The sequence below is a fragment of the Polaromonas sp. YR568 genome (assembly GCF_943369675.1).
Classification (GTDB): domain Bacteria; phylum Pseudomonadota; class Gammaproteobacteria; order Burkholderiales; family Burkholderiaceae_C; genus Polaromonas.
On record NZ_CALROB020000022.1, the window covers coordinates 1 to 94,916 of the forward strand.

Annotated in this window: 106 protein-coding genes, 1 tRNA gene, 1 pseudogene and 1 riboswitch; of the genes and pseudogenes, 42 read left to right on the top strand and 66 right to left on the bottom strand. The window is 64.5% G+C overall.

Features of this window, described 5'->3' with window-relative positions; genetic code table 11:
* Positions 1 to 12: 12 nt before the first annotated feature.
* The 3 genes from ACLV8F_RS13280 to ACLV8F_RS13290 all read right to left on the bottom strand — a co-directional run bounded on the left by ACLV8F_RS13280 (position 13) and on the right by ACLV8F_RS13290 (position 2,439).
* The gene (locus ACLV8F_RS13280; RefSeq protein ID WP_411884686.1) at positions 13 to 612 is read right to left on the bottom strand and encodes a phosphoheptose isomerase; all 600 of its coding nucleotides are present in this window, start codon (positions 610 to 612) and stop codon (positions 13 to 15) included.
* A gap of 133 nt (positions 613 to 745) precedes the next feature.
* Entirely contained in the window at positions 746 to 1,678 is a 933-nt protein-coding gene (locus tag ACLV8F_RS13285; RefSeq protein ID WP_411884687.1) for a ketopantoate reductase family protein, read from the bottom strand.
* Between the two features lie 92 nt (positions 1,679 to 1,770).
* Positions 1,771 to 2,439 carry a FadR/GntR family transcriptional regulator gene (locus ACLV8F_RS13290; RefSeq protein WP_411884688.1) on the bottom strand — a complete coding sequence of 223 codons (669 nt, stop codon included), beginning with the start codon at positions 2,437 to 2,439 and terminating at the stop codon, positions 1,771 to 1,773.
* A 146-nt stretch (positions 2,440 to 2,585) separates the two neighbouring features.
* Between ACLV8F_RS13290 and ACLV8F_RS13295 the strand changes: the two genes are divergently transcribed.
* Complete coding sequence (locus tag ACLV8F_RS13295; protein ID WP_411884689.1) at positions 2,586 to 3,698, top strand: enolase C-terminal domain-like protein; 1,113 nt, start codon at positions 2,586 to 2,588, stop codon at positions 3,696 to 3,698.
* 15 nt (positions 3,699 to 3,713) lie between these two features.
* Here ACLV8F_RS13295 and ACLV8F_RS13300 read toward each other — a convergent pair whose 3' ends face one another.
* Positions 3,714 to 4,169, bottom strand: coding sequence for a YraN family protein (locus tag ACLV8F_RS13300; protein ID WP_411884690.1), 456 nt, complete (start codon positions 4,167 to 4,169; stop codon positions 3,714 to 3,716).
* A 50-nt stretch (positions 4,170 to 4,219) separates the two neighbouring features.
* On the opposite strand from ACLV8F_RS13300, the gene rsmI reads away from it, so the two are divergent.
* Together rsmI and ACLV8F_RS13310 are read left to right on the top strand one after the other, a co-directional pair.
* Complete coding sequence (gene rsmI, locus ACLV8F_RS13305) at positions 4,220 to 5,068, top strand: 16S rRNA (cytidine(1402)-2'-O)-methyltransferase (protein WP_411884774.1); 849 nt, start codon at positions 4,220 to 4,222, stop codon at positions 5,066 to 5,068.
* Positions 5,065 to 6,297, top strand: a complete 1,233-nt coding sequence (locus tag ACLV8F_RS13310; protein WP_411884691.1) for a multidrug effflux MFS transporter — start codon at positions 5,065 to 5,067, stop codon at positions 6,295 to 6,297. Before rsmI ends, ACLV8F_RS13310 begins: the two co-directional genes overlap by 4 nt.
* 35 nt (positions 6,298 to 6,332) lie before the next feature.
* Here the strand turns inward: ACLV8F_RS13310 and ACLV8F_RS13315 are convergent, their stop codons facing one another.
* The 6 genes from ACLV8F_RS13315 to ACLV8F_RS13340 form a co-directional block, all read right to left on the bottom strand.
* Entirely contained in the window at positions 6,333 to 6,809 is a 477-nt protein-coding gene (locus tag ACLV8F_RS13315) for a hypothetical protein (protein WP_411884692.1), read from the bottom strand.
* 78 nt (positions 6,810 to 6,887) lie between these two features.
* The gene (locus ACLV8F_RS13320; RefSeq protein WP_411884693.1) at positions 6,888 to 8,000 is read right to left on the bottom strand and encodes a 3'-5' exonuclease; all 1,113 of its coding nucleotides are present in this window, start codon (positions 7,998 to 8,000) and stop codon (positions 6,888 to 6,890) included.
* A 101-nt stretch (positions 8,001 to 8,101) separates the two neighbouring features.
* Complete coding sequence (locus ACLV8F_RS13325; protein ID WP_411884694.1) at positions 8,102 to 9,022, bottom strand: SDR family NAD(P)-dependent oxidoreductase; 921 nt, start codon at positions 9,020 to 9,022, stop codon at positions 8,102 to 8,104.
* Between the two features lie 32 nt (positions 9,023 to 9,054).
* Positions 9,055 to 10,236, bottom strand: a complete 1,182-nt coding sequence (locus ACLV8F_RS13330; protein ID WP_411884775.1) for a thiolase family protein — start codon at positions 10,234 to 10,236, stop codon at positions 9,055 to 9,057.
* Positions 10,237 to 10,326: 90 nt separating this feature from the next.
* Complete coding sequence (locus tag ACLV8F_RS13335) at positions 10,327 to 11,604, bottom strand: CaiB/BaiF CoA transferase family protein (RefSeq protein WP_411884695.1); 1,278 nt, start codon at positions 11,602 to 11,604, stop codon at positions 10,327 to 10,329.
* Positions 11,605 to 11,657: 53 nt separating this feature from the next.
* Positions 11,658 to 12,635, bottom strand: a complete 978-nt coding sequence (locus ACLV8F_RS13340; protein WP_411884696.1) for a tripartite tricarboxylate transporter substrate binding protein — start codon at positions 12,633 to 12,635, stop codon at positions 11,658 to 11,660.
* A 95-nt stretch (positions 12,636 to 12,730) separates the two neighbouring features.
* Here ACLV8F_RS13340 and ACLV8F_RS13345 point away from each other — a divergent pair, with 95 nt between their 5' ends.
* Positions 12,731 to 13,663 carry a LysR family transcriptional regulator gene (locus tag ACLV8F_RS13345; protein ID WP_411884697.1) on the top strand — a complete coding sequence of 311 codons (933 nt, stop codon included), beginning with the start codon at positions 12,731 to 12,733 and terminating at the stop codon, positions 13,661 to 13,663.
* 290 nt (positions 13,664 to 13,953) lie between these two features.
* On the opposite strand, the gene ACLV8F_RS13350 is transcribed toward ACLV8F_RS13345, so the two are convergent.
* From ACLV8F_RS13350 to ACLV8F_RS13370, 5 genes are all read right to left on the bottom strand, one after another.
* Entirely contained in the window at positions 13,954 to 16,770 is a 2,817-nt protein-coding gene (locus tag ACLV8F_RS13350; protein WP_411884698.1) for a helicase-related protein, read from the bottom strand.
* Positions 16,757 to 18,844, bottom strand: coding sequence for a phospholipase D family protein (locus ACLV8F_RS13355; RefSeq protein ID WP_411884699.1), 2,088 nt, complete (start codon positions 18,842 to 18,844; stop codon positions 16,757 to 16,759). Before ACLV8F_RS13355 ends, ACLV8F_RS13350 begins: the two co-directional genes overlap by 14 nt.
* The gene (locus tag ACLV8F_RS13360; protein WP_411884700.1) at positions 18,844 to 20,178 is read right to left on the bottom strand and encodes a hypothetical protein; all 1,335 of its coding nucleotides are present in this window, start codon (positions 20,176 to 20,178) and stop codon (positions 18,844 to 18,846) included. Before ACLV8F_RS13360 ends, ACLV8F_RS13355 begins: the two co-directional genes overlap by 1 nt.
* A gap of 309 nt (positions 20,179 to 20,487) precedes the next feature.
* Complete coding sequence (locus ACLV8F_RS13365) at positions 20,488 to 20,913, bottom strand: hypothetical protein (protein WP_411884701.1); 426 nt, start codon at positions 20,911 to 20,913, stop codon at positions 20,488 to 20,490.
* Between the two features lie 202 nt (positions 20,914 to 21,115).
* Positions 21,116 to 21,191 (bottom strand) — tRNA-Arg (locus tag ACLV8F_RS13370).
* Positions 21,192 to 21,425: 234 nt separating this feature from the next.
* Between ACLV8F_RS13370 and ACLV8F_RS13375 the strand changes: the two genes are divergently transcribed.
* Positions 21,426 to 22,295: a c-type cytochrome gene (locus ACLV8F_RS13375; RefSeq protein WP_411884702.1), complete on the top strand. Its 870-nt coding sequence runs from the start codon at positions 21,426 to 21,428 to the stop codon at positions 22,293 to 22,295.
* A gap of 61 nt (positions 22,296 to 22,356) precedes the next feature.
* Here the strand turns inward: ACLV8F_RS13375 and ACLV8F_RS13380 are convergent, their stop codons facing one another.
* Genes ACLV8F_RS13380 through ACLV8F_RS13395 form a run of 4 tightly spaced genes read right to left on the bottom strand, consistent with a single transcriptional unit; the run spans position 22,357 to position 25,304 of the window.
* Positions 22,357 to 22,941: a DUF2946 family protein gene (locus ACLV8F_RS13380; protein WP_411884703.1), complete on the bottom strand. Its 585-nt coding sequence runs from the start codon at positions 22,939 to 22,941 to the stop codon at positions 22,357 to 22,359.
* A 24-nt stretch (positions 22,942 to 22,965) separates the two neighbouring features.
* Positions 22,966 to 23,937 (bottom strand): YheT family hydrolase, encoded by a 972-nt coding sequence (locus ACLV8F_RS13385; protein WP_411884704.1) that lies wholly within the window; start codon positions 23,935 to 23,937, stop codon positions 22,966 to 22,968.
* A 26-nt stretch (positions 23,938 to 23,963) separates the two neighbouring features.
* A complete protein-coding gene (locus ACLV8F_RS13390) occupies positions 23,964 to 24,410 on the bottom strand; it encodes a YybH family protein (RefSeq protein ID WP_411884705.1) in 447 nt (148 codons plus the stop codon).
* 45 nt (positions 24,411 to 24,455) lie between these two features.
* Positions 24,456 to 25,304 (bottom strand): hypothetical protein, encoded by an 849-nt coding sequence (locus tag ACLV8F_RS13395; RefSeq protein WP_411884706.1) that lies wholly within the window; start codon positions 25,302 to 25,304, stop codon positions 24,456 to 24,458.
* A 44-nt stretch (positions 25,305 to 25,348) separates the two neighbouring features.
* Here ACLV8F_RS13395 and ACLV8F_RS13400 point away from each other — a divergent pair, with 44 nt between their 5' ends.
* From ACLV8F_RS13400 to ACLV8F_RS13410, 3 genes are read left to right on the top strand one after another with little or no spacing between them, the layout of a single operon-like run.
* Complete coding sequence (locus ACLV8F_RS13400) at positions 25,349 to 25,951, top strand: LemA family protein (protein WP_411884707.1); 603 nt, start codon at positions 25,349 to 25,351, stop codon at positions 25,949 to 25,951.
* Positions 25,952 to 26,905, top strand: a complete 954-nt coding sequence (locus ACLV8F_RS13405) for a TPM domain-containing protein (protein WP_411884708.1) — start codon at positions 25,952 to 25,954, stop codon at positions 26,903 to 26,905.
* A gap of 4 nt (positions 26,906 to 26,909) precedes the next feature.
* Positions 26,910 to 27,446, top strand: a complete 537-nt coding sequence (locus tag ACLV8F_RS13410) for a TPM domain-containing protein (RefSeq protein WP_411884709.1) — start codon at positions 26,910 to 26,912, stop codon at positions 27,444 to 27,446.
* 100 nt (positions 27,447 to 27,546) lie between these two features.
* Here the strand turns inward: ACLV8F_RS13410 and ACLV8F_RS13415 are convergent, their stop codons facing one another.
* The 14 genes from ACLV8F_RS13415 to ACLV8F_RS13480 form a co-directional block, all read right to left on the bottom strand.
* The gene (locus ACLV8F_RS13415) at positions 27,547 to 27,678 is read right to left on the bottom strand and encodes a hypothetical protein (protein WP_411884710.1); all 132 of its coding nucleotides are present in this window, start codon (positions 27,676 to 27,678) and stop codon (positions 27,547 to 27,549) included.
* Positions 27,679 to 27,819: 141 nt separating this feature from the next.
* On the bottom strand, positions 27,820 to 28,506 hold the full coding sequence (gene pdeM, locus ACLV8F_RS13420; protein WP_411884711.1) for a ligase-associated DNA damage response endonuclease PdeM: 687 nt from the start codon (positions 28,504 to 28,506) through the stop codon (positions 27,820 to 27,822).
* Positions 28,506 to 31,142, bottom strand: a complete 2,637-nt coding sequence (locus ACLV8F_RS13425; protein WP_411884712.1) for a ligase-associated DNA damage response DEXH box helicase — start codon at positions 31,140 to 31,142, stop codon at positions 28,506 to 28,508. The genes pdeM and ACLV8F_RS13425 overlap by 1 nt, the downstream gene beginning before the upstream one ends.
* Positions 31,139 to 32,794, bottom strand: coding sequence for an ATP-dependent DNA ligase (locus tag ACLV8F_RS13430; protein ID WP_411884713.1), 1,656 nt, complete (start codon positions 32,792 to 32,794; stop codon positions 31,139 to 31,141). The genes ACLV8F_RS13425 and ACLV8F_RS13430 overlap by 4 nt, the downstream gene beginning before the upstream one ends.
* The gene (locus ACLV8F_RS13435; protein WP_411884714.1) at positions 32,791 to 33,837 is read right to left on the bottom strand and encodes a ligase-associated DNA damage response exonuclease; all 1,047 of its coding nucleotides are present in this window, start codon (positions 33,835 to 33,837) and stop codon (positions 32,791 to 32,793) included. The genes ACLV8F_RS13430 and ACLV8F_RS13435 overlap by 4 nt, the downstream gene beginning before the upstream one ends.
* Positions 33,838 to 34,040: 203 nt before the next feature.
* Positions 34,041 to 34,460 (bottom strand): F0F1 ATP synthase subunit epsilon, encoded by a 420-nt coding sequence (locus tag ACLV8F_RS13440; RefSeq protein ID WP_411884715.1) that lies wholly within the window; start codon positions 34,458 to 34,460, stop codon positions 34,041 to 34,043.
* Between the two features lie 37 nt (positions 34,461 to 34,497).
* Positions 34,498 to 35,901, bottom strand: a complete 1,404-nt coding sequence (gene atpD, locus ACLV8F_RS13445) for a F0F1 ATP synthase subunit beta (RefSeq protein WP_293400292.1) — start codon at positions 35,899 to 35,901, stop codon at positions 34,498 to 34,500.
* A 57-nt stretch (positions 35,902 to 35,958) separates the two neighbouring features.
* Positions 35,959 to 36,825: a F0F1 ATP synthase subunit gamma gene (atpG, locus tag ACLV8F_RS13450; protein ID WP_411884716.1), complete on the bottom strand. Its 867-nt coding sequence runs from the start codon at positions 36,823 to 36,825 to the stop codon at positions 35,959 to 35,961.
* A 63-nt stretch (positions 36,826 to 36,888) separates the two neighbouring features.
* Positions 36,889 to 38,442 carry a F0F1 ATP synthase subunit alpha gene (gene atpA / locus ACLV8F_RS13455; protein ID WP_411884717.1) on the bottom strand — a complete coding sequence of 518 codons (1,554 nt, stop codon included), beginning with the start codon at positions 38,440 to 38,442 and terminating at the stop codon, positions 36,889 to 36,891.
* Positions 38,443 to 38,504: 62 nt separating this feature from the next.
* On the bottom strand, positions 38,505 to 39,035 hold the full coding sequence (locus tag ACLV8F_RS13460; protein ID WP_411884718.1) for a F0F1 ATP synthase subunit delta: 531 nt from the start codon (positions 39,033 to 39,035) through the stop codon (positions 38,505 to 38,507).
* A gap of 12 nt (positions 39,036 to 39,047) precedes the next feature.
* Positions 39,048 to 39,518, bottom strand: coding sequence for a F0F1 ATP synthase subunit B (locus ACLV8F_RS13465; RefSeq protein WP_411884719.1), 471 nt, complete (start codon positions 39,516 to 39,518; stop codon positions 39,048 to 39,050).
* 74 nt (positions 39,519 to 39,592) lie between these two features.
* Positions 39,593 to 39,856 carry a F0F1 ATP synthase subunit C gene (gene atpE / locus ACLV8F_RS13470; RefSeq protein ID WP_007868969.1) on the bottom strand — a complete coding sequence of 88 codons (264 nt, stop codon included), beginning with the start codon at positions 39,854 to 39,856 and terminating at the stop codon, positions 39,593 to 39,595.
* A gap of 72 nt (positions 39,857 to 39,928) precedes the next feature.
* Positions 39,929 to 40,801: a F0F1 ATP synthase subunit A gene (atpB, locus tag ACLV8F_RS13475; RefSeq protein ID WP_411884720.1), complete on the bottom strand. Its 873-nt coding sequence runs from the start codon at positions 40,799 to 40,801 to the stop codon at positions 39,929 to 39,931.
* 12 nt (positions 40,802 to 40,813) lie between these two features.
* The gene (locus ACLV8F_RS13480) at positions 40,814 to 41,314 is read right to left on the bottom strand and encodes an ATP synthase subunit I (protein WP_411884721.1); all 501 of its coding nucleotides are present in this window, start codon (positions 41,312 to 41,314) and stop codon (positions 40,814 to 40,816) included.
* 215 nt (positions 41,315 to 41,529) lie between these two features.
* On the opposite strand from ACLV8F_RS13480, the gene ACLV8F_RS13485 reads away from it, so the two are divergent.
* From ACLV8F_RS13485 to ACLV8F_RS13520, 8 genes are all read left to right on the top strand, one after another.
* Complete coding sequence (locus tag ACLV8F_RS13485) at positions 41,530 to 41,973, top strand: DUF4149 domain-containing protein (protein WP_411884722.1); 444 nt, start codon at positions 41,530 to 41,532, stop codon at positions 41,971 to 41,973.
* Positions 41,974 to 41,980: 7 nt separating this feature from the next.
* Positions 41,981 to 43,120 carry an MBL fold metallo-hydrolase gene (locus ACLV8F_RS13490; RefSeq protein WP_411884723.1) on the top strand — a complete coding sequence of 380 codons (1,140 nt, stop codon included), beginning with the start codon at positions 41,981 to 41,983 and terminating at the stop codon, positions 43,118 to 43,120.
* The gene (locus tag ACLV8F_RS13495; RefSeq protein ID WP_411884724.1) at positions 43,117 to 43,647 is read left to right on the top strand and encodes a DUF2062 domain-containing protein; all 531 of its coding nucleotides are present in this window, start codon (positions 43,117 to 43,119) and stop codon (positions 43,645 to 43,647) included. Before ACLV8F_RS13490 ends, ACLV8F_RS13495 begins: the two co-directional genes overlap by 4 nt.
* A gap of 53 nt (positions 43,648 to 43,700) precedes the next feature.
* Positions 43,701 to 44,603, top strand: a complete 903-nt coding sequence (locus tag ACLV8F_RS13500) for a D-amino acid aminotransferase (protein ID WP_411884725.1) — start codon at positions 43,701 to 43,703, stop codon at positions 44,601 to 44,603.
* A gap of 13 nt (positions 44,604 to 44,616) precedes the next feature.
* Positions 44,617 to 44,943: a YbeD family protein gene (locus tag ACLV8F_RS13505; RefSeq protein WP_411884726.1), complete on the top strand. Its 327-nt coding sequence runs from the start codon at positions 44,617 to 44,619 to the stop codon at positions 44,941 to 44,943.
* A 125-nt stretch (positions 44,944 to 45,068) separates the two neighbouring features.
* Complete coding sequence (lipB, locus tag ACLV8F_RS13510) at positions 45,069 to 45,842, top strand: lipoyl(octanoyl) transferase LipB (protein ID WP_411884727.1); 774 nt, start codon at positions 45,069 to 45,071, stop codon at positions 45,840 to 45,842.
* Positions 45,843 to 45,944: 102 nt separating this feature from the next.
* Positions 45,945 to 46,994 (top strand): lipoyl synthase, encoded by a 1,050-nt coding sequence (gene lipA / locus ACLV8F_RS13515; RefSeq protein ID WP_411884728.1) that lies wholly within the window; start codon positions 45,945 to 45,947, stop codon positions 46,992 to 46,994.
* Positions 46,995 to 47,004: 10 nt separating this feature from the next.
* On the top strand, positions 47,005 to 47,700 hold the full coding sequence (locus ACLV8F_RS13520; protein ID WP_411884729.1) for a helix-turn-helix domain-containing protein: 696 nt from the start codon (positions 47,005 to 47,007) through the stop codon (positions 47,698 to 47,700).
* Here the strand turns inward: ACLV8F_RS13520 and ACLV8F_RS13525 are convergent.
* Positions 47,697 to 47,903 carry a hypothetical protein gene (locus ACLV8F_RS13525; protein ID WP_411884730.1) on the bottom strand — a complete coding sequence of 69 codons (207 nt, stop codon included), beginning with the start codon at positions 47,901 to 47,903 and terminating at the stop codon, positions 47,697 to 47,699. The genes ACLV8F_RS13520 and ACLV8F_RS13525 overlap by 4 nt on opposite strands.
* 215 nt (positions 47,904 to 48,118) lie before the next feature.
* On the opposite strand from ACLV8F_RS13525, the gene ACLV8F_RS13530 reads away from it, so the two are divergent.
* The 6 genes from ACLV8F_RS13530 (at position 48,119) to ACLV8F_RS13555 (ending at position 54,505) form a co-directional block, all read left to right on the top strand.
* A complete protein-coding gene (locus tag ACLV8F_RS13530; protein WP_411884731.1) occupies positions 48,119 to 48,961 on the top strand; it encodes a DMT family transporter in 843 nt (280 codons plus the stop codon).
* Between the two features lie 242 nt (positions 48,962 to 49,203).
* Positions 49,204 to 51,393 carry a TonB-dependent siderophore receptor gene (locus ACLV8F_RS13535; protein ID WP_411884732.1) on the top strand — a complete coding sequence of 730 codons (2,190 nt, stop codon included), beginning with the start codon at positions 49,204 to 49,206 and terminating at the stop codon, positions 51,391 to 51,393.
* Between the two features lie 44 nt (positions 51,394 to 51,437).
* Entirely contained in the window at positions 51,438 to 52,175 is a 738-nt protein-coding gene (locus ACLV8F_RS13540) for a DUF4198 domain-containing protein (protein WP_411884733.1), read from the top strand.
* A gap of 55 nt (positions 52,176 to 52,230) precedes the next feature.
* Positions 52,231 to 52,575: a DUF3649 domain-containing protein gene (locus ACLV8F_RS13545; RefSeq protein ID WP_411884734.1), complete on the top strand. Its 345-nt coding sequence runs from the start codon at positions 52,231 to 52,233 to the stop codon at positions 52,573 to 52,575.
* Positions 52,572 to 54,215, top strand: coding sequence for a PepSY-associated TM helix domain-containing protein (locus tag ACLV8F_RS13550; RefSeq protein ID WP_411884735.1), 1,644 nt, complete (start codon positions 52,572 to 52,574; stop codon positions 54,213 to 54,215). Before ACLV8F_RS13545 ends, ACLV8F_RS13550 begins: the two co-directional genes overlap by 4 nt.
* Positions 54,212 to 54,505: a DUF3325 domain-containing protein gene (locus ACLV8F_RS13555; RefSeq protein ID WP_411884736.1), complete on the top strand. Its 294-nt coding sequence runs from the start codon at positions 54,212 to 54,214 to the stop codon at positions 54,503 to 54,505. Before ACLV8F_RS13550 ends, ACLV8F_RS13555 begins: the two co-directional genes overlap by 4 nt.
* 16 nt (positions 54,506 to 54,521) lie before the next feature.
* Here the strand turns inward: ACLV8F_RS13555 and ACLV8F_RS13560 are convergent, their stop codons facing one another.
* From ACLV8F_RS13560 to ACLV8F_RS13605, 10 genes are all read right to left on the bottom strand, one after another.
* Complete coding sequence (locus ACLV8F_RS13560) at positions 54,522 to 55,670, bottom strand: EAL and HDOD domain-containing protein (RefSeq protein WP_411884737.1); 1,149 nt, start codon at positions 55,668 to 55,670, stop codon at positions 54,522 to 54,524.
* 280 nt (positions 55,671 to 55,950) lie between these two features.
* A complete protein-coding gene (locus tag ACLV8F_RS13565) occupies positions 55,951 to 57,276 on the bottom strand; it encodes an ATP-binding protein (protein ID WP_411884738.1) in 1,326 nt (441 codons plus the stop codon).
* Positions 57,273 to 57,956, bottom strand: a complete 684-nt coding sequence (locus ACLV8F_RS13570) for a response regulator transcription factor (protein ID WP_411884739.1) — start codon at positions 57,954 to 57,956, stop codon at positions 57,273 to 57,275. Before ACLV8F_RS13570 ends, ACLV8F_RS13565 begins: the two co-directional genes overlap by 4 nt.
* 34 nt (positions 57,957 to 57,990) lie before the next feature.
* On the bottom strand, positions 57,991 to 58,446 hold the full coding sequence (locus tag ACLV8F_RS13575) for a DUF4260 domain-containing protein (RefSeq protein WP_411884740.1): 456 nt from the start codon (positions 58,444 to 58,446) through the stop codon (positions 57,991 to 57,993).
* Positions 58,439 to 58,900 carry a Spy/CpxP family protein refolding chaperone gene (locus ACLV8F_RS13580; RefSeq protein ID WP_411884741.1) on the bottom strand — a complete coding sequence of 154 codons (462 nt, stop codon included), beginning with the start codon at positions 58,898 to 58,900 and terminating at the stop codon, positions 58,439 to 58,441. Before ACLV8F_RS13580 ends, ACLV8F_RS13575 begins: the two co-directional genes overlap by 8 nt.
* A gap of 119 nt (positions 58,901 to 59,019) precedes the next feature.
* The gene (ptsP, locus tag ACLV8F_RS13585) at positions 59,020 to 60,786 is read right to left on the bottom strand and encodes a phosphoenolpyruvate--protein phosphotransferase (RefSeq protein ID WP_411884742.1); all 1,767 of its coding nucleotides are present in this window, start codon (positions 60,784 to 60,786) and stop codon (positions 59,020 to 59,022) included.
* Positions 60,783 to 61,052 (bottom strand): HPr family phosphocarrier protein, encoded by a 270-nt coding sequence (locus ACLV8F_RS13590; RefSeq protein WP_411881272.1) that lies wholly within the window; start codon positions 61,050 to 61,052, stop codon positions 60,783 to 60,785. Before ACLV8F_RS13590 ends, ptsP begins: the two co-directional genes overlap by 4 nt.
* The gene (locus tag ACLV8F_RS13595) at positions 61,021 to 61,464 is read right to left on the bottom strand and encodes a PTS sugar transporter subunit IIA (protein WP_411881271.1); all 444 of its coding nucleotides are present in this window, start codon (positions 61,462 to 61,464) and stop codon (positions 61,021 to 61,023) included. Before ACLV8F_RS13595 ends, ACLV8F_RS13590 begins: the two co-directional genes overlap by 32 nt.
* Entirely contained in the window at positions 61,461 to 62,771 is a 1,311-nt protein-coding gene (locus tag ACLV8F_RS13600; RefSeq protein ID WP_411884743.1) for an MFS transporter, read from the bottom strand. Before ACLV8F_RS13600 ends, ACLV8F_RS13595 begins: the two co-directional genes overlap by 4 nt.
* A gap of 5 nt (positions 62,772 to 62,776) precedes the next feature.
* Positions 62,777 to 63,250 carry a hypothetical protein gene (locus ACLV8F_RS13605; RefSeq protein ID WP_411884744.1) on the bottom strand — a complete coding sequence of 158 codons (474 nt, stop codon included), beginning with the start codon at positions 63,248 to 63,250 and terminating at the stop codon, positions 62,777 to 62,779.
* Between the two features lie 285 nt (positions 63,251 to 63,535).
* Between ACLV8F_RS13605 and ACLV8F_RS13610 the strand changes: the two genes are divergently transcribed.
* The 9 genes from ACLV8F_RS13610 (at position 63,536) to cynS (ending at position 72,585) form a co-directional block, all read left to right on the top strand.
* Positions 63,536 to 64,126, top strand: coding sequence for a hypothetical protein (locus tag ACLV8F_RS13610; RefSeq protein ID WP_411884745.1), 591 nt, complete (start codon positions 63,536 to 63,538; stop codon positions 64,124 to 64,126).
* Positions 64,127 to 64,197: 71 nt separating this feature from the next.
* Entirely contained in the window at positions 64,198 to 65,973 is a 1,776-nt protein-coding gene (locus ACLV8F_RS13615) for a heparinase II/III family protein (protein WP_411884746.1), read from the top strand.
* Between the two features lie 74 nt (positions 65,974 to 66,047).
* On the top strand, positions 66,048 to 67,283 hold the full coding sequence (locus ACLV8F_RS13620; RefSeq protein WP_411884747.1) for a PAS domain S-box protein: 1,236 nt from the start codon (positions 66,048 to 66,050) through the stop codon (positions 67,281 to 67,283).
* An 11-nt stretch (positions 67,284 to 67,294) separates the two neighbouring features.
* Positions 67,295 to 67,954 (top strand): response regulator, encoded by a 660-nt coding sequence (locus tag ACLV8F_RS13625; protein ID WP_411884776.1) that lies wholly within the window; start codon positions 67,295 to 67,297, stop codon positions 67,952 to 67,954.
* 126 nt (positions 67,955 to 68,080) lie between these two features.
* Complete coding sequence (locus ACLV8F_RS13630; protein ID WP_411884748.1) at positions 68,081 to 68,500, top strand: CBS domain-containing protein; 420 nt, start codon at positions 68,081 to 68,083, stop codon at positions 68,498 to 68,500.
* A 314-nt stretch (positions 68,501 to 68,814) separates the two neighbouring features.
* Positions 68,815 to 70,218 (top strand): CmpA/NrtA family ABC transporter substrate-binding protein, encoded by a 1,404-nt coding sequence (locus ACLV8F_RS13635; protein ID WP_411884749.1) that lies wholly within the window; start codon positions 68,815 to 68,817, stop codon positions 70,216 to 70,218.
* A 155-nt stretch (positions 70,219 to 70,373) separates the two neighbouring features.
* Positions 70,374 to 71,243, top strand: a complete 870-nt coding sequence (gene ntrB, locus ACLV8F_RS13640) for a nitrate ABC transporter permease (protein WP_411884750.1) — start codon at positions 70,374 to 70,376, stop codon at positions 71,241 to 71,243.
* The gene (locus tag ACLV8F_RS13645) at positions 71,233 to 72,084 is read left to right on the top strand and encodes an ABC transporter ATP-binding protein (RefSeq protein WP_411884751.1); all 852 of its coding nucleotides are present in this window, start codon (positions 71,233 to 71,235) and stop codon (positions 72,082 to 72,084) included. The genes ntrB and ACLV8F_RS13645 overlap by 11 nt, the downstream gene beginning before the upstream one ends.
* A gap of 57 nt (positions 72,085 to 72,141) precedes the next feature.
* Positions 72,142 to 72,585 carry a cyanase gene (cynS, locus tag ACLV8F_RS13650; protein WP_411884752.1) on the top strand — a complete coding sequence of 148 codons (444 nt, stop codon included), beginning with the start codon at positions 72,142 to 72,144 and terminating at the stop codon, positions 72,583 to 72,585.
* An 85-nt stretch (positions 72,586 to 72,670) separates the two neighbouring features.
* Here the strand turns inward: cynS and ACLV8F_RS13655 are convergent, their stop codons facing one another.
* From ACLV8F_RS13655 to ACLV8F_RS13680, 6 genes are all read right to left on the bottom strand, one after another.
* Complete coding sequence (locus ACLV8F_RS13655) at positions 72,671 to 72,970, bottom strand: hypothetical protein (RefSeq protein ID WP_411884753.1); 300 nt, start codon at positions 72,968 to 72,970, stop codon at positions 72,671 to 72,673.
* A gap of 88 nt (positions 72,971 to 73,058) precedes the next feature.
* Positions 73,059 to 73,484: a hypothetical protein gene (locus ACLV8F_RS13660; protein WP_411884754.1), complete on the bottom strand. Its 426-nt coding sequence runs from the start codon at positions 73,482 to 73,484 to the stop codon at positions 73,059 to 73,061.
* Positions 73,481 to 74,581, bottom strand: a complete 1,101-nt coding sequence (locus ACLV8F_RS13665) for a DUF4062 domain-containing protein (RefSeq protein WP_411884755.1) — start codon at positions 74,579 to 74,581, stop codon at positions 73,481 to 73,483. The genes ACLV8F_RS13660 and ACLV8F_RS13665 overlap by 4 nt, the downstream gene beginning before the upstream one ends.
* Positions 74,582 to 74,696: 115 nt before the next feature.
* Positions 74,697 to 75,281, bottom strand: a complete 585-nt coding sequence (locus tag ACLV8F_RS13670; protein ID WP_411884756.1) for a hypothetical protein — start codon at positions 75,279 to 75,281, stop codon at positions 74,697 to 74,699.
* Between the two features lie 432 nt (positions 75,282 to 75,713).
* Positions 75,714 to 75,836, bottom strand: a complete 123-nt coding sequence (locus ACLV8F_RS13675; protein ID WP_411884757.1) for a hypothetical protein — start codon at positions 75,834 to 75,836, stop codon at positions 75,714 to 75,716.
* A gap of 30 nt (positions 75,837 to 75,866) precedes the next feature.
* Positions 75,867 to 76,322 (bottom strand): hypothetical protein, encoded by a 456-nt coding sequence (locus ACLV8F_RS13680; protein ID WP_411884758.1) that lies wholly within the window; start codon positions 76,320 to 76,322, stop codon positions 75,867 to 75,869.
* A 209-nt stretch (positions 76,323 to 76,531) separates the two neighbouring features.
* Between ACLV8F_RS13680 and ACLV8F_RS13685 the strand changes: the two genes are divergently transcribed.
* The 7 genes from ACLV8F_RS13685 (at position 76,532) to ACLV8F_RS13715 (ending at position 82,994) form a co-directional block, all read left to right on the top strand.
* Positions 76,532 to 77,791 carry a CaiB/BaiF CoA transferase family protein gene (locus tag ACLV8F_RS13685; RefSeq protein ID WP_411884759.1) on the top strand — a complete coding sequence of 420 codons (1,260 nt, stop codon included), beginning with the start codon at positions 76,532 to 76,534 and terminating at the stop codon, positions 77,789 to 77,791.
* Positions 77,792 to 77,853: 62 nt separating this feature from the next.
* Positions 77,854 to 78,909: an amidohydrolase gene (locus ACLV8F_RS13690; protein ID WP_411884760.1), complete on the top strand. Its 1,056-nt coding sequence runs from the start codon at positions 77,854 to 77,856 to the stop codon at positions 78,907 to 78,909.
* A 46-nt stretch (positions 78,910 to 78,955) separates the two neighbouring features.
* Positions 78,956 to 79,690 (top strand): alpha/beta fold hydrolase, encoded by a 735-nt coding sequence (locus ACLV8F_RS13695; RefSeq protein ID WP_411884761.1) that lies wholly within the window; start codon positions 78,956 to 78,958, stop codon positions 79,688 to 79,690.
* The gene (locus tag ACLV8F_RS13700; protein WP_411884762.1) at positions 79,687 to 80,169 is read left to right on the top strand and encodes a hypothetical protein; all 483 of its coding nucleotides are present in this window, start codon (positions 79,687 to 79,689) and stop codon (positions 80,167 to 80,169) included. The genes ACLV8F_RS13695 and ACLV8F_RS13700 overlap by 4 nt, the downstream gene beginning before the upstream one ends.
* A gap of 2 nt (positions 80,170 to 80,171) precedes the next feature.
* Entirely contained in the window at positions 80,172 to 80,705 is a 534-nt protein-coding gene (locus ACLV8F_RS13705) for a GrpB family protein (protein WP_411884763.1), read from the top strand.
* A gap of 149 nt (positions 80,706 to 80,854) precedes the next feature.
* A riboswitch (glycine riboswitch) is annotated at positions 80,855 to 80,963 on the top strand.
* A gap of 111 nt (positions 80,964 to 81,074) precedes the next feature.
* A complete protein-coding gene (locus ACLV8F_RS13710) occupies positions 81,075 to 82,388 on the top strand; it encodes a D-amino acid dehydrogenase (RefSeq protein ID WP_411884764.1) in 1,314 nt (437 codons plus the stop codon).
* Between the two features lie 87 nt (positions 82,389 to 82,475).
* Positions 82,476 to 82,994 (top strand): DinB family protein, encoded by a 519-nt coding sequence (locus tag ACLV8F_RS13715; RefSeq protein ID WP_411884765.1) that lies wholly within the window; start codon positions 82,476 to 82,478, stop codon positions 82,992 to 82,994.
* A gap of 22 nt (positions 82,995 to 83,016) precedes the next feature.
* Here ACLV8F_RS13715 and ACLV8F_RS13720 read toward each other — a convergent pair whose 3' ends face one another.
* On the bottom strand, positions 83,017 to 83,613 hold the full coding sequence (locus tag ACLV8F_RS13720) for an OmpW/AlkL family protein (protein ID WP_411884766.1): 597 nt from the start codon (positions 83,611 to 83,613) through the stop codon (positions 83,017 to 83,019).
* 418 nt (positions 83,614 to 84,031) lie between these two features.
* Here ACLV8F_RS13720 and phnD point away from each other — a divergent pair, with 418 nt between their 5' ends.
* Complete coding sequence (gene phnD, locus ACLV8F_RS13725; RefSeq protein ID WP_411884767.1) at positions 84,032 to 84,994, top strand: phosphate/phosphite/phosphonate ABC transporter substrate-binding protein; 963 nt, start codon at positions 84,032 to 84,034, stop codon at positions 84,992 to 84,994.
* A 227-nt stretch (positions 84,995 to 85,221) separates the two neighbouring features.
* Here the strand turns inward: phnD and ACLV8F_RS13730 are convergent, their stop codons facing one another.
* A complete protein-coding gene (locus ACLV8F_RS13730) occupies positions 85,222 to 85,935 on the bottom strand; it encodes a DUF4197 domain-containing protein (RefSeq protein ID WP_411884768.1) in 714 nt (237 codons plus the stop codon).
* 46 nt (positions 85,936 to 85,981) lie between these two features.
* Between ACLV8F_RS13730 and ACLV8F_RS13735 the strand changes: the two genes are divergently transcribed.
* Positions 85,982 to 86,464, top strand: a complete 483-nt coding sequence (locus ACLV8F_RS13735) for a TlpA disulfide reductase family protein (protein WP_411884777.1) — start codon at positions 85,982 to 85,984, stop codon at positions 86,462 to 86,464.
* Between the two features lie 94 nt (positions 86,465 to 86,558).
* Here the strand turns inward: ACLV8F_RS13735 and ACLV8F_RS13740 are convergent, their stop codons facing one another.
* Positions 86,559 to 87,014: a c-type cytochrome gene (locus ACLV8F_RS13740; protein ID WP_411884769.1), complete on the bottom strand. Its 456-nt coding sequence runs from the start codon at positions 87,012 to 87,014 to the stop codon at positions 86,559 to 86,561.
* A 202-nt stretch (positions 87,015 to 87,216) separates the two neighbouring features.
* Between ACLV8F_RS13740 and ACLV8F_RS13745 the strand changes: the two genes are divergently transcribed.
* Positions 87,217 to 87,903: a cytochrome b/b6 domain-containing protein gene (locus ACLV8F_RS13745; protein WP_411884770.1), complete on the top strand. Its 687-nt coding sequence runs from the start codon at positions 87,217 to 87,219 to the stop codon at positions 87,901 to 87,903.
* A 73-nt stretch (positions 87,904 to 87,976) separates the two neighbouring features.
* Positions 87,977 to 88,465, top strand: a complete 489-nt coding sequence (locus tag ACLV8F_RS13750; protein WP_411884771.1) for a GNAT family N-acetyltransferase — start codon at positions 87,977 to 87,979, stop codon at positions 88,463 to 88,465.
* Between the two features lie 76 nt (positions 88,466 to 88,541).
* Here ACLV8F_RS13750 and ACLV8F_RS13755 read toward each other — a convergent pair whose 3' ends face one another.
* The 13 genes and pseudogenes from ACLV8F_RS13755 to tuf all read right to left on the bottom strand — a co-directional run.
* Entirely contained in the window at positions 88,542 to 89,048 is a 507-nt protein-coding gene (locus ACLV8F_RS13755; RefSeq protein WP_411884772.1) for a peroxiredoxin, read from the bottom strand.
* Between the two features lie 231 nt (positions 89,049 to 89,279).
* Positions 89,280 to 89,549 (bottom strand): 30S ribosomal protein S17, encoded by a 270-nt coding sequence (rpsQ, locus tag ACLV8F_RS13760; protein WP_007866526.1) that lies wholly within the window; start codon positions 89,547 to 89,549, stop codon positions 89,280 to 89,282.
* On the bottom strand, positions 89,546 to 89,755 hold the full coding sequence (gene rpmC, locus ACLV8F_RS13765) for a 50S ribosomal protein L29 (RefSeq protein ID WP_411881973.1): 210 nt from the start codon (positions 89,753 to 89,755) through the stop codon (positions 89,546 to 89,548). The genes rpsQ and rpmC overlap by 4 nt, the downstream gene beginning before the upstream one ends.
* Before the next feature lie 12 nt (positions 89,756 to 89,767).
* Positions 89,768 to 90,184, bottom strand: a complete 417-nt coding sequence (rplP, locus tag ACLV8F_RS13770) for a 50S ribosomal protein L16 (RefSeq protein WP_007866520.1) — start codon at positions 90,182 to 90,184, stop codon at positions 89,768 to 89,770.
* A gap of 24 nt (positions 90,185 to 90,208) precedes the next feature.
* The gene (gene rpsC / locus ACLV8F_RS13775) at positions 90,209 to 91,114 is read right to left on the bottom strand and encodes a 30S ribosomal protein S3 (RefSeq protein WP_411881974.1); all 906 of its coding nucleotides are present in this window, start codon (positions 91,112 to 91,114) and stop codon (positions 90,209 to 90,211) included.
* 12 nt (positions 91,115 to 91,126) lie between these two features.
* Entirely contained in the window at positions 91,127 to 91,456 is a 330-nt protein-coding gene (rplV, locus tag ACLV8F_RS13780; protein ID WP_007866508.1) for a 50S ribosomal protein L22, read from the bottom strand.
* A 9-nt stretch (positions 91,457 to 91,465) separates the two neighbouring features.
* On the bottom strand, positions 91,466 to 91,744 hold the full coding sequence (rpsS, locus tag ACLV8F_RS13785; RefSeq protein WP_007866503.1) for a 30S ribosomal protein S19: 279 nt from the start codon (positions 91,742 to 91,744) through the stop codon (positions 91,466 to 91,468).
* A gap of 9 nt (positions 91,745 to 91,753) precedes the next feature.
* On the bottom strand, positions 91,754 to 92,578 hold the full coding sequence (gene rplB, locus ACLV8F_RS13790; protein WP_092130383.1) for a 50S ribosomal protein L2: 825 nt from the start codon (positions 92,576 to 92,578) through the stop codon (positions 91,754 to 91,756).
* Positions 92,578 to 92,913 (bottom strand): 50S ribosomal protein L23, encoded by a 336-nt coding sequence (gene rplW, locus ACLV8F_RS13795; RefSeq protein ID WP_411881975.1) that lies wholly within the window; start codon positions 92,911 to 92,913, stop codon positions 92,578 to 92,580. Before rplW ends, rplB begins: the two co-directional genes overlap by 1 nt.
* Complete coding sequence (gene rplD, locus ACLV8F_RS13800) at positions 92,910 to 93,530, bottom strand: 50S ribosomal protein L4 (protein ID WP_007866495.1); 621 nt, start codon at positions 93,528 to 93,530, stop codon at positions 92,910 to 92,912. Before rplD ends, rplW begins: the two co-directional genes overlap by 4 nt.
* Positions 93,530 to 94,213, bottom strand: coding sequence for a 50S ribosomal protein L3 (rplC, locus tag ACLV8F_RS13805; RefSeq protein ID WP_411884773.1), 684 nt, complete (start codon positions 94,211 to 94,213; stop codon positions 93,530 to 93,532). The genes rplD and rplC overlap by 1 nt, the downstream gene beginning before the upstream one ends.
* A gap of 216 nt (positions 94,214 to 94,429) precedes the next feature.
* On the bottom strand, positions 94,430 to 94,744 hold the full coding sequence (rpsJ, locus tag ACLV8F_RS13810; protein WP_007838118.1) for a 30S ribosomal protein S10: 315 nt from the start codon (positions 94,742 to 94,744) through the stop codon (positions 94,430 to 94,432).
* A 25-nt stretch (positions 94,745 to 94,769) separates the two neighbouring features.
* Positions 94,770 to 94,916: pseudogene (tuf, locus tag ACLV8F_RS13815) on the bottom strand (elongation factor Tu); the annotation flags it as partial.

Here is a 94,916-nt window from a genome sequence, read left to right on the forward strand (position 1 = left end):
ACGGAACAAATTTCATACAGAGGTCTCCTGGTCGCCAAGTAACTGGGTGTCCACACCGTCGCAAATGCAATGGAGGACGAGAAGGTGCACTTCCTGGATACGCGCGGTCCGCTCGTGCGGCACGCACACATGCACATCGGTTTCACGCAAGGCGTGGGTGATCTTGCCGCCGCCGCGGCCCGTCAGGGCCACCACGGTCATCTCGCGCTCGTGGGCGGCCTCGATGGCGGCCAGCACATTGGCCGAGTTGCCGCTGCTGCTCAGGGCCAGCAGCACGTCGCCGGCGCCGCCCAGGGCGCGCACCTGCTTGGAGAAGATCACCGAAAAATCGTAGTCGTTGGCGATCGCCGTGAGGATGGAGCTGTCCGTCGTCAGCGCGATGGCGCCGAGTTCGGGCCGCTCGCGTTCATGGCGGCCGACAAACTCGGCGGCGAAATGCTGCGCGGCGGCGGCCGAGCCGCCGTTGCCGCACGCCAGGACTTTGCCGCCGCTGGTGACGCTGGCCAGGATCGCCTGCACGGCCGCGGCGATGGGCTTGGACAGGACTTGCGCGGCCTGGTACTTGAGGTCGGCGCTGTCGATGAATTGCTGTTCTATGCGTTGTTCAAGCATGGGGCAATGATAGCGGGTCATGCTTGCCCTTCGTCAGCGCAACGGGGATTGCCGCGCCCCGAGCGAACACACGCTCACACATTTCTCTCGCTGCGCAAGCACGGGCGCGCCAGAAGCGCGTGCCCGGTCCGCCTCATTTCGCCGCGGGCCTCCCATTGACATGCGGCGACAGGGCGTCGGCGATGAACTGGTTCACAGGCACCTGCACGCCGGCTTCTTCGGCCAGCGAAATCACGCCGCCGCCCAGCCAGGGCAGTTCCAGCCGGTTGCCTTTATCGAGGTCATGGAACATCGAGGACGTCATGCTGTAGGGCAACTGGTCGACGAGGGCCATGGCCGTGGCGGCATAGTCCACCGGCAGGGCCACCTTGTGCGCCAGGCCCGTATTGACGGCTTCGGAGATGACGCACTGGAGCATGTGCCGCGACACGGGATTCTCCCGGATGGGACCGATGGTGAGCCGCGTCAGGCAGGTCATGGACGACAGGCCGACCAGGAAAACAAATTTCTCCCACAGCACGCGCTGGATGTCGTCGCTGACCAGGGCGTCGACGCCGACGCTGGCGAGGGAATTCGCGAGTTCCGAAACCAGCGGCGAAGGCGCGCCGCCGTAGGTGCCCAGGCGGATCTTCTGGAGGTTGCCCACCTGCTTGATGACGCCGGGGCGGCCGATCGAGGTCGCGACGTAACCGACGCCGCCGATGACGGCCTTGTCCCCAAACGCCTTTTTGAGCACGATGTCTTTCACCACCCCGTTTTGCAGCGAGAGAACCGTGGTCGACGGGCCGACGACGTCCTTGAGCTGCGCGGCCATGTCCTTGAGGTCCCACAGCTTGACGGCGATCAGCACCAGGTCCGGGTGCTTGACGGTGCGAGGGTCCTCCACCACGGTGACGCGCTGCAATGCCAGGCTGATTCCCGAATCGCCCTCGATCTGCAAACCGGTTTGCCGCATGGCCTCCAGGTGCTGGCCGCGGGCGACGAAAGTGACGTCGTGTCCGGACTGCACAAGCTTCGCGCCATAAAAACCGCCGACGCCGCCTGAACCAATGACCAGGATTTTCATATGAACTCCAAAGTTGATGAACCAATTCATTATTGGTTAACCAATTTGGCATGTCAAGCCCTGTCTGCGCCCCCAGGGCTTCGCGGAGCGGACTACTGCTGCTGAAGGATCTCGGCGACGATGTAATGCAGGTGGTCGCGCACGGCCTTGGAGGCGGCGCCCGCGTCGCGGCGGCGGATGGCGTCCAGTATCCGGTCGTGCTCCTGGCGGGATTTTTTCCGGCGCTCGCCGGTCAGGAAGTGCTGGCGCAGGCCACCCCATTCGGCGGCGGCGTGCGCGGCGGAAAACGACTGGTAGGCGCTGACGACCAGCGGGTTGTGGGTCGCGGTGGCGATCGCGTTGTGGAATTTCTCATCCGCGGCTTCAAAGGTCTCGAAGTCGTCGGCCTGGTGGTACGCCTGGGCGCAATTCACCAGCTGTTCCAGGTCGTTGCGGGTGTAATTGACCGCCGCAAGGGCCGCGATTTGCGGTTCCAGCGCCAGCCTGGCTTCCATGATCTGCTTGGGGTTGACGTCGAACGAAGCCGGCACCGGCCCTTCCGCCCTGGCGCGGCGCGGCGGGTCCACCAGGTAGGTGCCGCTGCCGACCTTGCGGCTCACCAGCCCTTCAGCCTCCAGCACCACCAGCGCATTGCGGATGGCGCTTCGCGGCAGGCGCAGCGTGGTGACCAGGGAACGCTCGGTAGGCAGGCGCCCGCCGTCCGCCGCACCCGGGCTCAAAACGAAATTTCGAACGACTTCGACGGTGTTGGGCTGGTTCATGCGAGGGGCGGAATGCCGGTGTAGATGACCAATTCAGTATAGCCCGCTGCCAATTGGTTTGTACCTTATCTTGACATTGGTTAACCAAATTCACCATAATGGTTAGCCAAACACTCGCTTCCACCTTCAACCACCGGAGCCCCGCCATGCCGCACGCCACCCCCACCCGCACGCCCGAACTTCACATCACCGGAATTCGCAGCCACTACGTCAGGGTTCCCATGCGCTTCCCGCTCGGCACCAGCGCCGCAACGGTGACCGAAGCCCCGCTGCTGCTGGTCGACCTGGAAACCCGGGAGGGCGTGGTCGGGCGCAGCTATCTGTTTTGCTACCGGGACAGCGGGGCAAAAGCCATTGCGCTGATTCTTCAGGAAGCCGCCGAACTCATTCGGGGGCAAGCCGTCCGCCCGGTGGAGATCGCGGCGTTCCTGGCGCGGCGCTACGCGCTGCTCGGGGTGACCGGCACCGCGCGCATGGCGCTGGCCGCCCTCGACATTGCCGCATGGGACGCACTGGCGGTCGCCGCCGACATGCCGCTGGCCCGCTTCCTGGGCGGCGGCGCGGGGGACATCAAGGCCTACAACAGCGACGGCCTGGGCCTGATGAGCCCCGGCAAGGCGGCCGAAGAGGCCGTGCGCCTGCTTGAGCACGGTTTTCGCGGCGTGAAGCTCAGGCTGGGCAATGCGGATGCCTCGCTGGACCGGGACGTTGCCGTGGCCGTGCGCCAGGCGGTGGGGCCCGACGTCGCCTTGATGGTGGACTACAACCAGGCGCTCACGGTCAGCGAAACGCTGGCCCGCGCGCGCCCGCTTGAAGACCTGAACATCTACTGGATCGAGGAACCCATACGCCACGCCGACTACCGGGGCTACGCGCATCTGCGAACGAAGTTGCCGTGCCCGGTGCAGATCGGCGAGAACTTCGACGGGCCGGAAGGCGTGCACGATGCGCTCTCGGCCGGCGCGGCCGACATGGTGATGCTGGATGCGGCGCGCATAGGCGGCGTCACAGGCTGGATGCGCGGCGCGGCTATTGCGGCCGCGCACGGCATGGAGGTCTCTTCGCACCTCTTCCCCGAAATCAGCGTCCATTTGCTGGCCGCCACCCCGGGCGCGCACTGGCTGGAGTACGTGAGCTGGGCCGACGCCATCCTGCAGGAACCCATGGTCATCGAGCGAGGCTTCGCCACGCCGCCGCAGCGGCCCGGCCTGGGCCTTCAGTGGTGCCCCAAGGGGCTGGCCAGGTATCGCGTCGCCTGAGCTGCGCGCTACGCTTCAGGACGCATCGAACGCGGCCGGCAACCACTCGATGGCGGCGCCCGCCTTCCCATCCAGCGCGCCGTTGACCAGCACCACGTCAAAGCGGCAAGGCGGCGGGCTCGCGAAACGCATCAGGTAGTGGCGTGCGGACAGGACGATGCGTTGCTGCTTGGCGCTGCCGATGCTGGCGGCCGCGCCGCCATGCAAGGCGTCCGCGCGCTGGCGCACTTCCACGAACACCAATGTGCCGTCGGCCGCGCGCATCACCAGGTCGATCTCGCCGCCGCCGCGGCCGGGCGTCCGATAATTGGCCTCCACAAATTTGAGCCCGGCCCGGCCCAGGTAAGCGCGGGCGGCGGACTCGGCGGCGTCACCGCGCGACTTGGTGGTAACCTGCCCGGGCAAGGGGCGCGCGCCTTCGGCCGCGCCTGCCGGCGGCACCCTGGAACCCTGTTTTCTGGAAAACCACATTGAACGCTTCTTTCGACCTAGCCCTGGATGCGGCACGCGCCGCGGCGGGCATGCAGCATTATCCGGAAAGTGCCCTCTATGTCGTGGCCACCCCCATCGGGAACCTGGCCGACATCAGCCTGCGCGCGCTGCAGGTGCTGCAGCTCGTGGACGCGATCGCCTGCGAGGACAAACGCCACTCACAGCCGCTGCTGCGGCAGTACGGCATCGACAAGCCGCTGCTCGCGGTGCATGAACACAACGAAGCACAGGCCGCCGGCCTGGTGATCGAGCGCCTGCAGCGCGGCGAACGCGTGGCCTACGTCAGCGACGCCGGCACGCCGGCCGTGAGCGACCCGGGCGCGCGCCTGGTCGCCGCGGTGCGCGCGGCCGGGCTCACCGTCATGCCCCTGCCCGGCGCCAGCAGCGTCACCACGGTGCTCAGCGTCGCCGGCCTCGGCGGCCAGGGTGGCGAAACAGGTTTTGTGTTCGCCGGTTTCCTGCCCAGCAAGGCCGGCGAGCGCGACCAGGCCATCGCCGCGCTGCAGGCCGATGCGCGCGCCATCGTGATTCTGGAAGCCCCGCACCGCATCGAGGCGCTGGCGCGCGCCATGGCCGTGCTGGGCGAACGCCCCGTCACCGTGGGCCGCGAGCTGACCAAGCAGTTCGAGGAAATCGCAACGGTGCCCGCGCAGGACTTCGCGGCCTGGCTGGCCGCCGGGCCGCAGCGCACGCGCGGTGAATTCGCCTTGGTGCTGCACCCGTCCGCCGTGCCCGAGAGCGCCGAAGACGGCATGCGGGTGCTGCAATTGCTGCTGGCGGAACTGCCGCTCAAGACCGCCGTCAAGCTGGCCGCCGACATCACCGGCGTGGGCCGCAACGAACTCTACGAAACCGCCCTCAAACTCAAAAACGCATGAACCCCAACGCCGACCAGCTTTGGCGCGCCCCGCGCTGGACACTCGCCGCCCTGCTGGCCATCCTCGGCATGCTGGGGCCGTTTTCCATCGACACCTACATCCCGGCGTTTTCCGGCATCGCGCAGTCGCTGGGCGCCTCGCCGGTGGAAATGCAGCAGACGCTGTCGGCCTACCTGTTCGGTTTTGCCTTCATGAACCTGTTCCACGGCGCGCTGGCCGACAGCTTCGGGCGCCGGCCGGTGGTGCTCTGGGGCATCGCGCTGTTCACGCTGGCCTCGGCCGGCTGCGCGCTGTCGCAAAGCATTGGCCAGCTGGTGTTCTTCCGCGCCGTGCAGGGCCTGTCGACGGGCGCGGGCATCGTGGTCTCGCGCGCCGTGATCCGCGACATGTACCCGCCGGCCCAGGCCCAGCAGGTCATGAGCCAGGTCACGATTTATTTCGGCGTGGCGCCCGCGCTGGCGCCCATCGTGGGCGGCTGGCTGTTTGTGCACCTGGGCTGGCACAGCATCTTCTGGTTCCTCACCGGTGTGGGCGTGGTGCTGTGGACGACCAACTTCCGCTTCCTGCCCGAGACGCTGCCGCCGCTGGACCGCCAGCCTTTTGAGGTGCGGCACCTGATGCGCGGCTACTGGCAGCTGGGCTCCAGCCCGCGCTTTTTATTGCTGGCGCTGGCCAGCGGCGTGCCCTTCAACGGCATGTTTTTGTACGTGCTGTCGGCGCCCGCTTTCCTGGGCGACCACCTGGCGTTGCAGCCCACCGAGTTCTTCTGGTTTTTTCTGCTGACCATCACCGGCATCATGTCCGGCGCCTGGCTCAGCGGCCGCCTGGCCGGCAAGATCGCGCCCAAGCAGCAGATACGCCACGGCTTTGTCATCATGCTGGTGACTTCGCTGCTGAACCTGGCGGCCAACCTGCTGTTCACGCCGCACGTGTCGTGGGCGCTGGTCCCGATCGCGGTGTTCGCCTTCGGCTGGGCGCTGATGGTGCCGGTTGTCACGCTGCTGGTGCTGGACCTTTATCCCGAGCGGCGCGGCATGGCGTCGTCGCTGCAGGCCTTTATCGGCTCGACCGCCAACGGCATCGTCGCCGGGATCATCGCACCGCTGGTCATGCACTCAACACCCGCGCTGGCCATGGTGTCGCTGGCCATGATGTGCATAGGCCTGGTGGCGTGGATGTATCTGCACCACCGCTGGCCGGAAATCGGCCGCGCCGTATCGCGCGACTGAGGTTTTGCCCCTTCCCCAAAGGGAGAGGGAACCGCTCAGCGGTCGTTCATCCGGATCGGGAATTCCATACCCTGGCCCACACGCCGCACCACCTTGCCGGCATCGAGGTAGACAAAAAAGAACATGTCCTGGACGCCGTCCACCCAGCGGTAGGTCATGATGTCGCCCGACCAGGAGACCACACCATCCGTTTTCGCGGGCGGCCCGAACTCGCGCTCCACGTCCGCGCGCGTCCATTTACCCACCTCTATCCTGGAGAAGTCCTGCATGTTCAGGACCTGCCGGACACTCACGACCTTGCCTGCGGCGTCGAGGTCGACCATCGTGGCTATCTGGCCCGTGGGTTGCCCGGAATACTGCAGCCGCGTGCCGGATGCCAGCGGCACCGTGCGCGTCGGCGTGCCCCAGCTCGCCAGCACCTGCTCGCGCGACATGCCGGGCTGCGGGGTCGCACAGCCCGCCAGAAGCAGCGCGGCAAGCGCCATGCCCGAAAAAATTGGAAAGGCCTTCATGGGTAACTCCTGGGATTCATTCGTAAGGATGTCAGACACCACCCGCCGCGGAATGTTCCCGCGCCGGGCGGCACGGGTTCAGGTGCCCAGCTGCGCCCAGCCGGGGACGCCGGCACGGCCGGAATAGCGGCTCGCGGCGTCAAAACGCTCCCACGCCAGCCGCGCGGCGCGCCCGCCGTAAACCTCTTGCCGCAGCCATTCACATTCGGCCTGCAGCGCGGTGTCGCCGCCCAGCCGCGTGTGCCAGACCTTGGCGGTGCTGTCCCAGCGATAGCCGCGGTTTTTGAGCGAGTCCTTGGCCGCGAAAGGCGCGCCGGTGGCCTGCAGGCGGTAGCTCGGCAGCCGGGCCGCGGCCAGCAGGTGCGCCAGGCCGTTGACACCCAGGCCCGGCAGTTCGGCCGTCAGCACCGTGAGCAAAGCGTGGCAGTCCATCTCCGCACGGTGCGCATCGTAAAACCAGCCCAGCGCCGAGGCCAGGTAGCTGAGTTTGGCCGAGCTGTGGCCCGCGGCCGTCCAGTCGATGTCGGCGAACGAGCAGGCCCAGTTCAGGCCCTGCGCTTGCGGCAGCAGGCCTTCGACGAAGGGTCGGTCAAAGCCGGCGTTGTGCGCGATGACCAGGTCGGCGCCCGCCAGCAGGCTGTCGACGCGCGCCATGTCCAGCTGCTGGCCGGCCAGCATCTCGTCGGTGATGCCGGTGATCTCGCGCGCGATTTTCGGCACCGGCATGCCCGGGTCGCGCAGCCCGTCATAGACCTGCACCGGCCCGGTCGCAAGGCCGGTCTGCGTGTCGACCTGGATGCGCAGCAGCGCCAGTTCGATGACCTGGTCGCGCGAGGCGTCCAGCCCCGTGGTTTCGGTGTCAAGGATCACGACCGTGGCGACAGGCCCCAGCGGCGCATGGGCAAAGGCCGTGGCCGGCACCAGGCGCCTGAGCACACGGTAATCGGGATGCCGCTCCAGCGCCTGCGCCATGGCCTCGGGGCTGTCGCCGGCCGCGGCGGGAGTCAGCGCCACGGGTTCAGTCGCCACGGGCCTGGGCGTCTTCACGGCCTTGGGCTTGCGCAGCCTGGCGGCCGCGGCCTCGGCGGCCATCGCAAGCAAGCCCTCGTCAAAACCGAAACCCAGCTGGCCGGCCGTCGCCATGCGCTCAGGGAGCGCCTGAAGCCTCTCAGGGTGGATACGGTCTTGCATGCTTTGCTCCTGGGTTCGCTTGAAATAAAGCACGCTATCTTCGCAGATAGCCGGTCCAGGCTCACGCCGCCAGCGCATGCGCCGCGCCGGCTTGCTTCAATTCACGCCGGCTGGCGCAAACCCCTGGCCTGCATGGCCCTCGCCTTGGCGACCTCATGCCGCAACTGGTCAAACCCGGTCGCCGGCACGGACTCCCCCTCGCGGTCGGCGACTTCATCCAGCCGCGCGATCAAGGCTTCGGCATGGCGTTCATCGGGGGCCAGAAAAATGCCCTGGGTCATGGTGATGTTGGCCTTCTCATAACCGCCGGCGCCGGCCAGCAAGGTCATGCGGGTGGGTGCGTCCTCGGCGACCAGGGCCACCAGGCCGGGGCTGACCGCGCCGGGCTCCAGCATGGCCAGGTCTTCCGCCGTGAGCAGCTCTTCGGTCATGGCCGTTGCGGCGGTAGGCGCCAGGCAATTGACCCGCACGTTGTATTTTTCGCCTTCCAGCGCCAGGGTCTGCATCAGGCCGACCAGCGCCATCTTGGCGGCGCCGTAGTTGGCCTGGCCGAAATTGCCGTACAGGCCCGACGACGAGGTGGTCATGACGATACGGCCGTATTGCTGCTCGCGCATCAGGTTCCAGACGGCGTGGGTGCAATGCACGGCGCCCATGACGTGGACTTCCATCACGAGGCGGAAATCCTCCAGGCTCATCTTGGCAAAACTTTTGTCGCGCAGGATGCCGGCGTTGTTGACCAGGATGTCGACACGGCCCCAGCGGCCCACGGCGGCCTTGACCATCTGCTCGACCTGGGAGGGGTTGGTGACGTCCACGTCGCAGGCAAAGGCCGTGCCGCCCAGGGCTTCAATGGCTTTGACCACGGCTTCGGCGGGCGAGCCCGGCTTGCCGGCGCCTATGTCGCTCACCACAACGCGGGCGCCGTGGCGCGCGAGTTCCAGCGCATGCGCCCGGCCCAGCCCGCGGCCGGCCCCCGTGACGATGGCGACTTTGTCCTGCAACAGCTTTGTTGTTGTCATTGGGTTTTCTCTTTCCATGCTTTGATAAAAAATCAGGCGACCTCAAACAGCCCCGCCGCGCCCATGCCGCCGCCCACACACATCGCGACCACCACATAACGCACGCCGCGCCGCTTTCCTTCGATGAGCGCATGGCCCGCCAGGCGCGCGCCCGTCATGCCGTAGGGGTGGCCTATGGAGACGCTGCCGCCGTTGACGTTGTATTTTTCCGGGTCTATGCCCAGGTGGTCGCGGCAATACAGCGCCTGGCAGGCAAAGGCTTCGTTGAGTTCCCACAGGCCGATGTCGTCAATGCTGAGCCCGTGCAGCTTGAGCAGCTTCGGGATCGCGTAAATAGGGCCGATGCCCATCTCTTCGGGCGCCGTGCCGGCCACGGCCATGCCGCGGTAGATGCCGAGCGCGTCCAGGCCTTGTTGCTGCGCGAGCTTGCCGCTCATGAGCACGCAGGCGCTGGCGCCGTCGGACAGCTGGCTCGCATTGCCGGCGGTCACGCTGCCGCCTTCGACGACAGGCTTCAAGCCGGCCAGGGATTCGGCCGTGGTGCCGGGGCGGTTGCCTTCGTCACGGCTGAGCACGACCTTTTCGATGACGGACTCCCCGCCGGACACGGCCTTCAGCGTGGTCGCTTCAATCGGCACGATCTCCGCAAGGAAGCGCCCTTCGGCCTGGGCGCGCGCCGTGCGTTGCTGCGACAGCAGCGCATAGGTGTCCTGCGCCTCGCGGGAGATGCGGTACTTCGCGGCGACGTGTTCGGCCGTCAGCAGCATGGGCATATAGGCGTGGGGTTCGAACTGCGTGACCCGCGGGTCCTGCTCCGCCTGCATCCATTCGAAGTAGCGGTTCTGCACCTGGGAGATGTTCTCCTGTCCGCCGGCCACCACCACCTCCATGCCGTCGACCATGATCTGCTTGGCCGCCGTGGCGATGGCCATGAGGCCGGACGCGCACTGGCGATCAATTGTCTGGGCGCTGACGGTGTGCGGCAGGCCGGCTGCCAGCACCGCCTGCCGCGCGATGTTGGAAGCGGCCGTGCCGGCGGTGAGCACCGAGCCGATGACCGCGTCGTCGATGCGGTCCGGCGCTATGCCGGCCCTCTCCACCGCATGGCGTATGGCATGCGCCATCAGCGTCGGCGACTTGATGTTGTTGAGGGAACCGCGAAAGGCCTTGCCTATGGGCGTGCGGGCCGTGGAAACAATGACGGCGTCGATCATGGACATGTAGTGGTGCTCTGGAAGTTTTGAATGCGTGCGCTTGCGGCCGCCCGCTGCGCGCAAGGCTTTGGCCGACGGTCGAGTCGGGGATCAGGCGATAGCCGCGGCTTTGCCCGTCAATGAAGCGGCAGGCGCGGCGGGCGCGGAGCGGACCACACCGGCGCGTGCCAGCGCCGCAACGGCCTCCGCCCCCACGCCGATTTCGGCGAGCAGCGCCTGCGTGCTTTGCCCCAGCGCCTCGGCGCCACGCGCGCTGGGCCCGCCGTCGTCGGCACAGCTGAAACCCAGGCCGCGCGTGCGCACTTCATGCTGCTGCGAGAACCGGAAGTCCGGCAGGCCCACACAATCGCTGCCGTCGGTTTCGCGCAGGAATTCGCCCAGCCTGCGCACACGGGCGGCCGGCACGCCGGCGGCATTCAGGCGCGTTTCCAGGTCCGCGGCTTTGTGGCTGGCAAATGCCGCGCGCAGGCGGCCAATGACATATTCAGCATCACGCGGAATGACAAAGCCCCGGCCCGGCGCATTAAAGGCCTCGAGGTCCAGCGCGCGCGCGTCCTCGCACAGCGCTTCCAGGCCGAGTGTGGCGGCGAGTTTGCGGAACTGCTGCGGCGTGTTGGCCGCAACAGCCAGCCAGCCGTCCAGGCAGGGGTAGGTGTCCGCCGCCGGGCTGCCGGTGTAGCCCCGGTTGCCGATGCGCCGGGGTTCGGTGCCGTCTGTGAGGAAGGCGCTCGCGGCCGGGTACATCAGCATCAGCGAGGCCTGCACCATGGAGGCGTCTATGTACTGGCCCGCGCCGTCGCGCGCGCGGCGGTGCAGCGCGGAGACGATGGACAGCGAACCCAGCATGCCGACGGCCACGTCGATCACCGGAAAGCCGACCTTGAGCGGCGGCGCGTCCGGATGCTCGCCCGACATCATCATCATGCCGGTCAGCGCCTGCACCACGTGGTCGTAAGCGCCGCGCCCGGACCATTCGCCCGTCTGGCCGTAGCCGGAGATCGAGCAATAAACGATGTCGGGCTTGATGGCCTTGATGGATTCAAAATCAAGCCCGTACCTGGCCACCACGCCGGGGCGGAAGTTCTCGATGAACACGTCCGCCGTGAGCGCCAGCGAGCGCACCATCTCCGCGCCTTCCGGCGTGCGGATGTCCAGGGCCAGCGAACGCTTGCCGGCATTCATGGCCACAAAAGCCGTGGGCGTGTCGCCCTCGCTGGGGTTCTTGCTGGTGCGCATCACCTCGCCGCCGTTGGGCGGCTCTATCTTGACGACCTCCGCGCCCATCTGCGCGAGGTAGAAGGAAGCCAGGGGGCCTGCGATGACGTGCGACAAATCCAGCACACGAACGCCTTCCAGCGGTTTTGACATTTTTTTGTTCCTTCTCTTGCTTGGCTTTGCTTGCTTGTTGGCTTGCTTGCGTTTTAGCTGGCGGTGATGCCGGTCAGCTTGATGATCTCGGCCCACTTGCGGTATTCACTGCGCACAAAGGCGGCGTCGGCCTGCGGGCTGTCGCTGTGCACCACCCGGTTGCCCGCGGCTTCAAACTGCACGGCCAGCGCCGGGTCGGCCAAGGTGCGTACAGTGGTGGCATAAAGCTTGGCGACCACGTCGGCCGGCGCCTTGGCCGGCAGCCAGAGGCCGAACCAGAATTCCTGCACGGTGAGTTCATTGCGCATGACTTCGTTGAGCGTCGGCACGCCCGGCAATTCCTTCAGGCGCGCGGCGGACGTGACGGCCAGGGCGCGCAGTTTGCCGCCCTTGACCTGGGGCACCGCCGTGCCGGCAATCGCAAACGCAAACGCCGTGTCGCCGCGCAGCAGCGAGAGCGGGATTTCAACCGAGCCTTTGAGCGGGATGTGCGTGGCCTGCGCGCCGCTCAGCGACAGCAAGGTGGCGCCGCCCAGGTGCGCGGCCGAGCCGATGCCGCCCGAGCCGTAGTTCATCTTGCCGGGATTAGCGAGCAGCGCCGCGACCAGGTCTTCAACCTTGCGGTAAGGCGAGTTGTCCGCCACGACCAGCACGCTGGGCGAGGTGCCGACCAGGGTGACCGGCAGGAAGTCGCCGACCGGGTCGAACTTGAGCGAAGGCTGCAGCACTTTCTGGATCAGGTGCGAGTTCGACCCCATCAGCACGGTGTAGCCATCGGCCGGCTGCTGCGCAACATACAGCGCGGCCAGCACACCACCCGCGCCGACCTTGTTCTCGACCACGATGGCCTGGCCCAGCACCTCCCCCAGTTTGGGCCCCAGTTGCCGCGCCAGGATGTCCGGCCCGCCGCCTGCGGCATAGGGCACGACGATGCGCACGGGTTTGGTGGGATAGGCATCGGCCGAGCGGGCGGCGGCCGGTGCGAGCAAGGCGGCGGAAAAAGCGCTGAGGCAAAACGAGCGGCGGTCCATGGTTGTCTCCTTATTAATTTGCCTCAAGGATAGGACTACCGCCGGATATCTAAAAGTGATATCTTTTCAGTGATTGATTACTTTAGGTTATCGCCATGTCCGCCCCTCCCTCTCAAGTCGACCACCTGGTCGCGCGCCTGCGTTTTCGCCACCTGCGCCTCATCACCGAACTGCAGCGCGACGGCAGCCTGCGCGCCGCGGCACAAACCCTGAACCTGACCCAGCCCGCCGTCAGCAAGGCCCTCGGTGAAATTGAAAGCGCTTTCGGCTTCGCGCTGTTCACCCGCACGGCGCGCGGCGTCACGCCCACCGCCCAGGGCGCCATCGCGATACGCGGCGCGGCGCTGCTGCTGCAGGAGCTGGCCCACCTGCGCGGCGAGGCCGAAGCCGGCGAACGCGCCGCCGCCATCATCCGCATAGGCGCGCCGCCCTTCGTGGCCCAAGGCTACCTGCCCAAGGTGCTGGCCAGGCTGGCCCAGCGCGACCCGCCGGTGCGCGTGCATTTGCTCGAGGAACGCGTACCCATGCTGATGCAGGCCTTGCTCAACGGCGAGGTCGACGCGCTGGTCACCAGCCACCCCATGCAGATGCCCGAAGCCGGGCCCGCGGCCCTGCGTTTTGAAAGACTGTTCGAAGTCGAGTTCAGCGTCATCGCGCCACCCGACCATCCGCTCACACGCGCCCGCAAGGTCGACTGGCAACAACTCGCACGCGAACCCTGGGTGATGCCCGCCAAAACCTCGATGGCCAGGCGCCTGATTGAAGAAAGTTTCATGAAGGCCGGCGCCGTCGCGCCGCAGCCGGTCATCGAATCGACCAGCCCCGGCACCAATGTGCAACTGGTGGCGGCAGGCGCCGGCCTGAGCATCGCGCCGACCACGACGTCACGCCACGCGCAAAGCCTGGGCCAGGTCAAGTCGCTGAGGGTGTCGCCGGCGATCCCGCCTGCGCCTGTGGAGCTGGTTTATCGGGGGGCGGTGGCGAATTTGAGGATTGAGTTGTTGCGGGAGGCGCTGGGGTTGCGCTGAGGCATGCATGGTACGTCTGCCGGAGGCTAGCGGGAAACAGCCTAGCTGTTGAGTTCTGTCGAAATCTGATCCACTTATGCATTCAATGCCGTTTATGCGATGTTCCGATGGGATCTCAGGGAATTGTTGCACCATCGCAAATACGGTGGGCACTAATCCCGGAATCATGGCATCCCCCCGCAACGCCACGCCATAGCTCACAGGCGCCTGCCTGCATACACAGCAGCCAATCTGCGCTAGATGATCGGCTCCCCATATTCCCACCGAGAGCCCTCGCCCAAGCACAACTGCTACGCGCCCAGGCTGAGCTTCAAGGCTTGTACAAGGGGAATAGGTACCGGAACAGCGTTGTTAATCTGCTCGATTTCCCACGCACTCGGCTGTAACACGCGGGATATGCCTTTTTCCGCGCCCATTACGACGCCGAACCAACGCTCCCGGTCCATAACGACTCGAAAGAGTTTCTCGTCCTGGCAACCTTCGACGTAGGGTAGATAGACACGGATAGACTGGCCAGACCGCTCAGCCTTCGCGCCCAGCCGATCGATTCGTCCAGTGCGTTGCTCCAGTGAACTCGGATTCCAGTCTAGGTCGTGGTGTATGACATGGCGACAGTTAAGGTGGAGATCAACGCCCTCGGCCATAACGCTGCTAGCTATCAGTATCTCCGGATAGAACGGGGTGTTGAAAGCCAACGCAATCCGCTCCCTAGTTTCGTCGCGGGTCTTTCCGTAAACGCGCCGGACGTTCGCCACCAGCCTGGTTCTCACGCCTTCGTCTGCCTCGTCGTCGTCGAAGGACCCCGCAGCTTCAGGTCCCGCGTGAGTACCAGTCTGGATCCTTTTGAGAGCGTCCAGGTACGCAAATCGGTCATCATCGCTGGACCGGTTGCCGAGGAAGGCCAGGAACTGCCGCACCACGACCTCGAGCGTCATGCCAGAAGCGTCCTGACGCTCAAACAGTTCACCAACCCAACCCTCGACCCTGTCGCTGGCCGAAAGATTTTCGAAACGGACCAAGAAGGTTGGCGTGCGCAGAAAGCGCAGGAGCGTATCAAAGATTGACTCCCTCACAAGCGGGTTACCCAAGGCTTCATAGTCAGCCCACAACTCGTCGAGGATGGCAGACACTTCCCGCGCACCACCCTTGTCTCGATCAAAGAGATCGGCCGTCTTTCGCATCTGCGCAACTGCCTCCTCCGAACTGCAACGCAATTGCTCGCATGCTCGCAAGTCAATCTCCCGCAGCATGGCTTCCGAGAGAAAACGGTGAAGGGCAGCACCTGTTTGCCGATAGTGGCAAAAAATCAGGACCTTCTCGCCTTTACGCCAGAGGCTCATGGCTAGGTCTACTGTCGCCTTGACCTTAGGATGCGATGTCCCGTCCTTCGAACCCATGTCGAGCGAGTACGCCCGCAGCCTGGCTTCATACCAACTACCTCTGTCCGGGGGGACGCCGCCGACCACTGCGCAGCCATCCTCCTGTACATCCTCCCGGTGCGTATCCAGCATAGCTTCGAAGCTGGAGGCGATGGAGTCGGTGAATATCCTGCGGCCTCCCTCCAGGGTACTCATGCGGGCGGCAATAAGGAAAGGAAGTGCATTCTCCGGTGAAACCTTGATGCCTCCCCCTTTCACCGGTGCGGTTCCGGAAAGCTCCTCAATCACCGCCCCGCCCTCGATCCTTAACCTTCGCGCCACCAACTGATAGGGCACCGGTAGATGCATGGACCTGGCATTTCGAAGCACCCAAGGCTGAAGCAGAGCCTCAGCCGCCTTGACCGCGGATCTTGCTTTCCCAAAGGAAGCCCGGACGGCGTTTACCCTTGCGTTGGAACCCGTCCCAATAGCGCACGCCAAGCCCAGCCCATCGTCCCACCAAGACGCACCCCAGGCATGTTCTGCTTCAGCGATGTCCAGGGGAAGCAGGCGCTTCCATGCGTGCTCCAGCCTGTCAGTGGCCAATTGCATCTTGTCGAGCGTCTCATGAAGGGCGTCGATGGTGGAATTGAATGATGCCCTGTTCATCGACGGCGCGCGGACGCTCGACCAGTTGATTGCGTTGAAGCGGACCAGGACGTTGTGCAATTCACTGTGTCCAAGCTGGAACGGAGTAGCCGTCAGGAAAAGCATGCGATCGAAATGACCTGACAGCTGGCCTTTCACGGCATCCAGATCTTCCTGCGCTCCGGACAGCAACGAGGCCAGTTGGGTGCCGCCGTTACGCACCCTGTGTGCTTCATCCAGGATGAGAAGGGGCAGCGAAAGATGCATATGCCCTAGTATCTGCCGCCAGATCTTCGGCAGCACGCCGTCCTGGGCGTCATTCAGTGCCTTCTGGGCTCGCCTGATTCGCACCTTGAAATGTGCGGAATGGCGCTCGGGCAAAAGCTCGACCACCTTGCTGAAGACCTCCGACAGGTCAATGGCCTGGAGCGCGTCCAGGATTACCCGCGGAACCGGTTCGTCATCTGCAGCCTGAAGAGCCTCATTGGCGACCAGAATTTCCTTCCAGTCCTGAGGATCGGAATTCAGGAGCGTAAGTATGAGGTCCTTTTTCTGTCCACCTTGGCCGCCACTCCAGAGAATCAGGTGTGCGAATCGCGCTATGCGTTCACGCAGGTTCGCCGCACCAACTTTCCCCTTGACGGCAGCTTGCAGCACGGCGAGCTTGATCCATCTGTCCGCCAGCTTTCGGTTGAGCGCCCCATGGGCCAGCACGATGACGTTCGCACGCCCGGCTGCACCTACATCGAGAAGCTTGAGGAAATCCGAGCCTGTCTCCGCTATCCCCACACGAAAACGGCGGCGATCTTCCTCGCTATGCAAGCAAGCCTTCCGGAATGTCTCACCATCGCGGCTCCATTTCTTCAGGACGCCCATCGGCACCATGATGACGACAGCCTTGGATGGCTTCTGGACCACATGGGCGGCAGCTACCGCGAGCGCGACGAAGGTCTTCCCCATCCCGACTTCATCACCGAGGATGACGCCAGGCTGGCTGACGAACCGGTCGAGAACTGCCTGGGCGGATTTTCGCTGGCGTTCGGCGTCCGCGGTAGAAAGGTGCCCTTCGACGTGCAGATCGAGGGATTCAGGAAGTTCCATCGCACATCTTTCCGGTTGCATCCCGCACATACGCCTGCATCTGAGGTGAACTTGCCGCGAGCGATTTCTCGAGCCTTTCCCGGACCTTGGCCACAAACTGTTCCTGCATGCTGGCGATAGGGCCAACGTATTCCATCTCCACGTGGAGGGTGCCTTCTTCAGCGTCCGCTTCGAGCTGGCAAAGCAGCTCACATAGAAGGAACGTCAGCTCGTCGGGAAGCGCTGGATCGCACTGCTTTTGCAATGCCTCCAAGACCGCATTGGCGCCGACAGGCCCGGAGATGCGCCATGCCATGGCTGATTCGGAAAGGACCGGGGCAACTAGCTTGGTGCTAAGTTCCTTGATTGCCCAACAGGCACGCTGGACACGCTTGATCAGGAATCCACTCGTGTCTACCTTCTCATGCGGATCTAGCAACTCCAAGGCACCATCGACGTCGGTGTCATCGTCATCAGGCTGGCGTCTTAGCCACTCCCTCAGCGCTTCATGCAAGGGGCGTCCCGAAGCCATCAAGTCGAGCAGCGCGGCCAACGAAAAACTGGGTAGATCCGCCGGTGGAGGCAAAGTGTCCGCGGAAATAATGTTGACAGGCCAATACGCGACATTCGCGCCCGCCCCCCAATTCACGGTCAACGTGGAAGGCGGCACCTTATCCCTCGGGACTCGCGATTCGAAGACCTGCGGCTGTCCAGCGCCCAGCCAGCTGGCATGATCCAAGAGGGTCAGCGCTTCGTGCCGAACGGACCAGCCCCGGGGGGGAGCCTCACCCTCGACGTGAATCTGCAGCAGGAAATACTCGGGATCCATGCCCATCATCAACGCATCACCGAAAAAACGAGGCAAGGCAGGAACGTTGCTCTCTTCACCGTCCGAGTCGAATGCCGGAACAAAATCCACGTCATGTCCCGTATCGACGGCATTGCCGCCGCGCAACGTGCGATGACCCATTAATTTGCGAACCTTGTCCGATGAGCCTGCGCGCAGCATATAAACGACGTTTGCCTCGTAATTCTGGGCTTGCGGGCTGAGTCCCATGCCTGCCGAGGTGAAGTTGCTCGAGCCAATCATCAGCAATGTCCATGCGTCATTCGATAGCGTCATCGTCTTGGCGTGGAGTGGCCTGGTTTCGCTGCCGCCGTCCGTAGGAACGTTCGTGACACGCAAGGGATGGATCGATGCCGAAACTCCGGCCCGGCCCTTTGGTGTTGCATCGAGCAAATGAGATGGAGCCTCCAAGCGCCACCGCTTGGATTCGATCGCCTCCTCGCCGGCCACATGGAAATGCAGTTCCGCCTGCCCTCTTTGACGCAGGATTCCCCATAGGCGCCTTTCGGGCCCGTACGATCGAAGCTCCTTGTCAAAGAATGGCGACACCACGTGCGCCTCCGTTGGAGTACCGTCTGCTGGCAGCATGGCCACCAGCTGTGAAAACACGTCCGCCCTGCCCGGTCCCGTCAGCACCACGCGCCGCTGGATACCCTTGCTAGGCGCGACACGGTCTTTAGGTAAGTTCGCGTTCACCCAAGCCAACAACCGCTGCGCGCGAGGAATCGCGGGGCCGCTTGCGATGGAAAGCACATCCTGCAGATAGGAGATCAAGGGTTCAAGTAGATTTTGATCCGTGAAATTTTGGTCGAATTCCAGGACAACAAACGACTCCTGGTTGCGCCTATAGCCTTGGTCAGTCAGATTCGCCGATCCGACGATGACCCTGACATGGCGCTCCCAAGCCAGGAGACTTATCTTCGCGTGCAAGACACCGCTGGCCGGTCTTGCCGCGAGAAGATCCCATCTCAGGCTACGTTTTCCACCGCAGTGATGGATGTCGGCGACAACCACGGCGCAGATCAATGAACTCAAGCGCTCTTCGCGCTCGATCCGGTAGATAGCGCCGTCTCTTACAGGGTCGCTCTGAACACCGGCAAACCGCGCCAAGCACTCTTCTTCGAACAGCGACGTGTCCAAGGTAAAGGTCGTCGCAAGGACCCCTATGGGCTTGCCCGCGTTTTCCGGTGCCCCCCATGCACTGAGGAGCTTGCGTTGCGACGCATCGACAGGTCTTAGCCGAGCCATCAGGTGCTGGCCTCGGTGACGACAACACGTTTGAGGTCAAGGGCAAACGACTGGAGTGGCACAGTTCGATAAGCCTGGACGTAGATATCGGTGAGCGTCTCGAACTTGCCTACCGTGTATGCGGGACGGATCGCAACGCGTCCATTGCTATACGCGTCTAGCCAGGGGCGTTTCCCTGAGGGCGGCTTGGCTTGCTGGATCCTGCTGTGATGGGCAAGCAGCTCATTGGAAAAGCCTTCAGGATTCGTCGCGTCGCCAATCCACTGCAGGGCCTTGTCCAGTCGCGTTCGCAGAGCGGGATCAATCACGCCCAGCTCCCGCAGGGCATCTTGAAATGCCGGCAAGCATTCATGGCTCGCCCGCAGTACGCATTCCCCATTTGCCAGCCATGCGGCGTCGACCGCGGAACGCTCCTCGGTCATCCGATAACGCATCTCATCGAAGGCGTCCGTAAGCAATCGCGCAAGTCGCTCGAATGCCTGAATCGCGACCAACAGCTGCGTCAAGGCTTGCGATGCGTACGGGAGCATCCACCGGTGAAGCGTCGACTCATTTGAGCCGTCCTTAGTCCAAAATTTCTGCCCATCCGCCGAAGTAAGCAATTGCGCGTACTCGCCGCGCAGCCCATGGTGCTGCGTCAATGCATTCCACAAAGCCTCCCGCTCCAACTCCCCAGGCTGGCGCGGTGCGAGGTGTTGAACAACGAACTCGCGGAACTTCGGTCCAGGATCCCTTGCATGACCGGCATCCAAGCCAGTCCTCACCGCCTTTTCTATAAGCTGCCGAAAAGCTTGTCCTGGGCCACTTCCGTCAACGAACCCTTGCATCTTCTGGTCGGATTGCCATGCGCTGAGTACCCGATAGCCGCCTTGAAGCGGCTGGCCGCCCACATCGAACAGGCCGAGTTTGAGACCAAGCACGCGGTAAATTCCATGAAAGCCGAAGACCGTTGGCGTGCGGAGGTAGTTCCGATCGCAAACAAATTCCTTTGCATTGATCGCGTCCAGCACCTTGCTCTGGCCAGGTATTCCTTTGAGAGCAGGCGTATTCTGGAGTTCACGCACTAGGGACTCGACGATGAGCCACTCGTAGACGAGCCACGGAGCCAAGGATTTGATCGATCGATGGGGAGCCTCCAGATCACTACAGGCCAGCATTCCAACGAGAGCCAAGGTCAGGTAACGAGGTTTCGACTGGCGCTCACGGACGCCAGGAGCCAATTTCACGCCCAGAGCATCTGCTATCGAATAAAACCCTAACGGATCGAGACTGCCCTCAGCGGTCTCAGGAGGATCAAACTGGCTTAGAAATGGCAATAGTGATTCGTCGCTCATCCGCTGTAATCCCCGTATGGGTTGCGCTTTGGCATTGACGACCGCGGACTTGCACGATCCCCTTTGGCTTCAAATGTAATTCAGGAAAACGTTTTTCTTGATCTAGATCGGACGGTGAAAGCCAGTCGGTCGTGGACAGACTAAAAGGCCGTTGCGTTCAATTTGGAACGATCCGACCTCCATACGACAGCTTATGCCCCAAGCGCAGTCGTAAGGATGAAGTTTTCCTTATGGATTTCCTGCCCAGTGGTAGTTTGGCAGCGGTACCGGACCCTGGACTAGAACATCTATAGGAATCCTCTGATTAGGTCATGAACACAAAATCGACCAGTTGTTCTCATGCTTCTGTAAAGTTCCACCCGTCTCTAGCTTGTGATTGCTAACCGTGAGAGTGCGCCTACCTTTGACCTTCCTCTCGGGATTTTCCCTGGAAAGATATTGCTCCACATCCGCTGCTGCCAATATGAGGTAGCGCGGGTGTGGGCCATCTCGATCAAGCAGCACAACGATCAGGAAGTCGAACCCTGCGGTAAGACTGCCGTTCACAGCCTTTTCCTTGGGCCAGCCAATTGTCTTCACTTGTACCGTCTTTAAATCTGAACCCAGCTTGAAGATGATGTCCCATCCTTTTTGCGTCGGGCCTTGAGCTAAATAGGCGCTGACTCCAAGACGAAGAAGTTGGCCAAGAACGAGATGTTCTCCGGCAGCGGTTGAATATGAGGCGGCGTCAGTCATCTTTACTTAGTAAGAGAAAAACCCGCATTATTAAGTTACTTGCAGTCATACCCTGCGCCCGGCCAAGTTGCGTCGCCCTCCGGGGGGTCGCTGTCGGTCGCATGGAAGCGTAACCGTGCCGGCCAAAAATGAAGCATGAGCGTGCCGAAACGGCACAGTTATGTTCCAGGGACATTGGCCTGCGGCTGACACGAGCAAGCTATGGTGCGGCTGGCGGGGATCGAACCCACGACCCTTGGCTTCGGAGGCCAATACTCTATCCACTGAGCTACAGCCGCAACGCTGGGAAAACGGTTTGCGCCGGAATTCGCGGCCGGATGGCGCGAAATCAGGGCAATTTGCACTGCGCGGCCGAGTCACGGCGCGCAGCGTGGTCGATTCTACCAGCCGGCCGTGGCGCGCCCCGGGACTTCACGAGGCCCCAGTTATAATCTGCGGTTGCTGAGCAAGCGCTATACGGCGCGCCCCACAACACGCGATAGCCCCCCGATTTTTAGTTTTTTGAGGACGCCATGAGCGCAAACGACCACACCACGGCCCACGAAGAAGCCCACACTGGCCCGATCAAGACGCCCCAGCAACTGCTGGCAGCGGTATTTTTCTCTTTTGTCGTCCCTGTTTTTGCCATCATCGGCCTGGTTTATTACGTCGCTTCGGCCAACAAGCCGGCGGCCGGCGCCGACGAAGACGCCAAATCCGTGGCGCAGCGCATCCAGAAAATCGGCTCGGTTGAAATCCGCGACGCGAACCGCCCCCTCAAATCCGGTGAAGAAGTCTACAAAGCCCAGTGCGTGACCTGCCACGGCACGGGCGCCGCCGGCGCACCCAAATTCGGCGACGCGGGCGCCTGGGCCCCGCGCATCAAGACCGGCTTCGACGCCCTCTGGCACTCGGCCCTCAAGGGCAAGGGCGCCATGGGCGCGCAAGGCGGCGGCGACTTTGAAGACGTCGAAATCGGCAAGGCCGTGGTTTACATGACGGCAGCCGCCGGCGGCAAGTTTGCCGAACCCGCGGCGCCTGCCGCGGCCGCAGCGGCTCCCGCTGACGCAACGGCTGCTGCTGCCGCACCGTCGCCCGACGTGGTGGCCGCATTGGCCGCCGCCAACAAGGGCGCGGCCCCAGCTGCAGCGCCGGCCGCAGCCGGTGGCGCGGTCCCCGCGCTGTACACCCAGGTGTGCGCCGCCTGCCACGTGGCCGGTGTTGCCAACGCCCCCAAGCTGGGCGACAAAGCCGCCTGGGGCCCGCGCTTGGCCGCCGGCGTCGATGCACTGACCGCCAGCGCCATCAAGGGCAAGGGCGCCATGCCTCCCAAAGGTGGCTCCGCAGCGTCCGACGGCGAAATCAAGGCCGTGGTGCAGTACATGGTGAACGCGGTCAAGTAAAACGCCCGCCCCTCACAAAAAAGCCGGTCACTGACCGGCTTTTTTTATGCCTGCGCACATGTCACACAGCGGCGGGCGGCAGCTTGTCCTGCAGCGCCTGCGGGCTGCGCACATAGCCGAAGCGCGAAGGTAAATCGCGGGCCGGTGACTCCTCGGGCACCCAAAGGCCCTGCTCCACCGCGTCGGCGGCGTGTGTCATGTCCTGGGTGTGGACCAGGCCGAAGCCAATGTCGGTTTCGAGGTAGACCCGGCCCACTTCGTCGACGATGCAGCGCTGGGGGCGCGCGGACGCGCCGGTGTGGGAAGCGATGGCGAACGAGGGCGCCGGGCCGACGCGCCAGACCATGGGCGTGGCTTCGAGTTCCACATATACGCGCTGCGGGCCGTTCTGGAAGAACCAGCGGCCGGCCTTGTCGCTTTCGTAGTTGCGCTGGATGAAGTCGATCAGCTTGTCGTGCTTGAGCAGCGAGCCTTTGGCGGCCATGTTGCGCGCGGTGTCGGCGCCAGGCACGCCGCTAAAAGGCCCTGCCGCCTGGGCCCTGTCGTCACGCATGTACCAGTTGCCGCGCGCGTCCAGCCCGAGCCAGCCGTAGCAGTCGGGAACGTTGGGCCATTTGGCGATCGCCTGCCGAACAATGTCGTCCATGGGCCTATTTTGCGCCGCGCCGGGTCATAGCTGGCTCGCCAGAAAACCCGTGACGCTGTAGGGCATGGCGCGCACGTGGCCCGGAAAGGGCGGCGAGGGAAAGCCGACGTGGCCGCCCTCCGCCGGTTGCCACAGCGTGACGTGGGGCCCGGCTTCTTTTGCCTGCGGCAGGCTGGACGCGGGCACAAAAGGATCGTTGAGCGCGTTCAGGGCCAGCGCGGGCACGGCGATGCGGTGCAGGTGCGGCTTGGCGGAGGCGCGCGACCAGTAGTCGTCGGCGTCCTTGAAGCCGTGCACGGGCGCGGTGAAGACGTTGTCGAAGGCGTAGAGGTCGCGCGCGGCGAGCAGGCGCTCGCGGTCGAACAGGCCGGGATGCTGCTCGAGCTTGAGCAGCGCCTTGGGCACCATGCTTTTGAGGAACATGCGCGTGTAGACCTGCCGGTTGAAGCCCCGGCCTATGGCCCAGCCGCTGGCGGCGAGGTCCAGCGGTGAACAGACGGAGGCGATGCCGGCCACGACCTGGCGCGCTTCGGCGCCCATCTCGCCGGCCCAGCGCATCAAGGCGTTGCCGCCCAGGGAGATGCCGACGGCCACGACGGGCCCGGTGTGCTGGGCGGCGAAGCGCCGCAGTATCCAGTCGATCTCGGCGAAATCGCCGGAGTGGTAGGCGCGGGGCGCGAGGTTGAGTTCGCCCGAGCAGCCGCGGAAATGCGGTATGGCGCAGGCCCAGCCGCGTTCGCGCGCGGCATCGGCGAGCGCCTCGGCGTAGTGGCTGGCGGAGGAGCCTTCGAGGCCGTGGAACACGACCAGCAGTGGCCTGGGCGCGGAGGCCTCGGACGTGACCAGCCAATCCACATCGACGAAGTCATCGTCAGGCGTCGTCCAGCGTTCACGGTGGAATACAGGCTGCGGCCCAAGGAAGCGCCGCGAGCGCAGGGCCGCCCAGATGGTTTGCAGGTTGCCGCCCGGAAGCCACCAGGGCGCGGCGTAGTTCATGGCCGGCTCCACACCGTCAATCGCGTTCAGTGGAGCACCGTGGGCGTTTCCGACACTTCCTGCATTTCACGCGGCGTGCCGGGGCTGGCGTGGTGCGCCACCATGCGCCAGCCTTGGGCGGTCTTGTGGTACACGTTGGTGGCGATGACGTAGGCGTGGCGCGGGCCTTCTTCGGTCAATACCTCGACGCGCTCGAGCACGCTGTGCACGCTGGCGCTCATGGTTTCGACCTTGCGCACCTTGATGGGCTGCGCGCGTATGGTGCCGTTGGCGAACATCGCGTCGAAGGCCCCGCGTATGGCCGCCGGGCCCACAAGGCGCGCGGCGCCGGGGTGCACGCAGACGATGTCGTCCTCATCGCCCCAGCATGCCATGAGCTTGTCGATGTCGCCGCTTTGCAGCGCGTCGTAAAAAGCGGCTTCGATGTCGTCGGCGTTGCCGCTGCTGGCGGGCGGGACTTTGGGTTTGGGCATGGGGTCTGACAAAAGGGGAAAGGGGGTCGTGCAAGGGGCGCGGCGTCAATCCGGCCCGGCGTCTGGTGTTGAATTCTGCGCGGGATTGCGCGCCGCAGCAAGCCAGGCCTGGACCACGCTGTGCATGTTGCCGCCGCCAAAACGCCCGCCGCTGCTCTGGTTGGCCTGCCACAGCAGCTCGGGCGCGGCCACGTGGGTGCCGGGCGGCAGCACCTGCAGCACGGCATCGACAAATTCGGCCAGCTTGGCGGGCCGCACCGGCTGCTCGGCCTGGGGAATCATGAACCTGAGGGTGGACAGCATCCAGGCCGCGAGTTTCTCCAGGGCATTCTTTCCCGCCGCGTCCTGTGCCTTGCGGGCCGAGCGCACCAGCAGCAGGCGCTCAAAACCCAGCGCGGCGACGGACTGCTCGTCGAGGTTGGCCAGGCCGCGCTTGAGCGCATCGGGCAGGCGCCCGGTGGCGTGCGGCACGACCACGACCAGCGTCTGCACACCGCAGCGCTTGAACCATTGCGCCAGCGCGGGCAGCTGCGCGGGCTCGGGCGTCCAGAGCGTGCGCTCACGTCCGTAATACATGCGCGGCGGCTCGAACATGATGAGGCCGGTGTGCGCGGGCAGCGGCCTGGCGGGCCATTGTTCAATCGGTGCGGGCGCGCCTGTCAGTGCAATGCCGACGCCGGACAGCCCGGCCGCCATGGTTTCGGTGGCCAGCACCTCGGTATGCGCGTAACGGCCGCTGCCGGCCAGGCGGCGCAGCACCTCGTTGCCCAGCACGCCGGTGGCGCCGGCCACCAGCAGGCGCGGCTTGGCCGCGCCGGGCGATGGCACGCGCATGGCGGACTGCAGGGTTTGCAGCGGACTGCGGGAGGCTGGGGTGGGGGAGAACAGCGGCATACGACTATGTTAGTGTTGCAGCTTGCATTTTCGGAGGCACTGCCATGACGATATCGCGCTTTTTGACATTCACCTTCGCGGCCCTGCTGGGCCTGCTGCTCTCGGGCTGCGGCTACAACGACTTCCAGCGCCTGGACGAGCAGACCAAATCGGCCTGGTCCGAGGTGCTGAACCAGTACCAGCGGCGCGCCGACCTGGTGCCCAACATCGTGGCCACGGTCAAGGGCGAGGCCCAGTTCGAGCAGGACACGCTGACCAAGGTGATCGAAGCGCGCGCCAAGGCGACGTCCATCCAGGTGACGCCCGAAACCCTGAACGACCCGGCGGCCTTCAGCAAATTCCAGGCGGCGCAAGGCGAGCTGGGCAGCGCGCTGAGCCGCCTTATGGTGGTCAGCGAGCGCTACCCCGACCTCAAGGCCAACCAGGGCTTTCGCGACCTGCGCGTGCAGCTTGAAGGCACCGAGAACCGCATCACCGTGGCGCGCAACCGCTACATCCAGACCGTGCAGGAGTACAACGTGCTCGCGCGAAGCTTCCCGAACAACCTGACGGCCATGGTCTTCGGCTACCAGGTCAAGCCCAACTTCTCGGTGCAGAACGAGGCACAGATTTCCACGCCGCCGGTGGTGGACTTCAACAAGAAATAAATGCGGCGCTTCGCGGCCTTTATCACTTTCGGCTTCAGCGCCCTGCTGCTGGCCGCCTGGCTGCCGCTGGCGGCCTGGGCGCAGGGCGGCGTGCAGCCGGTGCCCGCGCTGACGGCGCATGTGATGGACGGCACCGGCACGCTCAACACCGCGCAGCGCGATGCGCTCGAAGCCAAGCTCACGGCCTTTGAACAAAGCCGCGGCGCGCAGGTGGTGATCCTGATGGTGCCCAGCACCCAGCCGGAAGACATCGCCGCCTATGCGCAGCGTGTGGGCGACACCTGGAAGATAGGCCGCAAGGGCGTGGGCGACGGCCTCTTGCTGGTGGTGGCCAAGAACGACCGCAAGGTGCGCATCGAAACCACCAAGGCGCTGGAAGGCGCCATCCCCGACCTGGCGGCGCGCCAGGTGATAGACACGGCCATCACGCCGCGCTTCAAGCAGGGCGACTTTGCCGGCGGGCTCGATGCCGCGGCCGACCAGCTGATCGCGCTGATCAGCGGCGAAAACCTGCCGGAGCCTGAACAACGCAGCGCGGGTAGCGGCAACGGCGGTTTTGAATGGACGGACCTGGCGGTCTTCCTGTTTTTTGCCGTGCCTATCGGCGCGCGGATCGCGGCCGGCATCCTGGGCCGCAAGTTCGGTGCGATTGCCACGGGCGGCGCGGTTGGGGTGCTGGCCTGGATTTTCACCAGCAGCCTGATCGTGGCGGGCGTGGCCGTCCTGGTGGGCATGGTGTTCGCGTTGATCTCCAGCCTGGGCCTGCTGGGCCGCGTCGGCCGACCCTCGGGTGGCTTGACGACCGGTGGTTTTGGCGCGGGGAGCGCGGGCGGCTGGAGCGGCGGTGATGGCGGCTGGAGTAGCGGCAGCAGCAGCAGCAGCAGCGACGGCGGCGGCTTCAGCAGCGGCGGCGGTGGCGATTTTGGCGGCGGCGGCGCCTCGGGGGACTGGTAGGCACATGCTCAACAAACTCACAACCATGCTCAAGCATCTCTGGCTCGATGCCTCGGACGCCAGGCGCGCCATTCCAGCGGACATGCTCAAGCGCCTGGCGCAACGCGTGGCGGCCAGCGAGCGGCGCCACAGCGGCGAGATCCGCATCTGTGTGGAAGCCTCGCTGCCCATGAGTTATTTGTGGCGCCTGGACACACAAAATTCCATCGCCGCACTCACACGCCAGCGCGCGGTGACCATGTTCGGCAAGTTGCGTGTCTGGGACACCGAGCACAACAACGGTGTGCTGATTTACGTGCTGCTGGCCGAGCACGCCATCGAGATCGTCGCCGACCGCGGCGTGGCGCGGCATGTGGGACCCGACCAATGGCAGGCCATGGTGGGGCGCATGGCCAGCGCGTTTCGCGAGCAGCGTTATGAAGACGGGTTGACGCAGGCGCTGGAGGAAAGCTCGGCGCTGCTGATGGAGCACTTTGCGGTGGATGCTGAAAGCATGGGCGCGGATGCCAACGAATTGCCGGATACGCCGCTGCTGCAATAAGAGCCCAGCGAAGCGGTCCTTGTTGTTTTGCTCCCTCTCCCAGAGGGAGAGGGAGCAATACCGGGGAGCAAGACCAAAAAGGTAGTGTGAGTGGCCCCGTTCAGGGCGACAGCAAGACGCCCAATACAAACAGCGCCGTCAGCACGACGAACAAGCGCCGTATCCAGGTCTTGCGCGAACGCCGTCCCTTGCGCTGCGGCGAAAGCTCTTCCACCCACGTCAGACTGTCCATTGCGCTGTTCATCATCCCACCTCATCGGTTTTGTTGAAATCTGCGCTGACGATAAGGCGCGGCCCGCCGCCCGGGTGTCACTTAGCGTGTCGAGTTGTTACTTGCGGCGTTTGCGCCACAGCTGTGCACCGATCTGATGCGTCAGGCGTCCGGCAATCGCCACACTCTATGGTCCCCAACCGGGTACAGCCTGCGCCCTGCCTCGCGCGGCACGTTCCAGCCGCCGGTGAATTCGCCGAAGGCCGGCAGGATCAGCAGCCCCGCTTCCAGGCAGAAGCAAGGCAGGCGCACGCTGTCGCGGCCGGCGCCGTACAAGCTGATCGCCGGATGCAGGTGGCCGGCGATGACGCCCAGCGTTTCATGGCGCTGCGGATGGTGGCAGGCGGCGAAGGGGCCGACCGCGAAGGGCTCATCAACCACACGTATGCCCAGCGAAGCCGGCGGGTCGCCGGCGCGGCTGTCGTGGTTGCCGCGCACCAGCACGCAATCCAGCGCGGCGAAACGTTCGCGCCAGTCGGCCAGGCCCTGCAACACCGACGGTGTGCGGGCCTGGGCCGCATGCAGCAGGTCACCGAGGAACACGAGTTGCCGCGGCGGGTAATGCAGCAGCAAGGCGCTGAGGCGCGCGAGGTTTTCGCGCGTGGTGCCGGCGGGCACAGGCTGGCCCAGGGCGCGGTAAGTGGCGGCCTTGCCGAGGTGCAGGTCGGCCACAAACAGCACGCGGCCGGCGGGCCACCACAGGGCGCGCTCGGGCAGCAGCCAGACGCTTTCGCCCGCGTAGTCCACGGGTAGCGCCTGGCTTGGTGGCGTGCGATCCTCTTGCGTCATCACAACAATGGTAGCGGCCGGGACGGTTTGCGTTCGCGGCGCGGGCGGCCGCTTCCCTTGCCATCGCCCGAAGACACGCCCTCCTGCCCAAAGGCCAGCGTGCCCTTGACCTGCTCAACACCGCCCACGGCGACGGCGCCGCCGGCGGCTTTCTCCAGCTGCGCCACCATGCGCGTGATGCGGTCGGCCAGGCTTTCATTGCTGAGCTTTTCGCGGAACAGCTCCACCATCAGCGGGAACGCAAACGGCGTGGGCCGCGCCAGGGTTTGCAACACCAGCTGCTGCATTTCCATGCGCGCCAGGCTGGCACGCAGCCGGCCGAGTTCGAGTTCCTGCGCGAGCAGCTCCTGCTCGGCCTGCATGAGCAGGCGGTTGGCCGGGTCGTATTTGCGAAACACTTCCCAGAACAGCGAGGACGAAGCCTGCAGCTGCTTGTTGCTGCGCTTTTCACCGGGATAGCCCTGGAAGATCAGGCCCGAGACGCGCGCGATCTCGCGAAAGCGGCGCTGCGCGAGTTCACTCGCGTTGAGGCTTTGCAGCACCTCGTGCAACAGTTGCTCGTCGGGCCCGGCTTTGAGCACCTGCGGCAGCAGCGTGGCCCAGTCGACCTCGGCGGCGCTCAGCAGCTCAAAGCCGTAGTCGTTCACCGCGATGGAGAAGGTGCGCGGCGCAAGCTGCGCGACGCGCCAGGCGATCAGGTTGGCCAGGCCCAGGTGCACGTGGCGGCCCGCGAAGGGATAGAGGAACAGGTGCCAGCCTTCGCGCGTTTTCAGCAGCTCGGCCAGCAGCGTCTGCGGTGTGGGCAGGGCCGACCATTGCTGCTGGATGTCCAGCAGCGGCCGCACGCATTGCAGCTCGGGTGTGTCGTAATGGCCCTCGCCCGCCAGCGCGAGTTGCTGCACCACCGCATCGGCCAGCGTGGTCGACAACGGCATGCGGCCTCCGTTCCAGCGCGGCACGGCCGGGCGCTTGCCGCTGGCGCGACGCACCCAGGCCGTCATGTCGTGGATGCGCACCAGCTCCAGCAGCCGGCCGCCGAACAGAAAGCAGTCGCCGGGCTGCAGGCGCGCGGCAAAACTTTCCTCGACGCTGCCGATGCGGCCGCCGCCCAGGTATTGCACCGACATGCTGGCGTCGCTGACGATGGTGCCGATGTTCATGCGGTGGCGCCGCGCCAGCCGCGCATCGGGCACGCGCCAGACGCCCTCTTCGTCGGGCACGGCGCGCCGGTAGTCGGGGTAGGCGGACAGCGACGGGCCGCCCTGGCGCACAAAGGACAGGCACCATTCCCAGTTCTCGCGCGAGAGCCCGGCATAGGCCGCGGTGCCGCGCACTTCGTCATAGAGCGCATCGGGCACAAAGCCGCCGCCCAGCGCCACGGTGACCAGGTGCTGCACCAGCACGTCCAGCGGCTGCTCGGGCGAGGAGCGCGCCTCGATATGGCCGGCGGCGATGGCGGCGCGCGCGGCGGCGCCTTCGACGATTTCAATGCTGTGCGTCGGAACCAGCGTGATGCGCGAAGGCCGGCCTGGCGCGTGGCCGGAGCGGCCCGCGCGCTGCAGCAGCCGCGCCACGCCCTTGGGCGAGCCTATCTGCAGCACGCGCTCGACGGGCAGGAAGTCCACGCCCAGATCCAGGCTGGAGGTGCAGACCACGGCGCGCAGCTCGCCTTTTTTCAGGCCGGCTTCCACCCACTCGCGCACTTCGCGGTCGAGTGAGCCGTGGTGCAGCGCGATGAGACCGGCCCACTCGGGTTTGGCTTCGAGCAAGGCCTGGTACCAGATCTCGGACTGCGAGCGCGTGTTGGTGAAGACCAGTGTGGTGCTGCTGCCGGCGATCTCTTCAATCACCTGCGGCAGCATGGTCAGGCCCAGGTGGCCGCCCCAGGGGAAACGTTCGGCGCGGCCGGGCAACAGCGAATCGATGACCAGCTTCTTGGGCACCTGGCCCTGCACCAGCGTGCCGCCGCCGTGGCCCAGCAGGGTGTGCATGGCTTCGTGCAAGTTTCCTAAAGTCGCTGACATCCCCCAGACGCAGAGCGCCGGGTTCCACAGGCGCAGCCTTGCCAGCGCCAGTTGCACCTGCACACCGCGCTTGTTGCCGAGCAGCTCATGCCATTCGTCGACCACGACCATACGCACGCCGCCCAGCACGGCTTGCGCATCGGCGCGCGCGAGCAGCAGCGAAAGGCTTTCGGGTGTGGTGACCAGCACCGTGGGCAGGTGCTTGTTTTGCGCCGTGCGCTCGGCGGCGGCGGTGTCGCCGCTGCGCGCGCCGGCGCTCCAGGCGGCGGCCGCCTGCTCGCTTTGCAAAACTTCCAGCGGTTGCTGCAGCGCACGCAGCGTGTCGGCGGCGAGCGCACGCATGGGCGTGATCCATAGCACCGTCAAGGCGCTTGCGGGCGGCGGTTTGCCCGCTGCCTTTTGCGCACGCGGTGCGGGCACTTTGGCCATGAAGGCCATCAATGCGCCCAGCCATACCGCATAAGTCTTGCCTGCACCGGTGGTCGCATGCAGCAGGCCGGACTGCCCGCCGGCAATCGCCTTCCAGACTTCGCGTTGAAATTGAAAAGGCTTCCAGCCGCGTGCATCAAACCAGGCGGCCAGTGCTTTTTTGACGGCAGCATTCTGGCTCATGAGGGCAGCAACGCGGCCAGCGTCTCCAGGGTATCGGCCTCTTCAACCGGCTTGTCTTCGCGCCAGCGCAGCATGCGCGGAAAGCGCACGGCGATGCCGCTCTTGTGCCGGCTGCTGCGCGCGATGCCTTCAAAACCGAGCTCGAACACCAGCGTGGGCTTGACGCTGCGCACCGGCCCGAAACTTTCGACCGTGGTCTTGCGGATCACCGCGTCGACGCGGCCCATCTCTTCGTCGGTCAGGCCCGAGTAGGCTTTAGCGAAAGGAACCAGCTTGCGTTCAGGCGCGCCCGGCGCCGCATCCCAGACGGCGAAGGTGTAGTCGCTGTAGAGGCTGGCGCGCCGGCCGTGGCCGCGCTGCGCATAAATCAGCACCGCGTCTATGCTGAGCGGGTCTATCTTCCACTTCCACCAGGTGCCGACGTCCTTGGTGCGGCCGACGCCGTAAGCGGCCTGCCGCTGCTTGAGCATCATGCCTTCCACACCCATCTCGCGCGCGGCTTCGCGCTGGCGCGCGAGGTCTTGCCAGCTTTCGCCGCTCAGCATGGGGCTGGCGACCAGTTGCGGGTGCTGCAGCTGCGTGACGAGATCGTCCATGAGCGCGCGGCGCTCGGCCTGCGGCACGGCGCGCAGGTCGCGCCCCTGCCACTCGAGCAGGTCGTAGGCCAGCAGCACCACCGGGATGTCGCGCAGCAGCTTGGGGCCCAGCGTCTTGCGGCCTATGCGTTTTTGCAGTTCGGCAAAGGGCCTGACCTTGTCCTCGCGCCAGACGGCGATTTCGCCGTCCAGCACTGTGCCGTCAGGCAGCGCCTCGCCCATGGCGGCGAGTTCGGGAAAGCGTTCGGTCACGAGTTCTTCGCCGCGCGACCACAGCCAGACCTGGCCGGCGCGCTTGACCAGTTGCGCGCGTATGCCGTCCCACTTCCACTCGACCAGCCAGTCGGCGGGCGGGCCCAGCACGGCATCGAACTGGTCGAGGCCGATGTTGAAAGGATGCGCGAGGAAAAATGGGTAAGGCTGGCCGCTGGTTTTCTGGTTCAGCTCGCCGCTGCTTTCGGCGGCGACCAGTCCAGCATAGTCGGCGGCCGTGGGCTGGCCGCTGATATGGGTGTAGCCCATGAGGCGCTGGGCCACGCGCTTGGCGTCGACGCCAGCCACCGCGGCGAGTGCCTGCGTGACCTGCAGGCGCGAGACGCCGACGCGGAAGCTGCCGGTCATGAGCTTGAAGTAGACCAGGCGCTCTTCGGGCGCGAGGCTGCGCCATTGCGCGCGCAGTGTGCCGGGCAGCGCATCGGGATTTGTTTTGCCCAGCGCGCGCAGCGGCAACAGGTGTTGCTCCACCCAGGCGGCAAGGCCGAGTTCGTGTTGCTCGGTGGGCGGCGGCAGCAGCAGTGAAATCGTCTCCGCGAGATCGCCCACCGCTTCATAGCTTTCATCGAAGAGCCACTCGGGCAGGCCGGCCGCCTCTTGCGCGAGCAGGCGCAGCAGCTTGGTCGGCACCAGCTGGCGCGGTTTGCCGCCGGCCAGGAAATAAACGGCCCACGCGGCATCGGCGGGTGCGGCGTCCTGCAGGTAGCGCTGCAGCGCCGCCTGCTTGGCCAGGCTGGAGGTGGTCGCGTCAAGTTCGCGGTACAGCGCGGCGAAGGCTTTCATGCGGGGCCGGATTCGTCGACGGCCGGCGCGGCCGGCTCAGGTGCAGCCTGGTCGGCCACGTCCTCGTCGCCGTACTCGGTCTTGAAGCCTTCGGCCTGCAGGCCTTTCTCGTTAAGCCAGCGCACCAGCACCGCGACGCTGCCGTGCGTGACCATGATGCGGCCGGCGCCTGTGCCGGCGATGGCGCTTTGCAGGCCGGGCCAGTCGGCATGGTCGGACATCACAAAACCGCGGTCCACACCGCGCCGCCGCCGCGTGCCGCGCAGCTGCATCCAGCCGCTGGCAAAGGCGTCCGAATAATTGCCGAAGCGCCGCATCCACGGCGTGCCCTGGGCCGAAGGTGGCGCCAGCACCAGGGCGCGCTTGAGCATCGCCGGCGTGACGCCGGGATCGGTCACGCGCAGCGTGGACGGCAGGGCCACGCCGGCCGCGCGGTACACCGCGTTGAGCGGTTCGACCGCGCCGTGCACGACGATCGGGCCTATGCCGGCATCCACGCCGTGCAATATGCGCTGCGCCTTGCCGAAGGCATAGCAGAACAATACGGAGGCGCGGCCGTCGTCCGCGTTGCGTTGCCACCAGGCGTTGATCTCGGCGAACAGCGCCTGCTGCGTGGGCCAGCGGTAGATCGGCAGGCCGAAGGTGGACTCGGTGATGAAGGTGTCGCAGGGCACGGGCTCAAAGGGTGCGCAGGTGCCGTCGGCCTCCGTCTTGTAGTCGCCCGAGGCGACCCAGACTTCGCCGCGGTGCTCCACCCTCACCTGCGCCGAGCCGAGCACGTGGCCGGCCGGGTGCAAAGAGATCTTCACGCCGTTGCGCTCCTGCGTTTCGCCATACGCCAGGGTCTGCAGCGTGATCTCCCCTAGCCGCGTGCGCAGCGTGCCTTCGCTGTCGGTGTGCGCAAGGTAGTGGCCGTGGCCCACACGGGCGTGGTCGGAGTGGGCGTGCGTGATCACGGCATGGCCGACAGGCCGCCACGGGTCGATGTAGAAATCGCCCGCCGCGCAATACAGGCCTTCCGGCCTTGCCACGATCAAGTCCATGCGTGTGTTGCTCCGTGCAGTCCAGGCGGCGCGTCGAGGCCGCTCCAGCAAACATGCTAATCCGGCCGCTTGCCGCATGCTGAGCGGCGGCAGGCGTTTGTGCTGTCAGCAAGGGCTTACATTGCGGCCGAAGCAGGCCATAAAAAAAGCCCCTGGCTTTCGGCAGGGGCTTGGTGCAAACCGGTTGAACCGGCTTGGCTTGTTTATTTCTTCTGGCGGTACTTGCGCAAGGCGGCGATCTGCGCGGCCATGACGGCGAGTTCAGACTGGGCCATGGCGATGTCGATGTCGCTCTTGGCGTTCTTCAGCGCTTCCTCGGCGGCGGCCTTGGCTTCCGTGGCCTTGGCCTCGTCCAGGTCCTTGCCGCGGATGGCGGTGTCGCTCAAGACCGTCACGCTGTTGGGCTGCACTTCGAGCAGGCCGCCGGCCACGAAGACGAATTCTTCGCTGCCGTCGGCTTTTTCAATGCGCACGGCGCCCGGCTTGATGCGGGTGATCAGCGGCGTGTGGCGCGGGTAAATGCCCAGCTCGCCGGCTTCGCCAGGCAATGCCACGAACCTGGCTTCGCCCGAGAAGATGGACTCTTCCGCGGATACGACGTCGACGTGAATGGTGGTTGACATAAGCGATCCTTCGTGAAAAAAGTTTTAGGGCGGAGCCTTAGACCTTCTTCGCCTTTTCGAAAGCTTCGTCAATCGTGCCGACCATGTAGAAAGCCTGTTCCGGCAGGTGATCGCACTCGCCGGCCACAATCATCTTGAAGCCGCGAATCGTTTCAGCCAGGCTGACGTACTTGCCGGGCGAGCCGGTGAACACTTCAGCGACGTGGAAAGGCTGCGACAGGAAACGCTGGATCTTGCGGGCGCGGGCCACGGCCAGCTTGTCTTCAGGGGCCAGTTCGTCCATGCCCAGAATCGCGATGATGTCGCGCAGTTCCTTGTAGCGCTGCAGCGTGCCCTGCACGGCGCGGGCCGTCGCGTAGTGGTCTTCGCCCACGACGTTCGGGTCCAGCTGGCGGCTGGTGGAGTCGAGCGGGTCGACGGCGGGGTAGATACCCAGCGAAGCGATGTCACGGCTCAGCACCACGGTGGAATCCAGGTGGGCAAAGGTGGTGGCGGGCGACGGGTCGGTCAAGTCATCGGCAGGGACGTAAACGGCCTGGATGGACGTGATGGAGCCGACCTTGGTGGAGGTAATACGCTCTTGCAGGCGGCCCATTTCTTCGGCCAGCGTGGGCTGGTAGCCCACGGCGGAAGGCATACGGCCCAGCAGCGCGGACACTTCGGTGCCGGCCAGCGTGTAGCGGTAGATGTTGTCCACGAAGAACAGCACGTCGCGGCCTTCGTCACGGAAGGATTCGGCGATGGTCAGGCCGGTCAGCGCGACGCGCAAACGGTTTCCTGGGGGCTCGTTCATCTGGCCGTAGACCATGGCCACTTTGGATTCGCCGAGGTTCTCGAGGTTCACGACGCCGGAGTCGGCCATCTCGTGGTAGAAGTCATTGCCTTCGCGGGTACGTTCACCCACACCGGCGAACACGGACAGGCCCGAGTGCGCCTTGGCGATGTTGTTGATGAGTTCCATCATGTTCACGGTCTTGCCGACGCCGGCGCCGCCGAACAGGCCCACCTTGCCGCCCTTGGCGAAGGGGCAAACCAGGTCGATCACCTTGATGCCGGTTTCCAGCAGTTCCTGCGATGGCGAGAGTTCGTCATAAGCAGGCGCCTTGCGGTGGATGGGGGCGGTCAGGGTCTGGTCGACCGGGCCGCGCTCGTCGATGGGCGCGCCCAGCACGTCCATGATGCGGCCCAGCGTGGCTTTGCCCACGGGAACCGTGATGTTGGCGCCGGTGTTGTACACCATGTTGCCGCGGCGCAGGCCGTCGGAGGTGCCCAGCGCGATGGTGCGCACGATGCCGTCGCCCAGCTGCTGCTGGACTTCCAGCGTCAGCGCGGAGCCTTCCATTTTCAGCGCGTCATAGATCTTGGGCATCTGGTCGCGCGCGAATTCCACGTCAACCACCGCACCAATACACTGAACAATCTTGCCTTGAGCTTGAGCCATGATTGAATCCTCTTTCGTTTCTAACGTTTCTTTAAATCTGGAATCGGCTGTGGCGGCTTAAACCGCAGCAGCACCGGCAACGATTTCCGAAAGTTCTTTCGTGATCGCCGCTTGACGCGTTTTGTTGTAAACCAGCTTGAGTTCGCCGATCACGCTGCCGGCGTTGTCGGTGGCGGCCTTCATGGCCACCATGCGGGCGGACTGCTCGGACGCCATGTTCTCGGCAACCGCCTGGTACACCAGCGCTTCCACGTAACGAACCAGCAGGTCGTCGATCACGGTCTGCGCGTCGGGTTCGTAGATGTAGTCCCAGCCGTGCTGGTCCTTGTCGGCCTGCAGGTGCGCCGCCGTCAGGGGCAGCAACTGCTCGACCACGGGCTCCTGGCGCATGGTGTTGATGAACTTGGTGTAGCACAGGTACACCGTGTTGACCTTGCCTTCGCTGTACGCGTCGAGCAGCACCTTGACAGGGCCGATCAGCTTTTCCAGGTGCGGCTTGTCGCCGAGCTGGGTCGCGTGCGACACCACCTTGGCGCCGACGCGGTTGAGAAAGCCGAGGCCCTTGTTGCCGATGGCGACCGCCTTGGCATCATGGCCGGCGGCCTGCACTTCCTTGAGCTTGGCCGTCACGGCGCGCAGCACGTTGGTGTTCATGCCGCCGCACAGGCCCTTGTCGGTCGTCACCACGATGAACCCGGTGGCCTTGGCGTCGTTGGACTCCATGAACGCGTGGGTGTACTCGGGGTTGGCCTGACTCAGGTTGGCCGTGATGTTGCGGATCTTGTCGCTGTAAGGACGGGCAGCGCGCATCCGCTCCTGCGCCTTGCGCATCTTGGAGGCGGCCACCATCTCCATGGCCTTGGTGATCTTCTTGGTGTTTTCCACCGATTTGATCTTGCCGCGTATTTCCTTGCCTGCTGCCATATGGATTCCTAAGGGGTTCCTGAGGGTTGCTTAATTACTTGCTTGACGACGAGTCAGGCGAGATCAGGCAAACGACTTCTTGAACTCGGCCACGGCCGTGTTCAGTTCCGCCTCAGCGTCCTTGTCCATGGCCTTGTTGGCTTCGAGCTTGGCCATCAGGGCCGCGTTCTTGTCCTTCAAGTAGGCGTGCAGGCCGTGCTCGAAAGCCAGGACCTTCTTGACTTCCACGTCGTCCATGAAGCCCTTGTTCACGGCGAACAGCGTGGCGGCCATGTTGGAGATGGACAAAGGCGAATACTGGGCCTGCTTGAGCAGCTCGGTCACGCGGGCGCCGCGGTCCAGCTGCTTGCGGGTGGCTTCGTCCAGGTCGGAAGCGAACTGCGCGAAGGCAGCCAGTTCACGGTACTGGGCCAGGTCGGTACGGATACCGCCGGAGAGGTTCTTGATCAGCTTGGTCTGGGCGGCGCCACCGACGCGCGACACCGAGATACCGGCGTTGATCGCGGGGCGGATACCGGCGTTGAACAGGCTGGTTTCCAGGAAGATCTGGCCGTCGGTGATCGAGATCACGTTGGTCGGCACGAAAGCGGACACGTCGCCGGCCTGCGTTTCGATGATGGGCAGCGCGGTCAGCGAACCGGTCTTGCCTTTGACGGCGCCCTTGGTGAAGTCTTCAACGTACTTCTCGTTCACGCGGGCTGCGCGCTCGAGCAGGCGGCTGTGGAGATAGAACACGTCGCCGGGATAGGCTTCGCGGCCTGGCGGGCGGCGCAGCAGCAGCGAAACCTGGCGGTAAGCCACGGCCTGCTTGGACAAATCGTCATACACGATCAGCGCGTCTTCGCCGCGGTCGCGGAAGTATTCGCCCATGGTGCAGCCGGAGTAGGCGCTGACGTATTGCATGGCGGCCGACTCGGAAGCGGAAGCGGCCACGACGATGGTGTATTCCATGGCGCCGGCTTGTTCCAGCGAGCGCACCACGTTCTTGATCGAGGAAGCCTTCTGGCCGATCGCGACGTAGACGCAGGAAACGCCTTTGCCCTTCTGGTTGATGATGGCGTCGATGGCCACGGCGGTCTTGCCGGTCTGGCGGTCGCCGATGATCAGTTCGCGCTGGCCGCGGCCGACGGGCACCATGGAGTCGATGGACTTCAGGCCGGTCTGCAGGGGCTGGTCGACGGATTTACGGGCGATCACGCCTGGCGCGACCTTTTCGATCACGTCGGTGAGCTTGGCGTTGATCGGGCCCTTGCCGTCGATGGGCTGGCCCAGGGCATTCACCACGCGGCCGAGCAGCTCGGGGCCGACGGGCACTTCCAGGATGCGGCCCGTGCACTTGACGGTGTCGCCTTCGGCGATGTGTTCGTACTCACCCAGGATCACGGAGCCGACCGAGTCGCGCTCGAGGTTCAGCGCCAGGCCGTAGGTGGGGGTGCCGTCGGCGGTTGCGGGGAATTCCAGCATTTCGCCCTGCATCACGTCGGACAGGCCGTGGATGCGGACGATACCGTCGGTCACGGACACCACGGTGCCCTGGTTGCGGATGTCGCTGCTGCCGGTCAGGCCTTCGATACGGCTCTTGATCAGTTCAGAAATTTCTGCGGGATTGAGTTGCATGACTCTTTCCTTCTTTCTATGTTTGTTGGCTTAAAACCTGCGGATGGCGCCTGGGCACCGGCTCAGGAGATCAGCGCCACTTTCATTTGCTCTAAACGGGCTTTGACCGAGGTGTCCAGCACCTCGTCACCCACCACGACTCGCACGCCCCCGATCAGGGCCGGCTCCAGCTCAACCTGGAGGTTGAGCTTCTTGCCAAAACGTTTTTCCAGCGTTGCCGACAGGTCGGCCAGCGCCGCGCCGTCGAGCGCGAAAGCGCTGTAGACGGTCGCATCGGACGAACCGCTCTGCGCGTTTTTCAGGACACGGAACTGCGCGGCGATTTCGGGCAAGGCGCCGAGGCGGCCGTTGTCGATCACCGTGCGCAGGAAGTTTTTCGCGGCGTCCGGCAGCTTGGTCTTGGCAACGCCCGAAATCACGTCGAACGCCTGCGCCGAAGTGACGCCGGGGTTGCCGGCGAACTGCTGCAGCTGCGCGTTCGCAGCAATGGCGGCCAGCTCGTCGAGCCAGACGGCGGTGCCGCCCAGGTCGGAGCCGGAGGCCTTGTACAGCGCTTCAGCGTAGGGACGGGCGATGGTGGCTAGTTCTGCCATGTTGATGCTCGCTTAGAGTTCGGTCTTCAGGCGGCCCAGCAAGTCAGCATGCACACCGGCATTGACTTCCTTGCGCAGAATCTGCTCGGCGCCCTTGACGGCCAGCGCAGCCACTTGCTCGCGCAGGGCCTCACGGGCCTTGACGGACTGCTGCTCGGCTTCCACATTGGCGGCGGCAATGATCTTGCTGCCTTCTTCGGTGGCCTTGGCCTTGGCTTCTTCGATCAGGGCCTGGCCCCGGCGCTCGGCTTCAGCCAGGCGCACGGCCGCTTCGTTGCGAGACTTGGCCAGCTCTTCTTCCACGCGCTTGTTGGCGACGGAGAGTTCGGATTTGGCTTTGTCGGCAGCAGCAAGGCCGTCAGCGATTTTTTGCGCGCGCGCGTCCAGGGCCGCCGCGATGGGTGGCCACACAAACTTCATCGTGAACCCGACCAAAATCAGGAAAACGATCAGCTGGACAATTAGGGTACCGGTAATGCTCACTGCTCATCCTTTCCCTTGGGGCCCAGCCAAAAGCCGGCCCGAAGGAATGACATTCTTGGGATTTTGATCAATGCTTACTTGGGCAGGTTGGCGATTTGCGCCAGGAAGGGGTTGGCGGTGGCGAACCACAGCGCGATACCCGTGCCGATAATGAAGGCAGCGTCGATCAGGCCGGCCAGCAGGAACATCTTGGTCTGCAGTTCGCCCATCAGTTCAGGCTGGCGTGCAGCTGCTTCGAGGTATTTGCTGCCCATGATGCCGATGCCGATACATGCACCGACGGCGCCCAGGCCAATAATGAGGCCGGCGGCCAGAGCGACAAAACTAATAACTTCCATGATGACTCCTTAGGACTTTGGTTACGAGAGAAAAAGAAAAACGAAAACAGGGATAACTGAACTGTTATCTGACTAGTGGTGATCGTGCGCCTGGCCGATGTACACCAGGGTCAGCATCATGAACACGAAAGCTTGCAGCGTGATGATCAGGATGTGGAAAATCGCCCAGGCCGAGCCCGCGATGATGTGGCCGATGGCCAGGCCGATGCCGGTAGCCGACAGCGACCAGGCGCCGCCCATCAGGGCGATCAGCAGGAAAATCAGTTCGCCGGCATACATGTTGCCGAACAGTCGCATGCCATGCGAGACCGTCTTGGCGACGAACTCGATGACCTGCATCAGGAAGTTGAAGGGGTACAGCGCCCAGTGGTTGCCGAAAGGCGCGGTGAAGAGTTCGTGGATCCAGCCGCCCACGCCCTTGATCTTGACGTTGTAGACCAGGCAGGTGATCAGCACGCCCATGGACAGGCCCATGGTGATGGAAAGGTCGGCCGTGGGCACGGACCGCATGTAGGCATGGTGCGCGTCATAGCCGGCAGCGCCGTAAGCCCAGGCCCACAGCACCGGCAGCAGGTCGACCGGCAGCAAGTCCATGGCATTCAGCAGGAAAATCCAGACGAACACGGTGAGGGCCAGGGGCGCGACCAGCTTGCGGCTTTCGGCGTTGTGCACGATGCCCTTGGCTTGCGCGTCGACCATTTCGACGAGGATTTCAACCGCGGCCTGGAAACGGCCGGGAACGCCGGAGGTGGCTTTGCGGGCGGCTTTCCAGAGCAGGAAGCAGCCGATCACACCCAGCAAAATGGTGAAGATGGTCGAATCAATATTGATGACGCTCAGATCGAACGGGCCAACAAGTTCTTTGTTGCGCCAGTGCGTCAGGTGGTGAACGATGTATTCACCGGCGGTTGGACCGCCATGTCCAGCAGCATTCTCAGCAGCCATTTATTGCTCGCCTCAAAGTTTATTTTTCCTGGCCGCGAACAACAGCGCGATCCAGGACGTTTTCATTGTCACCACCAGGCCGACCAGCATGGCCGGCCAACTCAGCATCGAAACCAGCTTTGGCGCGGCAAACAGCATCGCCACCGTCAAAGCAATCTTGACCATTTCCCATAAAAAGAATCCCGCCACCGCGGTGCCTGGATTCATTGACCACACTTTGCCGGTCAAACCGCGCGCAAAAAGCGCCGCCGGAATCACCACCGCCAGCGCCCCGTAAAGCGCCGACCAGCCGGCGGACCGCTGGCCTGTCAGGGCCCAGGTGGCACATGCCACCAGAACACCAACCGCCAACTGCCCCGCCAACACCGACCAGGGGGAAAGAAGCGGAACCGTTTCACGAAGCTTTTGGGCTTCTTCACGGGTCAGGGGCTTGAAAGCCTCCACATCCGCCTCAAACTCATTTGTAACTGCCCGGGAGACCGGGTTCGTTGCCGAATTCGCCGAATTTGTCATTTTGAAGCTCACAAATTACGGGAAAGTTACAGGGCCGTTATTAGCAAAGCCCTTGATTATACGTAGAAACCCCTGCACTCCCTGAAAAACCCGCACTCGGGGATGATTTAGGGCCTCCAGCGCGTGCGCAAGGGTAAACGCCAGGCGGCTGGTTCACAATGGGTTCAAGAGCGCCCCGGCCAGTGGCGCCGCCCACCCCACTGAAAGACACCCGCATGCACGCCCTGATGAAATTCCTGCACATCGCTTTTGCCGTCGCCTGGCTGGGCGGTATCTCTTTCATGTTGTTCGCGTTGCGCCCCGCCGCCGGGCAACTTCCGCCGCCACAGCGCCTGCCGCTGATCGCGCAGGTTTTGCGGCGGTTTTTCGTCCTGGTGTGGATATCCATCGCCGTCCTGCTGCTGACGGGCCTGGCCATGTTGCTGGCCGTCGGCATGAAGAACGCGCCCACCGGCTGGCACCTGATGTTCGGCCTGGGCCTGTTGATGTTCGCGCTCTTCGGCCATCTGTATTTCGGCCCGTTTCGCCGCCTCAAACTGGCCGTGGCCGCCGCCGACTGGCCCGAAGGCGGGCGCCGCGTCGGGCAGATCGCCACCATGGCCATGGTCAACCTGGCGCTGGGCGCGCTGGCCATTGCAGCCGTCGTGTTTCTCGCGTGAAGGCGGCATGCCAGCGGCCCGTATGCGCGCCTGCCTTCTTTTCAGCAGCCTGTTTTTCCTCGCCGGAAGCTGCGCGGCCGTGAACCCTTATTACGATCCGGCCAAACCGCACCACACGCGCGAAGGCTTCCAGAACAACTACAGCGCATCGGTCACCAGAAGCCTGGGCGACCTGCTGCGCTGGCAGTGGGACAAGCGCCGGCAAAACCTGCCTCCGCCGCCCGCCGCGCCCACGCCGGTGCGGGCGCCGGACATGGCCGCCATCCGCGCCTATGCCCCGGCATTCGCCGCGCCCGGCACGGCATCGCCCCCGCCCGCCATCACCTGGGTGGGCCACGCAAGCATGCTGGTGCAGGCCGGCGGGCTCAACGTGCTGACGGACCCGGTGTTTTCGCAGCGGGCCAGCCCGGTGCAATTCATCGGCCCTTCACGCGCGCAGCCGCCGGGCATCGCGCTGGCCGACCTGCCGCCCATCGACGTCGTGGTGCTCTCGCACAACCACTACGACCACCTGGACGCCGATTCGGTGCAAGGCATCGCCGCGCGCGCGGCCGCGGCCGGCGGCGCCACGCTGTTCCTGGTGCCGCTGGGCCTCAAACCCTGGTTCGCCAGCCGCGGCATCACCAACGTCGTGGAGATGGACTGGTGGGACAGCCACGTCCACCGCGGCGTCGAATTCAATTTCACGCCGGTGCAGCACTGGTCGGCGCGCGGCCCGGGCGACCGCAGCCAGACCCTGTGGGGCGGCTACGCCGTGTTCGCGCCCGACCTGCACTGGTATTTCAGCGGCGACACCGGCTATTCCAAAGACTTTCTCGACACCCGGGCGCGCTTTGCCGGCCGCCACACGGCCGCGCAGGGCGGCGGCTTCGACCTGGCCCTGATCGCCGTCGGCGCCTACGAGCCGCGCTGGTTCATGTCCGGGCAGCACGTGAACCCGGCCGAAGCGGTGCAGATCCACCAGGACCTGGGCGCCAAACGCAGCGTGGGTGTGCACTGGGGCACCTTCGAGTTGACCGACGAGCCCCTGGACCAGCCGCCCAAAGACCTGGCCGCTGCCCGCGCGGCCAACGGCCTGAAAGACGAGGACTTCAGCGTCATGGCCGTGGGTGAAACCCGCGTTTTACCGCCCAGGGCCGCGCCATGAAAGCGCACCCCAAAGCGGCCAAAAACCGCGCCGGCTGGATGGCGCGCCTGAAGGCCTCGGTGCCCACACGCGAAGTGCTGGCCTCCAACCCCTGGCTGCGGCCCGTGGCCCACCGTGTGATGGACCCGCAGCTGTGGCGCCTGCAGCATGAAGCCGTGGCGCGCGGCGTGGCCATCGGCATCTTCTGGGCCTTCGCGCTTCCGTTTGCGCAGATCGTCGCGGCCGCGGCACACAGCGTCTGGTGGCGCGCCAACATTCCCGTCGCCGCAGGCATCACCTTCATCACCAACCCCTTCACCGTGGGCTTCTGGCTCTGGCTGGCCTACCAGGTCGGCAGCCTGCTGCTGGACGCGCCGCCGCCGGTGCGCATGTCCGAAGGCGCGGGCGTGGTCGCCTGGCTGGCCTCTTTTGGCGGGCCGGCCATACTGGGCATGGGCATTTTTGCCGTGGTGGGCTCGAGCACCGGCTATCTGCTGGTCAAACTGCTCTGGCGCCTGCGCATCTGGTTCAAGCGCCGCCACCGTTAAGCCCCGGACCCTGGACAATCCCGCTTTCACTCCTCTTCTTTTTCAACTGCACCATGACCATGCCTGCCCCACCCCTTCCCGACACGCCCTGCTACCTCAACGGTGAATACACCCCCCTCAAGGACGCCAAGATCAGCGTGCTGGACCGCGGTTTCATCTTCGGCGACGGCGTGTACGAGGTGGCGCCGGCCTACGGCGGCCGGCTGTTCCGTTTTGAGCAGCACATGGCCCGCCTGGCGCGCAGCCTGGCCGAGTTGCGCATCCCCAACCCGATGACCGCTGCCGAGTGGCAGGCCGTGGCCTTGAAGCTGGTCGCGGCGCACGCACAATCCACCGGCGCGCCGGCCGAACAGGGCAACCAGCTGGTCTACATCCAGGTCAGCCGCGGTGTCGCGATGCGCGACCACCCCATGCTGCCCGGCCTCACGCCCACCGTGTTCGTGATGGCCAACGCCATGAAACTGCCCAGTGCGCAGCAGCGCGAGGCCGGTGTCGCCTGTGTCACGGCCGGCGATTTCCGCTGGGAAAAAGCCCACATCAAAAGCACCAGCCTGCTGGGCGCGGTGTTCGCGCGCCAGATCAGCGTCGACGCCGGCGCGGTGGAAACCATCATGTTTCGCGGCGACCACCTCAGCGAAGCGTCTTCGAGCAACGTCTGGGTCATCAAGGACGGCAAGGTCTTCGGCCCGCCCAAGGACAACCTGGTGCTTGAAGGCATACGCTTCGGCCTAATCGAGGACATGTGCCGCGCCGCCGGCATTCCGTTTGAGCTGCGCCGCATCACGCACGCCGAAGTGCTGGCGGCCGATGAAATCCTGCTGTCGTCCGCCACCAAGGAGGTGTTGCCGGTCACCCTGCTGGACGGCCAGCCCGTGGGCCACGGGCTGGAAAAAGGCAAACCCGGCCCCATTTATGCCAGGCTGTACGCTGAATACCAGCGTGCCAAACAGGCCTGAAAGGACCCTCGCCATGACCACGTCCCCCGACACCCCGAAAACCCCGAACATCATCGGTGTCCCCGGCTCCGAGCCTTCGCGCCAGGAGTCGCTGATCGAGTACCCGTCGCAGTTCCCCATCAAGGTCATGGGCCAGAAGGTCGACGGCATGGTCGCGGCCATCACCGCCATCGCCCACCAGTTCGACCCGGCCTTTGACGCCACCACCATTGAGCTGCGCGAAAGCAAGGCCGGCAACTACCTGGGCGTGACCATCACCGTCACGGCCACCAGCCGCGAACAGCTCGACGAGCTTTACCGCACGCTGTCGACGCACCCCATGGTCAAAGTGGTCCTCTAAACCACGACTGAAGCCGAAGAGATGCAGGCAACCATGCTGCCCCCACGCTCCGCCGCTGCGCGGGTTGCTGCCCCCCGAGGGGGCTGGCCTTGCTTGGGGCGGCCCGGCGCGGCGGCCACGGCGCCATGATATTGATTCAATCATTGGGCCGGGTCGACTACCTGCCCACCTATGAAGCCATGCAGGCCTTCACGGCCGCCCGCCACCCGATGGGCGCCACTGAAGGGTTGCAGGACTCGTTGGCGGAGCCCGACCAGCTGTGGATCTGCGAACACCCGCCGGTCTATACCCAGGGCCTGGCGGGCAAGGCCGACCATGTGCTCAACCCCGGCGCCATCCCGGTGGTGCAGACCAACCGCGGCGGCCAGGTCACGTACCACGGGCCGGGCCAGGTCGTGGCCTACCCGCTGGTCGACCTCAAGCGCGTCGGCTATTACGTCAAGGAATACGTCTACCGCATCGAGGAGTCCGTCATCCGCACACTCGCGCATTTCGGCGTCACCGGGCACCGCGTGGCCGGCTCGCCGGGTATTTACGTGCGCCTGGACGACCCCTTTTCGCATGCACGGCTGCAACACCCCTCACCCCGGCCCTCTCCCGCAAGCGGGAGAGGGAGTGAACAGCACCCTCTCCCGCTTGCGGGAGAGGGCAGGGGTGAGGGTGACCCTTTCCGGGGCCTGGGCAAGATCGCCGCCCTGGGCATCAAGGTCAGCCGGCATTGCACCTACCACGGTGTGGCGTTGAATGTCGCCATGGACCTGGAACCCTTCTCGCGCATCAACCCTTGCGGCTATGTGGGACTGCAAACCACAGACCTTCGTACAATTGGCGCATCCGTCACGTGGCAGGAGGCCGCGGACGTGTTGGGGCGGAAACTCACGACGTATCTGGCACCCTGATCTTTTTTCCGCTCGGGCTGAGCCTGTCCAAGCCCCCGGCGCCCCGCCGGTCATGAGCGGATTTCCAGCCCTTCGACAGGCTCAGGGCAACCGGTATCGACCATGAGCACACCCGAGATCGTCAACGCGGCCACCAGCCCTTCACTGAACCCCGTGGTCCGCGACGTCCAGAGCCTGGAAGGCTACAACCCGCTGGCCAAGCAGAAGGCCGCGGCCAAGCTCTCGCGCATCCCCGTCAAGGTGGTGCAGGGCGAAATGCTCAAGAAGCCCGACTGGATTCGCGTGAAAGCCGGCAGCCCGACCACGCGCTTTTATGAGATCAAGCAGATCCTGCGCGAGAACAAGCTCAACACGGTGTGCGAGGAAGCCAGCTGCCCCAACATCGGCGAATGTTTCGGCAAGGGCACGGCCACCTTCATGATCATGGGCGACAAGTGCACGCGCCGCTGCCCCTTCTGCGACGTCGGCCACGGCCGGCCCGACCCGCTGGATGCCGACGAGCCGCTGAACCTGGCCAAAACGATTGCGGCGCTGAAATTGAAGTACGTGGTGATCACCAGCGTGGACCGCGACGACCTGCGCGACGGCGGCAGCGGCCACTTTGTCGAATGCATCAAAAAAATCCGCGAACTCTCGCCCGCCACCACGATTGAAATCCTGGTGCCCGACTTCCGCGGCCGCGACGACCGCGCGCTGGAAATCCTCAAGGCCGCGCCGCCCGACGTGATGAACCACAACCTCGAAACCGCGCCGCGCCTCTACAAAGAAGCACGCCCCGGCAGCGACTACCAGTTCAGCCTGAACCTGCTCAAGAAGTTCAAGGCCCTGCACCCCGACGTGCCGACCAAGAGCGGCATCATGGTCGGCCTGGGCGAGACCGACGAGGAAATTTTGCAGGTCATGCGCGACATGCGCGCCCACAACATCGACATGCTGACGATTGGCCAGTACCTCGCGCCCTCGACCAGCCACCTGCCGGTGCGCCGCTACGTGCACCCCGACACCTTCAAGATGTTCGAGGAAGAGGCCTACAAGATGGGCTTCACCCACGCCGCCGTGGGCGCCATGGTGCGCAGCAGCTACCACGCCGACCAGCAGGCCCACGCGGCCGGCGTCGCCGACAAGGCCGACGTGGCCATCGCCGCCCTCTGAACCACCGCACATGAGTGCGCCGCAAGGCTCCCTGTCGCTGCGGCACTACGGCGCCTCGCACGGCAGCCATGCGCACGAACATTTCCAGGTCTTGCTGGGCCTGGACGGCGTGCTGGACCTCGAAGTGCAGGGGCGCGGGCGCCGCATCGCGGCCGGCCAGGGCTGCGTGATCGCGCCCGGCGACCATCATGATTTTGAATCCCGCGAAGGCAGCCGCTGCATCGTGCTGGACACCCCGCACACCGCCTGGGCGCGCTGCGCTTACGACCCGGCACACACCGCGCAGGCGATTGCGCTGGGCCACTACCTGGCCCATGCGCTGCAGCAGCGCGGCAGCCTGGCGCAGCACTACGGCCCGGCCTTGCTGCTGGAGGCCTGGGCGCCGCCGCAAGCGGCATCCTCACGCTACCAGCGCCCCATCCATTGGAAGCAACTCGCCACCTGGACGCAGCAGCGCCTGCATGAGCCTTTGAGCGTGGCGCAACTGGCCGCGCAGGTCTTCCTGAGCCCCACGCAGTTCGCCGCGCGCTGCCGGCGCGAGACCGGCCTCAGTGTGATGCAGTGGCTGCGCCGGCAACGCCTGGCGCTGGCCCTGCAATTGCGCGGCCGCGGCATGAGCGTGGCCGACACCGCATTGCACTGCGGCTACCACTCGCCCTCCGCGCTGACCGCCGCGCTCCGGCGGCAGTCAGGCGAATCGACTTAATAGCGATTCGGGTTGTTCGGCCGGCGGTCGTAGCGGTTGCTCACGCCGTCGCCATCGCGGTCATAGCGGCCGCCATAGCCGGGGCCGTTCGCCGGGCCGCCGCGGTAATGCGGGCCGTCGCCGTAAGGCACGGGATAGGCCACGCAGCCCGACAGGGCCATAAAGCCGGCGAGAGAGAGCAAAACAAGGGCGAGCTTTTTCATGAGGGGTCTCCTTGAGGTTTCAGGCCTCGGGTTGTTGTCAAAACATCTGCACCCTCATTGAAGGCCCGGCCCGTGCCCTGGAGGTGTCCGGCATGCGCCTGCCAGGTGAAGCTGGTTACCGGATGTAGGCATGGCTGCAGGGCAAACCATCGCCGCGCGCCCGCAAAGCGTCGTTGCGCGACGATGCGGCGCGCCGCGGCTTTTATGCTTGCGGCATGCCAGCCAATCTTTATGCACTGGGCGCCATCGCCCTCTGGGTCGCGCTTGCCTCGCTCGGGGTCTCGCTCAAACATGTTCCGCCTTTCCTGCTCACAGGTGTTTCGCTGCTGGTCGGCAGCACGCTGGCCCTGCCCTTTGTGCTCAGGGACAGGCGGCAATGGCGCATCCCGCCCGCCACGCTGGCGCTGGGTGTCTGCGGCCTCTTCGGTTACCACTTCCTGCTGTTCATCGCGCTGCGGCACGCGCCCGCCGTCGAGGCCAACCTCGTCAACTACCTGTGGCCGCTGTTCATGGTGGTGCTGGCGCCGCTGTTCCTGCGCGGCGTGAAGTTGCGCGCCGTGCACGTGGGCGCGGCGCTGCTGGGGTTTGCCGGCGCGGCCATTGCCATCCTGGGCGCGGGCGGCGGCGGGTCGGCCGCGGGCGGCTGGTCATGGGGTTATCTGCCGGCGCTGGGCTCGGCCTTCATCTGGGCCAGCTACTCATTGCTGACCCAGCGCGTGCCGGCTTTCCCGACGGCCGCCATCGGCCTGTTCGGCCTGGTGTCGGGCGTGCTTTCGCTGCTGTGCCACTGGGCGCTGGAGCCGGCGGCCGTGCTGTCCGCGCAGGACTGGCTGCTGCTGGCCGTGATGGGCCTGGGCCCGCTGGGCGCGGCGTTTTTCCTGTGGGACAAGGCCCTCAAGCTCGGCGACGCGCGGCAGATCGGCATCCTGAGCTACCTCACGCCGCTGGGCTCCACCGCGCTGCTGATGCTGGTGAGCGGCCGCGCGCTGAGCTGGAGCATTGGCCTGGCGGCGGTGATGATCATTGGCGCGGCGGTGCTGGGCACCCGGGCGCGGTAGAGCGGGTTCCGGCCCCGGAGTTGCCATCAAATGAGAATAACTCTCATTTGTGAGGTATAGTCACGGCCTCAGCCACACATCGTGCGCAGCGTCCCCAGGCGGGGCGTTCGCCGCAGCAGGTGCAGCCAGTTACCACTAGCCGCGGCGCCTGCCTTCCCTAGTCCCAGCTTCGTCCGAAGCCGCCCCGGCGGCCTCGTGGCCATGCCGTGGCGGGCGTCATCCGGCTTCATACCCAGAAGACCATGACCAAGCTGCTTGCTACCCGCGCGCCCGTTTCGCGCCATGTGCCCGTACTTTTGACAAGATGGATTCCCGCCGCAGCCGCGGCCTGCTTTTGCTGTGCCACCTGGGCGCAGGACAGCCAGCCCGGCGTCCTGGGCAGCGTCACGGTGACGGGCGCGCGTGAGAGCACGTCGACCCGCCTGCCGCTGACCGCGCGCGAGACCCCGCAATCCCTGAGCACCATCGATCGCGAGCAGATCGAACAGCGCGCGCTCACCAGCGTGGACACGGTGCTGCGCAGCACCACCGGCATCCACGTGAGTTTCTATGACACGCAGCGCCCGCTCTACTACTCGCGCGGCTTCCTGATCACCGACTTCCAGGTCGACGGCATGCCGACCTACAGCGCGAACACCAACCAGGAGTTCGACACCGCGCTGTACGAGCGCATCGACATCGTGCGCGGCGCCAACGGCATCCTGACCGGCGTGGGCACGCCCTCGGCCACCATCAACCTGATCCGCAAGCGGCCGCAGCGCACCTTCGGAGGCTCGGTGGCGCTGTCGGCCGGCAGCTGGGACTACTACCGCGCCGAACTCGACCTGAACGTGCCGCTGAACGCCGACGGCAGCGTGCGCAGCCGCTGGGTGCTCGCGCCGCAAAAGCGCAACAGCTTCCGCGACCGCTACCAGGAAGACAAGTACGCGCTGCTCGGCGTGGTCGAGGCCGACCTGGGCCAGTCCACGGTGGTGTCGGTGGGCTACCAGCGCCAGAACAACGAGCCGATCGCCGGCGTCTGGGGCACGATCCCGCGCTTCGCCTCCAACGGCAGCCTGGCGAATTTGCCGGTATCGAGCAACTTCTCGCCGTCGTGGACGCGCTGGTCGCGTGAATCAGGCACGGTGTTCGCCACGATCGACCACCAGCTCAACGACCAATGGGCGCTGAAGGCCAGCTACAACCACACCGAAGGCGAAACCTTCAGCCTGCGCACCTACGCCTACGGCACCACCGCCGCCAACGCGCCCTTCCCCAATCCCGTCACCGGCGCCGGCGTGCGCCTCTACGGCGCGGTGGGCGGCGGCACCGAAAAGCAGGACGCGCTTGACGCCTACCTGACCGGCAAGTTCAAGCTGGCCGGCCGCGAGCACGACCTGACGGTGGGCGTGAGCAGCCTGCGCACCAACACCCGCACCGACGGCTACACCAACCTGGCCGCGGGCCCCACCACCTACAGCTACACCATCCCCAACGTCTTCACCTGGGACGGCACGGCGCCGGTCCCGGCCTACAGCCGCACCGGCGCGTTCAACGAGCAGGTCACGCGCCAGGACGGCGTGTACGCCTCGGCGCGCTGGCGCCTTGCCGACCCGCTGTCCGTGCTGACGGGCGTGCGCTTCACCAACTGGCGCCGCCAGACCGACAACTACAACACCGCCGGCAGGTTCACCAACACCACGGCGCAGCAGTCGGTGATGCGCGAGCCCTCGCCCTTCCTGGGCGTGGTCTACGACATCAACCCGCAGCTGTCCCTCTATGCCAGCCACACCGGCATCTTCAACCCGCAGAACTACAAGGACCGCAACAACCAGCCGCTGGACCCGGTCAAGGGCATCAGCAACGAGATCGGCATCAAGGGCGAGTGGCCCGCGCAAGGCATCTCAGGCTCGTTCGCGGTGTTCCAGGTCAAGCAGGACAACTACGGCGTGCGCGACAGCACCCAGCCCACGGGCAGCCTGCCCGACGGCAGCTCGGCCTACGTCGGCGTGAACGGCACCAGCACCAACGGCTGGGAGGCCGACGTGGCCGCGCGCCTGGCGCCCGGCTGGCAGGCCACCGCCGGCGTCACGCGGGTGCGCACCCAGCGCAACGCGGCCGACCTGACCTACGCCAACCTGCCCGAATGGCTGGTGAAGCTGGGCACCCAATACCGCTTCTCCGGCGCGCTGCAACCGCTCGAAGTCGGCGCGCAGCTGCTGTGGCAGGGCAAGATGGACGCGGTCAACGTGCCCAGCCCGTCCGGGCCGGCCACCGTCACCCAGTCGCCTTTCGGCCTGCTCAACCTGAACGCCACCTGGCGCATCAGCGAGAAAACCAGCGTCAACTTCGCCGTCTTCAATGCGCTCAACAAGCGTTACTGGGCGACGCTCGACTACCCCAACTACGGCGAGCCGCGTTTCGCCAGCGTCACGCTGCGCGCCCGCTTCTGACGGCCGGCGCCATTCAACTTCCAGCAACTTTCCAAGGAGAAACCATGAAATACACCCTTATCGCCCTGGCCATGGCCGCCGCGGCCGCCATGACCTTCACCGCCCAGGCCCACCAGGTCTGGCTTGAGCAGGATGCGCAAGGCGCCAAACTTTATTTCGGCGAGTTCGGCGAGAACCTGCGCGAGGCCTCGCCCGGCCTGCTCGACAAATTCGTCAAGCCCGTGGGCCAGAAGCTCTCGGCCAAAGGCGCCGAGCCGCTGCAGGTGAACAAAACCGCCAACGGCTTCGCGCTGGCAGGGCGCGCCGCGCGCGGCGAGTCGCTGGTGGCCGAGGAGCCCGCCTACCCCATTTCGGAACGCAAGCAGGGCGACAAAGTCACGCGCAGCCTCTACGTGCCAGCCGCGCGGCTGGTCACCGACCTGGCGAAACAGGACCCCAAACTCACGCTGGACCTCGTGCCCACCGGGCAAAGCGCCAAGGGCGGCGCCGAGTTGCAGGCCTTCTACAAGGGCCAGCCGCTCGCCAAGGCCAAGGTCGCCGTCGTCACCGCCTCCGGCTGGGCCCAGGAACACCACACCGACGAGGCCGGCAAGCTCACCGTGAACCTGCCGTGGCAAGGCACCTATGTGCTGGAGCTGTCGCACACCGACACCGCTGGCGGCGAGCGCGGCGCCGAGAAGTGGGACCGCGGCGCCTACGTCACCTCGCTGACGCTGGTGCAAGGCGAAGGCCTGGCCGCCCTGCCGGCCGCACCCGCCGCGCCGCCGAACAAGGCGAATTGATATCCACCCGAAATCGCCGCTCACAAGGCAAGGCAGGCAAGAAGGCCCGTAGCAAATGTCAAAGCTTGAAGAACACGGCTACAGCCGCCACGGCTGGCTGTCGCGCGGCAGTGCCGGGCTGCACTACCGCCTGGGCGTGGCCTCGCGCGCGCTGGCCTCCATCGTGGGCGGCTACGCGCTGTCGGCACTGGCCGCCACGGTGACGGCCATCTACCTGCCGGCCAGCCGCGCCGAAGCCGCCGTCACCGGCATGCTGGCCTCCTTCGTGGTCTACATCTGCGCCGTGCTCTGGGTGTTCGCCGCGCGCAGCGCGGCGCGCGCCTGGGCCGGGCTGCTGGCGCCCGGCGCGCTGCTGGGCGCCGGGCTGTTGTGGCACTTTTACGCGAGGGCCGGCGCATGAAGGAAGGTTTTCGCCAATCGATGAACTGGCTGCACACCTACAGCGGCCTGCTGGTCGGCTGGGTGCTGTTCATGGTGTTCGCGGCCGGCACGGCCTCCTACTTCAAGGACGAAATCAGCTACTGGATGCGGCCCGAGCTGCATGCCGCGGCGCTGAAGGATGTGCCGCAAGCCCAGGTCGCCGAAAACGTCGTCGCCGCCCTGCAGGCGCGCGGCGGCAAGGGCCAGCGCTGGTTCATCACCCTGCCGACCGAACGCGAGCCGGACGTGCGCGCCACCTGGATGCGCGCGCCCGCGGCCAAGGGCCAGGCGGAAGCGCCGCCCGAGCCCGGCGTGAGCCGGCGCGGCCGCTTCGACTCCGCCGTACTGGAGCCGGCCACCGGCAAACCGCTGGCGGCCAGCCGCGACACGCGCGGAGGGGAGTTTTTTTACCGCCTGCATTTCGACCTGCACTACATGCCGGTGCTGTGGGCGCGCTGGATCATCGGCATCTGCGCCATGTTCATGCTGGTGGCCATCGTCTCGGGCGTGATCACGCACAGGCGCATCTTCGCGGACTTCTTCACCTTCCGGCCCCGGAAGGGCCAGCGCAGTTGGCTGGACGCGCACAACGCTGTCGCTGTGCTGGCGCTGCCCTACCACCTGATGATCACCTACACCGGCCTGGTGACGCTGATGCTGATGTACATGCCCTGGGGCCCGCAGGTCACCTACAAGGGCGACCAGAACGCCTTCATCGCCGAGGTGTTCCCGGCCAGCGGGCCGCGCGACCCCAAGCCCTCGGGCATCGCCGCCCCGCTCGTGCCGGTCGGGCCGCTGGTGGCCCAGGCCACCGCGCGCTGGAACGGCGCCCCGGTCGGCCGCATCACCGTGAACAACCCGAACGACGCGGCCGCCACCCTCATCCTGTCGCGCCGCGAAGGGCAGGACATGTCCTCCTCGCAGCCCGCACTGATGTTCAATGCCGCCACCGGCGAGCTGCTCAGCGAAGTCGGTGAAGAGCGCGGCGCCGCCGTCACCACCCGCAGTGTGCTGTACGGCCTGCACCTGGGCCGCTTTGCGGACCCTTTGCTGCGCGCGCTGTTCTTCATCTCCGGCCTGGCCGGCTGCGTGATGGTGGCCACCGGCCTGCTGCTGTGGGCCGTGAAGGAACGCAACAAGTACGGCAAGGCCCTGGCGCACGGTGGGCGCGTGGGCTGGGCCTCGCGCCTGGTCGACGGCCTGAACGTGGGCGCCATCGCCGGCCTGCCGATCGCCATGGCGGCCTTCTTCTGGGCCAACCGGCTGCTGCCGGTGCAGCTGCATGAGCGCGCGCAGGCCGAAATCAACCTCTTCTTCGCCGTGTGGGCGCTGGCCGCCATCGCCGGGCTGGCATGGCCAACACGCCGCATGTGGCTGGTGCAGCTGGGCATCGCGGCCTTCCTGTTCGGCGCGATTCCCCTGCTCAACGCCGCCACCACGGCCAGCCACCTGGGCGTGACGATTCCCGCGGGCCTGTGGCGCGTGGCCGGCTTCGACCTGGTCTGCCTCGCGCTGGGCACCGTCTTCGGGCTCAGTGCCTGGTGGCTTGCGCGCAAGGACAGCCGGCAGGCGGCACGCAAGCCGGGCCACCCACTTGCGGATGCGGGTGCGGCCCCATGAAGGACGCCTTGCTGATCGCCTTCGCCGGATGCGCCGCCTTCGCGGGCTTTGCCGCGCTCGCGCTGGCGATGGACCGGCATTTCGAAGACCTCTTGGGGCGGGGCCGCAAGCCCGGCAAGCTGCGGCCCTGCCTGCGCGCCGGCGGTGTTGTGGGACTGACGGCCTGCCTGCTGGCCTGCCTCGCCACGGATGGCGCCACCCAGGGCTGGGTGCTGTGGTTCGGCGTGATGACGGCCGCGGCCCTGGCCGTCATTGTTTTGCTCAGCTACGCGCCGCGCAAGGCCCGATAGGCTGCGGCAAGGCAGGCTACATCTTGATGTTCTGCGCCCACATGATGGCCGACACATGGGCCTTGTTGACGTCTTCGGCCGTCATGGACATGGGCGCCGAGAAATCGACGGCGCGGCCGTCCAGGCCCTCGCAGGCTTCCACCAGCGCCAGCACCGGCGCGTAGACGCCTTCCCGCGACAGCAGCGCCTCCGAGACGGCGGGCGGCAGCACCAGCTGGGCCAGCACCTCGGGCACCGGGGTTCCCAGCAGGCGGTCCAGGAAGGAAAACATGCCGACGACAAACAGGTTTTCCGCTTCGCGCCGGGTCAGGAAGTCCTGCCCCAGCAATTCCGCGAAGCGCCCGCGGATCATCGCGGCCTGCATCAGGGCGGGGGAAAAGCCCGTGGTGTGGGTGCGCGCCAGCAAGAGCAGCAGCCAGCGGAACAGCGGCGCATAACCCAGCATGGACACCGCATGCCGCGCCGACTCGACTTCGACTTCCAGGCCGAAACCAGCCGAATTGATGTAGCGCAGCAGCTTGTAGGAAAGCTGCAAGTCGGTTTTGAGCGCCTTCTCCACATTGCGGATGTCCGCATCGCCCTGCACCAGGTGCATGAGCTGCAGGATCTGCTGGGCTTCGGGGCCCAGCTTGACGGCCTGCTTGATCTCGCGCGGAGCCCGGCAGATGTCCGCAAAAATTCCTTCGATTCCGGTGCCGGCGCAGGCTTCCAGCGCCTGCCAGCCCGGGATCCGGTCTACCACCACGCGCAGCGGCGGCGAACTGTGCCGGGCAAAGCGCGTGATGGCTTCGCGCTCGGGGTGGTCATGGGCCACCAGCAGGTGGCTGAGGCGGGAAAGCTGCAGCGCGTTGTCCCGGTTTTCCAGGGTGGCAAAGTCCGCGACGCGCAAGGCCAGGCCCAGTTCGCGCGCGCGCCAGGACGTCAACACGGCCTGGTTGGCCTTGTCCAGCAAGTCCGCCTGCTTCAGGATCAATACCAGCGCGTGGTGCGGGAAACCTTCCAGTTCGCCGGCGAACTGCGCCACGGAAGGGACTTCGATGAAGAAGCGGCCGGACGGTGTCTCGCGGGCGTGTGCCAGCAATGCCAGCAGCTGGTGCGACGTGGTCTCGCCGGAAGATTCACCGCCCCCGGAACTGCCCTGGCTTGCCAGCAGGTAGCCGGTCACGCGTTGCTGGACGTCAAGCAGGGGGGCCCTGAAAATATAGTTGTTTTCGCTTGCCAAACTTCGGCCCAGGATTGGATGAAGGGGTCGCCACGCCTCTGCTGAACACCTTCATTGAGCGCGCCGACAATGCGCTCAAGGCATGGGTCCCGGGTGGCCGGATAAGGGGGGAATTATCCTTTTGTTACAAGCTCGCGGCGCAAGCCAACCACCCCTGCCGGGTCCATCACCGCGCATAACTTCACACAAGGCGCGAAAAAAAACCGTGAACCCGGGGATGAACTCAGGGCCGCGGCGGCTCCGCCGGCCACAGCAGGCTGATGGCCAGCCCCGGCTCCGCATTGCGCACTTCCAGCTGCGTGCCGTGCGCCTGTGCCACCAGCCGGCACAAATACATGCCCAGGCCCACGCCGCCGGTGGCGCGCTGGCGCGCGCCGTCGGTGCGGTAAAAAGGCTCGGTCAGGTGCGCCAGCTGCGCCGGGTCCACGCCGGGGCCGAAGTCGCGCACCTCCAGCAGCACGCCGCCGCCGGCCGGCTGCAGCGACACGCACGGCGGCCGCGCCGCACCGGCGCTGTAGCGCAGCGCGTTGTCCATCAGGTTGCGCAGCAGCAGGCGAACGCGCATGCGGTCCAGCGCGAGCGGCGGCAACCCGGCCGCCAGGTCCAGTTCCACTGTCGCCGCATGGGCCATGTCGGCCGCCACCTCGCGCACCAGCGCGGCCAGGTCCACGGGCTCGCGCTGCAGCGCGGCATGCGGGCTGGCCAGGCGCTCGCTTTCGAGCAAATCGCTGATCAGGTCGCGCATCTCGCCGAGGTCGCGCAGCAGCGCATCGCGCTCGCGCGGCGCGCTGCCCTCGCCCGCGGCCGGCAGCAGTTCGGCATTGAGGCGCGCGCGCGTCAGCGGCGAGCGCAGCTCGTGGCTCAGCGCCAGCAGCAGGCCGCGCTTGGCGTCCAGCATGCCCTTGATGTCTTGCGCCATGGTGTTGACACGCCCGGCCAGGTCGCCGAGCTCGTCGCGCCGGCGCAGCGGGATGGGCGTGTCGAAGAGGCCCTGGCCGAAGCGCTCTGCCCCCGCGCGTATGTCGTCCAGCGGGCGCAGCAGGCGCCGCACATAGGCATAGGCGCCCACCAGCAGGCCCAGCAGCAGCGCCAGCGTGATCCAGCCGAACATGCCGTGCGGCGAGCCCTGCCAGGGAATGGTGCCGGGGCCGAAGATGACCTTGTGGCCGTCGGCCGTGGTGCGGCTCAGCCAGTCGCTGGCGCGGCCGTCAAACAGCTTGCGGTCGGGGTGCGACTGCCAGTTGACCTGCGGCCCCTCGATGCGGATGGAAATCGGCAGCCGCGCGGCCAGCGCCTGCGCGCGGCCCAGGTCGGGCGGCGAGCCCAGGTCGGCCACCAGGCGGTCCATGTAGTCGCTGACCAGCGGTTTGGCCGCGTCGCGCCAGCCGCTGGAAAACGCGCGCTGCATGCCGCCCATGAAGACCGCGCCCATGCACAACGCCAGCAGCAAAAACACCGTGATGAGGCGCAGCCGCAGCGAATGCCCCCAGCGGTGCCGCCAGCGCTCGGGCCGCGAGCGGCCGCAACGGTCTCGCCACTTCATTTTCATGGCGCGCCCGCCTTGCCCACCGCCAGGGTGTAGCCGGCATTGCGCAGGGTCTTGATGCAGTCCAGCGGCTCCAGCTTTTTGCGCAGCCGGCTCACCACGATGTCGACGGCGCGTGTGTAGAGCTCCGCCTCGTGGCCGCGCAGGCGGTTCAGGATGTCGTCGCGGTTGAACACCTTGCCCGGGTCGGCCGCCAGCAGCGCCAGCAATTCAAACTCGGTGCCGGTCAACTCGACCTTCTCGCCCAGGCGCAGCACCTCGCGTGTTTCCAGGTTGATCGCCAGGCCCTCGAACACGCGGCGCGCTCCGGCCGGCGGCACGGCGCGCTGGCGCCGCAAGATGGTCTGCACGCGCGCCACCAGCTCGCGCGGCTCAAAGGGCTTGGGCAGGTAGTCGTCGGCGCCCAGCTCCAGGCCGACCACGCGGTCCATCACGTCGCCGCGCGCGGTCAGCATGATGACCGGGATGTCGCTTTCCTTGCGGATCTCGCGGCACAGCGCGAAGCCGTCCATCTCGGGCAGCATGACGTCCAGGATGGCCGCGTCGTAGGCGCCGGCGCGCAGCTTGGCCAAGCCCTCGCCGGGGCGCAGGGCGCTGTCCAGCACGAAGTCGAAACGCGCGAAGTAAGCGGCCAGCGGCGCGGCCAGGTGCTCGTCGTCGTCGATCAGGAGGATGCGGGGCATGCGGCCATCATAGGGAATCGCGTGCAAGCCGCCTTCACCACGGGTCCCGCGGGCCCAGGCGGCCCAGGTGGGTGTGGCCAAAACCCGTGCCGTACTTGAGGCCATAGCCGAGCAGGCGGTCAAAGCCGATGTGCGCGCACCAGACCAGCGCGGCCGCCAGCAGCAGCGGCGAAGCACCCAGCACGCCCACGGCCAGCAAAGCCACGGCGCCCAGATAAGAATGCGCCGCGTTGTAAGCCAGCGCGCCCCAGCGCGGCCCCGCGAGGTAGGCCAGGAAGGACAAGTCGGGCAGCAGGAAGAGCGCGGCGAACCAGCCCCATCCCGCGCCGAACTGCGCATAGGCCGCGACCGAGGCGGCCAGCACGGCCAGCCCCTCGGCGCGCAGCAGCAGGCGCACGCCGCCGCTGGCGCTGCCGGGCGCGGCAGCCACGGCCTGGCGCCGCACCGCCCGCGCGATGCGCGCGGGCGGGAAGAACAGCGCCTCAGCCACGGTGGCCCCAGCGGCGGCCGCGCTCCATGAAGTCGCGCACTTTCTGCTGCTGCTCGGGGCGCAGGTTGTCAAAGAAGTCGGCCGCGGCGGCAATCACCTCGGGGCTGCCGGCCTGCAGGGCTGCGGTTTTTTCATCGATCAGCTTCTTGGCGCCGGCCTGGTCCAGCGTGTTGCCGGCGAACAGGCCGCGAAACGCGTCACGCGGCTCGGTCGCGCCGCGCAGGGCGGTGCGCTGCGCATGCAGCTTGTCGGCCAGCACGGCCAGCTTCTGCTTTTGCGCGGCGTCCAGGTCCAGGCGCGAACCGACTTTCTCGACCATGCGGGCGCGGAACTCGGGCGAGCCCATGTCGCCGTGCATGCCGCCCGGGCCGCGCTGCGCGCAGGCGCCCAGGCTGCCGATGATGAGCGCCCCGCCAAACAGGCCGAGCAGGAGTTTTTTGATGCGGTGTTTCATGAAGCGCCTTGTGAGAGGAGTTGAGGTTCTTCATGGTGCCCGCGCAAGGCCCGCGGGTGTTTTCGCGCCGGTTGCGGCATGTTTCGCTTTGTTTCGGCGCGGGCGCCGCCCGGCCTCGCTCAGTCTTGTAAAAGCGCTGCCGGGTCTTCGCTGGCCAGCACCTGCTCCGCCCAGGGCTTCAGCTTGGCGGCATCGGCGCGCAGGATCTGCTGCTTGACCGCCAGGATCTGCGAGGGATGCATGGAAAAACTGCGCAGGCCCAGGCCCAGCAGCAATCGCGTCATGCTGATGTCGCCGGCCATTTCGCCGCAGACACTGACGCCCTTGCCCTGCGCGTCGCATTCGGCAATCGTGTCGGCGATCAGGCGCAGCACGGCCGGGTGGCAGGGGTCGTAGAGGTGCGATACCGCCTCGTCGGCGCGGTCTATGGCCAGCGTGTACTGGATCAGGTCGTTGGTGCCTATCGACAAAAAGTCGAAGTACTTCAGGAAGAGCTTGAGCGTGAGCGCCGCGGCCGGGATCTCGATCATTGCGCCCAGGCGCACCGGGCCGTAGGGAATGCCGGTGTTGTCGAGCAGCGCGCGCGCGTGGTCGATCAGCGCCATGGTCTGGCGGATTTCGGTGGCGTGCGCCAGCATGGGCACCAGCAGGTTGACCTGGCCGTGCGCGGCCGCGCGCAGGATGGCGCGCAGTTGCGTCAAGAACATCGGCGGGTCCGCCAGGCTCCAGCGGATGGCGCGCAGGCCCAGCGCCGGGTTCAGGTGCGTGTCCTGCGCCTTGGCGTGGCGGTCCAGCGGCTTGTCCGATCCGATGTCCACCGTGCGTATGGTCACCGGCAGGCCCTGCATGCCTTCGATGGCCTTGCGGTAGGCCTGGTACTGCTCTTCCTCGTCGGGCAGCTTGCCGCTGCGGCCCATGAAGAGGAATTCGCTGCGGAACAGCCCGACGCCGACCGCGCCGGCCGTCACCGCACCCACGGTGTCCTCGGGCATCTCGATGTTGGCCAGCAGTTCGACGCGCTGCCCGTCGATGGTCAGCGAGGGTGTGTTCTTCAGCCGGTTCAGGCGCTGGCGCTCCAGCTCGCCCTGGCGCTGCTTGAAGCCGTACTCGGCCAGGATGATGGGAGACGGGTCGACGATCAGCACGCCGGCATCGCCGTCGATGATGACCCAATCGTCCTGCTTGATCAGCTGGCTGGCGCTGCGCGCGCCCACGACCGCCGGGATGTCCATGCTGCGCGCCACGATGGCGGTGTGCGAGGTCTTGCCGCCCACGTCGGTGGCAAAGCCGGCGAACAGGCTTTGCTTGAACTGCAGCATGTCGGCCGGCGAGATGTCGTGCGCCACCAGCACCAGCGGCACGTCGGTGGTGTCGTCCAGCAGCAAATCCTGCTGCGAGGCCTTGCGGCCCGCGCCGGCCTGGGCCGCCGGCTGCACCGGCGAGGCCACGCCCTTCATGTGGCGCAGGATGCGCTCGACCACCTGCTCGAGGTCGGCCTTGCGCTCGCGCAGGTACTCGTCCTCCATGTCGTCGAACTGGCGCGCGATGATTTCGTACTGCGTGGTCAGCGCCCACTCGGCGTTGTAGTGGCGGTCGGTGATCCAGTGCTTGACGCCGCTGATCAACTGCTCGTCCTGCAGCAGCATCAGGTGCACGTCCAGCAGCGCGGCCAGCTCGTGCGGCGCGTCCTTGGGCAGGTCCTGCTGCACGCGCGTGATTTCTTCCATCACCGCGTTGCGCGAGACCCGCACCCGCGTGATCTCGTCCAGCGTCTTGCCGGGGTCGATGAAGTAATGCGCGACGTCGGCGCGGCTGGACGCCACGAGCACGGCACGGCCTATCGCGATCCCCCGCGAAACAGCCAAACCGTGAACGGAAAAGGTCATTCACCTTCTCCGAATTTGTCGGCGATCAGTGCCAGGATCGCGTCCATGGCGGCTTGCTCGTCATTGCCGTTGGTCTCGACCTCAACCGTGCTGCCCAGGCCGGCGGCCAGCATCATCACGCCCATGATGCTTTTGGCGTTGACGCGGCGCTCGCCCTTGCTCATCCAGACTTCGCAGCCGAAGCTGCCGGCGAGTTTGGTGAGCTTGGCGGAGGCGCGGGCGTGCAGGCCCAGCTTATTGTTGATGCTCGTGCTGGTCTTTATCATGGTTTCGGCGTACCTGGTTTTGCGGAGCGGTGATGGCCACCTGCATCACGCCCTGCGTGGCCCCGATGAGGGCCCGCGCCACCAGGGCGTCGAGCGACTCGTGCCGGTAGGAGATGGTGCGCAGCAGCATGGGCAGGTTGATGCCGGTGATGAGTTTGGAGTGGACGCCGTCGACCAGCTTTTGCGCCACGTTGCAGGGCGTGGCGCCGAACACGTCGACCAGCACCAGCGCATGCGAGGTGCCCAGCTGCGCCAGCATGATGCGCGCCTGCGCCAGGGTTTCCTCGGGCGGCATGTTGGGCTGGACATCGAGCGCGGCGACGCCGGGCGCGTTGTCGGGGAACACATGCAGCACGCACTGGCGCAAGGCGGAGGCCAGCGGGGCGTGGGCGATGATGAAGATGCCGTTCATGGGTTTTCGGGTTCGACTGAATTATCGGCGCTGACACTGAGGAAATACCCATATGAGGCGATACAACAACACAATAACACCCCCATCGCCGCCTGGAAACTCGCCACCTGCGCCAGGCCCATGGCGGCGAACACGTCGATCAGCAGGCCTATGCCCCACTGCACGACGAACACGCCGGAAAAAATCATGAGGTTGTAGCCCGACATCGCCCGGCCCGCCAGCGAGGGCTTGAAAGCCATGCCCACCGCCGGCTGCGCCAGGCCCAGCACGCTGCAGCTCATGCAGAACAGGGCCCAGCCCAGCCAGCCGGCCGAAGGGCCGGCCGCGATGTTGGCCGCCAGCACCGCCAGGCTCAGGGGCACGCCCCAGGCGATCAGCCGCGTCGCCGCCCAGCCGTGGCGCGACAGCCAGGGGTTGACCATGCCCCAGCTCCAGAAGGTCACCAGCATGGTGGCGTTGATATAGAACAGGCCGGTCGCCGCCTCCAGCGGCGTGTAGCCCGCCACCTTGACCATCCACGGGCCGGCCCACAAAGTCTGCACCGCGACCAGCCCGCCGTAATGGAAAAAAGCCAGCGGCGTCATCTTGCGGAAATAGCGGCTGCGCCAGATGGGCGCGTAACCCGTCTCCGCTTCGGCCCCCGCCGTTGCCGCCGGCGCGGCGCCATGGCCCAGCTTCCACGTCGGCACCACCCAGGCGATGGCCGCCATGCACAGCAGGATCATCGCCGCCAGGATCCAGAACATGGGCCGCCAGCCCGTCACCGGCATCAGCCACTGCACCGGCAGGGTGGAGGCCAGCATGCCCAGCGAGCCCGTCATCAGCATCCAGGAGTTGGCGCGCAGCACCGTGCCCGGCTCAAGCCAGCGGCGAAAGCCGGTGAGCGGCGCCATCAGGCAGGCGCTCACGCCCATGCCCACCAGCACGCGCGCGGCCAGCAGCCAGGCGAAGCTGGTCGCCAGCGAAAACGCCAGGCAGCCCAGCACGGCCACACTCAAGAAGCACAGGATCACGCGCTTGGGGCCGTGCCGGTCCAGCCAGGTGCCCAGCGGCAACTGCGTGGCGGCAAAGCCCAGGAAATAACCACCGGCCAGCAGCCCCAGGTCGCGCGCATGCAATGAGAAGTCTTGCGTCAACACCGGCGACAAGGTGGCCGTGATGGCCCGCACCAGGGCCGAACAGAAATAGGCGGCGGCAAAGGCCAGGAACACGATGGCGCCTGTCCAGGCGTCCAGCCGGCCGGCTTCGGATGACGCGGCAGGCGATGCACTGCGCGCGGCGGACAGGGAAGTTTGGGCGGTCGTCATCCGAATCACTCGAACTTAAGGCTGGAGAAAAAGGTGTCGGCAGCCTCGGGCGCGATGCGCGCCGAATACAGCACCACCTGGAACACCTGCGCGCCCTGCGCAAAGTAAGCCGCCTGCCCGCTGACCGGCGTGCCGTCGGCGCGCTGGCCCTGGGCCTTGACCAGCACGGCGTCGGCGCCCGGAATCTTCAGCGGCGACACCTGCGCCGGCCCGGCTTTCATATTCGCCAGCGTCAGGCTTTGCCACTGCGCCAGCACCGTTGCGGCCTGCGCCGCATCGGCCAGTTGCGCCACCGCGACCGCAAAAGTCGCGTCACCGGCATCGCAGCCCAGCATGGACAGCGGCGTCGCCGGCCCGCCCAGCGGCACGGTTTTTTCGGCCTTGTCGGGTTTGCAGGGCAGCAGCAGCGCCAGGCGCGTGCCCTCGGGCCGCACTTCGCGCCAGTTCAGGGCGGGGCTGCAGGCTGCGAGTAAAACCATCGCTGTCAGGAAAAAGGCGGCGGCCGGTCGCGGCAAGAGGCGCGCGGCACCCCGGGAAATCATAAGCATGCCTTGGACTTTACAGGGATTCACGCCTTCGGGCGGCGTTTTGCACCGCTTCGGCGCGCAGGAGGCGTCCGGCCTTGCACCAAGCCGGGCACCTTGCCTGCTCATGCCTGGCATGTGCCCGGAACCCCTGGTGAAAAAGCCCAGGACCCTGCGCGCCGGGATGCGAGCCCGCAAGCACGGCCGCCCGGGCAGGGCCCTGGCTTGATAAGCTCGGTGATGATGATCAATTTCAAAACACCCCTGTTCATGGCCGCGATGCTGCTGTGCGCCGCACGCCCCGCCTGGAGTTTGGAGCTGCAAAACCAGAACTTCAGCGACGACGAAATTTTCTCGGCTGTCGTCAACCGGTTTAAAAAGCCGCTTCAGCACCGGTTCAACCCCGCCGCCACGGGCGAACGAAAACCGTTGCTGGTGCTGGGCTCCGCGCTGAAATTCGGCAAAAAAATGCAGTCCCAATCGTTTACCCACCTGACGCAGCAAGAGCTGGTGGCGGACCAGCAGGCTGTTTTTATCTTGATAGAAAACGCGCGCCCGGACCCTGAGCACAGCGCGCTCTATGTGGACTACGACATCCCGAGCAACGCGTCTTTCGGCGTGCTGAAGGTCTACCCCAAAGAGGGCGTGCTGGTGGCTGAATCGCATGACAGCTTCCGCTCGTCCTCAGGCGCAAGGGCCACTTACGGCAAGCTGTACAAGGGCGTGGCCTGCCGGGACAACACGGAAATGGCGTACCGCTGGAATTACTACACACGCAGTGGCTCAGGCGGGCGTTGCCCTGAAACAATGTTTACCGAATTCACGGACTAGCAAGCAAGCCCGCTACTCGGGACTGCAGGACAAAAACGATGCCTTTCAGCCGCCGTAATTTTCTTGCAGCGATGCTTCCAGCCACCGCCCAGTTGACGGGCTGCGCAAGCATGCAGGCGGCGACCGAATCGTCCCCGACAGTTCAGGTCCGCCCAACACTGCTTGCCAGCGAAACCGATTGGTCGTCCCTGCCTGATCGGTGCAAAGCCGACCCTGATCTCGCCCGTTTCACCGCGGCACTGCTGGCACGCGCCCGCACCGACGTCGCCCTGCCTCCGCTGGAGCACAAACCCAAGGGCGGCCACCCTCTCGGTGTCTCGCGCGAGTTCATTCGCCGAAGCCTGCAGTGGGCTTTCGCTTACCGGGTGACGGGGGAGCGGGTTTTTCTGGACCGCGCCCGGCAGGAAATGCTCGCCGTCGCCGCATTCAGTGACTGGCTTCCGGATATCTACCTGGAGCTCGCCGAGATCACCACGGGCATGGCCATTTCCTACAGCTGGCTTTTGAATGACCTGTCGGACTATGACCGCGCCGTCCTGCGCGCCGCGATTGTCAACAAGGGCATTGCCCAGGCGCGCAACGGCCACATCACGTTCAGGTCCACCAACAACTGGAACCAGGTTTGCATAGGCGGCATGGTCCTCGGCGCGCTGGCCGTTGAGGAAGACGAACCCGCACTTGCGGCCGACCTCCTCGCGGCGGCGCGCCAGGGCGTCTTTATCGGGCTCAATGCCTACCGCCCGGATGGGGTCTACCCGGAGGGGCCGGCCTACTGGAGCTACGGAAGCAGCTACACGGTGCTGCTGGCCGCCGCACTGCGCGGCAACAAGGACGGCAACACGGACCGCAATTGGGGCTTGCTGGATGCGCCCGGATTCAAGCGCAGCGCCCAGTTCTATGCCCACACCATCGGCCCGTCCGGGAAGTATTTCAATTTTGCCGACAGCACCGAGGACCAGGGCCTGCCATGCGCCATCGTCTACCTGGCCCGTGAACTGGACCAGCCCGCGTTGTTGACGGCCAAGCGCCGGATGATCCGCAACGGGCAGGGCCTGTCTGACCTCTTCGCGCCCCTCTCGGTGTTGTGGTGGCCCACACAAACAAGGGAAAATACCGCGCCGACAAATTTCTCGGGCCAGGGGGCGCAGCCGCTCGCCATCTGGCGTTCGTCATGGTCCGATCCGGACGCATGGTGGTTCGCCATCAAGGCGGGCGGAGCGGCGCACAGCCATGCGCACATGGACGCAGGCAGTTTTGTGCTCGACCTGGATGGCCTGCGATGGGCCAAAGACCTCGGCGCGCAGGACTACGGTAGCCTGGAATCACGCGGCATAGACCTGTGGAACATGAGGCGGGAGTCGACACGCTGGCAGGTCTTCAGGCTGTCAGCTGAAGCGCACAACACACTCACGCTGGGCGGCCACGCACACAGTGTGCGCGGCATGGCCACGCTGCGCATGGTTGACGAGCGCGAAGCCTTGATAGACCTGACCGCCGCGCTGTTGCCGGGCCAGGTCACGCAGGCCACACGCCGCGCCCGTTTCCTGGATGATGCGGTGCAACTCGACGACGAGCTTCTCGGCGCCCGCCCGGGCAGCACGGTCCGGTGGGCGATGGCCACCGAGGCGGAGGTCAGGCTGGAAGGCAATGCCGCGTTTCTGACGCAAAAGGGCAAGCGCCTGACCGTGCAGTTTGAAGGCGACGCCATCCAGCTGGACGTGCTCGATATCTCGGCGCCCCGCCGCGACTTCGACCAGCCGAACCCCAACGTTCGCCAGCTGGTGGTGTCCGGAAAGCCCAGGGCAGACGGCAGCTGGAAACTGGGGGCCCGCTTCTCACGGGGCTAGGGCCGCACCGCTTTGGCGCACTTTGCAGGCCAAAGCCCGCACCAAGCTGGGCACGCGGCTTGCTAATGCCGTTTATGTTTGAAGACATCGCCATTCCGGTTATGCCCGTCACAGCGACCACGCCGGCGACGCCGCCCACCCACCTTCCCGGCGCCGACCAGCCGGTCTGGCGCGACCGGCTGTCGCAGCTGCTCGAGTCCACCGGCGAAGGCATCTTCGGCATCGACATGGACGGCTGCTGCACCTTCATCAACCGGGCCGGCGCGGAGCAGCTTGGCTACGAAGCGGAGCAGGTGCTGGGCCGCAACATGCACGAACTCGCCCACCACTCGCATGCCGGCGGCGCGCATTACCCCGAGCACCTGTGCCCCATCTTCAACGCCTTCCGCAAGGCCCTGCCCTGCCGCATCGACAGCGAGCTGTTCTGGCGCCAGGACGGCAGCGCCTTCGCGGTGGAGTACTCCTCTTACCCCATCGTCGAGGGCGGCGTGGTGCAGGGCGCGGTGGTCACCTTTGTCGACATCTCGGCGCGCCGCCAGGCCGAGGACGCGCTGCGCCAGGCCCATGCTGTGCTGGAGCAGCGCGTCAGCGAACGCACGCATGCGCTGTCGGAAGCGCTGCAGCACCTGCGCGAACTCACGGCCTACACCCACAGCGTGCGCGAGGAAGAGCGCACCCGCATCGCGCGCGAGGTGCACGACGAACTCGGCAGCCTGCTGGTGGCCCTCAAGATGGACGTGGGCTGGCTGGACAAGCGCCTGGGCGAGCAGCAGCAGCGCGAACCCGACGCGGCCCAGGCCATGCGCGACACCATGCGCCACAAATGCCAGAACATGGGCCGGCTGATTGAAAGCGCGGTCGACAACGTGGGCCGCATCATCACCGACCTGCGCCCCAGCATCCTGGACCACCAGGGCCTGTGGGCCGCGCTCGACTGGCAGGCCCACGAGTTCGTGCAGTCGGCCGAGCTGGCGCTGGACTGGCAGATGGACGTGGCCGGCGCCGCGCCGCTGCCCGAGCCTTCCGCGATAGCCATCTTCCGCATCTTCCAGGAGATGCTCAGCAACGTGGGCCGGCACGCCGCGGCCAGCGAGGTCGCCATCCGCATCCAGGCCGACGCTACCGGCATCAGCATCGCGGTGCAGGACAACGGCCGCGGCGCCGAAGCCGCCGCGTTTGAAGCGGCCGACGCTTACGGCGTGATGGGCATGCGCGAGCGCGCGCGCCACCTGGGCGGCAGCCTCGAGATCTCCAGCGAAGTCGGCCGCGGCTCGCTGTTCCATTTGCGCATCGCGCTGCCTTCGACATGACCGCCATCGCCATGAGCACCCTCAAAATCCTGATCGGCGACGACCACCGCATCGTGCGCGAGGGCCTCAAGCAGGTGCTGGCCGACGCGCCCGAGATCGAAGTGGCCGCCGAAGCCGAAACCGGCCCCGACGTGCTGCTGCGCGTCGAAGCGCTGGGCGGCGACACAGGCCTGGATGCGGTGCTGTTGGACATCGCCCTGCCCGACCGCGACGGCCTGGACGTGCTGCAGGCCCTGAAAAAAAGCTGGCCGCGCCTGCCGGTGCTGATGCTCAGCACCTACCCGGAAAAGCAATACGCCGTGCGCTGCATCAAGCTGGGCGCGGCCGGCTACCTGAACAAAAGCGCGAATCCCGACGACATGATCGCCGCGGTGCGCAAGGTGGCGGCGGGCGGCCTCTACGTTTCAGCCGCCACGGCCGAAGCACTGGCCAGCGCCGTCGGCGGCAGCGGCGGGCGCAGCGGCGCCGAGGCCCTGTCGCACCGCGAACACCAGGTGTTCCGGCTGCTCACGGCCGGCAAGTCCGTCGGCGAGATCGGCACGCAGCTGGGCCTGGCGTCCAACACCGTCAGCACCTACCGGCTGCGCATCCTTGAAAAAACCGGCGCCAAAAACGACGTGGAGCTGGCGCTGTACGCCGAGCGCCACGGCAAGGCGCCGTCCGGCGCCTGAGCGCGGACTTTCGCACGGCCTTGTCCTACGGCCGCTTGGGCGCCCGTTGACTCACATAACGCGCGCTCCCGGGTCATGCTGGCTGCAGACGGCGCCGCCGCTCAGTCCAATCCAAGGAGTATTTTGATGACCACCGTGAACGACGTGATGACCCGCAATGTGCGAACCCTGGCCCCCGGCGCCACCGTGGCCGAGGCCGCGAAAGCCATGCATGAACTCAACGTGGGCGTGATCCCCGTGTGCGAGGGCGACAAGCTGCTCGGCATGGTGACCGACCGCGACATCGTGCTGCGCGCCGTGGCGCAGGGACTGGGCGGCGACACGCCGCTGTCCACCGTGATGAGCACCGACGTGCGCACCGCGCGCGAAACCGACGACCTCGACACCGTCCTCGCCGACATGGCGTCCCGCCAGATCCGCCGCCTGCCCGTGCTGGACGCGTCGCAGCGCCTGGCCGGCATCATTTCCATCGGCGACATCGCCGTGAAGGGCCAGGACGAAGAGGATGTGGGCCAGTCGCTGGCCGATATCTCCTCGCCGGCCTGAGCGCCACGGCAGAGCTGCGGGTATCGGCCCAGGCCTGCGCTAATTTGGTGCGGCGATGCGGCCCGCGCGCCGCCGTGAGCCGGCGCGGCGCCGCTGAAGCCTGAAGAAACCCTCCGGCGTCCCGGCCGGCGAACGCCAAAGCGGCAGGGCCGCCCCACCTTTCCGGTTTTGCAGGCCGGTTTTGTAGTGGACGCCCTACACACTGTCATCGCACCCACGGCGAAATGCGGCGCATGCCGCAGTTTCGCCAGAATCCAGCCAAAGTGGCCCGCTGCTTGCAAGACAGCCGCATCTTCCAACGAAAGGTGCGCGCCATGTCTGAATTCTTTTCTCCCTACGACGCCGACCAGCCCCTGATGCTCAAGTGCAGCTGCGGCAAGGACCACAGCGCGGCCGACCACCACGCCGCCGTGGCCGCCGATGCCGCCGCCGTCGAGCTGCGCAAGCGCAGCCTGACCAGCGAGTTCGAAGCCTATTCCAACGAATTCATTGAGGCCACGCTGGTCAAGGCCCTGTTCCCGCAGGACGAAGTGCGCCGCCGCTTCCTGCGCGCCGTCGGCAAGGGCACGGCCATGGCCGCCATCGCCAGCGTGCTGCCCGTGGCCAGCATGCAGGCCATGGCCCAGGAAAAAGGCAAGCTCGAAAAAACCAATCTCAAGATCGGCTTCATCCCCATCACCTGCGCCACGCCGCTCATCATGGCCCACCCCCTGGGCTTCTACAAGCAGCAGGGCCTGGAGGTCGAAGTCACCAAGACGGCCGGCTGGGCGCTGATACGCGACAAGATGATCAACAAGGAATACGACGCCACGCATTTCCTGTCGCCCATGCCGCTGGCGATTTCCATGGGCCTGGGCTCCACCGCCACGCCCATGAACGTGGCCACCATCCAGAACATCAACGGCCAGGCCATCACGCTGGCGCTCAAGCACAAGAACAACCGCGACCCGAAGAACTGGAAAGGCTTCAAGTTCGCCATCCCGTTTGAGTACTCGATGCACAACTTTTTGTTGCGCTACTACCTGGCTGAAGCCGGCATCAACCCCGACACCGACGTGCAGCTGCGCGTGGTGCCACCGGCCGAAATGGTGGCCAACCTGCGCGCCGGCAACATCGACGGCTTCCTCGGCCCCGACCCGTTCAACCAGCGCGCGGTGTACGAAGAAGTCGGCTTCATCCACCTGCTGACCAAGGACATCTGGAACGGCCACCCCTGCTGCGCCTTCGGCACCTCCACCGAATTCATCCAGAAAAACCCCAACACCTTCGCCGCGCTCTACCGCGCGGTGCTGACGGCCGCCGCCATGGCCCGCGACCCGAAAAACCGCGAACTGATCGCGAAAGTCATCGCGCCGCAGGCCTACCTGAACCAGCCCGAAGCCGTGATCGCACAGGTGCTGACCGGCAAGTTCGCCGACGGCCTGGGCAACATCAAGACCGTGCCCGACCGCGCCGACTTCGACCCCATGCCCTGGCAGTCCATGGCGGTGTGGATGCTCACGCAGATGAAACGCTGGGGCTACGTCAAGGGCGAGGTCAACTACAAGCAGATCGCCGAGAAGGTCTTCCTGATCACCGACGCGAAGAAGTACATGAAGGAGCTGGGCCAGAAGACACCGGAAGGCAGCTACCCCAAGTTCACCATCATGGGCAAGGAGTTTGATGCGGCCAAGGCGGACCAGTACGCCAAAGGCTTCGCCATCAACAAGATGTCCTGAAAAGGATCTGTACTCCCTCTCCCTCCGGGAGAGGGTTGGGGTGAGGGCTCCCCGCCCCGCACTCAACAACGGAGACCCGAATACCAAAGACCCTCACCCCACCCTCTCCCAAGGGGCGAGGGAGCAAGACGACGAAGCCACCAAGCAATGACACCATGAACATTTTCAAAACCCTGGGCTTTCGCGCCGGCATTGTCTCGGCCCTGCTGCTGGTGGTCTTTGTCGCCATCTGGTATGCCGCCACGGCCTCTTCGGCCGGCACGGGCCCCGGCAGCGCGGGCATGACGGCCGAGCAGATCGAGTACCAGAAGATGATGGGCAAGGACCCGGGCGCGGCCAAGGCCTCGGGCTTTCCCACGCCCATGCAGATGGGGGAAACCTTCGTGCAGCAGCTGCGCGATCCGTTTTATGACCGCGGCCCCAACGACAAGGGCATCGCCATCCAGCTCGGGCATTCGCTGGCGCGCGTCGGCCTGGGCTTTTTCCTGGCCTGCCTGGTGGCGATACCGCTGGGTTTTGTGATCGGCATGTCGCCGCTGCTGCGCCGCGCCTTCGACCCCTTCATCCAGGTGCTCAAACCGATCTCTCCCCTGGCCTGGATGCCGCTGGCGCTCTACACCATCAAGGACTCGTCGACCTCCGGCATTTTTGTGATCTTCATCTGCTCGGTCTGGCCCATGCTGATCAACACCGCCTTCGGCGTGGCCTCCGTCAAGCGCGAATGGCTCAACGTTGCCAGCACGCTGGAAGTCAGCCCCCTGCGCAAGGCCTTCCAGGTCATCCTGCCGGCCGCCGCGCCCACCATATTGACCGGCATGCGCATCTCCATGGGCATTGCCTGGCTGGTCATCGTGGCCGCCGAGATGCTGGTGGGCGGCACCGGCATCGGCTACTTCGTCTGGAACGAATGGAACAACCTGTCCCTCACCAACGTGATCTTCGCCATCCTGGTCATAGGCGTCGTCGGCATGCTGCTGGACCTGGCCTTTGCGCAGTTGCAGAAGGTGGTGACCTATGTGGAGTGAGCCATCCACACGAACCCCTGTCGCCACACCACCGAAAGAACACGCCATGCAGGGATTTCTCAAGATCGAAGGCCTCAGCAAGACCTTCACGCCCGGCAGGCCGGTGTTTGCCGATGTGTCCTTCAGCATCAGCAAGGGCGAGTTCGTCTGCATCATCGGCCACTCGGGCTGCGGCAAGACCACCATCCTCAATGTGCTGGCCGGGCTGGACAGCGCCACATCGGGCCACGTCTTTATGGAAAACCGCGAGATAGGCGGCCCCAGCCTGGAGCGCGGCGTGGTCTTCCAGAGCCATGCGCTCATGCCCTGGCTCACGGTGCGCAAGAACATCGCCTTCGCCGTCGTCTCACGCTGGGCCGGTTGGACCTCGGCCCAGGTCAACGCCCACGTCGAAAAATTCGTCGCCATGGTCGGCCTCTCCGCCGCCATCGACAAAAAGCCTTCACAGCTCTCCGGCGGCATGAAACAACGCGTCGGCATTGCGCGCGCCTTCGCCATCCAGCCCAAGATGCTGCTGCTCGACGAACCCTTCGGCGCACTCGACGCACTGACACGCGGCACCATCCAGGACGAACTCATGGCCATCGTGCGCCAGACGCAGCAGACCGTCTTCATGATCACCCACGACGTCGACGAAGCCATCCTGCTGGCCGACCGCATCCTGCTGATGAGCAACGGCACCGACAACGAAGGGGTGTACGCACCCGGCCGCATTGCCGAAGAAGTCATCAACCCGCTGCCCAGGGAACGCACCCGCGCCGGCCTGCACCACCTGCCCGGCTACTACGAGCTGCGCAACCACATCGTCGATTTCCTGGTCACGCGCGCCAAGGCGCATTGACGTACCGTTTCTTTTCACTTTCCTTCACACCCACTTCAACACAGGAGCAGACAAACCATGAACCGCAACGACATCACCGAAAAAATCATCACCGCCAAAGTCAGCAAAGGCCTCACCTGGGAATCCGTCGCCAAGAAGGTCGGCCTCAGCAAGGAATGGGTCACCGCAGGCTGCCTGGGCCAGATGACCTTCGACGCCAAGCAGGCCAAAGTCATAGGCAAGATTTTTGGCCTGACCACGGAAGAACAGAAATGGCTGCAAGTCGTGCCCTACAAAGGCTCGCTGCCCACACCCGTGCCGACCGACCCGTTGATCTACCGCTGGTATGAAATCGTCAGTGTCTACGGCACGACCATCAAGGAACTGATCCACGAAGAATTCGGCGACGGCATCATGAGCGCGATCGACTTCAGCATGGACATCGTGCGCCAGCCCGATCCTAAAGGGGATCGCGTGAATGTGGTGTTGTCGGGGAAGTTCTTGCCGTACAAGACTTATTAATCTCGCTGTCGGCCGTTTACGGTGCGGCGATTAAGCGCGGTTGCTGAGGCCAGGCAATCGCGGGAGCAGGCCCGCATTCTTAGCCTCACCGATTTCTGAGCGGGTTGATCACCATGACAATGAGCCAGTAAACGGGAATCACCTGGATTGAACCAAACCAGTAAGCCAGATTTCCGTCGCCGTGCGAATCACAGTACTTCATGCTTATGCAAAATGAATTGAGAAGCACGGCGGGAAAGACCAGGATCAATGCGATGGGGATCGCGCTGAGGCTAAGCAAAAATGTGCGCCACAATGTTTCGGACTTGCAACGAATCGCTATGGCGAAAGATGGAATGCAACCAAAGAGCGCGACAGCCCACGCAACTTGATTTGAATGGTCCAAGAAAACTCTCCATAAACGAATGCCACGGCTTGTTGGAATCTTCAGGTTAGCGTCGAGGGTCTCAGATGAGTTCGCGCTGATTGAAATGCTAGAACAGTGCGAAATCACTCGAAACTCGCCGGAACACGAACCGGCGGTTTCCGTTTGCCTGAACGCATGCGAAGTCCTTAGGATTCAAGTCAACCAACTTGCAAGTGAAAAACCGCGATTCTCGAGTCCCAAGCTTTTTGCCGTCGATCTCATTTGTCTGAAGCTTGAGTAGCCCTTCGGTGACGTACCAGGGTCCTGAACTCTTCTCTTCGTTTGGCTCACCCATGATGAGCTCACGGGCCGAGAAAGTGCCCGAAGCATCAAGCGCTATCACGGCTTTGATTTGTCGCTCATTGGAGTCTTTGGCTTCGTTGTACCAGCTCCCGATGAGCGCTTCTTTCGCTTTTGCATCCTCTTGCGAGTCAAGACCTTCACAGCCCACGACTACGACAGAAAACAAGATCAGAACAGCTACATGTTTCATCCTGCGTCCTGGCTCTCTTCACCTGCAGCTTCAGCCGCTAATGGCTGATCAGCAGGTTCATCTTCGTCGTCTTTTTGTATGGCACGAAGTGTTGTGAGGATTTGATCGCCATAAGGCGTTAGCGTCCAATATGACGCGTTATCTTTGACGCTTCTATTTCGCTCGCTTTTAGCAATTAGTCCCAGCGCTCTTAGCTGGATCTTAATCGTCTGCAAGTCATGCTCTGTGATCGAAAATCCTCGAATTCCTTTATGCCCGGCCAACCGTCTATTCTTTGTGCGAGAAGGGCGGGATCTCTCTCTGACCATTCTATTAAGCGCTATCCGCAGTTCCGCGTCTGTTGCCTCATCTAGCATTACGGGGCCGACGTCATAAAAAATCCGGTTCCATGAGATATCAAAATTTAGCTCCCAACTCCAGCCTTGGCCCGTTCCGTCAGTTGAGTCGAATGTATAGTCGATATTGAACTCGTCTTCCCCCTGAGACAACCTCTCGGCTCCAACAGGTGCAGACAATCGTGCCTCCCGAAGGCGTGCCTCGAGTTCCTCAATTTTCTTACGCAACTGCAAAGCCTCTGCGGCCGCCATTGCATCGGTAACTTGGTTAGCACGAATCCAGCCAATCGCGGGGGTCGTTTTGGTTAGCCTTACCAAGCTTCTACTCACCACAGAGCCCAAGTCTGCCGGGCTATCCCAAAATTTGCACATTTTTTGCTGGATCAGCGCGCGAAACGCAACTAACTTCTTCTTCCCGTCGTCAGTTTGTTCGCAACGACCAGCAGCCAGTTGTTGGGGATCTTTGTGAAGAAATGCGATGACAGGCTTGCCGGAGTCCAACGCGTATCGGTACTCCATTTCGGTGTAACTATGTCCTTGCGGACCGATTGAGCCATATCGTCCGCCTGAGATCAAAAGGTAGTAGTCGCACTCGTCAATAACCTTCTTGATTAGTGACCACTGATCTTCATTTGCAGCAGGAAAGAGTTCCATCCCGGCAGGCATGCAGTCGAGTTCCAGAAGGGCGTGCATTACCTCCTGCCGTTCCTCTCTGAGGTCTTCGAAAGTGGAACTGACAAAAACTTGGAAGCGCTTATCCATAGGTTGCATCAATACTAGAGAGCTAAGCTCAAAGTTGAGGTGAAGTTGATGTCTCGCCGCTGGAACGGCCTTCGACCAAATGGTTATTCATCATTGAAGTCCGAGACGCAAGCCTTTACTCCTTTGGATGTTGAATGTACCTATTGTGAAGCCTGCGCTCCAATCGCGCGCCTTCCTTCTGAAGCCCTCGCAATTCCTTCAATGACTTCTGTGGAAGAGAGATGGGTCCATGTTGAAAAGCAAGATCCCCCTTGTTCAACAACTCAAACTGTCTACGAAATATGAATAGGAATCGAGTCAAATCGTGATCCTTAACCAGAGGCTTCCGTACGTTGTCGATTTGTCTGCCATCGTAGTTAACCGAGGAATCGGGAAGAAAAACGATATGAGTAGAAAACAGCGAACGCGGCGTGATGTCTAGCAATTCGCCCTCAGAGTTTGACCAAACCGCATGGAATTCGGCCTCAATGAAGAGCTTTGGCCATTCCCAGATCGCCCAACCTGTGAGCATCGTTCCCCCGTGGAGGGAAATCGTCTCTTCGACGATCGGAAAACATTCGCGTTGGGGGCGATCAAGACGAGGGAGACAAGGCACTTCGACAGCGCAACCACCCGCCACAACTTCAGCGCAGAAGGCGATGACGTGAATATCGTTGAGAGATGGGACCGCATGCATATTCACACATCCAATTAAATGCACGGTGCAATTTGCAATTTTACTCGGCGAGAACGGTTTAACTGGGACATGCAACCCTGCTGAAATGACTGTCTTTGCCGATTTATATGACCCTAAGTGTCACTAAATCCGCTCGTACTTGTTTGCAAATTCTAGGCTTCCGTCGAGTTCGGCCCATCCTCCAATCGGAGGAGTACGTCGCTTTTCTTTCTGCCTCGCAAGTTACTCGTTCACCTTCTTGCTCGCATTGATTGAGGCGGTGGTGTGGCATCGGCCGTACCCCATGAACGCTCTAACGGCATCCGCATCCTCGGCCTTCCCGCGTGCTCACGGATCCTCCGTGCACCCAGGCCTGCGGACCTGTGGAGTAGACGAAAAAAAGGGGACGAGCTTGAAAGCCTGCCCCCAGGGTTGCCGTTTCCATCGCGACCGACTGAAGTCAACCGCATTTCCCGTTCACGTATGAAACGGCACCCACATCATCCTCACCTCAACATTCAGCATGCCCGACTTCACCGTCGGGTCGTCCGTGCCAATCCGGGTGGCTGCCTCAAAATCTGCGGCCTTGAAGATGGTCATGCCGCCGTCGGCCGGCACGCCCTCTGCGTGCTACTCATAGATCCCCAGCAACTTGAAGCGGTTCTGTGTTTCCGTCAAAGTCAAGGTATCGGTCGCTGACCCACAGGTGACTGAGGCCACTGTTGTTTGGCCCTTGCTGACATCGATCGTCGTCGGGCCCGCCAGTGGCTCGTACACCAGGTACTCATAGCCATTGTTGGTGAAACTCAGCGTGGCGCCCCTGGGCGCGAGGCGCAGGAGAAAGTGGCCCTTTGGATGTTCCAGCGGCTCAGGAAACGAGAACTCCAGTTTGTGGTTCTTTCCGGCTCGATACTGCATGTAGCTTGTGGTCGGGCTGCGGTCAGCAGAGGCGCACAAGGAGTAGACCTTTCCCCCGGCAGCGCAGGACCACTCCGTCACCTCTTCTTTCGTGCAGAAGCTCGGCACAGCAAAGGAACTCGCAGAGAAGAGGGAAAGCGCTAGCAGCAGAAGGGCTCGGGAAACCATAACACCTGACCTTGATTCATCTCGCCAGACCGCCGGACAACATGGCACTCTGCGAAATAGCATGACCTTGAGATTCTGATATTTTTCATGAGAATGGCCAGCTTATACCAACCCGCTGCAAGAGCGCAAAGGCATATCAGCGATCAAAGTCGCCAATGACTTAGTCGTGCCCTGCACCACCGCAGCGAGCTGAAGGCAAAATGCCACACATGAACTCCCTAAGCGGCATCCGCATCCTCGACCTCTCCCGCGTGCTTGCGGGCCCCTGGTGCACCCAGACGCTCGCCGACCTTGGCGCGGATGTCATCAAGATCGAGCGGCCGGGCAGCGGCGACGACACGCGGACCTGGGGGCCGCCGTTTTTGAAGGACGCCCAAGGCGCGGACACCGAGGCGGCTTATTACCTGGGCACGAATCGCAACAAGCGATCGGTGACCTGCGACATTGCCCAGCCGGCCGGCCAGGCGCTGGTGCGGGAACTGGCCGCGCACTGCGACGTGTTTGTGGAGAACTTCAAGGTGGGCGACATGGCGCGCTACGGGCTGGACTATGCGTCGCTGAAGGCCATCAACCCTCGCATCGTGTACTGCTCGGTCACGGGCTTTGGGCAGAACGGGCCTTATGCGGACCGCGCGGGGTATGACTACGCCATCCAGGGCATGGGCGGGCTGATGAGTGTGACGGGCGAGCGCGACGACCTGGGCGGCGGGCCGCAGAAGGTGGGCGTGGCGGTGGCGGATTTGATGACGGGCATGTATGCGACGGTGGCGATTCTCGCGGCGCTGCGCCATGCCGAAAAAACCGGCGAAGGCCAGCAGGTGGACATGGCGCTGCTGGACACGCAGGTGGCGATGCTAGCCAACCTGGGCGCCAACTACCTGGTGAGCGGCAAGGCGCCGGGCCGAGCGGGCAATGCGCACCAGAACATCGTGCCGTATCAGGTGTTTGAAGTCGCACCGGCCGTTGGCGGCACAAAACCGGAGGGCGCCGCAGCAGCGGCGCGGGACCACTTGATTCTGGCGGTGGGCAATGACTCGCAGTATGCGAAGTTCTGCGCGGTGGCCAACATCCCCGAGCTGGCAACCAACCCGCTGTTTGCGACCAACCGCGACAGGGTGCTGAACCGCGGCAAGCTGGTGCCGATACTGGAAGCGGTGATGAAGACGCGCACCAAAGCCGACTGGCTGGCGGCGCTGGAGACGGCGAAAGTGCCTTGCGGTGCGATCAACAGCCTGGCGGAGGTGTTTGCCGACCCGCAGATAGCAGCGCGCGGCATGGTGACGGAGTGGCAGCACCCGGTGAAACCTGACTTGAAGCTGGTCTCCAGCCCGATACGCCTGAGCGCCACACCGGTGCGCACCGACTTGCCGCCGCCGCTGCTGGGCCAGCACACAGACGAAGTGCTGCGCGAGCTGCTGAACTATTCGGACGCCAAACTGTCTGAGCTCAAGGGTGGCAAAACCATTTAAGCCCTTCAAGTTTTTTAACCCGCCTGCGCGATATTCAAGCCACCACCCAAAAAGCCCCGCCCATGATGAACCGCCGCCGCCTGACCCAGACGCTGTTTGCCCTGCCTTTCGGCGCGGCGCTTCCCGGTTTGGGCCGTGCCCAGGGCATGCCGGATTTTGGCGTGCTGAAGGCGGGCTATGCACAGCGCCTGAAGAAAATCCTGGCGGCGGGCGAGCTGCCCTACGTCGACATGGAAAGCTCCTGCAACCCGACACGCGTCGACATTGATTTTGTGGCGAAGAACCTGGACAGGCTGAACATCGGCCTGATGGCGCTGTCGGCGGACATCGGTGAAGGCCAGTTCAAGCGCGGCGTGCGTTATGACGGCCTGTCGGAAAAACTGGTGGCGGCCTACCCGGACCGCTTCATCCCCATCGGCAACGGCGGCCAGCCGCCGGCGCTGACGGAGGCGCCCGCCGAATTCATGGACGCGCAGGAAGCCGCCGCCGTAAAACGCCAGATCATGTGCCTGGGCGAGTTTGAATTTCACCACTATCCCTCGGGCCGGCAGGTCAAACGCGGGGAGGGCGATGAGCGCCACGTCAATGTGCCGATCGACGGCCCGACGGGCCACCGCGTTTTCAGCCTGAGCGAAAAGACGGGCATGGCCTTCCAGATTCACTATGAAATTGAAGACGCGCTGCTGGCGCCGCTGGAGCAAATGCTGGCGCAATACCCCAAGGCCAAGGTGGTGTGGTGCCACCTGGCGCAGGTGCGTTACAGCGAGCGGGCCACACGTTACAACGCGGCCTATGTGGACGGCCTGATACGGCGCTTTCACAACCTGCACTTCGACACGGCCTTCGGCGATTCGGCCTCGGTGTACCGGCCCAGCAACCAGCGGCATGCGCGCATCTGGGGCAGCGATGGCGGCCTGGCCGGTGAATGGCGGGACTTGCTGGCGGCGCACCCCAAGCGTTTTTTGTCGGCGCTGGACCTGGGCGGGGACCGCATGGACCGCATCGGCGAGTACGACCAGCGGCACCGCTATTTCCTGAAGCTGCTGCCGGCGGAGATCCAGCACCAGGTGGCCTACCGCAATGCCTGGTCGCTTTTGTTCGGCGAGGAATTCGCCTGACGGGCGCCGCCACCCTGGTAGCCCCATTTAACCCATAGGTGATGCAATGAAACACAATTTTGTCCTGGTGCACGGCGCGTGGCACGGCGGCTGGTGCTGGCGGCGCGTGGCGCAGGCGCTGCAGCTGGACCACCACAAAGTCTTTACGCCAACGCTGACGGGCCTGGGCGAGCGCGCCCACCTGTTGTCGCCGGCGATCAACCTGGACACGCACATCAACGACGTGATCAATTTGATCGAAGCCGAAGAGCTGCAGGAGGTGACGTTGGCCGTGCATTCCTACGCGGGCATGATTGGTACGGCCGTGGCGGACCGCATGGGCGGGCGCCTCAAGCACCTGGTGTATGTGGATGCGGTGCTGCCCCGGCCGGGCGAAAGCTGGAGCAGCACGCAGGCCAGCGCCACGCAGCAGCAGCGCATGGCGGCGGCACAGGCTTCACCCTGTTTCAGCTTTCCGGCGCCCGACCCGGAGGTGTTCGGCCTGCATGATGCGGACCACGAATGGGTCAGGCGCCGGCAGACGCCGCACCCGGGCAACACCTACCAGGCGCCGCTGAACTTCGACGTGCAGCGTGTGGCGGCCGTGGCGCGCACCTTTGTGAATTGCACCCAACCCGCGCTGGCGACGATAGAGCCGAGCCGGTTGCGCGCGAAGGACCCGAAATTCTGGGACGGCGCCTGGCTGCCGAATTCGCGCGTGGTGGAGATCAAGACCGGCCACGACCCGATGATCAGCGAGCCGGCGGCGCTGGCGCGCATCCTGCTGGAGTGCGCCGAATGAAAGAACTGGGCCGACGCCACTTCACGGCCGCGCTGGCGGGCAGCCTGGCCTGGCCCTTGCTGGCGCAGGCCAGGGACACGGCCCTGCCGATTCCGGCTTCGCTGCCCAAGGTGGCCGCGCAGGCGGCCGTGCGGGGCGAGCCGCTGGTGCTGCTGGTCAGCCTGACGGGCTGCCCCTATTGCGAGCTGGTGCGGCGCAACTATTTGCTGCCGGCGCGCAAGGAGGCCGGCCTGCAGGCCTGGCAGCTTAACGTCACGGACTTCAGCACGCCGCTGACGGGCTTTGACGGCAAGGTGACCAGCGCGGCCGCGCAGACCAAAGCCTGGAAGGCGACCTTCACGCCGACGGTGTTGTTCCTGGGCCCGCAGGGGCAAACGCTGGCCGAGCCGCTGGTAGGCGCGGCGATCCCGGATTTTTACGGGGCCTACCTGGATGAGCGGCTGGTGCTGGCGCGCCGGGCGGTGGTGGCGCTGCGTTAGGCATGACGGATCAGGCGTCATTGCAGGCCGCCATCCACGAGGACGTGGTGCTGCAGGCTTATGACGCGCGCTGGCCGGCGCTGTTTGAGGCCGAGCGGGAGCGGCTGCTGTCGCTTTTTCCCGGCGCCTTCATCGCCATCGAACACATGGGCAGCACGGCGGTGCCGGGGCTGGCGGCCAAGCCGGTGATCGACATCCTGGCCGGAGTGGAATCGATGGCGGCGGCCAGGGCGCTGGTGGGGCCGCTGTGCGCGAACGGCTACACGACTTCGGCGGAATTCAACGCCGCGCTGGCGGACCGGCAGTGGTTGATGCGCTGGGCGGAGGGGCATCGCACCCACCACCTGCATCTGGTAGTGCACGGCGGCGCGGTGTGGGTGCAGCGCCTGCGCTTTCGCGACGCGCTGCGCGGGGACGCGGCGCTGGCGGCGCGTTATGCGGCGCTCAAGGCCGGGCTGGCGGCTCAATACCCCAATGACCGCGAGGCTTATACCGAGGCCAAGGCCGTGTTTGTGCGATCAGTGTGTGAAAGCTGAGCCCCCGGCGCCCATGCACCCATGTGGGGCTTGGGCAAATCGGGCTTCGGTGGTAAATTCGAGGCGTTCAAGCAGGAGAGCGCTGCCGCAAGGCAGCCACCGAAGGCGCAAACTTCCATAATCGCTCAGGTCCCGTACTGCCCGGAAACACACAGCCGTCTGGAGAGACGCCGCATGCAATGTGCGGCGCACCGAAGGAGCAAAGCCGTTGCGCAAGCCGCGGCTGAATCTCTCAGGTACCAAGGACAGTGGAAGCGGCCGCAAGCCTGTGATGGCTTGGCGGTTGCCACGTTTCTTTTTTGATTCAAGCACCCCCCAAACGCGCAGCGCTTGCGCAACGCAATGTCTGCTTGAAAAAAAGGAATCGCCATGAAAGTCATGGTTTTGGGTGCGGGTGTCACGGGGGTCACGACGGCCTGGTATCTGGCGCAGCAGGGGCATGAGGTGACGGTGATAGAGCGGCGCGGGGCGGCCGCGATGGAAACCAGTTTTGCGAACGGCGGGCAGATTTCCGTCAGCCATGCGGAGCCCTGGGCCAACCCGGGCGCGCCGCTCAAGGTGTTGCAGTGGCTGGCGCGGGAAGACGCGCCGCTGCTGTTCCGGCTGCGGGCCGACGTGAACCAGTGGCTGTGGGGGCTGGAGTTCTTGCGCAACTGCACGCCGGCGCGCACGGCGCAAAACATCAAACAAATCGTGAACCTGGGCATGTACAGCCGCGGCGCGCTGCAAAAACTGCGGGCCGAGCTGGGCCTGCAGTACGACGCGCAGACCAAAGGCATCCTGCATTTCTACACCAGCCAGGCCGAGTACGACGCCGCGCAGGAGCCGGCGCGCATCATGCGCGAACACGGCTGCGAGCTCGACATGAAAACCGCCGACGAATGTGTGGCGATAGAGCCGGCGCTGGCGCAGTGCCGCGCAAGCATTGTGGGCGGCAGCATGACGCCCAGCGATGAGTCGGGCGACGCGCGGGCCTTCACCGCCGCGCTGGCAGGCCACTGCGAGCTGGCGGGCGTGAAGTTTCTCTACAACACGAACATCCTGGACGTGCAGGCCGCCGGCGGGAAGATCGAGGGCGTACAGGTGGCCCGGGGCCGCGGCGAGGCGGGCGGGCGTGTGGAGACGCTGAAGGCCGACGCGTATGTGATGTGCCTGGGCGCCTTCAGCGCGCCGTGGGCGAAGCGGCTGGGGCAGAGCCTGCGCATCTACCCGGCCAAGGGCTATTCGGTGACGCTGCCGGTGATCAATGAAGACGCGTCGTACCAGGTGAGCCTGACGGACGACGAGTACAAGCTGGTGTTCTCGCGCTTCGGCAACCGGCTGCGGATCGCGGGCACGGCGGAACTCAACGGCTACAACACCGACTTGAACCTGGTGCGCTGCAACGCCATCGTGCGCCGGGTGCGGCAGCTGTTCCCGGAGATGACGGACGGCAAGGGCGCGCAGTTCTGGACCGGGCTGCGGCCGGCGACGCCGAGCAACGTGCCTTACATCGGCAGGAGCAAGACGTCCAACCTGTTCCTGAACACGGGCCACGGCACGCTGGGCTGGACGCATGCCTGCGGCTCGGCCGCGGCGATCGCGGACATTGTGAGCGGGCGCGCGCCGGAGCTGGATTTTGCGTTTACCGGCATGCCGTCGCCGGGCCGGGTTGTGTCGTTACCGGGCATGGCGAAGGCCTGAGGGACTCAGGGGTGGCGCCCTGCGGCGGATGGGCGGGCACGGTAACATCGCCGTCCGTTCACCCGCCCCTTGCCGAGGTCTCCCGCCATGACAACACCCGCCGCCGCGCCCTTGCACCCCGCCACCCTGCAGGCGATGGCGGATTTCCCGCGCCAGCTGGAGCAGTTCTATGAGGCCATTCCCGCAACCCACCGGGATTGGACGCCGGCATCCTGGGAAGGCATTCCGAGCGAGACCTTCAGCGCACTGGGCCAGATCTGCCATGTGAGGGACATCGAGGTCGACGGCTACCAGCTGCGGTTTGCGCGCACGCTGGCGGAGGTGAACCCGGTGCTGGCATCGCTGGACGGTTATGTGCTGGAGCGGGAGCGCAACTACGCAAGCGCCGACGCGAAAGAAGTCTTCGCGGCCTTTCGCGCCGCGCGCGCCAAAACGATGGGCATGCTGGGCGGCCTCACGCCCGAGGCGCTGGCGCGCACGGCTGAGTTCGAGGGCTATGGCGCCCTGACCTTGCGCAGCCTGGTGCACTACCTGTGCAGCCACGACCAGCAGCACCTGGCCGGTTTGCAATGGCTGCTGGGCAAGATTGACGCGTCCCGCGCCTAGCGCGCCGGGCGCGATCTACTATTTAGAACCGCCAGCCAAGCCCCACGCCAAACAGCATGGGGTCGGCCTTGAAGGTGCCGATGTTGGCGCCGCCCGCGGACACGTCGGTGCGGATGTAGACCTTCTTCAGGTCGAAGTTCAGGGACAGCTGCCTGGTCAGCGGAATGTCCACGCCGACCTGCAGCGCCGGGCCCCAGCTGCTGCGTTTGATGTCCACGCCGGGCGGCAGGCTGACCGCGCTGAAGCGGGTGTAGTTGATGCCCGCGCCGACATAGGGCTTGAAGGCACCGGAGCCCAGGGGGTCGAAGTGGTATTGCGCCGTCAGCGTTGGCGGCAGGTGCTTGAAGCTGCCGATGGCGGTGCCGCGGGACGTCAGCGTCTGCTTTTGCGGAACCGTCAGCACCAGCTCGACCGCGAATTTGGGACTGAAAAAGTAGCTGATGTCGAGCTCGGGCATCCACTTGTTGTTGATGGCCAGCCCGAGGCCGGTGCTGTCGCCGTTGACGCTGTCCAGGTGGACGGCGCGGGCGCGGACCAGCCAGGGGCCTTCAACGGTTTGGGCAAAGGTGGCGTCCGACAAAAGGACGCAGAGGACGGCGGCGATGAGGTGTTTTTTCATGGGGTAAGCAGCGGAAGAAACGGGAACATTCCCATGCGTGATTGGAGCGGCGGGGCCCGGTTGGCGGCTTGATCTGGCGCAAATGCGGCGCGCCCCTCAAACACAAACAGCACACGCCTTGCGATAGCTCAAGCAGGCTGGTTTGCCATGGCGGCCCGGGAAGGTCGATGCCGTTCGCGCTGCGGCCGCCAGGCGCAATTTGTAACAACGGCCTATCAGAAAAGGTGTTTTTCTCGCTACCTTGGCCAGGTAATTTTTCGGCAAAAAAACCACAAATTAACCGGGGTTATCCCGCTTTATGACCCTTTAGAGTCGGCCAACCTGTAAGTAAAAGTTAACTTGGGCGCACACTGCATGAACGGCTTCGCTGCCGTGCTTTCCGCAGTCGCGGTTCAACAATCACTTTGGGATGAACAACATGACGGTTTATTGGCGTAATGCGGCGGTGCTGGCTGGCACGGCCCTGGCTCTGGGTTCCACGGTGGCGCAGACCGAAAGCCCTCGTCCGGCAAAAGCAAAGGCGGCGGCCGCACCGGCCGCAGTCGAGAAATTTTCAGGCCCGCGCGAGAAGATGGTGGTGGCCATGCCCAAGACCTATGGCAAGACCGAGACCATGGCCTTGTGGGGCGACTACTTCAGCCACCTGTCGCGCTGCGCCAATGTGGAATTGCAGAACGCCCAGGGCGATTCACTGGAGCGCACCAGCAACGTCGACATCCTGGGCGAGAAGGAACTGGTCGAAGCCCTTTCGACCGGCAAGGCCCAGATCGGCCAGGTGAATCCCGGGCTGGCCGCGCAAATGGTGACCGCCGGACAGGCCGCGCCGTTCGGCGTGCCAGGCAACAAGGCCACCGGCCAGCGCAACTCCTACAAGCTGATCCTGGTCACCCGCATTGACAGCCCGTACAAGGAGCCCAAGGACCTGATCGGCAAAAAAATCGCGCACACCACGCCCACCTCCAACTCTGGCAACCTGGCGCCGCGCGTGCTGTTCCCGGCCCTGGGCCTGACGCCGGACAAGGACTATGAAGTGGTTTTCTCCAATGGACATGAGCGCTCGGTCACGGGTGTGATGCACGGCTTTTACCCTGCCGCGGCTGTGGCCAGCGACCTGTACCAGCGTATGGTCGTCAAGGGCGACGTCAAGGGATCCAGTCTTCGCACGATCTGGGAAAGCCCGCCTTTCATGACGGAAACCTGGACCATGAACAAGGACGTCTCGCCCGAGCTGCAAGCCCGTGTCAAGAAATGCTCGTTCAGCTACAACTTCTCGCCCACGCTGAAGAAGCAGCTGCCCGGCAACGACACCTTCCTGCCCATCAATTTCGACCGCGACTTCGCAACGGTGATGCAGGTCTACCGCGCCACGCAGAAAAAGTAACACCCCCGTCCAGGCTTACTGCGTGTAGCCTGTTCCCCCCTCGAGGGGGCGGCGCCTGCGGTCTGGCAAAGCCAGTCCCGCGGCCCCTGCTGGTGAAATACCTCCACTAGTCACACCCACAGGATTCTTCAAGCCAGCATGAGCCGTGGAACCGGCTTTGCCGGGCCACAGGCGGGCGGCCCCCTCGGGGGGCAGCGACCCACACGAAGTGGGGGAGCGTGGGGGCTCTACTTCATACTCCCGAAAACTTTCTTGAGGATGGCGCTGCCGGTGCCGACCGGATCCTGGCGGATCTTCTTTTCTTCTTCGCCGATGATGAGGTAAAGGCCATCCAGCGACTTGCCGGTAACGTACTGCTGGATGTTGGCGTCTTCTTTCTTGACGAGGCCGAAGCCGGCGGCCTTGCCAGCGAACTCGTTGTATTTGTTGGCCAGGCCGACTTTTTCGGTGGCCTTGGTGACGACGGGCAGGAATTTCACGCCCAAGGGCGCGCGGGTCTTTTCAGCGAAGAAGGTGGTGACGGAGGTCTCGCCGCCTGTCAGGATGTTCTTGGCGTCGTTCACGTTCATCGTGCGCACCGCATTGACCAGCAGGTCCTTGCCCATGGGCACGGCGGCTTCGGCGGCGCGGTTGATGGCGGTGACCAGTTCGTCGATGCGTTTGCCCTGGCCGAAGTTTTTCAGCAGTTTCGACGCGTCTTCAAGGTATCCGGGCAAAGGAATGCGAACTTTCGGGTTGCCGAGGAATCCATCTGTCTTGCCCAGCAGGGCGACGGCCGCGACGGCGCCTTTTTCCAGGGCGGTTTTGAGGCCGGCGCTGGCGTCGGCATTGCTGATGCCGGACAGGTCACCCAAAGAAAGCGCGTGGGCCTGGTGGTAAGTGGCCAATATCAGTGCGCCCAACGCGCTGACGCCGGCTTGGTTAAAATTGCGACGTTGCATGATGAGGTCTCCCATGAAATTGACATCCAGCCAGACAGTATGCCGTATGGCACTGGCCGGCGTTCTGGCGCTGGCGGCCCTGGCAAGCCTGCCCGGATGCAGCGGCGCGCAGGCCGCACCGGATTCGACCTTCGTGCTGCTGGACGGCAGCAAAAAGACCACCGCCGACCTCAAGGGCAAAGTCACCCTGGTCAACTTCTGGGCCACCAGCTGCGTGACCTGCGTGGCGGAAATGCCCAAAGTCATCTCCACTTACAACAAATACCAGAGCCAGGGCTATGACACCCTGGCCGTGGCCATGAGCTATGACCCGCCCAGCTACGTCGTCAACTACACCGAAACCCGCAAGCTGCCCTTCAAGGTCGCCATCGACAACACAGGCGCGGTGGCCAAGGCCTGGGGCGACGTGCAGCTCACGCCGACCACCTACCTGGTGAACAAACGCGGCGAGATCGTCAAGCAGTACGTGGGCGAGCCGGATTTTGCGGCGCTGCATCAGCTGATTGAAAAGCTGCTGGCTGAGAGCTGAAGCGTTTTACTCCCCAAAAAGAAAAGCCGGTTCGAATGAACCGGCTTTTTTGTTGGCCTAACCCCGGATGGGGATCTAACGGCTGTGAGGGCTTTTACTGCGCGCGGAAAGAATCGTGGCAAGCCTTGCAGGTGCCGGCAGTGGAAGCAAACGCCGTCTTCAGCGTGTCGATGTTGCCGGTCTTGGCGGCTGCAGCCAGCTTGGCGGTTTCAGCAACCAGCTTTTCATGGCCTTCCTTGAACTTGGCCTGTTCAGTCCAGATTTCGGCCTTGGCCTTGGTGTTGCCGCCCTTGTCGGTGCCGGGCGCGAAGCCGGCCCAGGGGAGCTTGGCCATGTCGGCCACGATGTCGGCGTTTTCGGCGGCGACTTTGGCGTCAAAAGGGACACGGCCGTTGGCCATGGCACCGACCCGGCCGAAATGCTGGCTCATGACAAACAGCGCGCTCTGGCGGTATTTGATGGCGTCTTCGGGTTTGGCGAACTGCGCGGATGCCGGAGCGGCCATGGCCACCAGGGTGAGGGCCGCTGCGATGCTGGCGAAAAGTTTCATGGTATTCCTCGTGAGGTTTTTTTAGGATATGGTCGGTGCAGTCAATGGCAGCGCGCTGGGCTTGCTGCCATGTGGCTGAGTTTAGCCAGAGCCGGTAAGTTCCGCAGGAACTTATGCACTACGGGAAAGCACCAAGAACCTGCACGGCGGGCCGGGCGCGATCCCCCCTGCATGAAGCAACCCACATGAACGAGGAGTGAGCGTGTACACCAACAAGAATCTGCACAAGGTGCGTGTGTGGGATTTGCCCACACGGTTTTTCCACTGGGCGCTGGTGGCCTGCGTGCTCGGCCTGGCGATCACCGGCACCGTGGGCGGCAATGCCATGGTCTGGCACTTCCGTTTTGGCTACACGGTGCTGGCCCTGCTGCTGTTTCGCATCGTCTGGGGCCTGGTGGGCGGGCGCTGGTCGCGCTTCGGCGCCTTCATCTACGCGCCGCAAAGCGTCATCAATTACCTCAAGGGCCAGGGCAAGCCGGAGCACGGCGTGGGCCACAGCCCGATAGGCGCGGGCTCGGTATTCGCGATGCTGGGCTTCCTGGTCGCCCAGGTCGGCACCGGGCTGCTCAGCGACGACGAGATCGCCTTCGCCGGCCCGCTGACGCGTTTTGTCTCGAACGCCACGGTCAGCCTGAGCACGAATTACCACAAGAACATCGGCAAATGGGTGCTGCTGGCGCTGGTGCTGCTGCACATCGCGGCCATCGTCTATTACCTGAGCCGCAAGCACAACCTGGTCGGCGCGATGCTGCACGGCGACAAGGAGCTGGTGGTGCAGGCGCCGCCTTCGCGCGACGACACCGTGTCGCGCGTGGCGGCGGTGCTGATCCTGGCGATTTGCGGCGGTGTCGCGTATTGGGTGTCCACGCTGGCGGCGACCGGGTTCTGATGGCCGGCACCCGGTGAGGAACGCCGGCGAAGCACGGTAAACTGGTTGCCGGCTTTTCGCCACCGACCACTCAGTGCAACGCCCTTCCATCCAGTTCATCACGCCGGACACACCCGAGCAGCTGGCCGCCACGCGGCTGATCTTTCGCGAATATGCGGAGCAGCTGGGCGTGGATTTGTGCTTCCAGAACTTCGAGGGTGAACTGGCCGATCTGCCCGGTGAATACGACGCGCCCGAGGGCACGCTGCTGCTGGCGCTCGTGGACGGCGAGGTCGCAGGCTGCTGCGCCTTGCGCGCGCTGGACTCGGTCGACTACCCGAACGCCGGCGAGATGAAGCGCCTTTTCGTGCGCAAGTCCTTTCGCCGCTTCGGCCTGGGCCGCCAGCTGGCGGAGGCCATCCTGGACGCGGCGCGTGTAGCGGGCTACCACTCGGTGCTGCTGGATACGCTGGACGACATGGAATCGGCGCGCGCGCTCTACACCGAACTGGGCTTTGCGGAGATCCCGCCCTACTATCACAACCCCATTGCGGGGGCGCATTACCTCAAGGTCGATCTCTAGCCTCTCCCAAGGCGGAAACAAAAAAGCCACCGGGTTCGCGCGCGGTGGCTTTTTTCCTGGCGAAGAATCCGCGCGCTCAGCCCTTGGCTTGCGCCAGCAGCGTGGCCGCATCGCTGACTTCAAACTTGCCGGGGCCTTCGACGTTGAGGCTGGCGACCTTGCCGTCTTTGACCAGCATGGAATAGCGGTTGCTGCGCACACCCATGCCGCGCGCCGTCAGGTCCAGCGTGAGGCCGGCGGCTTTGGCGAATTCGGCACTGCCGTCGGCCAGCATGCGTACCTTGTCGCCGGTCTTCTGGTCACGCGCCCAGGCGCCCATGACAAAAGCATCGTTGACGCTGAGGCACCAGATCTCGTCGACGCCCGCGGCCTTGAGCTCGGCGAATTTCTCGACGTAGCCGGGCACGTGCTTGGCCGAGCAGGTGGGCGTGAACGCACCGGGCAGGGCAAACAGGGCGATGGTCTTGCCGGCAGTGGCCTTGGCCACGTCAACCGGGTTGGGGCCTATGCTGCAGCCATTGCCCTCGACTTCGGAAAATTCCATCAGCGTGGTGGCCGGAAGGGTGTCGCCTACTTTGATCATGGTGTGCTCCTCTAAAAATAATGAATGGGTTGAAAATCAACCCCCGCAGTTTAGTGCGGAGGCGGCTAGCGTGCGCTCACTGTACAGAAACCGGCTTGCGCCGAAGGTCATCCTCGAGGGAAAGCCCTTGGCCTTGATAGCGGCACCGGCGCCGGCACAAACAAAAACGGCCCACCGAAGTGAGCCGTTTTTAAAGAGTGGCGTGATGCCAGCCCCAGGTAAACCCGGGATTTAAACGATCGCAGCCTTCTCAACCAGACGGGTCACAACCCAGTTCTTGGTCTTGGAGATAGGACGGCTTTCGGTGATCTCGATCACGTCGCCCGTGTGGTACTCGCCCTTTTCGTCATGGGCGTGGTACTTGCTGGACAGCGATACGATCTTGCCGTACAGCTCGTGCTTGACACGGCGCTCGACCAGGACCGTCACGGTCTTGGCGCGCTTGTCGCTGACCACCTTGCCGATCAAGGTGCGCTTGAGGGATTTTTTAGCTTCCGTCATTTTTTGGCTCCTTGCTTGACGATGGTTTCGGCCAGGATAGTCTTGGCGCGAGCGATGCTGCGGCGCGTGGAACGCAGCGTGGAAAGGTTGGTCAGTTGCTGCGTGGCTTTTTGCATGCGCAGGCCAAAGTGGGCTTTTTGCAGCTCTTTGACTTCGGTTTTCAGGCCGGCAACGTCTTTTTGGCGGAGTTCAGAAGATTTGGTCATTGTCATTTCCCCTTACTGGCCAATCATGCGGCTGACGAAGGTGGTGCGCAGCGGCAGCTTGGCGGATGCCAGGCGGAACGCTTCACGGGCCAACTCTTCAGGCACGCCGACGATTTCAAACACGATCTTGCCGGGCTGAATTTCAGCCACGTAGTACTCTGGATTGCCTTTACCGTTACCCATACGCACTTCAGCAGGCTTTTGGGAAATCGGCTTGTCCGGGAAGACACGGATCCAGATACGGCCGCCACGTTTGACGTGACGGGAAATCGCACGGCGTGCGGCTTCGATTTGACGAGCAGTCAGGCGACCACGGTCGGTGCATTTGAGACCGAAGTCACCGAACGCAACCGAGGAACCCCGGGTAGCGACGCCGGTGTTACGGCCTTTTTGCTCTTTGCGGTATTTTCTGCGAGCGGGTTGCAGCATTTTGATTCTCCGTTATTAGACCGATTACTCGGTCTTGGCACCGTCAGCTGCTGCAGCTGGCGCGGCTTTACGGACGCGCTTAACGGTGGTTTTCGGGGCTTCGCTACCAGGGGTAGCTTCAGCCGGCTTGTCGCTACCATCCGCCGGGGCGGTGTTGGTTGCGCCGCGCGGTGCGCGAGCACCACGTGGAGCGGGACGGTCGTTGCCTGGACGATCACCAGGACGGGCATCACGGCGTGGGCCGCGCGGCTTGCGTTCTTCGTCAGGCACTTCCGCCATCTTGGCGCCGGGCGCATCGTTGCGGCCCAGCGTGTCGCCCTTGTAGACCCAGACCTTGACGCCGATCACACCATAGGTGGTCTTGGCTTCGGAGGTGCCGTAGTCGATGTCGGCGCGCAGGGTGTGGAGGGGCACGCGGCCTTCGCGGTACCACTCGCAACGAGCGATTTCAATGCCGTTGAGGCGGCCGGACGACATGATCTTGATGCCCAGGGCACCCAGACGCATGGCGTTTTGCATGGCGCGCTTCATCGCACGGCGGAACATGATGCGTTTTTCAAGCTGTTGCGTGATGCTGTCTGCGATGAGCTTGGCATCAATTTCAGGCTTGCGAACTTCTTCGATGTTCACGGCGACCGGCACACCCAGCTGGCGGCTCAGTTCTTTTTTCAGCGCTTCGATGTCTTCGCCTTTTTTGCCGATCACGACGCCCGGACGTGCCGAGAAAATCGTGATGCGGGCGTTCTTGGCGGGGCGCTCGATCAGGACGCGCGAAACCGCGGCGTTCTTGAGCTTGGCCTTCAGGTACTCGCGAACCTTGATGTCTTCGGCGAGCATGCCGGCGAAATCACGGTTGCTTGCGTACCAGCGGCTGGCCCAGTTGCGGCTGACTGCAAGGCGAAACCCGGTTGGGTTGATTTTTTGTCCCATATCCTGCTGCCTTTAGTTGCCAACCACCACGTACACATGGCACGTGGGTTTGCTGATGCTGTTGCCGCGGCCTTTTGCGCGCGCGGAGAAACGCTTGAGCGTGGCGCCTTGTTCGACGTAGATGGTTTTCACCTTCAGCTCGTCGATATCGGCGCCATCGTTGTGTTCAGCGTTGGCGATGGCGGACTCCACAACCTTCTTGATGATTCCAGCAGCTTTTTTCTGCGTGAAATTCAGGATGTTGAGGGCTTGATCCACTTTTTTGCCGCGGATCAGGTCAGCGACCAGACGGCCCTTGTCGACCGACAGACGAACGCCCCGGAGGGTTGCACGTGTTTCCATGGTCTTTCCTTACTTTCTCACAACTTTTTTGTCAGCCGGATGACCTTTGAAAGTCCGGGTGAGTGCGAACTCGCCCAGCTTGTGGCCAACCATTTGATCGGTGATGTAGACAGGTACGTGCTGCTTGCCGTTGTGGACGGCGATGGTCAGGCCGATGAACTCGGGCAGGATCATGGAGCGACGCGACCAGGTCTTGATCGGCTTTTTGTCCTTGTTGGTAACGGCCTTGTCGGCTTTAGCTACCAAATGATGGTCGACAAACGGACCTTTTTTGAGTGAACGTGTCATGGGTTAGCCTTACTTCTTGCGACGCGAAACAATCATCACTTGCGTGCGCTTGTTGTTGCGGGTGCGGTAGCCCTTGGTCAGGTTACCCCATGGATCGACAGGATGACGGCCTTCGCCGGTCTTGCCTTCACCACCGCCGTGCGGGTGGTCAACCGGGTTCATCACCACACCGCGAACGGTCGGGCGAATACCCATCCAGCGCTTCACACCGGCCTTGCCGAGACGGCGCAGGCTGTGTTCTTCGTTGGCGACTTCACCGATGGTGGCGCGGCACTCGATGTGGATCTTGCGAACCTCACCGGAGCGCATACGCACCTGGGCGTAGGTACCTTCGCGGGCCAGCAGCGTTGCCGAGGTGCCGGCGGAACGGGCGATTTGCGCGCCCTTGCCGATTTGCATCTCGATGCAATGGATGGTGGAACCCACGGGGATGTTGCGGATAGGCAGCGTGTTGCCGACGCGAATCGGCGCTTCCGAACCGCTCACCAGCGTGGCGCCGACTTCAAGGCCGCGGGGGGCGATGATGTAGGTGCGCTCGCCGTCGGCGTAGCAGAGCAGGGCAATGTGGGCCGTGCGGTTGGGGTCGTACTCGATGCGTTCGACCTTGGCCGGAATGGCGTCCTTGTTGCGCTTGAAGTCCACCACACGGTAGTGGTGCTTGTGACCGCCGCCTTTGTGGCGCGTCGTGATGTGCCCGTTGTTGTTACGGCCGGCCTTCTGGAATTGTGGTTCCAGCAGCGGCGCGTAAGGCTCACCCTTGTGAAGGTGATCCCGGGAAATCTTCACCATCCCGCGCATGCCGGGGGAGGTGGGTTTCATTTTAATGACAGCCATTACGCAGACTCCCCACCGAGGTTGAGCTCTTGACCTGGCTTGAGCGTCACATAGGCCTTGCGAATGTTGTCGCGGCGGCCGATGGATTTGCCAAAGCGCTTGGTCTTGCCTTTGATGTTCAGGACGGCGACCGACTGGACGTCCACCTTGAACATCAACTGCACGGCGGCCTTGATTTCAAATTTGGTGGCATCCTGCAGCACCTTGAAGGTCACGGCATTGGTCTTGTCCGCGATCATGGTGGCCTTTTCGGACACGATGGGCGCGACCAGGACCTGCATCAGGCGGCCTTCGTCGAATTTCAGTTTTGGAGAAGATGGGTTACGGGCGCTCATGCGAACATCTCCTTGAGTTGGTCCATGGCGGCCTTGGTGACCAGAACCTTCTTGTAGTGGACCAGCGACACCGGATCGGCGTAACGGGGCTCAACCACGAGGATGTTCACCAGGTTGCGGGAAGCCAGGTACAGGTTTTCATCAACTTCATCAGCGATGACGAGCACCGAGTTGAGGTTCATGGCCTTGAACTTGTCGGCCAGGACTTTCGTCTTGGGCGAGTCCACGGTCAGGGAGTCAACCACAGCCAGGCGGCCTTCGCGCGCCAGCTGCGAGAGGATGGACGCCATGCCGGCGCGGTACATCTTCTTGTTGATCTTCTGCGTGAAGTTTTCGTCAGGCATGTTCGGGAAGATACGACCGCCGCCGCGCCACAGGGGCGAAGACGTCATACCAGCACGTGCGCGACCGGTGCCCTTTTGTTTAAAAGGCTTCTTGGTCGAGTGACGGACCTGCTCACGGTCTTTCTGGGCGCGGGTACCTTGGCGGGCGTTGGCCTGGAAGGCCACGACCACCTGGTGAACCAGGCTTTCGTTGTATTCGCGACCAAACACGGTATCAGGCACGTCAACTTTGGACGAGGCCAGACCTTGGTCATTCAGGAGTTCGACCTGCATCAGTTCGCTCCTTTAGCAGCGTTGGCGGACTTGGCCTTGATCGCGGCGCGAACCGTGACAAAACCGCCCTTGGAACCAGGCACAGCGCCGCGAATCATCAGCAGCTGACGGGCTTCGTCGATGCGCACGATGTTCAGGTTTTGCGTGGTCACGGTGACGTCGCCGAGGTGGCCCGTCATGCGTTTACCGGGGAACACACGACCGGGATCCTGCGCCATACCGATGGAGCCGGGAACGTTGTGCGAACGGCTGTTACCGTGCGACGCGCGTTGCGAGCTCATGTTGTGGCGCTTGATGGTGCCGGCGTAGCCCTTACCGATGGAGGTGCCTTGCACGTCCACCAGCTGGCCCACGGCAAACACGTCAGCTGCGGGCACAACGGTGCCAGCGGCGTACTTGCCTGCGACGTCAGCCGTCACGCGGAATTCTTTCAGGATTTCACCGGCTTCAACGCCTGCTTTCGCAAGGTGACCGGCGGCCGGCTTGGTGACACGCGATGCTTTGCGTGCGCCAAATGCCACTTGAAGGGCATCGTAGCCGTCATTTGCTTCGGTTTTAACCTGGGTCACGCGGTTGTTGGATACATCCACCACGGTGACAGGAACTGTGTCCCCATCATCCGTGAACAGACGCATCATGCCAACTTTGCGGCCCAGCAACCCGAGGGAGTTGCTCAGACTCATGATGTGTTCTTTCGTAACTTTCACCGCTGCGACTTCAATTGGCCACAGACGTTTTGACGTGAAAGACAGTTAATAAAACCGCCCACCACATATCGGCGAGACGCCAACATGCAAAGGACAGCCCAAGAGTATAGCCCAGGCAGCCAAAAATGGCAAACCCGGGCTAGAACCTGTCGATTTGGGGCCCGGCTTGTGGCCGAAACCCCGATTTTTCGCTTACTGCAGCTTGATTTCGACGTCCACGCCGGCCGGCAGGTCGAGCTTCATCAGGGCGTCCACGGTTTTGTCCGTAGGGTCCACGATGTCCATCAGACGCTGGTGCGTGCGGATTTCCAGCTGGTCGCGGCTCGTCTTGTTGACGTGGGGCGAACGCAGGATGTCGAAGCGCTTCATGCGGGTTGGCAGGGGCACGGGGCCCTTGACAATCGCGCCGGTGCGCTTGGCGGTGTCAACGATTTCAGCTGCCGACTGGTCGATCAGCTTGTAATCAAACGCCTTCAGGCGGATGCGGATTTTTTGCTTGGTGGCCATGGTAATTCCTTAGTGTTTGCGGAAATTACGCAATGATCTTGGCAACGACGCCGGCGCCGACGGTCTTGCCGCCTTCGCGGATGGCGAAGCGCAAGCCCTCTTCCATGGCGATCGGGTTGATCAGCTTGACGGTGATCGACACGTTATCGCCTGGCATGACCATTTCCTTGCC

Bases quoted from the DNA above. Each gene is read 5' to 3' on its own strand.
- ACLV8F_RS13280 (WP_411884686.1), bottom strand. From the start codon at position 612: ATGCTTGAACAACGCATAGAACAGCAATTCATCGACAGCGCCGACCTC.
- ACLV8F_RS13285 (WP_411884687.1), bottom strand. From the start codon at position 1,678: ATGAAAATCCTGGTCATTGGTTCAGGCGGCGTCGGCGGTTTTTATGGC.
- ACLV8F_RS13290 (WP_411884688.1), bottom strand. From the start codon at position 2,439: ATGAACCAGCCCAACACCGTCGAAGTCGTTCGAAATTTCGTTTTGAGC.
- ACLV8F_RS13295 (WP_411884689.1), top strand. From the start codon at position 2,586: ATGCCGCACGCCACCCCCACCCGCACGCCCGAACTTCACATCACCGGA.
- ACLV8F_RS13300 (WP_411884690.1), bottom strand. From the start codon at position 4,169: ATGTGGTTTTCCAGAAAACAGGGTTCCAGGGTGCCGCCGGCAGGCGCG.
- rsmI (WP_411884774.1), top strand. From the start codon at position 4,220: ATGCAGCATTATCCGGAAAGTGCCCTCTATGTCGTGGCCACCCCCATC.
- ACLV8F_RS13310 (WP_411884691.1), top strand. From the start codon at position 5,065: ATGAACCCCAACGCCGACCAGCTTTGGCGCGCCCCGCGCTGGACACTC.
- ACLV8F_RS13315 (WP_411884692.1), bottom strand. From the start codon at position 6,809: ATGAAGGCCTTTCCAATTTTTTCGGGCATGGCGCTTGCCGCGCTGCTT.
- ACLV8F_RS13320 (WP_411884693.1), bottom strand. From the start codon at position 8,000: ATGCAAGACCGTATCCACCCTGAGAGGCTTCAGGCGCTCCCTGAGCGC.
- ACLV8F_RS13325 (WP_411884694.1), bottom strand. From the start codon at position 9,022: ATGACAACAACAAAGCTGTTGCAGGACAAAGTCGCCATCGTCACGGGG.
- ACLV8F_RS13330 (WP_411884775.1), bottom strand. From the start codon at position 10,236: ATGATCGACGCCGTCATTGTTTCCACGGCCCGCACGCCCATAGGCAAG.
- ACLV8F_RS13335 (WP_411884695.1), bottom strand. From the start codon at position 11,604: ATGTCAAAACCGCTGGAAGGCGTTCGTGTGCTGGATTTGTCGCACGTC.
- ACLV8F_RS13340 (WP_411884696.1), bottom strand. From the start codon at position 12,635: ATGGACCGCCGCTCGTTTTGCCTCAGCGCTTTTTCCGCCGCCTTGCTC.
- ACLV8F_RS13345 (WP_411884697.1), top strand. From the start codon at position 12,731: ATGTCCGCCCCTCCCTCTCAAGTCGACCACCTGGTCGCGCGCCTGCGT.
- ACLV8F_RS13350 (WP_411884698.1), bottom strand. From the start codon at position 16,770: ATGGAACTTCCTGAATCCCTCGATCTGCACGTCGAAGGGCACCTTTCT.
- ACLV8F_RS13355 (WP_411884699.1), bottom strand. From the start codon at position 18,844: ATGGCTCGGCTAAGACCTGTCGATGCGTCGCAACGCAAGCTCCTCAGT.
- ACLV8F_RS13360 (WP_411884700.1), bottom strand. From the start codon at position 20,178: ATGAGCGACGAATCACTATTGCCATTTCTAAGCCAGTTTGATCCTCCT.
- ACLV8F_RS13365 (WP_411884701.1), bottom strand. From the start codon at position 20,913: ATGACTGACGCCGCCTCATATTCAACCGCTGCCGGAGAACATCTCGTT.
- ACLV8F_RS13375 (WP_411884702.1), top strand. From the start codon at position 21,426: ATGAGCGCAAACGACCACACCACGGCCCACGAAGAAGCCCACACTGGC.
- ACLV8F_RS13380 (WP_411884703.1), bottom strand. From the start codon at position 22,941: ATGGACGACATTGTTCGGCAGGCGATCGCCAAATGGCCCAACGTTCCC.
- ACLV8F_RS13385 (WP_411884704.1), bottom strand. From the start codon at position 23,937: ATGAACTACGCCGCGCCCTGGTGGCTTCCGGGCGGCAACCTGCAAACC.
- ACLV8F_RS13390 (WP_411884705.1), bottom strand. From the start codon at position 24,410: ATGCCCAAACCCAAAGTCCCGCCCGCCAGCAGCGGCAACGCCGACGAC.
- ACLV8F_RS13395 (WP_411884706.1), bottom strand. From the start codon at position 25,304: ATGCCGCTGTTCTCCCCCACCCCAGCCTCCCGCAGTCCGCTGCAAACC.
- ACLV8F_RS13400 (WP_411884707.1), top strand. From the start codon at position 25,349: ATGACGATATCGCGCTTTTTGACATTCACCTTCGCGGCCCTGCTGGGC.
- ACLV8F_RS13405 (WP_411884708.1), top strand. From the start codon at position 25,952: ATGCGGCGCTTCGCGGCCTTTATCACTTTCGGCTTCAGCGCCCTGCTG.
- ACLV8F_RS13410 (WP_411884709.1), top strand. From the start codon at position 26,910: ATGCTCAACAAACTCACAACCATGCTCAAGCATCTCTGGCTCGATGCC.
- ACLV8F_RS13415 (WP_411884710.1), bottom strand. From the start codon at position 27,678: ATGGACAGTCTGACGTGGGTGGAAGAGCTTTCGCCGCAGCGCAAGGGA.
- pdeM (WP_411884711.1), bottom strand. From the start codon at position 28,506: ATGACGCAAGAGGATCGCACGCCACCAAGCCAGGCGCTACCCGTGGAC.
- ACLV8F_RS13425 (WP_411884712.1), bottom strand. From the start codon at position 31,142: ATGAGCCAGAATGCTGCCGTCAAAAAAGCACTGGCCGCCTGGTTTGAT.
- ACLV8F_RS13430 (WP_411884713.1), bottom strand. From the start codon at position 32,794: ATGAAAGCCTTCGCCGCGCTGTACCGCGAACTTGACGCGACCACCTCC.
- ACLV8F_RS13435 (WP_411884714.1), bottom strand. From the start codon at position 33,837: ATGGACTTGATCGTGGCAAGGCCGGAAGGCCTGTATTGCGCGGCGGGC.
- ACLV8F_RS13440 (WP_411884715.1), bottom strand. From the start codon at position 34,460: ATGTCAACCACCATTCACGTCGACGTCGTATCCGCGGAAGAGTCCATC.
- atpD (WP_293400292.1), bottom strand. From the start codon at position 35,901: ATGGCTCAAGCTCAAGGCAAGATTGTTCAGTGTATTGGTGCGGTGGTT.
- atpG (WP_411884716.1), bottom strand. From the start codon at position 36,825: ATGGCAGCAGGCAAGGAAATACGCGGCAAGATCAAATCGGTGGAAAAC.
- atpA (WP_411884717.1), bottom strand. From the start codon at position 38,442: ATGCAACTCAATCCCGCAGAAATTTCTGAACTGATCAAGAGCCGTATC.
- ACLV8F_RS13460 (WP_411884718.1), bottom strand. From the start codon at position 39,035: ATGGCAGAACTAGCCACCATCGCCCGTCCCTACGCTGAAGCGCTGTAC.
- atpE (WP_007868969.1), bottom strand. From the start codon at position 39,856: ATGGAAGTTATTAGTTTTGTCGCTCTGGCCGCCGGCCTCATTATTGGC.
- atpB (WP_411884720.1), bottom strand. From the start codon at position 40,801: ATGGCTGCTGAGAATGCTGCTGGACATGGCGGTCCAACCGCCGGTGAA.
- ACLV8F_RS13480 (WP_411884721.1), bottom strand. From the start codon at position 41,314: ATGACAAATTCGGCGAATTCGGCAACGAACCCGGTCTCCCGGGCAGTT.
- ACLV8F_RS13485 (WP_411884722.1), top strand. From the start codon at position 41,530: ATGCACGCCCTGATGAAATTCCTGCACATCGCTTTTGCCGTCGCCTGG.
- ACLV8F_RS13490 (WP_411884723.1), top strand. From the start codon at position 41,981: ATGCCAGCGGCCCGTATGCGCGCCTGCCTTCTTTTCAGCAGCCTGTTT.
- ACLV8F_RS13495 (WP_411884724.1), top strand. From the start codon at position 43,117: ATGAAAGCGCACCCCAAAGCGGCCAAAAACCGCGCCGGCTGGATGGCG.
- ACLV8F_RS13500 (WP_411884725.1), top strand. From the start codon at position 43,701: ATGACCATGCCTGCCCCACCCCTTCCCGACACGCCCTGCTACCTCAAC.
- ACLV8F_RS13505 (WP_411884726.1), top strand. From the start codon at position 44,617: ATGACCACGTCCCCCGACACCCCGAAAACCCCGAACATCATCGGTGTC.
- lipB (WP_411884727.1), top strand. From the start codon at position 45,069: ATGATATTGATTCAATCATTGGGCCGGGTCGACTACCTGCCCACCTAT.
- lipA (WP_411884728.1), top strand. From the start codon at position 45,945: ATGAGCACACCCGAGATCGTCAACGCGGCCACCAGCCCTTCACTGAAC.
- ACLV8F_RS13520 (WP_411884729.1), top strand. From the start codon at position 47,005: ATGAGTGCGCCGCAAGGCTCCCTGTCGCTGCGGCACTACGGCGCCTCG.
- ACLV8F_RS13525 (WP_411884730.1), bottom strand. From the start codon at position 47,903: ATGAAAAAGCTCGCCCTTGTTTTGCTCTCTCTCGCCGGCTTTATGGCC.
- ACLV8F_RS13530 (WP_411884731.1), top strand. From the start codon at position 48,119: ATGCCAGCCAATCTTTATGCACTGGGCGCCATCGCCCTCTGGGTCGCG.
- ACLV8F_RS13535 (WP_411884732.1), top strand. From the start codon at position 49,204: ATGACCAAGCTGCTTGCTACCCGCGCGCCCGTTTCGCGCCATGTGCCC.
- ACLV8F_RS13540 (WP_411884733.1), top strand. From the start codon at position 51,438: ATGAAATACACCCTTATCGCCCTGGCCATGGCCGCCGCGGCCGCCATG.
- ACLV8F_RS13545 (WP_411884734.1), top strand. From the start codon at position 52,231: ATGTCAAAGCTTGAAGAACACGGCTACAGCCGCCACGGCTGGCTGTCG.
- ACLV8F_RS13550 (WP_411884735.1), top strand. From the start codon at position 52,572: ATGAAGGAAGGTTTTCGCCAATCGATGAACTGGCTGCACACCTACAGC.
- ACLV8F_RS13555 (WP_411884736.1), top strand. From the start codon at position 54,212: ATGAAGGACGCCTTGCTGATCGCCTTCGCCGGATGCGCCGCCTTCGCG.
- ACLV8F_RS13565 (WP_411884738.1), bottom strand. From the start codon at position 57,276: ATGAAAATGAAGTGGCGAGACCGTTGCGGCCGCTCGCGGCCCGAGCGC.
- ACLV8F_RS13570 (WP_411884739.1), bottom strand. From the start codon at position 57,956: ATGCCCCGCATCCTCCTGATCGACGACGACGAGCACCTGGCCGCGCCG.
- ACLV8F_RS13580 (WP_411884741.1), bottom strand. From the start codon at position 58,900: ATGAAACACCGCATCAAAAAACTCCTGCTCGGCCTGTTTGGCGGGGCG.
- ptsP (WP_411884742.1), bottom strand. From the start codon at position 60,786: ATGACCTTTTCCGTTCACGGTTTGGCTGTTTCGCGGGGGATCGCGATA.
- ACLV8F_RS13590 (WP_411881272.1), bottom strand. From the start codon at position 61,052: ATGATAAAGACCAGCACGAGCATCAACAATAAGCTGGGCCTGCACGCC.
- ACLV8F_RS13595 (WP_411881271.1), bottom strand. From the start codon at position 61,464: ATGAACGGCATCTTCATCATCGCCCACGCCCCGCTGGCCTCCGCCTTG.
- ACLV8F_RS13600 (WP_411884743.1), bottom strand. From the start codon at position 62,771: ATGACGACCGCCCAAACTTCCCTGTCCGCCGCGCGCAGTGCATCGCCT.
- ACLV8F_RS13605 (WP_411884744.1), bottom strand. From the start codon at position 63,250: ATGGTTTTACTCGCAGCCTGCAGCCCCGCCCTGAACTGGCGCGAAGTG.
- ACLV8F_RS13610 (WP_411884745.1), top strand. From the start codon at position 63,536: ATGATGATCAATTTCAAAACACCCCTGTTCATGGCCGCGATGCTGCTG.
- ACLV8F_RS13615 (WP_411884746.1), top strand. From the start codon at position 64,198: ATGCTTCCAGCCACCGCCCAGTTGACGGGCTGCGCAAGCATGCAGGCG.
- ACLV8F_RS13620 (WP_411884747.1), top strand. From the start codon at position 66,048: ATGTTTGAAGACATCGCCATTCCGGTTATGCCCGTCACAGCGACCACG.
- ACLV8F_RS13625 (WP_411884776.1), top strand. From the start codon at position 67,295: ATGAGCACCCTCAAAATCCTGATCGGCGACGACCACCGCATCGTGCGC.
- ACLV8F_RS13630 (WP_411884748.1), top strand. From the start codon at position 68,081: ATGACCACCGTGAACGACGTGATGACCCGCAATGTGCGAACCCTGGCC.
- ACLV8F_RS13635 (WP_411884749.1), top strand. From the start codon at position 68,815: ATGTCTGAATTCTTTTCTCCCTACGACGCCGACCAGCCCCTGATGCTC.
- ntrB (WP_411884750.1), top strand. From the start codon at position 70,374: ATGAACATTTTCAAAACCCTGGGCTTTCGCGCCGGCATTGTCTCGGCC.
- ACLV8F_RS13645 (WP_411884751.1), top strand. From the start codon at position 71,233: ATGTGGAGTGAGCCATCCACACGAACCCCTGTCGCCACACCACCGAAA.
- cynS (WP_411884752.1), top strand. From the start codon at position 72,142: ATGAACCGCAACGACATCACCGAAAAAATCATCACCGCCAAAGTCAGC.
- ACLV8F_RS13660 (WP_411884754.1), bottom strand. From the start codon at position 73,484: ATGAAACATGTAGCTGTTCTGATCTTGTTTTCTGTCGTAGTCGTGGGC.
- ACLV8F_RS13665 (WP_411884755.1), bottom strand. From the start codon at position 74,581: ATGGATAAGCGCTTCCAAGTTTTTGTCAGTTCCACTTTCGAAGACCTC.
- ACLV8F_RS13675 (WP_411884757.1), bottom strand. From the start codon at position 75,836: ATGACCATCTTCAAGGCCGCAGATTTTGAGGCAGCCACCCGGATTGGC.
- ACLV8F_RS13680 (WP_411884758.1), bottom strand. From the start codon at position 76,322: ATGGTTTCCCGAGCCCTTCTGCTGCTAGCGCTTTCCCTCTTCTCTGCG.
- ACLV8F_RS13685 (WP_411884759.1), top strand. From the start codon at position 76,532: ATGAACTCCCTAAGCGGCATCCGCATCCTCGACCTCTCCCGCGTGCTT.
- ACLV8F_RS13690 (WP_411884760.1), top strand. From the start codon at position 77,854: ATGATGAACCGCCGCCGCCTGACCCAGACGCTGTTTGCCCTGCCTTTC.
- ACLV8F_RS13695 (WP_411884761.1), top strand. From the start codon at position 78,956: ATGAAACACAATTTTGTCCTGGTGCACGGCGCGTGGCACGGCGGCTGG.
- ACLV8F_RS13700 (WP_411884762.1), top strand. From the start codon at position 79,687: ATGAAAGAACTGGGCCGACGCCACTTCACGGCCGCGCTGGCGGGCAGC.
- ACLV8F_RS13705 (WP_411884763.1), top strand. From the start codon at position 80,172: ATGACGGATCAGGCGTCATTGCAGGCCGCCATCCACGAGGACGTGGTG.
- ACLV8F_RS13710 (WP_411884764.1), top strand. From the start codon at position 81,075: ATGAAAGTCATGGTTTTGGGTGCGGGTGTCACGGGGGTCACGACGGCC.
- ACLV8F_RS13715 (WP_411884765.1), top strand. From the start codon at position 82,476: ATGACAACACCCGCCGCCGCGCCCTTGCACCCCGCCACCCTGCAGGCG.
- ACLV8F_RS13720 (WP_411884766.1), bottom strand. From the start codon at position 83,613: ATGAAAAAACACCTCATCGCCGCCGTCCTCTGCGTCCTTTTGTCGGAC.
- phnD (WP_411884767.1), top strand. From the start codon at position 84,032: ATGACGGTTTATTGGCGTAATGCGGCGGTGCTGGCTGGCACGGCCCTG.
- ACLV8F_RS13730 (WP_411884768.1), bottom strand. From the start codon at position 85,935: ATGCAACGTCGCAATTTTAACCAAGCCGGCGTCAGCGCGTTGGGCGCA.
- ACLV8F_RS13735 (WP_411884777.1), top strand. From the start codon at position 85,982: ATGGCACTGGCCGGCGTTCTGGCGCTGGCGGCCCTGGCAAGCCTGCCC.
- ACLV8F_RS13740 (WP_411884769.1), bottom strand. From the start codon at position 87,014: ATGAAACTTTTCGCCAGCATCGCAGCGGCCCTCACCCTGGTGGCCATG.
- ACLV8F_RS13755 (WP_411884772.1), bottom strand. From the start codon at position 89,048: ATGATCAAAGTAGGCGACACCCTTCCGGCCACCACGCTGATGGAATTT.
- rpsQ (WP_007866526.1), bottom strand. From the start codon at position 89,549: ATGACGGAAGCTAAAAAATCCCTCAAGCGCACCTTGATCGGCAAGGTG.
- rpmC (WP_411881973.1), bottom strand. From the start codon at position 89,755: ATGACCAAATCTTCTGAACTCCGCCAAAAAGACGTTGCCGGCCTGAAA.
- rplP (WP_007866520.1), bottom strand. From the start codon at position 90,184: ATGCTGCAACCCGCTCGCAGAAAATACCGCAAAGAGCAAAAAGGCCGT.
- rpsC (WP_411881974.1), bottom strand. From the start codon at position 91,114: ATGGGACAAAAAATCAACCCAACCGGGTTTCGCCTTGCAGTCAGCCGC.
- rplV (WP_007866508.1), bottom strand. From the start codon at position 91,456: ATGGAAACACGTGCAACCCTCCGGGGCGTTCGTCTGTCGGTCGACAAG.
- rpsS (WP_007866503.1), bottom strand. From the start codon at position 91,744: ATGACACGTTCACTCAAAAAAGGTCCGTTTGTCGACCATCATTTGGTA.
- rplB (WP_092130383.1), bottom strand. From the start codon at position 92,578: ATGGCTGTCATTAAAATGAAACCCACCTCCCCCGGCATGCGCGGGATG.
- rplW (WP_411881975.1), bottom strand. From the start codon at position 92,913: ATGAGCGCCCGTAACCCATCTTCTCCAAAACTGAAATTCGACGAAGGC.
- rplD (WP_007866495.1), bottom strand. From the start codon at position 93,530: ATGCAGGTCGAACTCCTGAATGACCAAGGTCTGGCCTCGTCCAAAGTT.
- rplC (WP_411884773.1), bottom strand. From the start codon at position 94,213: ATGAGTCTGAGCAACTCCCTCGGGTTGCTGGGCCGCAAAGTTGGCATG.
- rpsJ (WP_007838118.1), bottom strand. From the start codon at position 94,744: ATGGCCACCAAGCAAAAAATCCGCATCCGCCTGAAGGCGTTTGATTAC.